At 55.8% G+C, this 98,569-nt stretch carries 89 protein-coding genes, 1 tRNA gene and 1 pseudogene; 29 read left to right on the top strand and 62 right to left on the bottom strand.

The window, feature by feature from the left end; all coding sequences use genetic code 11:
- Window positions 1-85: 85 nt before the first annotated feature.
- The 3 genes from betA to betI are packed head-to-tail and all read right to left on the bottom strand — an operon-like array spanning window position 86 to window position 3,842.
- A complete protein-coding gene (gene betA, locus ABLU78_RS10300) occupies window positions 86-1,750 on the bottom strand; it encodes a choline dehydrogenase (protein WP_015367798.1) in 1,665 nt (554 codons plus the stop codon).
- A gap of 14 nt (window positions 1,751-1,764) precedes the next feature.
- The gene (gene betB / locus ABLU78_RS10305) at window positions 1,765-3,237 is read right to left on the bottom strand and encodes a betaine-aldehyde dehydrogenase (protein ID WP_048228505.1); all 1,473 of its coding nucleotides are present in this window, start codon (window positions 3,235-3,237) and stop codon (window positions 1,765-1,767) included.
- 11 nt (window positions 3,238-3,248) lie between these two features.
- On the bottom strand, window positions 3,249-3,842 hold the full coding sequence (gene betI / locus ABLU78_RS10310) for a transcriptional regulator BetI (protein WP_015367796.1): 594 nt from the start codon (window positions 3,840-3,842) through the stop codon (window positions 3,249-3,251).
- A 128-nt stretch (window positions 3,843-3,970) separates the two neighbouring features.
- On the opposite strand from betI, the gene betT reads away from it, so the two are divergent.
- A complete protein-coding gene (gene betT, locus ABLU78_RS10315) occupies window positions 3,971-6,004 on the top strand; it encodes a choline BCCT transporter BetT (RefSeq protein ID WP_015704693.1) in 2,034 nt (677 codons plus the stop codon).
- A gap of 315 nt (window positions 6,005-6,319) precedes the next feature.
- Window positions 6,320-6,685: a hypothetical protein gene (locus ABLU78_RS10320; RefSeq protein ID WP_048228506.1), complete on the top strand. Its 366-nt coding sequence runs from the start codon at window positions 6,320-6,322 to the stop codon at window positions 6,683-6,685.
- 79 nt (window positions 6,686-6,764) lie between these two features.
- On the opposite strand, the gene ABLU78_RS10325 is transcribed toward ABLU78_RS10320, so the two are convergent.
- From ABLU78_RS10325 to ABLU78_RS10370, 10 genes are all read right to left on the bottom strand, one after another.
- Window positions 6,765-7,796, bottom strand: coding sequence for a methionine synthase (locus ABLU78_RS10325; protein ID WP_015704695.1), 1,032 nt, complete (start codon window positions 7,794-7,796; stop codon window positions 6,765-6,767).
- A gap of 26 nt (window positions 7,797-7,822) precedes the next feature.
- Window positions 7,823-8,803 carry a DUF1852 domain-containing protein gene (locus tag ABLU78_RS10330; protein ID WP_015367792.1) on the bottom strand — a complete coding sequence of 327 codons (981 nt, stop codon included), beginning with the start codon at window positions 8,801-8,803 and terminating at the stop codon, window positions 7,823-7,825.
- A 307-nt stretch (window positions 8,804-9,110) separates the two neighbouring features.
- Window positions 9,111-9,896: an SDR family oxidoreductase gene (locus ABLU78_RS10335; protein ID WP_015367791.1), complete on the bottom strand. Its 786-nt coding sequence runs from the start codon at window positions 9,894-9,896 to the stop codon at window positions 9,111-9,113.
- A gap of 88 nt (window positions 9,897-9,984) precedes the next feature.
- The gene (locus ABLU78_RS10340) at window positions 9,985-10,782 is read right to left on the bottom strand and encodes an SDR family oxidoreductase (protein WP_015704698.1); all 798 of its coding nucleotides are present in this window, start codon (window positions 10,780-10,782) and stop codon (window positions 9,985-9,987) included.
- A gap of 62 nt (window positions 10,783-10,844) precedes the next feature.
- Window positions 10,845-11,912 carry an ABC transporter permease gene (locus ABLU78_RS10345; RefSeq protein WP_015367789.1) on the bottom strand — a complete coding sequence of 356 codons (1,068 nt, stop codon included), beginning with the start codon at window positions 11,910-11,912 and terminating at the stop codon, window positions 10,845-10,847.
- A gap of 17 nt (window positions 11,913-11,929) precedes the next feature.
- Window positions 11,930-13,474 (bottom strand): sugar ABC transporter ATP-binding protein, encoded by a 1,545-nt coding sequence (locus ABLU78_RS10350; RefSeq protein ID WP_032712825.1) that lies wholly within the window; start codon window positions 13,472-13,474, stop codon window positions 11,930-11,932.
- A 1-nt stretch (window position 13,475) separates the two neighbouring features.
- Window positions 13,476-14,096 (bottom strand): DUF2291 domain-containing protein, encoded by a 621-nt coding sequence (locus tag ABLU78_RS10355; protein WP_032707598.1) that lies wholly within the window; start codon window positions 14,094-14,096, stop codon window positions 13,476-13,478.
- Between the two features lie 43 nt (window positions 14,097-14,139).
- Window positions 14,140-15,075 (bottom strand): D-ribose ABC transporter substrate-binding protein, encoded by a 936-nt coding sequence (locus tag ABLU78_RS10360; RefSeq protein WP_015367786.1) that lies wholly within the window; start codon window positions 15,073-15,075, stop codon window positions 14,140-14,142.
- Window positions 15,076-15,245: 170 nt separating this feature from the next.
- Window positions 15,246-16,766, bottom strand: coding sequence for an FGGY-family carbohydrate kinase (locus ABLU78_RS10365; protein ID WP_032712826.1), 1,521 nt, complete (start codon window positions 16,764-16,766; stop codon window positions 15,246-15,248).
- Between the two features lie 348 nt (window positions 16,767-17,114).
- Window positions 17,115-18,065, bottom strand: a complete 951-nt coding sequence (locus tag ABLU78_RS10370; RefSeq protein ID WP_015367784.1) for a sugar-binding transcriptional regulator — start codon at window positions 18,063-18,065, stop codon at window positions 17,115-17,117.
- Window positions 18,066-18,437: 372 nt separating this feature from the next.
- Between ABLU78_RS10370 and ABLU78_RS10375 the strand changes: the two genes are divergently transcribed.
- Together ABLU78_RS10375 and ABLU78_RS10380 are read left to right on the top strand one after the other, a co-directional pair.
- Window positions 18,438-19,268, top strand: coding sequence for a transketolase (locus ABLU78_RS10375; protein WP_015367782.1), 831 nt, complete (start codon window positions 18,438-18,440; stop codon window positions 19,266-19,268).
- A complete protein-coding gene (locus ABLU78_RS10380; RefSeq protein WP_032714039.1) occupies window positions 19,261-20,202 on the top strand; it encodes a transketolase C-terminal domain-containing protein in 942 nt (313 codons plus the stop codon). The genes ABLU78_RS10375 and ABLU78_RS10380 overlap by 8 nt, the downstream gene beginning before the upstream one ends.
- A 42-nt stretch (window positions 20,203-20,244) precedes the next feature.
- Here ABLU78_RS10380 and fepA read toward each other — a convergent pair whose 3' ends face one another.
- Complete coding sequence (gene fepA, locus ABLU78_RS10385; RefSeq protein ID WP_045388620.1) at window positions 20,245-22,473, bottom strand: siderophore enterobactin receptor FepA; 2,229 nt, start codon at window positions 22,471-22,473, stop codon at window positions 20,245-20,247.
- 236 nt (window positions 22,474-22,709) lie between these two features.
- On the opposite strand from fepA, the gene fes reads away from it, so the two are divergent.
- Genes fes through entF form a run of 3 tightly spaced genes read left to right on the top strand, consistent with a single transcriptional unit; the run spans window position 22,710 to window position 28,077 of the window.
- Window positions 22,710-23,978 (top strand): enterochelin esterase, encoded by a 1,269-nt coding sequence (gene fes / locus ABLU78_RS10390; RefSeq protein WP_227505595.1) that lies wholly within the window; start codon window positions 22,710-22,712, stop codon window positions 23,976-23,978.
- A 3-nt stretch (window positions 23,979-23,981) separates the two neighbouring features.
- The gene (locus ABLU78_RS10395; RefSeq protein ID WP_048228512.1) at window positions 23,982-24,185 is read left to right on the top strand and encodes an MbtH family NRPS accessory protein; all 204 of its coding nucleotides are present in this window, start codon (window positions 23,982-23,984) and stop codon (window positions 24,183-24,185) included.
- Window positions 24,186-24,195: 10 nt separating this feature from the next.
- On the top strand, window positions 24,196-28,077 hold the full coding sequence (entF, locus tag ABLU78_RS10400) for an enterobactin non-ribosomal peptide synthetase EntF (protein WP_048228513.1): 3,882 nt from the start codon (window positions 24,196-24,198) through the stop codon (window positions 28,075-28,077).
- 87 nt (window positions 28,078-28,164) lie between these two features.
- On the opposite strand, the gene fepC is transcribed toward entF, so the two are convergent.
- From fepC to fepD, 3 genes are read right to left on the bottom strand one after another with little or no spacing between them, the layout of a single operon-like run.
- Window positions 28,165-28,959 carry an iron-enterobactin ABC transporter ATP-binding protein gene (gene fepC / locus ABLU78_RS10405; protein ID WP_015367776.1) on the bottom strand — a complete coding sequence of 265 codons (795 nt, stop codon included), beginning with the start codon at window positions 28,957-28,959 and terminating at the stop codon, window positions 28,165-28,167.
- Window positions 28,956-29,945, bottom strand: coding sequence for an iron-enterobactin ABC transporter permease (fepG, locus tag ABLU78_RS10410; RefSeq protein WP_080958616.1), 990 nt, complete (start codon window positions 29,943-29,945; stop codon window positions 28,956-28,958). Before fepG ends, fepC begins: the two co-directional genes overlap by 4 nt.
- The gene (fepD, locus tag ABLU78_RS10415) at window positions 29,945-30,952 is read right to left on the bottom strand and encodes a Fe(3+)-siderophore ABC transporter permease (RefSeq protein WP_015704708.1); all 1,008 of its coding nucleotides are present in this window, start codon (window positions 30,950-30,952) and stop codon (window positions 29,945-29,947) included. The genes fepG and fepD overlap by 1 nt, the downstream gene beginning before the upstream one ends.
- 112 nt (window positions 30,953-31,064) lie before the next feature.
- On the opposite strand from fepD, the gene entS reads away from it, so the two are divergent.
- Window positions 31,065-32,306, top strand: coding sequence for an enterobactin transporter EntS (gene entS, locus ABLU78_RS10420; protein ID WP_015367773.1), 1,242 nt, complete (start codon window positions 31,065-31,067; stop codon window positions 32,304-32,306).
- Window positions 32,307-32,364: 58 nt separating this feature from the next.
- Here the strand turns inward: entS and ABLU78_RS10425 are convergent, their stop codons facing one another.
- Both ABLU78_RS10425 and fepB read right to left on the bottom strand, forming a co-directional pair.
- Complete coding sequence (locus tag ABLU78_RS10425) at window positions 32,365-34,497, bottom strand: glycosyl hydrolase family 18 protein (protein WP_048228517.1); 2,133 nt, start codon at window positions 34,495-34,497, stop codon at window positions 32,365-32,367.
- Between the two features lie 228 nt (window positions 34,498-34,725).
- Complete coding sequence (fepB, locus tag ABLU78_RS10430; protein ID WP_046884126.1) at window positions 34,726-35,685, bottom strand: Fe2+-enterobactin ABC transporter substrate-binding protein; 960 nt, start codon at window positions 35,683-35,685, stop codon at window positions 34,726-34,728.
- 187 nt (window positions 35,686-35,872) lie between these two features.
- Here fepB and entC point away from each other — a divergent pair, with 187 nt between their 5' ends.
- The 7 genes from entC to ABLU78_RS10465 all read left to right on the top strand — a co-directional run bounded on the left by entC (window position 35,873) and on the right by ABLU78_RS10465 (window position 43,350).
- Entirely contained in the window at window positions 35,873-37,048 is a 1,176-nt protein-coding gene (entC, locus tag ABLU78_RS10435) for an isochorismate synthase EntC (RefSeq protein ID WP_042893318.1), read from the top strand.
- 9 nt (window positions 37,049-37,057) lie between these two features.
- Window positions 37,058-38,665, top strand: a complete 1,608-nt coding sequence (entE, locus tag ABLU78_RS10440; RefSeq protein ID WP_323806250.1) for a (2,3-dihydroxybenzoyl)adenylate synthase EntE — start codon at window positions 37,058-37,060, stop codon at window positions 38,663-38,665.
- Between the two features lie 13 nt (window positions 38,666-38,678).
- Window positions 38,679-39,530, top strand: coding sequence for an enterobactin biosynthesis bifunctional isochorismatase/aryl carrier protein EntB (entB, locus tag ABLU78_RS10445; RefSeq protein WP_015367768.1), 852 nt, complete (start codon window positions 38,679-38,681; stop codon window positions 39,528-39,530).
- Complete coding sequence (gene entA, locus ABLU78_RS10450) at window positions 39,530-40,285, top strand: 2,3-dihydro-2,3-dihydroxybenzoate dehydrogenase EntA (protein WP_045388634.1); 756 nt, start codon at window positions 39,530-39,532, stop codon at window positions 40,283-40,285. Before entB ends, entA begins: the two co-directional genes overlap by 1 nt.
- Window positions 40,286-40,699 carry a proofreading thioesterase EntH gene (gene entH / locus ABLU78_RS10455; RefSeq protein ID WP_015704714.1) on the top strand — a complete coding sequence of 138 codons (414 nt, stop codon included), beginning with the start codon at window positions 40,286-40,288 and terminating at the stop codon, window positions 40,697-40,699.
- A 268-nt stretch (window positions 40,700-40,967) separates the two neighbouring features.
- On the top strand, window positions 40,968-43,073 hold the full coding sequence (gene cstA / locus ABLU78_RS10460; protein ID WP_348820522.1) for a pyruvate/proton symporter CstA: 2,106 nt from the start codon (window positions 40,968-40,970) through the stop codon (window positions 43,071-43,073).
- Between the two features lie 79 nt (window positions 43,074-43,152).
- Window positions 43,153-43,350 carry a YbdD/YjiX family protein gene (locus ABLU78_RS10465; RefSeq protein WP_002893903.1) on the top strand — a complete coding sequence of 66 codons (198 nt, stop codon included), beginning with the start codon at window positions 43,153-43,155 and terminating at the stop codon, window positions 43,348-43,350.
- On the opposite strand, the gene ABLU78_RS10470 is transcribed toward ABLU78_RS10465, so the two are convergent.
- The 4 genes and pseudogenes from ABLU78_RS10470 to ABLU78_RS10485 all read right to left on the bottom strand — a co-directional run.
- Window positions 43,347-43,751, bottom strand: a complete 405-nt coding sequence (locus tag ABLU78_RS10470) for a helix-turn-helix domain-containing protein (RefSeq protein ID WP_015704715.1) — start codon at window positions 43,749-43,751, stop codon at window positions 43,347-43,349. The genes ABLU78_RS10465 and ABLU78_RS10470 overlap by 4 nt on opposite strands.
- The gene (locus ABLU78_RS10475; RefSeq protein WP_045388639.1) at window positions 43,726-44,028 is read right to left on the bottom strand and encodes a type II toxin-antitoxin system RelE/ParE family toxin; all 303 of its coding nucleotides are present in this window, start codon (window positions 44,026-44,028) and stop codon (window positions 43,726-43,728) included. The genes ABLU78_RS10470 and ABLU78_RS10475 overlap by 26 nt, the downstream gene beginning before the upstream one ends.
- Window positions 44,029-44,211: 183 nt before the next feature.
- Window positions 44,212-44,955, bottom strand: coding sequence for a 3-oxoacyl-ACP reductase family protein (locus ABLU78_RS10480; RefSeq protein WP_045388641.1), 744 nt, complete (start codon window positions 44,953-44,955; stop codon window positions 44,212-44,214).
- Window positions 44,956-45,012: 57 nt separating this feature from the next.
- Window positions 45,013-45,101, bottom strand: a pseudogene (locus tag ABLU78_RS10485) (hypothetical protein); the annotation flags it as partial.
- Window positions 45,102-45,261: 160 nt separating this feature from the next.
- Between ABLU78_RS10485 and ABLU78_RS10490 the strand changes: the two are divergent.
- The 3 genes from ABLU78_RS10490 to ABLU78_RS10500 are packed head-to-tail and all read left to right on the top strand — an operon-like array spanning window position 45,262 to window position 48,844.
- On the top strand, window positions 45,262-46,764 hold the full coding sequence (locus ABLU78_RS10490) for a sugar ABC transporter ATP-binding protein (RefSeq protein WP_048228520.1): 1,503 nt from the start codon (window positions 45,262-45,264) through the stop codon (window positions 46,762-46,764).
- Window positions 46,761-47,759 carry an ABC transporter permease gene (locus tag ABLU78_RS10495; protein ID WP_015367760.1) on the top strand — a complete coding sequence of 333 codons (999 nt, stop codon included), beginning with the start codon at window positions 46,761-46,763 and terminating at the stop codon, window positions 47,757-47,759. Before ABLU78_RS10490 ends, ABLU78_RS10495 begins: the two co-directional genes overlap by 4 nt.
- 20 nt (window positions 47,760-47,779) lie before the next feature.
- Window positions 47,780-48,844: a sugar ABC transporter substrate-binding protein gene (locus ABLU78_RS10500; RefSeq protein ID WP_045388646.1), complete on the top strand. Its 1,065-nt coding sequence runs from the start codon at window positions 47,780-47,782 to the stop codon at window positions 48,842-48,844.
- Between the two features lie 8 nt (window positions 48,845-48,852).
- Here the strand turns inward: ABLU78_RS10500 and mtnK are convergent, their stop codons facing one another.
- Window positions 48,853-50,052: an S-methyl-5-thioribose kinase gene (gene mtnK, locus ABLU78_RS10505; RefSeq protein ID WP_045388648.1), complete on the bottom strand. Its 1,200-nt coding sequence runs from the start codon at window positions 50,050-50,052 to the stop codon at window positions 48,853-48,855.
- A 104-nt stretch (window positions 50,053-50,156) separates the two neighbouring features.
- On the opposite strand from mtnK, the gene mtnA reads away from it, so the two are divergent.
- Window positions 50,157-51,182: an S-methyl-5-thioribose-1-phosphate isomerase gene (gene mtnA, locus ABLU78_RS10510; protein WP_045388650.1), complete on the top strand. Its 1,026-nt coding sequence runs from the start codon at window positions 50,157-50,159 to the stop codon at window positions 51,180-51,182.
- A gap of 25 nt (window positions 51,183-51,207) precedes the next feature.
- Window positions 51,208-51,813, top strand: coding sequence for a methylthioribulose 1-phosphate dehydratase (locus ABLU78_RS10515; protein WP_015704721.1), 606 nt, complete (start codon window positions 51,208-51,210; stop codon window positions 51,811-51,813).
- 3 nt (window positions 51,814-51,816) lie between these two features.
- Here the strand turns inward: ABLU78_RS10515 and ABLU78_RS10520 are convergent, their stop codons facing one another.
- Both ABLU78_RS10520 and mtnC read right to left on the bottom strand, forming a co-directional pair.
- On the bottom strand, window positions 51,817-52,359 hold the full coding sequence (locus ABLU78_RS10520) for an acireductone dioxygenase (RefSeq protein WP_015367755.1): 543 nt from the start codon (window positions 52,357-52,359) through the stop codon (window positions 51,817-51,819).
- On the bottom strand, window positions 52,356-53,045 hold the full coding sequence (mtnC, locus tag ABLU78_RS10525) for an acireductone synthase (protein WP_045388652.1): 690 nt from the start codon (window positions 53,043-53,045) through the stop codon (window positions 52,356-52,358). Before mtnC ends, ABLU78_RS10520 begins: the two co-directional genes overlap by 4 nt.
- 184 nt (window positions 53,046-53,229) lie before the next feature.
- Here mtnC and ABLU78_RS10530 point away from each other — a divergent pair, with 184 nt between their 5' ends.
- Entirely contained in the window at window positions 53,230-54,375 is a 1,146-nt protein-coding gene (locus tag ABLU78_RS10530) for a pyridoxal phosphate-dependent aminotransferase (RefSeq protein WP_162866913.1), read from the top strand.
- On the opposite strand, the gene ABLU78_RS10535 is transcribed toward ABLU78_RS10530, so the two are convergent.
- From ABLU78_RS10535 to dsbG, 4 genes are all read right to left on the bottom strand, one after another.
- Window positions 54,376-55,002 (bottom strand): ParB/RepB/Spo0J family partition protein, encoded by a 627-nt coding sequence (locus tag ABLU78_RS10535; protein ID WP_045388656.1) that lies wholly within the window; start codon window positions 55,000-55,002, stop codon window positions 54,376-54,378. It abuts the gene before it with no gap.
- Window positions 54,987-56,210 (bottom strand): DUF3440 domain-containing protein, encoded by a 1,224-nt coding sequence (locus ABLU78_RS10540; RefSeq protein ID WP_047055699.1) that lies wholly within the window; start codon window positions 56,208-56,210, stop codon window positions 54,987-54,989. The genes ABLU78_RS10535 and ABLU78_RS10540 overlap by 16 nt, the downstream gene beginning before the upstream one ends.
- 151 nt (window positions 56,211-56,361) lie before the next feature.
- Window positions 56,362-57,264: a LysR family transcriptional regulator gene (locus ABLU78_RS10545; RefSeq protein WP_045381440.1), complete on the bottom strand. Its 903-nt coding sequence runs from the start codon at window positions 57,262-57,264 to the stop codon at window positions 56,362-56,364.
- Window positions 57,265-57,457: 193 nt separating this feature from the next.
- On the bottom strand, window positions 57,458-58,210 hold the full coding sequence (gene dsbG, locus ABLU78_RS10550; RefSeq protein WP_032712855.1) for a thiol:disulfide interchange protein DsbG: 753 nt from the start codon (window positions 58,208-58,210) through the stop codon (window positions 57,458-57,460).
- Between the two features lie 402 nt (window positions 58,211-58,612).
- On the opposite strand from dsbG, the gene ahpC reads away from it, so the two are divergent.
- Window positions 58,613-59,176 carry an alkyl hydroperoxide reductase subunit C gene (gene ahpC, locus ABLU78_RS10555; RefSeq protein ID WP_004859485.1) on the top strand — a complete coding sequence of 188 codons (564 nt, stop codon included), beginning with the start codon at window positions 58,613-58,615 and terminating at the stop codon, window positions 59,174-59,176.
- 128 nt (window positions 59,177-59,304) lie between these two features.
- A complete protein-coding gene (gene ahpF / locus ABLU78_RS10560; RefSeq protein ID WP_048228522.1) occupies window positions 59,305-60,870 on the top strand; it encodes an alkyl hydroperoxide reductase subunit F in 1,566 nt (521 codons plus the stop codon).
- A gap of 79 nt (window positions 60,871-60,949) precedes the next feature.
- On the opposite strand, the gene uspG is transcribed toward ahpF, so the two are convergent.
- The 4 genes from uspG to dcuC form a co-directional block, all read right to left on the bottom strand.
- Window positions 60,950-61,378, bottom strand: a complete 429-nt coding sequence (gene uspG / locus ABLU78_RS10565) for a universal stress protein UspG (protein ID WP_015367746.1) — start codon at window positions 61,376-61,378, stop codon at window positions 60,950-60,952.
- Window positions 61,379-61,566: 188 nt separating this feature from the next.
- Window positions 61,567-61,977 (bottom strand): nucleoside diphosphate kinase regulator, encoded by a 411-nt coding sequence (gene rnk, locus ABLU78_RS10570; protein ID WP_015367745.1) that lies wholly within the window; start codon window positions 61,975-61,977, stop codon window positions 61,567-61,569.
- Between the two features lie 172 nt (window positions 61,978-62,149).
- Window positions 62,150-62,947, bottom strand: a complete 798-nt coding sequence (gene rna / locus ABLU78_RS10575) for a ribonuclease I (RefSeq protein WP_032712856.1) — start codon at window positions 62,945-62,947, stop codon at window positions 62,150-62,152.
- Between the two features lie 93 nt (window positions 62,948-63,040).
- Window positions 63,041-64,414, bottom strand: coding sequence for an anaerobic C4-dicarboxylate transporter DcuC (gene dcuC, locus ABLU78_RS10580; protein WP_015367743.1), 1,374 nt, complete (start codon window positions 64,412-64,414; stop codon window positions 63,041-63,043).
- Between the two features lie 291 nt (window positions 64,415-64,705).
- On the opposite strand from dcuC, the gene pagP reads away from it, so the two are divergent.
- Window positions 64,706-65,281, top strand: coding sequence for a lipid IV(A) palmitoyltransferase PagP (gene pagP / locus ABLU78_RS10585; RefSeq protein ID WP_161798749.1), 576 nt, complete (start codon window positions 64,706-64,708; stop codon window positions 65,279-65,281).
- A 193-nt stretch (window positions 65,282-65,474) separates the two neighbouring features.
- Entirely contained in the window at window positions 65,475-65,684 is a 210-nt protein-coding gene (cspE, locus tag ABLU78_RS10590; RefSeq protein WP_012542460.1) for a transcription antiterminator/RNA stability regulator CspE, read from the top strand.
- Between the two features lie 57 nt (window positions 65,685-65,741).
- Here cspE and crcB read toward each other — a convergent pair whose 3' ends face one another.
- A complete protein-coding gene (gene crcB, locus ABLU78_RS10595; RefSeq protein ID WP_015367741.1) occupies window positions 65,742-66,125 on the bottom strand; it encodes a fluoride efflux transporter CrcB in 384 nt (127 codons plus the stop codon).
- 88 nt (window positions 66,126-66,213) lie between these two features.
- On the opposite strand from crcB, the gene ABLU78_RS10600 reads away from it, so the two are divergent.
- Entirely contained in the window at window positions 66,214-67,002 is a 789-nt protein-coding gene (locus tag ABLU78_RS10600; RefSeq protein ID WP_015704731.1) for a deaminated glutathione amidase, read from the top strand.
- Between the two features lie 138 nt (window positions 67,003-67,140).
- Window positions 67,141-67,347 carry a twin-arginine translocase subunit TatE gene (gene tatE / locus ABLU78_RS10605; RefSeq protein WP_004859519.1) on the top strand — a complete coding sequence of 69 codons (207 nt, stop codon included), beginning with the start codon at window positions 67,141-67,143 and terminating at the stop codon, window positions 67,345-67,347.
- A gap of 204 nt (window positions 67,348-67,551) precedes the next feature.
- On the opposite strand, the gene lipA is transcribed toward tatE, so the two are convergent.
- From lipA to leuS, 15 genes are all read right to left on the bottom strand, one after another.
- The gene (lipA, locus tag ABLU78_RS10610; protein ID WP_015367739.1) at window positions 67,552-68,517 is read right to left on the bottom strand and encodes a lipoyl synthase; all 966 of its coding nucleotides are present in this window, start codon (window positions 68,515-68,517) and stop codon (window positions 67,552-67,554) included.
- Between the two features lie 181 nt (window positions 68,518-68,698).
- A complete protein-coding gene (locus ABLU78_RS10615; RefSeq protein ID WP_045388718.1) occupies window positions 68,699-69,649 on the bottom strand; it encodes a YbeF family transcriptional regulator in 951 nt (316 codons plus the stop codon).
- Between the two features lie 128 nt (window positions 69,650-69,777).
- On the bottom strand, window positions 69,778-70,419 hold the full coding sequence (lipB, locus tag ABLU78_RS10620; RefSeq protein WP_015367737.1) for a lipoyl(octanoyl) transferase LipB: 642 nt from the start codon (window positions 70,417-70,419) through the stop codon (window positions 69,778-69,780).
- Between the two features lie 101 nt (window positions 70,420-70,520).
- Entirely contained in the window at window positions 70,521-70,784 is a 264-nt protein-coding gene (gene ybeD, locus ABLU78_RS10625) for a DUF493 family protein YbeD (protein ID WP_015367736.1), read from the bottom strand.
- Between the two features lie 113 nt (window positions 70,785-70,897).
- Window positions 70,898-72,097: a D-alanyl-D-alanine carboxypeptidase DacA gene (gene dacA, locus ABLU78_RS10630; protein WP_015367735.1), complete on the bottom strand. Its 1,200-nt coding sequence runs from the start codon at window positions 72,095-72,097 to the stop codon at window positions 70,898-70,900.
- A gap of 142 nt (window positions 72,098-72,239) precedes the next feature.
- The gene (rlpA, locus tag ABLU78_RS10635; RefSeq protein WP_015367734.1) at window positions 72,240-73,376 is read right to left on the bottom strand and encodes an endolytic peptidoglycan transglycosylase RlpA; all 1,137 of its coding nucleotides are present in this window, start codon (window positions 73,374-73,376) and stop codon (window positions 72,240-72,242) included.
- A gap of 10 nt (window positions 73,377-73,386) precedes the next feature.
- Complete coding sequence (mrdB, locus tag ABLU78_RS10640) at window positions 73,387-74,499, bottom strand: peptidoglycan glycosyltransferase MrdB (RefSeq protein WP_008805635.1); 1,113 nt, start codon at window positions 74,497-74,499, stop codon at window positions 73,387-73,389.
- Entirely contained in the window at window positions 74,499-76,400 is a 1,902-nt protein-coding gene (mrdA, locus tag ABLU78_RS10645; protein WP_015704734.1) for a peptidoglycan DD-transpeptidase MrdA, read from the bottom strand. Before mrdA ends, mrdB begins: the two co-directional genes overlap by 1 nt.
- A 27-nt stretch (window positions 76,401-76,427) precedes the next feature.
- Window positions 76,428-76,895: a 23S rRNA (pseudouridine(1915)-N(3))-methyltransferase RlmH gene (gene rlmH / locus ABLU78_RS10650; RefSeq protein ID WP_015367732.1), complete on the bottom strand. Its 468-nt coding sequence runs from the start codon at window positions 76,893-76,895 to the stop codon at window positions 76,428-76,430.
- 3 nt (window positions 76,896-76,898) lie between these two features.
- Entirely contained in the window at window positions 76,899-77,216 is a 318-nt protein-coding gene (rsfS, locus tag ABLU78_RS10655) for a ribosome silencing factor (RefSeq protein WP_002894623.1), read from the bottom strand.
- Between the two features lie 243 nt (window positions 77,217-77,459).
- On the bottom strand, window positions 77,460-78,068 hold the full coding sequence (locus ABLU78_RS10660; RefSeq protein ID WP_048228524.1) for an adenosylcobalamin/alpha-ribazole phosphatase: 609 nt from the start codon (window positions 78,066-78,068) through the stop codon (window positions 77,460-77,462).
- Window positions 78,069-78,119: 51 nt separating this feature from the next.
- Window positions 78,120-78,770, bottom strand: a complete 651-nt coding sequence (gene nadD, locus ABLU78_RS10665) for a nicotinate-nucleotide adenylyltransferase (RefSeq protein WP_032707612.1) — start codon at window positions 78,768-78,770, stop codon at window positions 78,120-78,122.
- Window positions 78,763-79,794 (bottom strand): DNA polymerase III subunit delta, encoded by a 1,032-nt coding sequence (holA, locus tag ABLU78_RS10670; RefSeq protein ID WP_048228526.1) that lies wholly within the window; start codon window positions 79,792-79,794, stop codon window positions 78,763-78,765. The genes nadD and holA overlap by 8 nt, the downstream gene beginning before the upstream one ends.
- Window positions 79,794-80,384 carry an LPS assembly lipoprotein LptE gene (gene lptE / locus ABLU78_RS10675; RefSeq protein ID WP_032712861.1) on the bottom strand — a complete coding sequence of 197 codons (591 nt, stop codon included), beginning with the start codon at window positions 80,382-80,384 and terminating at the stop codon, window positions 79,794-79,796. Before lptE ends, holA begins: the two co-directional genes overlap by 1 nt.
- Window positions 80,385-80,398: 14 nt before the next feature.
- Complete coding sequence (gene leuS, locus ABLU78_RS10680) at window positions 80,399-82,981, bottom strand: leucine--tRNA ligase (protein WP_072207247.1); 2,583 nt, start codon at window positions 82,979-82,981, stop codon at window positions 80,399-80,401.
- 226 nt (window positions 82,982-83,207) lie between these two features.
- Here leuS and ABLU78_RS10685 point away from each other — a divergent pair, with 226 nt between their 5' ends.
- Entirely contained in the window at window positions 83,208-83,690 is a 483-nt protein-coding gene (locus ABLU78_RS10685) for a zinc ribbon-containing protein (RefSeq protein ID WP_045381625.1), read from the top strand.
- A 45-nt stretch (window positions 83,691-83,735) separates the two neighbouring features.
- Here ABLU78_RS10685 and ABLU78_RS10690 read toward each other — a convergent pair whose 3' ends face one another.
- The 11 genes from ABLU78_RS10690 to miaB form a co-directional block, all read right to left on the bottom strand.
- On the bottom strand, window positions 83,736-85,529 hold the full coding sequence (locus ABLU78_RS10690) for a filamentous hemagglutinin N-terminal domain-containing protein (RefSeq protein WP_045388660.1): 1,794 nt from the start codon (window positions 85,527-85,529) through the stop codon (window positions 83,736-83,738).
- A 38-nt stretch (window positions 85,530-85,567) separates the two neighbouring features.
- A complete protein-coding gene (locus ABLU78_RS10695; protein WP_048228527.1) occupies window positions 85,568-87,241 on the bottom strand; it encodes a ShlB/FhaC/HecB family hemolysin secretion/activation protein in 1,674 nt (557 codons plus the stop codon).
- Window positions 87,242-87,605: 364 nt separating this feature from the next.
- Window positions 87,606-88,331 (bottom strand): amino acid ABC transporter ATP-binding protein, encoded by a 726-nt coding sequence (locus tag ABLU78_RS10700; protein WP_015367722.1) that lies wholly within the window; start codon window positions 88,329-88,331, stop codon window positions 87,606-87,608.
- Window positions 88,331-89,005, bottom strand: a complete 675-nt coding sequence (gene gltK, locus ABLU78_RS10705) for a glutamate/aspartate ABC transporter permease GltK (protein WP_015367721.1) — start codon at window positions 89,003-89,005, stop codon at window positions 88,331-88,333. Before gltK ends, ABLU78_RS10700 begins: the two co-directional genes overlap by 1 nt.
- On the bottom strand, window positions 89,005-89,745 hold the full coding sequence (locus tag ABLU78_RS10710; RefSeq protein WP_015367720.1) for an amino acid ABC transporter permease: 741 nt from the start codon (window positions 89,743-89,745) through the stop codon (window positions 89,005-89,007). Before ABLU78_RS10710 ends, gltK begins: the two co-directional genes overlap by 1 nt.
- A 163-nt stretch (window positions 89,746-89,908) precedes the next feature.
- Complete coding sequence (locus tag ABLU78_RS10715) at window positions 89,909-90,820, bottom strand: amino acid ABC transporter substrate-binding protein (RefSeq protein WP_015367719.1); 912 nt, start codon at window positions 90,818-90,820, stop codon at window positions 89,909-89,911.
- 428 nt (window positions 90,821-91,248) lie between these two features.
- Window positions 91,249-92,787 carry an apolipoprotein N-acyltransferase gene (gene lnt, locus ABLU78_RS10720; RefSeq protein ID WP_015367717.1) on the bottom strand — a complete coding sequence of 513 codons (1,539 nt, stop codon included), beginning with the start codon at window positions 92,785-92,787 and terminating at the stop codon, window positions 91,249-91,251.
- Window positions 92,788-92,809: 22 nt separating this feature from the next.
- Window positions 92,810-93,688, bottom strand: a complete 879-nt coding sequence (gene corC / locus ABLU78_RS10725) for a CNNM family magnesium/cobalt transport protein CorC (RefSeq protein ID WP_015704743.1) — start codon at window positions 93,686-93,688, stop codon at window positions 92,810-92,812.
- Between the two features lie 158 nt (window positions 93,689-93,846).
- Window positions 93,847-94,320 carry an rRNA maturation RNase YbeY gene (gene ybeY, locus ABLU78_RS10730; RefSeq protein WP_015367715.1) on the bottom strand — a complete coding sequence of 158 codons (474 nt, stop codon included), beginning with the start codon at window positions 94,318-94,320 and terminating at the stop codon, window positions 93,847-93,849.
- On the bottom strand, window positions 94,317-95,363 hold the full coding sequence (locus ABLU78_RS10735; protein ID WP_015367714.1) for a PhoH family protein: 1,047 nt from the start codon (window positions 95,361-95,363) through the stop codon (window positions 94,317-94,319). Before ABLU78_RS10735 ends, ybeY begins: the two co-directional genes overlap by 4 nt.
- 156 nt (window positions 95,364-95,519) lie before the next feature.
- Window positions 95,520-96,944: a tRNA (N6-isopentenyl adenosine(37)-C2)-methylthiotransferase MiaB gene (gene miaB / locus ABLU78_RS10740; protein WP_015367713.1), complete on the bottom strand. Its 1,425-nt coding sequence runs from the start codon at window positions 96,942-96,944 to the stop codon at window positions 95,520-95,522.
- Window positions 96,945-97,114: 170 nt separating this feature from the next.
- Here miaB and ubiF point away from each other — a divergent pair, with 170 nt between their 5' ends.
- Window positions 97,115-98,290, top strand: a complete 1,176-nt coding sequence (gene ubiF / locus ABLU78_RS10745; RefSeq protein WP_048228529.1) for a 3-demethoxyubiquinol 3-hydroxylase — start codon at window positions 97,115-97,117, stop codon at window positions 98,288-98,290.
- Between the two features lie 114 nt (window positions 98,291-98,404).
- Here ubiF and ABLU78_RS10750 read toward each other — a convergent pair.
- Window positions 98,405-98,479 (bottom strand) — tRNA-Gln (locus ABLU78_RS10750).
- Window positions 98,480-98,569: the final 90 nt, after the last annotated feature.

Below are 98,569 nucleotides of genomic sequence, written 5' to 3' on the forward strand. Positions count from 1 at the left end.
CGGTGGCGCTGTCGCTTACCGGGGCTACAGAGTTGTGCTATTTGGTAGCCCGGATAAGCGCAGCGCAATCCGGGGATCTGCTCGTTTAGCGGCGAACCGGCGCGTCGCCGGCGACATAGTAGGCCGCGGTGCTGCGCGGTAACGGCTGACGCCCGCGAATGGCATCGGCCATCTTCTCGCCAATCATGATAGTGGTGGCGTTCAGGTTGCCGGTAATAATCTGCGGCATAATCGACGCGTCGACGACTCTCAACCCTTCCATGCCGTGGACGCGGCCTTCGCCGTCGACCACCGCCATGTCGTCGTACCCCATCTTACAGGTGCCGCACGGGTGGAACGCGGTCTCGGCGTGATTACGCACAAACTCATCTAACTCCGCATCGCTCTGGCACTCAACGCCAGGGCTGATTTCGCGCCCGCGATATTTATCCAGCGCCGGCTGGTTCATGATTTCGCGGGTAATACGGATGGCGTCGCGGAACTCCTGCCAGTCCTGGTCGCTCGACATATAGTTGAACAGGATTGCCGGATGGGCATGCGGGTCGCGCGATTTCAGACGCACGTGACCGCGGCTTGGTGAACGCATCGAGCCAACGTGGCACTGGAAACCATGCTCTTTAACCGCATTGGATCCATTGTAGTTAATCGCCACCGGCAGGAAGTGGTACTGAATATTCGGCCAGGCGAATTCCTCGCGGCTGCGAATAAATCCGCCCGCTTCAAACTGGTTGCTGGCGCCGATCCCGGTGCCGCCGAACAGCCATTCCGCGCCGATTTTCGGCTGATTCCACCATTGTAGCGCCGGGTACAGCGATACCGGCTCTTTGCACTCGTACTGCAGGTACATCTCAAGATGGTCCTGCAGATTTTCACCGACGCCGGGCAGGGCGTGGACCAGCGGAATATCAAACTGGCGCAGGAGTTCCGGATTGCCGACCCCGGAACGCTGCAGAATCTGCGGCGAGGCGATGGCGCCGGCGCAGAGCAGCACTTCTTTATTGGCCATTGCTTTCGACGGCGCGCTGCTGTCGCCTTCCAGCCACTCGACGCCAACGGCGCGTTTGCCGTCAAAAATAATGTGATCGGTCATGGCATGGGTACGGATGGTCAGGTTCGCGCGGCTGCGGGCCTGATCGAGATAGCCGCGGGCGGTGCTGGCACGGCGTCCCTGCGGCGTCACGGTGCGGTCCATCGGGCCAAACCCTTCCTGCTGATAACCGTTGAGATCGTCAGTACGCGGATAGCCCGCCTGCACGCCGGCTTCCACCATTGCATGAAACAGCGGGTTATTATTCTGTTTCGGCGTAGCGACGCTCACCGGGCCGTCGCCGCCGTGATAGTCGTTAGGGCCGATGTCGCGGGTTTCCGCTTTCCGGTAATAGGGCAGGCAGTCCAGGTAGCTCCAGTGTTCCAGCCCCGGCGCGGCGGCCCAGTTATCAAGGTCCATGGCGTTGCCGCGGATATAACACATGCCGTTAATCAGCGAGGAGCCGCCGAGCCCTTTACCGCGTCCGCACTCCATGCGGCGGTTGTTCATATAGGGTTCCGGTTCGGTCTCATAGGCCCAGTTATAGCGTTTGCCCTGTAGCGGGAAAGCCAGCGCGGCGGGCATCTGGGTACGGAAGTCAAAACGATAGTCCGGACCGCCCGCTTCCAGCAGCAGGACGGTGGTGTTGGGATCTTCCGTTAAACGCGTCGCGAGGACGTTGCCGGCGGAGCCGGCGCCAATAATGATGTAGTCAAACTGCAAAAATGACCTCCTGGTTAAAATATGGATTGAAACTGACCCATCTCAACCTGGATGGATTTCACCTGGGTGTAGCTTTGTAGCGTCATCACGCCGTTTTCTCGGCCAATGCCGGAGTGCTTATAGCCGCCGACCGGCATTTCCGCCGGCGATTCGCCCCAGCTGTTGATCCAGCAAATGCCCGCTTCCAACTGGTGGATGATGCGGTGAGCGCGGTTCAGATCCGGCGTGACGACGCCAGCGGCAAGGCCGTACTCGGTGGCGTTGGCGCGGCGAATCACTTCCGCTTCGTCGTCATAGCTGAGAATCGACATCACCGGTCCGAAGATCTCTTCGCGCACGATAGTCATGTCGTCGGTGCAGTCGGTGAAGACCGTCGGAGCGACCCATGCGCCATTATCGAAGCCTTCGCCTTTCAGCACATCGCCGCCGCACAGCAGGCGAGCGCCTTCGCTTTTGCCGCTCTCGATATAGCGCAGGACATTCTGGCGATGCGGGAAGCTGACCAGCGGGCCGAAATTGGTATCGTCGGCAAACAGGTCTCCGGCGCGGATACGGCCCACGCGCTCCAGGATCTTGTGTTCAAATTCGGCTTTAAACTTCGCGGGCACAAACACGCGGGTGCCGTTGGTGCAGACCTGACCGGAGCTGTAGAAATTGGCCATCATGGCGATATCGGCGGCGAGGTCGAGGTTGGCATCTTCCGCGATAATCAGCGGTGATTTACCGCCCAACTCCATGGTCACCTCTTTTAAAGAAGAGGCGGCGGAGTTGGCCATGACTTTTTTGCCGCTGGCGACACCGCCGGTGAAGGAGATTTTGGCGATACCCGGATGCTCGGTCAGGTACTGGCCGGTTTCGGCGCCGATTCCCGGCAGGACGTTGAAGACCCCTTCCGGTAGACCCGCTTCGCGGTAGATTTCCGCCAGCTTCAGCGCGGTGAGCGGAGTGACTTCGCTCGGTTTAAAGATCATCGCGTTACCGGCGGCCAGCGCCGGGGCCGATTTCCACAGCGCTATCTGGATCGGGTAGTTCCAGGCGCCAATACCGGCGACTACGCCAAGCGGCTCGCGGCGGGTGTAAACAAAAGAACTGTCGCGCAGCGGGATCTGGCTGCCTTCCAGCGCCGGGATCAATCCGGCGTAGTACTCCAGCACATCGGCGCCGGTTACGATATCGACGGCGGCGGTTTCGCTCAGCGGTTTGCCGGTATCAAGCGTCTCCAGACGCGCCAGCTCATCGTTACGTTCGCGCAGAATATCAACCGCTTTACGCAGGATCCGCGAGCGCGCCATCGCGCTCATCGCCGCCCACACTTTTTGCCCCTGTTGGGCGCTTTTTACCGCGCGGTCGACGTCTTCACGCCCGGCGGCCTGGACGGTTGCCAGCACTTCCCCAGTGGCAGGGTTGATGGTCTCGAAAGTTTTATCGCTGGTGGCGGCGACAAACTTGCCGTGAATATAAAGCTGCTGTTCGGCCATTCGGGACATGGTTTCCTCCATTATTGCGAAGTCGGTGGCAGATACTGACTGATAAAATGGTCGGCGAGAGTTTCGGCACGCGTTTTGTCGAGCGGTTTACCGCTTAACGCCGCCCGCAGCCACAGGCCGTCGATCAGCGCCGCCAGGCCGTAACCCGCTTCCTGCGCCTGCTCGCGGGGTAGCTGACGCTGAAACTCATACACGATGTTCGACAACAAACGCTTACTGCTGACCTGCTGCAGGCGATAGAGCATCGGCTGATGCATACTGCTGGCCCAGAAGGCGAGCCACGCCTTCATCGCCGCGCCGCTTATCTGGCTGTCATCGAAATTGCCGGCGACGATGGCCCGCAGACGCCGTTCAGCGCTGGCGCCGGGTAGCGCCCGCAGCCGCTGTAACACCGCATGGCGTAGCTGGCCGGTGATGTCGCGCATCGTCGCTTCCAGCAGTCCGTTTTTATCCTTGAAATAGTGGCTGATGATGCCCGTCGATACGCCCGCCCGGCGGGCGATCTGCGCGATGGTGGCGTCATGCATGCCGACCTCATTAATCGCCGCCAGCGTGGCGTCGATCAGCTGCCGCTGACGTATCGATTGCATCCCCAGTTTTGGCATTTCCCGGACTCCATTCATCAGATTTGTTTATCTATTAAAGCGGTTTTTGATTGGACGTTCAATATAAAATGTGTCTTAATTGTTGCCGATTTGCTTTTTAATAGTTGCAATAAATGTAAGGAGAATGGATGACAGACCTTTCGCCGAGCAGAGAAAAGGACAAAATCAATCCGGTGGTTTTTTACACTTCCGCAGGACTGATTTTGTTGTTTTCCCTGATGACTATCTTCTTCAGCGATTTTTCCGCGGCCTGGATTGGCCGTACCCTGAACTGGGTTTCTAAGACATTTGGCTGGTATTATTTACTCGCCGCCACGCTGTATATCGTGTTCGTCGTCTGTATTGCCTGTTCGCGCTTTGGTTCGGTGAAGCTGGGGCCGGAACACTCGAAGCCGGAGTTCAGCGTGCTGAGCTGGGCGGCGATGCTGTTTGCCGCCGGTATCGGTATCGACCTGATGTTCTTCTCGGTCGCCGAACCGGTCACGCAGTATATGCAGCCGCCGGAAGGGGCGGGGCAGACCATGGAAGCGGCGCGCCAGGCGATGGTGTGGACGCTATTCCACTACGGCCTCACCGGCTGGTCGATGTACGCCCTGATGGGAATGGCGCTGGGATACTTTAGCTATCGTTATAATTTGCCGCTCACCATCCGCTCCGCGCTCTATCCTATCTTCGGGAAAAAGATTAATGGCCCCATCGGCCACAGCGTCGATATCGCCGCGGTGATCGGTACGATTTTCGGCATCGCCACTACCCTCGGTATCGGCGTGGTGCAGCTCAATTACGGTCTGAGCGTGCTGTTCCATATTCCTGATTCCCTGGGAGCAAAGGCGGCGCTGATTGTATTGTCGGTGATTATCGCCACCATTTCGGTGACCTCCGGCGTGGATAAGGGCATTCGCATCCTTTCCGAGCTCAACGTGGTACTGGCGCTGGGGCTGATCTTATTCATTCTGTTTATGGGCGATACCGAGTTCCTGCTCAATGCGCTGGTATTGAACGTCGGGGATTACGTCAATCGCTTTATGGGAATGACGCTAAACAGCTTCGCCTTCGACCGCCCGGTTGAATGGATGAATAACTGGACGCTATTCTTCTGGGCCTGGTGGGTGGCGTGGTCGCCGTTTGTCGGCTTGTTCCTGGCGCGTATTTCGCGCGGGCGCACCATTCGCCAGTTTGTGGTCGGTACGCTGATTATTCCGTTCACTTTCACCCTGCTGTGGCTGTCGGTATTCGGCAATAGCGCGCTGTATGAAATTATTCACGGCAATGCGGATTTTGCCGCCGAAGCCATCGCTCACCCGGAGCGCGGTTTCTATAACCTGCTGGCGCAGTATCCGGCGTTTACCTTTAGCGCCTCGGTCGCCACCATTACCGGCCTGCTGTTTTACGTCACCTCAGCGGACTCCGGCGCGCTGGTGCTCGGCAACTTCACTTCGAAGCTGAAGGATATTAATAGCGATGCGCCGAACTGGCTGCGCATCTTCTGGTCGGTGGTGATTGGCCTGTTGACCCTCGGTATGCTGATGACTAACGGCATTTCCGCGCTACAGAACGCGACGGTGATCATGGGGCTACCGTTCAGCTTTGTGATTTTCTTCGTGATGGCGGGGTTATATAAGTCATTGAAGGTGGAAGATTATCGCCGCGAAAGCGCCAATCGCGACACTGCGCCGCGCCCGCTGGGCGTGCAGGATCGTCTGAGCTGGAAAAAGCGCTTGTCACGCTTAATGAACTATCCTGGCACGCGCTATACCCGCCAGATGATGGAGACGGTATGCTTCCCGGCGATGGAAGAGGTGGCGCAGGAGTTGAAGCTGCGCGGCGCTTACGTTGAGCTGAAAAGCCTGCCGCCGGAAGAGGGCGATAACCTTGGTCACCTCGATCTGCTGGTGCATATGGGCGACGAACAAAACTTCGTCTACCAGATTTGGCCGCAGCAGTACTCGATTCCTGGTTTTACCTACCGGGCGCGCAGCGGCAAATCGACCTACTACCGTCTTGAGACTTTCCTGCTGGAGGGGAGCCAGGGCAATGACCTGATGGATTACAGCAAAGAGCAGGTGATCACCGATATTCTCGACCAGTACGAGCGACACCTGAACTTTATTCATCTACACAGGGAAGCGCCGGGGAATAGCGTCACCTTCCCTGGAATGTAAACCCGCTTTTACCTGGGCGTCATGTAATAAATGACGCCCTTTTTTTGCAATCTAGTACATTGTCAATTTACAGCTTTAATTATTAAGTAGCCATTTAATGTACTATTTGTGCTTAATTAAATTGTTTTATTTGTGTTATTACTGGTTGTCATATAGTCATGGGGGGGAGTATCTACGCTTAAATATCGTTATTTGCAAATAATGAAATGAAATAATGAGTCCTGCAGGATTGCTTCCAGGGACGACAACGATATCACGTTTTAAATTCGTATAAATCGCACTATTAACAATAACAATCAGTACATGAGAAATATAATGGAAAAATATTCAGGGATCATTATTTGGGGGCCCTTCTATGCGATGATGGCCGCGGTTGTCTTCTGTTTTTCCAGAGGTTTTTTCCTCTACTGGATGATCAAAAGGGATCCTGTAGCGACCCGCGCCAGTATCGTGACTTACTACCCTAAAACGCCAAACGATCGTGGTGAGGTGAGTATTGTATTAACGTATAACTTTAGTGCCGAAGGTGAAATTTATAGCAAGGCCAATCAGTTTATGACTATTAATACGGTGGATCGCGCTAAGGTTTATGTGGGAAAAGAGGTACCCGTGATCTACTACCGGGCTAATCCTAAGTTCAGTCAGTTAGATTATTATCATCAGGAGTTAAGACAGAGATGATAACCTTTGTGAAGGGAATAACAGCAGCCAGGTAGGCCCGGCTCCTGTTGTAGTATCAGAGACAATAAATAGCCGATAACTATTTCGCCGCCAGCTCCCGGCGAATAATTTCCGCCCCGGCGCTTAGCGCATGTAGCTTACCGCCGGCGACCTGACGCGATAACGGCGCCATGCCGCAGTTGGTTGATGGATAGAGCTTGTCGGCGTCAACGAACTGCAGGGCTTTGCGTAGCGTGCTGGCCACCTCTTCTGGCGTCTCAACGGCGTTGGTCGCCACATCGATTGCTCCGACCATCACTTTCTTGCCGCGGATGAGCTCCAGCAGGTCCATCGGTACGCGCGAGTTGTGGCACTCCAGCGAAATAATATCGATAGAGGAGGTCTGGAGTTTCGGGAACGCCTCTTCATACTGGCGCCACTCGGAGCCGAGCGTTTTTTTCCAGTCGGTATTGGCCTTAATACCGTAGCCATAGCAGATATGCACGGCGGTTTCGCATTTCAGCCCCTCAACGGCTCTTTCCAGCGCGGCGATCCCCCAGTCATTGACTTCATCAAAGAAGACGTTAAACGCAGGTTCATCGAACTGAATAATATCAACCCCGGCGGCTTCTAATTCCCGGGCTTCCTGGTTGAGAATTTTGGCAAATTCCCAGGCCAGCTTTTCACGGCTTTTATAGTGATTGTCATACAGCGTATCGATCATCGTCATTGGCCCAGGCAGGGCCCATTTAATCGGTTTGTTGGTGAGTTGACGCAGGTATTTCGCATCTTCCACAAACACCGGCTGCTGGCGCTCGACGGCGCTGACAACGGTCGGCACGCTGGCGTCATAGCGGTTGCGAATTCTCACCGTTTGCCGTTTCTCAAAATCGACGCCGCTGAGATGTTCAATAAAAGTGGTGACAAAGTGCTGACGCGTCTGCTCGCCATCGCTGACGATATCAATGCCTGCGCGCAGCTGATCGTCGAGCGATAAACGCAGCGCATCGCGCTTTCCTAATACTAACTCTTCATTCTGTAATTTCCACGGTGACCACAGCGTCTCGGGCTGCGCCAGCCAGGTCGGTTTCGGTAAACTGCCTGCGGTGGATGTCGGGAGCAATGTTTTCATACAGGTGACCTTTATTTTTTTATGATTTAGAGAGCGTAATGAGCTGACCATTGCTCAAGAATATGCTGGTACGGCTTAATAAACTGTTGTTCGGTAAATTTGCCCTGTTCAATCGCCAGGCGGCTGCGCTCTTCGCGGTCATAAACAATCCGGGTCAACGAATGATCCTGATTATTCAGGTTCGGCTGATAGCACTGCCCGGCCGCGGAGTTAGCGTTATAAATTTCCGGGCGATAAATCTTCTGGAACGTCTCCATCGTGCTAATAGTGCTGGCAAGCTCAAGGTTGCTGTAATCGCTGAGCAGATCGCCCGCGCAGAAGAAGGCCAGCGGCGCTACGCTATTGGCCGGCATAAAGTAACGCACCTGCAGGCCCATCTTATTGAAATAGGCCTCGGTCAGCGCCACGCCATCCTGCTGGTACTCGACGCCGAGAATAGGGTGCTGATTGCCGGTCCGGCGGTAGGTATGCTTATTGGATACGCTTAGGCAGATGACCGGCGACTTTTTAAAACATTCATGGTATTCGGCAGAGCGTATGAAATGTTTGAAAATATTGCCATGCAGAACGCCATAATTTTCCGGCACGCTGAATGTTGCTTTATCTTTATTATATTCCGGCAGTAATACGCTAAAATCATAATCGCGCACATAAGAGGAGAAGTTATTCCCAACAATACCTTCGATTCGCGCGTTGGTGGCTTTATCAATAATATTGGTTTGCAGAATCTCAATCACCGGGAATGCCGCATTCTGGCCGTTATCGCTAATATTCATTTCGACCGAGATGATATCGAGCTCGACGGAGTAGCGGTCGCCGTTCGGGTTGTCCCACTGCACCAGGTTATTAAAGCGATTATCAATCATTGCCAGCGCATTGCGCAGGTTCTGCTGACGGTTTTCGCCCCGCGCCAGGTTGGCAAAATTGGTGGTAATACGCGTATTTTCCGCCGGGTTATAGTGTTCATCAAAACGACTACGTTTAATCGTAAAGGTAAAGTCTGTCATCGTCTCTTTCCACCCTGGGTTCTGATATAAAAATGCAGGTATTTCACATTCCCAGAATGACCTTGCGATTTATCTGGATTTATTATTCAGTAGCATTCATATTGTCTGCAGTTGCTGAAGACTATTTTTGCCAGAGTCATTGAATGAGTGAAAGAGAGTTAATTTCAATACTGCATGAGCCATCTTCATGATCCATCATGTGCTCTGCATAGATGTGCAAGATGGTTTAAGAAAATAGCGCCGGGAGAGGTGCGTGCGGAAAGAAAACGCCCCGGCTTATGCATCGTTAGCCGGGGCAAGACCGGTTTTACCAGCAGACAAACCCACCGTCGACCACCAGATCCACGCCGGTGCAGAATGAGGCGGCGTCGCTGGCGAGGAACAGCGCCGGGCCGGCCATCTCTTCTACCTTCGCCATGCGCTGCATCGGGGTCTGGCTTTCAAACTCGCGGGTCTGATGCACCATCTCCGGGCGGGTATTCATCGGCGTGGCGGTATAGCCGGGGCTGATGGCGTTGACGCGGATCCCTTTATCAACCCACTCCATGGCCAGGCTTTTCGACAGATGAATAACGCCGGCTTTCGAACAGTTGTAATGCGCCTGATCGAGGCCACGGTTAACAATAATCCCCGACATCGAGGCGATATTGATAATCGACCCACCGCCGGACTCCTGCATCAATTCCGCTTCTGCTTTGCAGGAGTTCCATACGCCGGTGAGGTTGATGTCGATAACCCGCTGCCACTGCTCGCTTTCCATCTCCAGGGCCGGATTGGCGTTGGCGATACCGGCGGCGTTAACGGCGATATCGAGGCGGCCATAACGGCTTTTGGCCAGCGCAACGGCGGCGCGCAGGTCGGCAAGCTGGCGGACATCGCCGGTATAAGAACAGGCCTGGCCGCCGATGGATTCAACATGGCTGACCGTTTCCGCCAGCCCGCCGTCGTCGCGAAGATCAAAACAGACCACCCGCGCGCCGGCGCTGGCGAGCGCGCAGGCGATGGTTTGGCCGATGCCGCTGCCGGCGCCGGTCACGAAAGCGACGCGCTCCTGCAGGTTAAACAGCTGCTGTGCAAAGTCTTTGCCGATCATAGTGATTACTCTCTTCAATATAGTGTCGAACGTCGGAAGCCCGGTTTCCCGGATGGCGGCGCGTAGCGCCTTATCCGGGCTACCGCGTTCAGGACATAATCAAACCGCCATCGATATTGATGGTCTGCCCGGTGAGGTAACGTGCATCATCGGAGGCGAGGAAGGCCACCAGCCCGGCTACGTCTTCCGGCTTACCGGCGCGCTTCATCGGGATCCCTTCGACCCATTCCGCCATCAGTTCGCCCTTGCCGTAACGCTTTTGCTCGGTGCTGAGAATTTCTCCCCACACGCGATCGTTGTAATCCCACATTTCGCTCTCAATAATGCCGGGGCAGAAGGCGTTGACGGTGATGTTCCACGGCGCCAGTTCGTGGGCCAGGCTTTGGGTAATACCGATCACGCCCATTTTGCTGGCGGCGTAGTGCGGCGTGTAGATAAAGCCCTGACGCCCCTGGCCTGAAGAGGTGTTAATCAGGCTGCCGTGGTTCTGTTTCACCATATATTTAGCGGCCTCGCGGCAGCACAGCCACACGCCGGTGGTGTTAACCGCGAGCACTTTTTCAAAATCGGCTTTTGGCATCCGATCGTAGTAATCGATGGTGATCACCCCGGCGTTCTGAATGGAGACGTCAATGGTGCCGAAGCGCGCGGCGGCCTGCTCATACAGCGACTGTACCTGGGCTTCGTCGGTCACATCGGCCTGCAGCGATAAAATATCCGCCTGATAGCGCTGACGCAGGGTTTCGGCGGTCTCGTGAACGCGCTCGGCGTTGGAGACCATCACCAGATTAGCGCCGTCGCGGGCAAAGCGCTCCGCAATACCTGCGCCGATACCGCGGCAGGCGCCGGTGATAACCACCGTTTTATTATGGAAATCTCGTTGCATATTTTTTCCCTTTCGATAAGCCGGGCGCCAGGCCCGGCGGAATACGTGTATACGGTTGCCGATTAGCTGGAGGTGGCGCCGTTCGGCGGGATGGCGGCCAGCTTCTCTTCATGGCGGCGCATCAGGATGACTTTGTTCTGCAGCTTCTGCTGGAACTGGTCGACGACAACGGCGGTGACGATCACCAGGCCCTTAATGACCATCTGCCAGAAGTCGCTAACGCCCATCATCACCATGCCGTCGGCAAGGAAGACGATCACGAAGGCGCCGATAATCGAGCCGGTCACCCGGCCGCGGCCTCCTGCCAGCGCGGTTCCGCCGAGCACGGTGGCGCCGATGGCGTCCATCTCAAACATGTTGCCGGTCATCGGGTGGGCGGTTTGTAGCTGAGAGGCGACGATCAAGCCGACGAAGGCGGCGCACAGGCCGGAGAAGGCGTAGACGAAAATTTTGGCTTTGACGATCGGTACGCCGGCGAGGCGAGCGGCGGATTCGTTGCCGCCAATAGCGTAGATGTAGCGACCAAGCGGCGTTTTGGTCGTCAGCCAGTAGCCCAATACCAGGAAGCCGATCATCAACCAGATCGGCAGATAAACGCCAAGCAGCGTACCGGAGCCCAGCGTGGCGAAACCGGTATTGCCCAGAGCTTCCATGCCGTTGAGGTTCGGGTAGGTGCTGCCGTTGTTAAACAGCAGCGCGGAGCCGCGGGCGACGTACATCATCCCTAAGGTGCAGATAAACGGCGCGACGCCGAAGCGGGTAATCACCGCGCCGTTAACCAGCCCCACCAGCACGCCGAAGACCGCGACGCAAAGGATCACTTCCGGGACGTTAAAGAAGATGATGTCGCCGTTCCATAGCGGTAGCCCGTTGGTCAGCAACGCGCCCGCGACCATCCCGCAGATACCCGCCACCGCGCCGACGGACAGGTCAATGCCGCCGGTGAGGATCACCAGCGTCATACCGATGGCCAACAGGCCGGTAATCGCCACGTGCTGGGTCATGATCAGCAGGTTAGAGGCGGTCAGGAAGTTCGGTACCATCACGCTGAAGAATGCGATCACCAGCAGCAGGGCGATGAAGGTTCTGGCCTTCAGCAGGTACATATAAATCATATATTTCTGGTTCATGATGGATTCCAGCCTGATTAATCTTGAGGTGTTGAAGCCGCGATTAACTTTTCGCGGGTCACCGCATGGCGCGGTAAATCGGCGGTAATGCGGCCATCGGCCATCACCAGGATGCGGTCGGCCAGCGCCATCACTTCATCCAGCTCCGAAGAGGAGAACATAACCGCCAGCCCCTGCTGGGCCATTTTGCCGATCAGGTGATAGACATCGGTTTTTGCGCCGACGTCGATACCGCGCGTCGGTTCGTCAAGGAAGACCACCTGCGGCTGGGTCATCAGCGCCTTACCCAGCACCACTTTTTGTTGATTGCCGCCGCTCAGCGAGGTGATGGGCAAATTGGCGTCGCTCACCTTGATAGCCAATTGCTGAATCATCTCTTTTACGCAGGACTCTTCTTTCTGCGGATTCAGCCACCGCCAGGCGCGGCGAAAACCCTGCAGGCTAAAATCAGAGAGCGTCATGTTGGATTGAATTGACATCATCTGCACCACGCCTTCGCCCTGACGGTCTTCCGGCACCAGCGCCAGGCCCTTTTTCAGGCGGTGTTGAAAGCGAGATTTGCCGATGCTTTCGCCGTTAAGATGTACCTCGCCGTTCTGGCAGGGCATCAAGCCAACCAGCCCTTTAAACAGCTCGGTGCGCCCGGCGCCCAGCAGGCCGTAAATGCCGATCACTTCGCCTTTGCTGAGGGTAAAGGTGACATCATTGAGTTTGTAGCCGCCGCTCGGATGCAGCGCGGTCAGCCCCTTAACGTCAAGCACCGCGTTGCCTTTTGGCGCGGGCTGATAATCAAAGTGCTTTTTCTTATCGCCGACCATCTGCTCAATGATCCACGGCACGCTGGCGTCGCTGACGTTGCGTTCGCTGATAAAGCGACCGTCGCGGAAAATGGTGATATTGTCGCCAATCTCCATCAGCTCTTCGAGGCGATGCGAAATATAGATAATGGTGACGCCGCGGCGCTTAAGCTGCTCGATGACCTTAAACAGCACTTTGACCTCGGACTGGCTCAGCGCCGAGGTGGGTTCATCCATAATCAGCACGCGGGTGTCTTTTGATAGCGCACGGGCGATTTCAACCAACTGCTGATGGCCAATCCCCAGTTCGCCCAGCTGCGTGTAGGGATCGACGTCGAGCTCCAGCCGCTCCAGTAGCGATTTAGCTAACGCATATTGATATTTCTCGTTGATGCGTCCTTTCTGAAAGAATTCATTAGCCATGAATATGTTGTCCATCACATTCATATTGGGGAATAAATTCAGTTCCTGGAAAATAATGCTGATGCCGAGTTTCTCTGCCTGATGGGTAGAGTTTAAAGTCACCGCCTCGCCATCGAGAATAATTTGACCGGAGGAGGGCGTTTCAACGCCGGCAAGCATTTTCATCATGGTGGATTTACCCGCACCATTTTCTCCGATCAGAACGTTAACCTTATTTCGATAGACCCGGTAATTCACGTTATCCAGCGCGGTCACGCCGGGATAAATGCGCGAAAGGCCGCGGGTTTCGATAATCACTTCAGATTCGACTGGTTGGGGAGCGACGATATCTTGCGGCGTCATATTATTGACCTCCCGGATGAACGATTTTCGCCGGGGTGATTTCCGGAATAGTTTGTGGAATATCCCAGGCCGAGAAAACGCCATACACTTCTACGTTGTCGCCGGTTTTCAGGTTGGCCGCCTGAATCATCTTGACCGCCTGACTGTTAATATTTTTGCTGTATTCGCCAAACAGCACCTGGTCGTTAAAGTCCTGGTAGCTGGCGTCGCGGTAACCGTCGCGCAGCAGGGTGCCGCGCAGGGTAGGGCCAATCTGCACCATCACATTACCGATGCTGCCATCGGCGAGGGTCATTTTGCCGCTACGCGAGGCGCTATCCAGCTTGCTGACGGCGCCTGTCACCTTAACGTAAAAGATGCACGGGTTTTCGTCCTGGGCGCGGTAGCCCAGCGCTTTGCAGGCGCTATCGATATCTTTTTGCGCCTTCAGCGCGCTCATCAACTCCGCCGCCGGGCGGGCGTTGGCGACCACCTGCGGCACGATGCTCTGCTGCCAGGTTTTATCGATGTTCGCCATATGCGGATTGGGCGGGGATTTCAGGTCTGCCAGCTCCTGCTGCGAGACGATGCGGCAGCCGCCAAGCGCCAGAACGGCAAGCGCGAGACAGGTTTTCTTGTACATAATGCTCTCCTCTGCGCCCCCGCAGGGGCGCAACCACCCGAACTCAGGACTTGATGTTGAAGTCCTGAACTTTATCTGCGTTATCCTGGGTAATCAGAATGCCGCGGAACATCACGCGCTGCTTCGCCGGCTTCTCGCCTTTTTGCAGGTAGTTATCCAGATCGGTAACGCCCTGGGCGGCGATGGCCTGCGCCTGGAGCATCACGGTCGCCTGTAGCGTACCGGCCTTCACCGCATCGCGTTCATCGTTGCTACCGTCGATACCGACGACGATCACATCGTTACGATTGGCCGCTTTTAGCGCCGCGATGGCGCCAAGGGCCACCGGGCCGTTACCGCAGATCACCCCTTTGACATCCGGGTGAGCCTGGAGAATGCTATCCATTATGCGTTTGCCGTCGATCAGGGTGCCTTTGGCATCCTGTTTTGCCACGCTGACCATATCCGGGTACTGGTCAATCACCTGGTGGAAGGATTTAGAACGGGTGACGCAGTTATTATCGGCGAGGTTGCAGGTCAGTTCGGCGTATTTGCCTTTTTCCGCCATTTTCTCAACAAATACGTTGGCGACTTCTGAACCTGCCTGGAAGTTATTATGGGTAATTTGTTCCAGCGCGACATCATCAACCGGAATTTCACGGTTAATTAATACCACCGGAATGCCCGCTTTTTTGGCTTTTTCAATGGCGGCGACGCTGGCGGTGGAGTCGGCGTTATCGAGAATAATCCCCTGCACCTTTTTACCAATGGCGGTATCAATCAGCTCATTTTGCTTTTTGACATCTTCGCCATGCGAGAGCACGGTCGTTTTATAGCCGAGGGCTTGCGCTTTTTCGCTGGCGCCTTTGGCTTCCGAGGCGTAATAAGGGTTATCCAGCGAGTTAACCATTATCATAATGGTGCCTTTTTCGGCGCTATGCGCGGCAAAGGAAAAGGCAGTCAGGGTCGCAGCGGTTAAAAGAGTTAAACGTAATTTCATGACTCTGTTCCTATATTTTTATATTCGAACAAATGAGCCCCTGAGCGGGCAGGATTTTACGGTCTGAAATTTCCCCAGAATAAATTCGGGGGTGCGATACATCGTTATGGGCCGGGGTTCTCCTGTAGTGGGTTAATAAGGTTCGTCGCTCAATCTGACGCCGATGGGCATCAGGCTGGCGAATCCGGTTTCCATAATGTTCTGTTTACCGCATGGCGCCACTCCCGCCAGCGCTGCTGTAGGCGCTGGTGGCGGGCCATGTCGGGTTGAAAAGCGCTGTGTTCGGTTAAAAAGGCTTGCAGGTCGGCGGTCTCACCCGGAGTGAGGGCTTTGCGGGCGAGTAGCGCCGCGCCGATGGCGGACAGCTCCGGGATATCGCTGCGCATCACCGGGCAGCCGAGCAGGTCGGCTTGGTATTGCATCAGCCAGTCGTTGTTGGTTGGGCCGCCGTCGACCATTAACGCCGTCAGGGTGAATTCAGCGTGCTGGCGCATCGCCGCCACCACGTCGGCGATTTGATAGGTAATGGATTCCAGCGCCGCGCGGATCAGGTGCGCGCGCTTGACGCCGCGGCTGAGGCCGCAGATCACCCCGCGGGCGCTGTCATCCCACCAGGGGGCGCCGAGCCCGGTCAGCGCCGGCACGAAGTAGACCCCTAAGGTCGAATCGACGGAGGCGGGCAGGGTATTCAGCTCGTGGGCCAAATCGGCTGCTGAGAGTTCGCTCAGCCCGGTGCTGTCAGCCATCCATGCTACCGCATCGCCGGTATGAGGAATGTTGCCTTCCAGTCCCCACACCAGCTGGTCGCCATCGTGCCAGGCGACGGTGGTCGCCAGGGCGGCAATATCGCACTGGGCCGATTTGACCGGCGCCATCACCGAGGAGCCTGTGCCGTAAGTGGCTTTCACACAGCCAGCTTCGCCAAGCGCGTGGCCGAAGAGCGCGGCGTGGGAGTCGCCAATCATCGCCATCACCGGAATACCGTCGGGGATCGCCGCCAGCCCTTTGGTGTAGCCGAACAGACCGCTCGACGGTTTAATCTCCGGCAGCGCCGCGCGCGGAATACCAAACAGCGTCAGCATTTCGTCATCCCACTCGCCGCGGTGCAGATTCAGCAATTGGGTGCGGGCGGCGTTGGAATAATCGCAGAAGAAGGATTGTCCGCCGGTTAAATTCCACAGCAGCCAGCTGTCGATAGTGCCGAGGCAAATCTCGCCGCGTGCGGCAAGCTGATAGCCATCGGGAGTGGCGTCCAGCAGCCAGCGCATTTTGGAGGCGGAAAACAGCGGCGCAATCGGCAGGCCCGTGGCGTGCTTAATGCGCTGCTCCTGACGATCGCGACGCAGCGTGTCGCAGAACGCGGCGCTGCGGGTGCACTGCCAGGTGATGGCGGCGTTAATGGGTTCGCCACTGGCGCGATACCAGCCGATGGCGGTTTCGCGTTGATTGCTGATAGCCAGCGCCGCAACGTTTTCCGCGCCGACGTGAGCCACCGCTTTGGCGATCACCGCCAGCGAGGCCGCCACCAGCGCCTCGCCGGATTGTTCCACCCAACCTTCGCGCGGGGTTTGGATCGCCAGCGGCTGTGAGAACTTGACGCTAACCTTGCCTTTGCCGTCCAGCACCACGGCTTTCGCGTTGGTGGTGCCTTCATCCAGCGCAATGATGAACTCTTTGGCTGTCGCCTGCATATGATGCTCTCCTCGGTCACCCATTGTCCTGGAACGGCGGAAACAGAGATGGTCTCCGGCCATTGCATGCGTCTATGCAGGCCATGATGTGACATATCGTTATCGCTTTTTAATCACTGAATATATATTCGATAGTGATTATTTATTTGATACCTTAAGCCACAAACCCGGTGATGGGCTACCTGAAAAATCATCAATTGTGCTGGCAATCACATTTCACAGATTGGGAATATGACACGAAGGCTGGGAGGGTGGCTGTTTAATTTATTGAATTATAATGAGTTATTTTGCAATCCCTGTTGCTGAAAAACAGCCTCAGGGATTGACGAGGCATAAAACTGCGGAGGATTAGTCGCTAACCAGTAATCTGGCGGTGGGGTAATCGGTGATTAAAACATCGATATAGCCGCCGGTAAGCGCGCCTTTAATTGCCGCGACTTTGTCGGTGCCGCCGGCCAGCGCGACCACGTTCGGGCATTTTTTGACTTTCTCCAGCGCCATGCCGATCACCGGATCTTCATCTTCGCGTAACACCGGCTGGCCGTATTTGTCGTAGTAGTGCAGGCAGATATCGCCAACCGCGCCGCGCGCCGCCAGCACCTGCAGCATATCTTCGTGATAATAGTTACCCGACGTTTTCAGCAACTGGGAAGGTTCGAGAATTCCAATGCCGACAATGGCGATATCGACCTCGTCAAAGCGTGAAACCACGTCGGCGACATCTTTGCTGGCCAGCAGGCGATTGCGCTCTTCCATGGAGCCTTCGATGCTCTGCGACGGCAGCAGCCAGGCATCGCAGTTAAGACGCTGGGCCAGCGTCTGGGTGAGGATCGTCGCCTGCACGTTGCCGTTGGGCCCGACACCGCCAAGCAGTTGGATGACGCCGCTGGCCTTCAGGTTTTGCGCGTGGACCTCATCAACCATCGCGCGGATGGTCGAACTCCATGAAGAGACGCCAATCAGATCTTTTGGCCGCAGGCGGGTTTCCAGGTAGTGCGCGGCGGCGGAGCCAATCGCCCGCTTGATGGTATGGTCACTGGCCTCTTCTTCGGTATCGACCACCACCGCCTGTTTAAGCCCGTAGCGATCCTCAAGCCCCTTTTCGAGATTGAGAAAGATATTCGATGGCTGCACGACGCTGATTTTGACGACGCCCTCTTTTTGGCAGCGGGTAATCGCACGAGAGACAAATGACTGAGACAGCGAGAGAAGTTGGGCGATATCAGACTGCTTTCGTCCTTCCAGATAGTAAAGCGTGGCAATCTTCACCAATAGCCGTTGTTCATCCTGCTTAGCCATATTTATCCTCGTAAATCATTTATCGCCTTTCTTCAGGCGTTTAGCTGCAGCCATTATCGTAGTGACTTCTATCATACGCGAAAAAAAATCACACTTAAGTGTGATGGTGGTCAAATTTTTACCACTCATCAAAATCGACTATGGACAAAAACAAAACAGCCAGGCCATAATCGAATAAAGAATCATCATTGAATATATATTCATGGTGGCTTTGAGTCAACGAGTTTATCCGGGCTTGCCTGGAGCGGGAGGCAGAATGTTCCTGAGTACGGCGCAGTGGTGTAAGGCTAACCACCGACATGGGGATATCTGGTTTTTTTAGTTCCTGTTGGAATAAATATTCCATATTGAAAATAAATTCAGAGGTATTAAATGAATCCCTACAGATTTGATATCCAGACGCTTGAGCGCAAAGCGCGCGCCGTGCGCCGCCACATTGTCCGCTTAAACGCCAATAGTCCGGCTGGCGGTCACACCGGGGCTGACCTGTCGCAGGTCGAATTGTTAACCGCGCTCTATTTCCGCGTACTCAATGCGGCGCCCGATCGTCTTGACGACCCGCAGCGCGATATCTATATCCAGTCGAAAGGCCATGCGGTGGGCTGCTACTACTGCGTCCTGGCGGAAGCCGGTTTCTTCCCGATCGATTGGCTGGAGACCTACCAGCACGCGAACTCGCACCTTCCCGGTCATCCGGTGCGGCAGAAAACGCCGGGCATTGAGCTTAACACCGGCGCGCTGGGCCACGGTTTGCCTGTAGCGGTGGGGCTGGCGCTGGCCGCAAAGAAAAGCAACAGCCCCCGCCGCATCTTTTTAATCACCGGCGACGGCGAACTGGCGGAAGGCAGTAACTGGGAGGCGGCGCTGGCGGCGGCCCATTATGGCCTCGATAACCTGGTCATTATTAATGATAAGAACAATCTTCAGCTGGCCGGGCCAACCCGTGAAATTATGAATACCGATCCGCTGGCCGATAAATGGCGCGCCTTCGGCATGGAGGTCAGCGAATGCGACGGCAACGATATGGCCTCGGTGGTCGCGGCTATCGAAGGGCTACAGCAGAACGGTAAACCTAACGTCATTATTGCCAACACCACGAAGGGCGCGGGCATCTCCTTTATCCAGGGGCGCCCGGAGTGGCACCACCGGGTGCCGAAAGGCGAGGAAATCGCACTGGCGCTGGAGGAACTGAAAGATGAGTAATGCAGAACACCTGGCGAACGTGATGGTCGAGGCGTTTATCGCCGCGGTGGAAAAGGGCGTCGATCTGGTGCCGGTGGTCGCGGACTCCACCTCAACGGCCAAGATCGCTCCCTTTATTAAGCTGTTCCCCGGACGGCTGGTTAACGTCGGTATCGCCGAGCAGAGCATGGTCGGCACCGCCGCTGGGCTGGCGCTCGGCGGTAAAGTGGCGGTGACCTGTAACGCCGCGCCGTTCCTTGTCTCCCGCGCTAACGAGCAGATTAAAGTCGATGTCTGCTACAACAACACCAACGTCAAGCTCTTTGGCCTTAACGCCGGGGCCAGCTATGGCCCATTGGCCAGTACCCACCATGCTATTGACGACCTGGCGGTAATGCGCGGTTTCGGCAATATCCAGATTTTCGCCCCCTCCACGCCGCGCGAATGCCGGCAGATTATCGACTACGCCCTGGCGTATCAGGGGCCGGTTTATATCCGCCTTGACGGCAAGGCGCTGCCGGAGTTGCATGACGAAGCGTACCGTTTTGTGCCCGGCGCGGTGCTGACCCTGCGCGAAGGCGCAGCGGTGGCGCTGGTGGCGACCGGTTCAACCGTGCACGAAGCGGTGGAGGCGGCGCAGCAGCTTGCCGACCTTGGTATTGAGGCGAAAGTGGTTAGCGTGCCGTCGATTCGTCCCTGCGATACCGCGGCGCTGCTGGCGGCGCTGCAGTCATGCCGTTCAGTTATTACCGTCGAAGAACATAACGTCAACGGCGGGCTGGGGAGCCTGGTCGCCGAAGTGCTGGCGGAAGCGGGCGCGGGGATTGCCTTGCAGCGTCTGGGGATCCCGGATGGCGAGTATGCGGCGGCCGCCGATCGCGGATGGCTGCGTCAACATCACGGTTTTGACGCGGCGTCGATTGTCGCGCGGGTACAGAAAATAGCGCAGGGTTGAAAAAACGCCCTCCCGGGGGGAGGGCGTCAGACACTAATATTATCAGAAGTGGGTGTTGACGCTCATATACCAGGTACGGCCGGATTCGTTATAGGTCTCCGCGCCAGCGCCGTACATATAACCTTTGTCGCCGCCGGTGGTTTGGGCGTTACCCGCGCGCCAGTGGCGCTTGTCGAAGACGTTATCCACGCCGCCGGTCAGGCTGACGTTTTTGGTCACGTCCCAGGTCGCGCTCAGGCCGAGGATGCTATACGGGCTGACCTCGTTCTTCTCGCTGCCGGTGACCGGCTGGCCTTTGTAGTTGTACTTCTTCGGTTCCTGCTTGCCGTACCAGGTGAAGGTCGATTGCACAGAAACGTCCTGATAAACCTGCCAGCTCAGCGTTGAGTTCAGCGTGTATTCCGGAATAATCGACAGGCGATCGCCGGTCTCTTTGTTCTTACTCTGCAGCATGTAGGTGATGTTGTTGGTCCAGTTCACCGTCTCGCTGACCGGCACGTTCAACGTGCCTTCCAGCCCTTCAACTACCGCTTTCGGCACGTTTTCCCATTGGTACAGATCGGTGCCTTTGCCGTTGGTATAGACCGGAGCATATCCCGCTTCAATCTTGTTGCGGTAATCGTTACGGAACCAGGTGACGCCCGCCAGCCAGCCGTCGCGTTTGAATTCCAGGCCGATCTCTTTGTTGATGCTGGTCTCTGCTTTTAAGTCGTCATTCCCTTGCAGATAGCAGCCGGATTTACTCGCATAGCAGCCCTGGCCTTTACTGTAGAGAATATAGTTGGGGTTGGTTTGATACAGGCTCGGCGCTTTATAGGCGCGGGCGATACCCATTTTCAGGGTAAAGTCGTCGCCCAGGCCCTGCGACAGGTTCAGCGACGGGCTCCAGTTATTACCAACGATGCTGTGGTGATCGAAACGCAGCGCCGGCGTCAGCATGGTGGTATCGGTCACTTCCATGTTGTTCTCGGCGAACAGCGAGAAGATTTCCGCTTTTGAATAGGGGCTGCGGCCGGTGCTGTCGTAGCCCGGGATTTCACCGCCGGAGAGTTCCTGGGTATTAGAGGCGTTGTCCTTCATGCGCTGCTGGTTCCATTCGGTACCCAGCGTCAGGTTCTGGTTAACCCACAGATCGAACGGAATATTGACTTCGCTGTGCAGCATCACGTCGGAGAGATCGATATCCGAGAACTGGTTGCTGCTGAAGATCCCCTCGGTGCCGCCCGCCAGGCCTTCGCCTTTACGCGAGTTGCGGGTGTGTTCGTACTGCGCCCAGTTGCTGGTGGTCACGCCGTTATCCCAGCCGCCGTTCCAGGTCACGGAGTAAGTATTGCGATAGAGACGGTTGGTCTCTTTACCGTAGTTCTCTTTCACCAGATCGTTGCTGTTGGTGTTTTGCGTATCACCGGCGTACAGGTTGCCCTGGCGGCTATAGCCAGCTTCAAACTCCAGCGACTGCATCGGCGCGAAATCCCAGCGCACCACGCCGTTGATGTTTTTGTTTTCTACCCCTTCACGCCCGGCTGGCAGGGTATCGGCGTAAATGCCGGTACGTTCAGACTGGTGGCCCTGGTTGATATCCCAGGCGTCAGCTTGGGTTTTATCGAGGTTACCGTACATGCGGAAGCTGAAATCGCCGCCCAGCGGGCCGCTGAGGCTAAAGTCGGTACGCTTGGTCGCGCCTTCGTCTTTATGCTCCGGCATGTTCATGTAGGCGTTCCACGAACCATGCCACTGGTTGTCGAATTTTTTCGTAATGATGTTGACCACGCCGCCCGCCGCGCCGTTACCGTAACGCGCCGCCGCCGGGCCGCGGATAACGTCTATACGTTCGATCATTTCCGGCGGTACCCAGCTGGTATCACCGCGGGTGTCGCGTTCGCCGCGCCAGCCGAGACGAACAGAGTTACGGCTGGTCACGGGCTTACCATCAATCAGGATTAAAGTGTTTTCCGGGCCCATACCGCGAATATCAATCTGGCGATTGTTGCCGCGCTGGCCGCTGGTGGAGTTGCCGGTCAGGTTGACGCCCGGCATGGTACGGATGATTTCAGAGACGTCGCGCGCCGGCGGACGTTTGCGAATTTCATCGGCGGTAATAGTGGAAACGCCCGGCGCCTGTAGGTTTTGCACCTCGGCGGTGACAACCATCGTTTCTTCACCGGCGGCTTGTTTACTGTCGGTGGTTTCTTCCGCCGCGCACAGCGGGAATGCCACCCCGTAGATACCCAGATTGACCATTAAGGCCAGGGACTTAATCCTGTTATTCATTGTAAGTCAGTTCCGCTTTTCTTTGCCGCTTTCCCCAGAAGCCCCTTCCCACCGGGAGAGGAGGCGGCATAAATGTAGCCAGTAGAAGGTGAACGCTTTCCGTAGCCGACCGAGCCAAACGCTCTGAAAAGACCCTCTCTGACCTTGATTTAATGTAATGAGAAGACGCGCTACCCATAGGCGCGTTAATACGCTATTGCAAATGCAAATAGTTATCAATAATATTATCAATAAATATTACCTTTGTTGATAAAAATCACGGTAAACATAGGGTTACTGACGGAATGCAAATAACGGGAAGTGACGACTGGTGGCTGGGGATCGCCGGCCCGCAGACAGAGGCGCTGGGCGACGCATATCGGGTGACCTTCTGGTGGCGCGATCCGGCAGGCAGCGAAACCACGTCGCCGATTCGGCGGGTGTGGATTTACATTACCGGCGTCACCGATCATCACCACAACGCGGCGCCGCAAACCCTGCAGCGCATCCCAGGTACCGATGCCTGGTGCTGGCAAACCACGCTCCCCGCCAGCTGGCGCGGCAGCTACTGTTTTATTCCCTCCGAACGCGACGACGATTTTTCCCCGCAGCTCTTTAACGGTGAAGCGCCGGACCGCGCGCTGCTGCGCGAAGGCTGGCGCAAACTGCTGCCGCGGGCGGTTGCCGATCCCCGCAATCCGCAAAGCTGGAAGGGGGGGCGCGGCCACGCGGTCTCAGCGCTGGAACTGCCGCAGGCGCCGGAACAGCCGGGTTGGCATTATCGCGAGCCGGTTTCGCCAGCGCCGCGCTGTATTGAATGGCGCAGCCAGCGATTAGGTAACCAGCGACGAGTGTGGATTTACACCACCGGCAGTGGGACGGATCGCCCGCTGGCGGTCCTGCTTGACGGCCAGTTCTGGGCCGAAAGCATGCCGATTTTTGCGCCGTTGGCGGGGCTGACGCGGGAAGGCCGCCTACCGCCGGCGGTCTATGTGCTGATCGACGTTATCGACAATCAACACCGCGGCGTGGAGCTGCCCTGCAATCGTGATTTCTGGCTGGCGGTACAGGAAGAACTGCTGCCGCTGGTGCAGGCCGTGGCGCCATTCAGCGATCGCGCCGACAGGACGGTAGTTGCGGGGCAGAGCTTCGGCGGTCTGGCGGCGATGTATGCCGCGCTCCACTGGCCGCAGCGTTTTGGCTGCGTTCTGAGCCAGTCGGGGTCGTACTGGTGGCCGCAGCGCGGCAGTAGCCAGCCGGGAGTGATACTTGAACAACTGCAGCGCGGCGAGCTTCGACCGCAGGGGCTGCGTATCTGGCTGGAAGCCGGCGTGCGTGAGCCGATTATTTTTCGCGCCAACCAGGCGCTTTTCGCGCAACTACGGCAGACCACGCCGTCCGTTTTCTGGCGCCAGGTTGACGGCGGTCATGACGCGCTATGCTGGCGCGGCGGGCTGACGTCCGGGCTTATCCAGCTATGGCAGCCTTTGCGCCGCGGGCAACAACACGCGCTTAATGAGGAGTGAGAGATGCAATTCAGCAACCCCTTCGACAATCCGCAAGGGCAGTTTTACATTCTGCGCAACGCACAGGGGCAATATAGTTTGTGGCCGCATCACTGCGCGCTGCCGACAGGCTGGACGGAGGAGTGTCCGCCGCAGTCATTAGAGGCGTGTAACGCCTGGCTTGCCGCCAACTGGTCAAACCTTATCCCAGCGCACTACGCCTCCTGAGGAGCTTTCGATGAGTACACGTTTACCGCTGGTTGCGGCGCAGCCGGGAATTTGGATGGCTGAACGCCTCTCCACGCTACCCGGCGCCTGGAGCGTTGCCCACTATGTTGAACTGCGCGGCAATCTTGATCCGGCGCTGCTGAGTAAGGCGATCGTCGCCGGGCTTAAGCAGGCCGATACCCTGAGCATGCGCTTTTGCGAAGATAATGGCGAAGCGTGGCAGTGGGTTGATGACGCGCGCGAGTTTGCCGAGCCGCAAAGCGTCGACCTGCGCCAGCAGGCCGATCCGCATATGTCCGCGCTGACGCTGATGCAAAGCGATCTCGGGCAGAATCTGCGCGTCGACAGCGGTAATCCGCTGGTCTGCCATCAGCTCATGCGCGTTGGCGACGACTGCTGGTACTGGTATCAGCGCTATCACCATTTACTGGTCGATGGTTTTAGTTTCCCGGCCATTACCCGCCAGATCGCCGCTATTTATCGTGCCTGGCAACGCGGCGAAGAGACGCCGGATTCACCGTTTACGCCGTTCGCCGAAGTGGTGGAAGAGTATCAGCGCTACTACGGCAGCGAGGCGTGGCAGCGCGATAAAGCCTTCTGGCAGGCGCAGCGTCAGGCGTTGCCGTCTCCGGCCTCGCTATCAGACGCGCCGCTGGCCGGGCGGGCGACCAGCAGCGATATCTGGCGCCTGAAACTGGAGGCCGATCCGGCTGTCTTCAGCCAGCTCGCGGCCAGCGCGCCGCAGTGCCAACGCGCCGATCTGGCGTTGGCGCTGACGACGTTGTGGCTGGGGCGGTTGTGCGGCCGAATGGATTACGCGGCTGGCTTTATCTTTATGCGCCGCATGGGATCGGCGGCGCTGACCGCCACCGGCCCGGTACTCAACGTACTGCCGCTGGCGGTGAATATCGACGCGCAGGAGACGCTGGCGCAACTGGCGACGCGTCTCTCCGGACAACTGAAAAAAATGCGTCGCCATCAGCGCTACGATGCCGAGCAAATTGTCCGCGATAGCGGTAAAGCGGTGGGCGACGAACCGCTGTTTGGCCCGGTGCTGAACATCAAAGTCTTTGATTACCAGTTGGATATCGACGACGTGCAGGCGCAGACGCATACCCTCGCCACCGGCCCGGTGAATGACCTCGAGCTGGCACTGTTCCCGGACGAACGCGGCGGTCTGTCGCTGGAGATCCTCGCCAATAAAGCGCGTTATGATGAGGCGACGCTGAACCGCCACGTGTCGCGGTTGACCGCGCTGCTGGCGCAGTTCGCCGCCAACCCGGCGCTACGCTGTGGCGAGGCGGAGATGCTGTCGGCGGAAGAAGGCGCGCAGCTGGCATTGATCAACAATACCGCGATGCCGCTGCCGACCACTACCCTCAGCGCGCTGGTGGCGGAACAGGCGCGGAAAACGCCGGATGCCCCGGCGCTGGCGGATGCCAACTGGCGCTTTAGCTACCGCGAAATGCGCCAGCAGGTGGTGGCGCTGGCCAACCTGCTGCAGCAACGCGGCGTGAAGCCGGGGGATAGCGTGGCGGTTGCCTTACCGCGTTCGGTGTTCCTGACGCTGGCGCTGCACGGCATTGTCGAAGCCGGCGCCGCCTGGCTGCCGCTGGACACCGGCTACCCGGATGACCGTCTGCGGATGATGCTGGAAGATGCGCAGCCATCGCTGCTGATTACCTCTGACGATCAACTGTCCCGGTTTAGCGATATTCCGGGACTGACCAGCTTGTGTTATGAGCAGCCGTTGGCTGCTGAAGATGATACGCCGCTGGCGCTGTCAAAACCGGAACATACCGCGTATATCATCTTCACCTCCGGTTCCACCGGACGGCCGAAAGGGGTGATGGTCGGGCAGACCGCCATCGTGAACCGCCTGCTGTGGATGCAAAATCACTATCCGTTAACCGCCGCCGATGTGGTGGCGCAGAAGACGCCGTGCAGCTTTGATGTCTCGGTATGGGAATTCTGGTGGCCATTTATGACTGGCGCCCAACTGGTGATGGCGGCGCCGGAGGCGCATCGCGATCCACAGGCGATGCAGCGGTTCTTCGCGCAGTACGGCGTGACCACCACCCACTTTGTTCCGTCGATGCTGGCGGCGTTTGTCGCCTCGCTGGATAGCGATAATGTGTCTTCCTGCCGGACGCTAAAACGCGTTTTCTGTAGCGGCGAAGCGCTGCCGACGGAACTGTGTCGCGAATGGGAGCGCTTAACCGGCGCGCCGCTGCATAACCTGTACGGGCCAACGGAAGCGGCGGTGGATGTCAGTTGGTATCCCGCCTGCGGACCAGAGCTGGCGGCGGTAACCGGCAACAGCGTGCCTATCGGCTGGCCGGTATGGAACACCGGATTACGTATTCTTGATGCCACCATGCGCCCGGTGCCGCCGGGCGTGGCGGGTGATTTGTACTTAACGGGCATTCAGCTGGCGCAGGGGTATATGGGGCGCCCAGATCTCACCGCCAGCCGCTTTATTGCCGACCCGTTTTCCCCCGGCGAGCGCATGTACCGCACCGGCGATGTGGCGCGCTGGCTGGATAACGGGGCGGTAGAGTATCTTGGCCGCAGCGACGATCAGTTGAAAATTCGCGGCCAGCGCATTGAGCTTGGCGAGATCGACCGGGTGATGGCGGCGCTGCCGGACGTCGCGCAGGCGGTGTGCCACGCCTGCGTCTTCAACCAGGCGGCGGCCACCGGCGGCGATGCCCGCCAGCTGGTGGGATATCTGGTGAGCGAGTCCGGCCAGCAGCTGGACGTGGCGGCGCTGAAGGCGCGTCTTAGCGAACAGCTGCCGCCGCACATGGTGCCGGTGGTACTAATCCAACTGGAATCCTTCCCGCTTAGCGCCAACGGTAAGCTGGATCGTAAAGCGCTACCGCTCCCCTCCTTAAGCAGCGAGCGCAGCGGTCGCCCGCCGCAATCGGCTACCGAAATGGCCGTTGCCGCGGCGTTCAGCCAACTTCTGGGCTGCGAGGTAAATGATATCGACGCCGATTTCTTCGCCCTCGGCGGCCATTCGCTGCTGGCGATGCGGTTGGCGGCGCAGCTTAGCCGCGAACTGGCGCGGCAGGTGACGCCGGGGCAGGTGATGGTCGCTTCGACGGTCGGCAAGCTGAGCGCGCTGCTGGCTTCCGACCTGAGCGACGAGCAGGCGCAGCGCCTGGGCTTCGATGCGCTGTTGCCGCTGCGCGAGAGCGACGGTCCGACGCTGTTCTGCTTCCATCCGGCCTCCGGTTTTGCCTGGCAGTTCAGCGTGCTGGCGCGTTATCTTAGCCCGCGCTGGTCAATTACCGGTATTCAGTCGCCGCGTCCGACGGGGCCAATGGCCTCCGCCGCCAACCTCGACGAAGTCTGCGAGCACCATCTGCGCACGCTTTTAGCGCAGCAGCCGCATGGGCCTTACTATCTGTTTGGCTATTCGCTCGGCGGAACGCTGGCGCAGGGGATTGCCGCCCGTTTATGCCAGCGCGGCGAAGAGGTGGCGTTCCTCGGCCTGCTGGATACCTGGCCGCCGGAGACGCAAAACTGGGCGGAGAAAGAGGCGAACGGCCTGGATCCCGAAGTACTGGCGGAAATCGCCCGCGAGCGCGAAGCGTTTCTCGCTGCTCAGCAGGGGCAGGCTTCCGGCGAGCTGTTCAGCGCGATCGAAGGTAACTACGCCGATGCGGTGCGCCTGTTGACGACCGCGCACAGCGCGAAGTTTGACGGCAAGGCAACGCTATTTGTGGCGGAGAAAACGCGCCAGAAAGGGATGGATCCGCAGGTCGCATGGGGGCCATGGGTTGGCGAGCTGGAGGTGTTCAGCCAGAACTGCGCCCACGTCGAGATTATCTCGCCGCAGGCCTTTGAAGCGATAGGCCCGGTAGTGCGGGAAATTCTGGGGTAACGGTAGAGCTCGGGCTACCCGTTTTTGGTAGCCCGGCTCAGCGCAGCGCAAGCCGGGAATGCGATGGTTGAGATGGTATAGAAAAGATTATCGGCGACCCAGCGGCACTACCAGCGGCGTATGCGCCACCGGATCGTCGATGATCGTGCAGCGCAGACCGTAGATACGCTCAATTAGATCCGCCGTGACGATCTCTTTCGGCGCGCCTTCGGCAACGATCTTACCGTCGCGCAGGGCGATCAGATGGGTGGCGTAACGACAGGCCTGATTGAGATCGTGCAGTACCGCCGCCAGCGTATATCCCTTCTCGCGATTCAGCTCGCTTAACAGTTCCAGTAGGTCGATCTGATGGCTGATATCCAGCCAGGTCGTCGGCTCATCAAGCAGCATAATCGCCGTCTCCTGCGCCAGTACCATCGCAATCCACGCCCGCTGGCGCTGGCCGCCGGAGAGGGTATCCACGCTCTGCAGCGCGAGGTCGACAATACCCGTCGCCCGCATCGCGTTATTTACCGCTGCTTCGTCCTCTTTACGCCAACGGGTAAACATCGGCTGGTGCGGATAGCGCCCGCGCGCCACCAGCTCCTGTACGGTGATATCGCCGGGCGTGGTGGCATTCTGCGCCAGCAGGCCAATCCGCTTTGCCACCTCTTTGCTGGCGTAGTGTTGGATCTGCTCGCCATCGAGATAAACGTGGCCGCTGGACGGGGTCATCAGGCGGCTGAGGGTGCGCAGCAGGGTTGATTTACCACAGCCGTTGGGGCCGATAATCGCCGTGAAATGGCCGTCAGGAATCGTGACGTTCAGCGATTCGGCGATGGTCTTTTTGCCGTAGGCCAGGGTCAACTGGTCGCCGCGCAAACGGGAAGTTACAGCGGTCATTTTTTGCGGGACTCCTGAATTAATAACGCGATGAGGTAGATACCGCCAAGACTGACGGTGACCACCCCTACCGGTAACTGATAAGGCATGAACAGGCGCTGGGCGCAGTAATCGGCCAGCGCCAGCAGCAGCGCGCCGCACAGCGCCGACTGGGTTAACCCCCAGCGTGCGGTGCCGCTTATCCGCCGGGCGATATGCGGGGCGACCAGCGCGACGAAAGAAATAGGCCCGGCCAGCGCGGTGGCGGAAGCGGTCAGCAGCACCGCCACCAGCATCAGCAGCAGGCGTGAACGTTCGACTCGAACCCCCAGCGCGCAGGCGGTATCGTCGCCCATCTCCAGCAGCCGCATCCGCCGCGCCAGCAGCGCGCCGCACGCTAACATCAGCAGGATCAGCGGCGCCGATGGCCAGGTTTTGCCCCACGTCAGGCCGTTGAGCGAACCGGCATTCCACAACCCGGCGGAAAGGGCGGTCTCAAGCGACGCGCGCAGCAGCAGCCAGGTATTGAATGCCACCAGCATGGCGCGCACGCCGATGCCGATAATGATCAGGCGGAAGGTTTCAATGCCGTTGCGCCACGCCAGCAGCCACACCACCAGCGAGGTCAGCACGCCGCCAAGCATCGCCGCCAGCGCGATGGCGGTCAGGTTCTGGCCGAACATCACCATCGCCACCAGCACGCCGCTCCAGGCGCCGGTGTTGAAGCCCATCACGTCCGGGCTACCCAGCGGGTTACGCATCAATGACTGAAAAATGGCGCCGCTGACGCCAAGCCCGGCGCCGATCAGCAGCGCCATCAGCACGCGCGGCAAGCGCCATTCGGTGACCACCATGCTGACGTTGCGCGGCGCGTCACCGAGCAGCGCAGAAACCACCTGTTCAAGGCTGAGCGGCACCAGGCCATTACCCAGACCGAGCAGGGACACCAGCAGACTGGCGGCGATCAGCAGCAGGCAGCAGAACATCAGGCGGCGGGAGGGAGCCATCACAGCGCACCTCCTCGCGGCTGGCGGCGAACCAGCCAGATCAACACCGGCGCGCCGATAAAGGCGCTGACCACCGAAACGCGCAGTTCACCAGGCACCAACAGGCGGCCAAGCACGTCGGCAAACAGCAACAGGGCGGGGGTGGCGAGCAGCGTAACCGGCAATGACCAGCGGTGATCCGCCCCCACCAGCCAGCGGGCCATATGCGGCATCATCAGGCCGATAAAGGCGATAGGGCCGACCAGCGCCGTCGCGCTGCCGCACAGGACGGTTATCGCCAGCAGGCCGATTAACTGGGTGCGCGCGACCCGGCTGCCGAGCGCGGTGGCGGTGTCGGCGCCGAGACTCAGGCTGTTCAGCGCCCGGCTGAGAAAAAGGGTTACCACGGCGGCAATCAGCACCGGTAGCAGGACGATTTTCAGCGTTTGCAGGGTGCGAATATCCAGCGAGCCGGCTTGCCAGAAGCGCAGTTGGTCATACACGTCCGGGTTGAGCAGGGCGATGCCGTTGGATAGGCCTTCCAGGACCGCCGCCAGCGCTACGCCCGCGAGGGTCAGGCGCACCGGGCTAAGCTGGCCGCCGCCCTGGCTGCCGGTAAACGCGACCAGTAGCGACGCGGCGAAGGCGCCGCAAAAGGCCATCAGCAACTGCTCCTGCGGCGAAGTGATGCCCAACAGCGCCGCACCGAGCACGATGGCGAAGCTGGCGCCGGAGTTGACGCCGAGCAGGCCCGGGTCGGCCAACGGGTTACGGGTGAGGGTTTGCATTAGCGCGCCGGCGAGGCCAAGCGCGCAGCCGGCCAGCAATCCGGCCAGCGTACGCGGCAGGCGGGCATCCAGTACGATAGTGCAGTCGGCGCTCTGACAGCTGCCGGAGAAGGCATCGACAATCACCGAAGGCGGCAGAGGTTTGGCGCCGATAAGCAGGCTGAGCGCAATCGCGAGAGCTAAAAGTAACAAGAGACCAGGCACGGCGACGGCGCGCACCGTGGTCGTAGAAAACGACATAGTTCAAATCCCTGATATGATAATGATATTAATTATCGTTATCGATTTTATTCAGGTATGTTACCATGAGAAACCATAAAAATGGTATGAAAAATAACGACAAGGCCCTTGCATGAACCGACCTTCCCGGCTGCTTGATGTCAGCCTCCTGCGCACCCATCCGGCGTTCCGCGCCGTCTTTATCGCTCGCTTTATTTCTATCCTGTCTCTTGGCCTGCTAGGCGTGGCGATCCCGGTACAAATCCAGATGATGACCCATTCGACCTGGCAGGTGGGGCTCTCGGTGATGCTGACCGGCTGTTCGATGTTCATTGGGCTGATGGTCGGCGGCGTGCTGGCCGACCGTTATGAACGCAAACGCCTGATCCTGCTGGCGCGTGGCACCTGCGGCGTGGGCTTCGTCGGCCTGTGCCTGAACGCTATGCTACCGGAACCCTCGCTGGCGGCAATTTACCTGCTGGGGATCTGGGATGGCTTCTTCGCCTCTTTGGGCGTGACCGCGCTTCTGGCGGCAACGCCGGCTTTAGTCGGCCGCGAAAACCTGATGCAGGCCGGAGCGATCACCATGCTGACCGTGCGTCTCGGTTCGGTGATATCGCCGATGATCGGCGGGCTATTGCTGGCGACCGGCGGCGTGGCCTGGAACTATGGCCTGGCGGCGGCGGGGACGTTCATTACCACCCTGACGCTGCTACGCCTGCCGCTGCTGCCGCCACCGCCGCAGCCGCGCGAGCATCCGCTGAAATCGTTGCTGGCGGGGCTGAAATTTCTCTTTAATAGCCCGCTTATTGGCGGCATTGCGCTGCTCGGCGGCCTGTTGACGATGGCCAGCGCGGTGCGGGTGCTTTATCCGGCGCTGGCGGAAGGCTGGCAGATGTCAAATTCGCAGATTGGCCTGTTGTATGCCGCCATTCCGCTTGGCGCGGCGCTGGGGGCGTTAACCAGCGGACAACTGGCGCATACCGCGAAGCCGGGGGCGCTGATGCTGATAACGACGGTAGGGTCGTTTGTGGCGATTGCGCTGTTCAGCGTGATGCCGTTCTGGGCGCTGGGCGCGCTCTGTCTGGCGCTGTTTGGTTGGCTGAGCGCGATAAGCTCGCTGCTACAGTACACGTTGATCCAAACGCAAACGCCGGAAAATATGCTGGGGCGCATTAATGGCCTGTGGACCGCGCAGAACGTGACCGGCGATGCTATTGGCGCGGCGCTGTTGGGTGGATTAGGGGCGGTAATGACCCCGGTGGCTTCAGCCAGCGCCAGCGGCTGGGCGCTGGTGATTGTTGGCGTATTACTGATTGGCTTATTGCGCGAGCTACGCCGTTTTCAGCGTCCGGAGCAGGCCTGCGAAAGTTAAGCGCGACAACAGCAAAAAGGCCCCGGATTGCTCCGGGGCCTGGCTTCATTTATAACCCTTAGTACGCGCCGAGATCTTTCCAGACGTCGAACTGGCCGCAGTACAGGTCAGGCTGGTTGCCCTGAGACCACCATTTCACCTGATAGTTGTGGCCTTTCCAACTCACGGTTTCAAAGGTACCCCAGTTGCCGCCATAAACGGTTTTGGCATCCCACAGCGGGTAAGGCGTGGCGTCGTCAGATGGTACCACGTCATCATCCTGCGCAGGCGTGGTGTCATCAGTCTCTTTTTCTTCGTCAGCAGGTTCATCTGCCGGCTCATCGGCTGGCTTGTCATCACTCTGACCGTCCCCGGAAGCCACGACAACGGAGAGGATAAAGCGCTGCTGGGTTGACGGTTCGCCCCAGGTATCGCGAACGAACAGCGTGAAAGTGAACTCGGTATCCGCGGTGACTTCCGGTACATCGAACTCAATAACCGCGGCGGTTTTATCCGCAACATCAATGGCTGCCGGCACGCCCCAGCTGTAGCTCAGCTCGTCGCTATCTTCATCAGACGATTTTTCCCCGGACAGGCGTACGCGGGAGCCGCCTACGACCATCATTTCAATTGCCGCTTCCGGCGCATGGTTTACCGTCGGTTCAGTTGGCTCATCTTCTGACTTATCGTCTTCTTGTTCATCAGCAGGCACAACGTTAATGCCTTCGAAATAGAACGGGTCCATATCGATAACTTCAGAGGCGATTTCGTAGCCCAGACCTTCACGGGCGGCGTTAACCAGCACGCCGTTATCATGGTCGATAGTCCAGGTAAACAGACCGCCCAGCCCCAGGCTGGCAGCGTATTCCCCTTTGGCTTTGACGGTGCGCGGGGTATCCAGCGACATAAACAGTTTGGATTCAGGATTGTAGAGGAAATCAGCGTCAGCCACCTGGTCGGTATAAACGTTAAAGCCGTTACGCCCTTTCTGGTTTTCCAGATCCAGGTAGTTATAAATGACGTCATACCATTCGTTGGTACCGGATTCAAAGGTACCGACGGTGGTGCCGTTACCCGGGTTATAGGTGCCTTTCAGCGGAGACAGCGATTCCAGCTCGGCGTTGCGGCCGTTACGGGTATAGCCGGCGTAACCGATGTTGATGCGCTCAGCCGGGAAACCTTCCGCCAGCAGATGTTCAACGATGGTGTTAATCGCCCAGCCGCCTTGCTCAATAGCTTTCAGATTGGTGTGGTGGGTGATGCTTTCCGCCCACGGGGTGCCGAAGAAGTCATAGGTCATGACGTTGATGCCGTACAGACCGGCATTCATCAGCGCTTTGACGTTGGAATAATCAAAGGTCTTCACCACGGCGGAGCTGGCGATAGAGATTTTGACATTGCTCAGGCCGGCAGAATCCAGCTGCTTACGCAGTTCGGCAATAAGTAACGCATAGTTTTCACCATCTTCCGGGCCGTAGGGGTTGCCGGCGCCTTCGGCGTTCGGGTATTCCCAGTCGATATCCACTTCGCTGAACATCGGGAACTGTTTGAACAGCTTCACCACGCCTTTAGCGAAGGTTTTACGCGAGGAATCAGATGCCGCGGTTTCATGGAAACCGTTACTCATGCTCCAGCCGCCGATGCTCATGGACAGCACCAGGTTGTGGCCCTGCTGTTTGGCTTTCGCCTGCAGGTCGCGCAGACCGCCGAGCAGGCCTTTGGTGTTTGTCTGGGTTACGGTTTTCGGATCGACATCCCAGCCGCTGACGCTGTGGCCAACGTTAACGTAAGACTGGAAGTCGCCCCACGGGTCGAGGAAAGTCGGTTCATATTTGACTTTGCCGCACTGTTCAGCCCCTTCGGCCACCACATCACGCCACAGGCCATCCACTTTATGGAAGCCGGTCACGCCGACGAAACCAACGATGATTTTATCGTAAGCGGTAGGGGAGACGTTGGTCAGGTCGTAGCCGCGTCCGCGGTTATCTTTCGCATCGCTGCCCTGCAGGCGGCCATCGTACTGAGACCAGTCGGTGTAGTAACCAAAGACCTTTGGTTTGGTGGTCGCGCTTTTGTATTTGTTATAGACCGGTTTAGCGACGCGGTCTGACGTATAGCTGTAGTTGCTGACTTCAGTTGCCGGGTTAAAACCATCTGCGGCGTTGCTGGTTTCGGTCAGGGTATCGCCCTTGATCAATTTGCTAGTGGTCACGGTAAGTTCCTTCTGAGTTGAATGTCCACCTCAAGTGGTGTGGGGCAGATATTCAGGGAAGGCGGCGACGATGGCTAATCACAAAACAACACCTGAAACGATGATGATTCGCGTGAGGCGCCGATGAGGTACCAAGAGAGGAAAGAAATAAAAAATTCTTTTATAACAACATGATGATGTGGGTGATGATGTGAAATGAGATCCCGGCGCAGGGCGCCGGGGAGAGAGTCAGGCAAAGAGCGCCGATAAACGCTGCAGCACCAGCATGGCGCTGTAGTAGTCCAGACGGAAGGTTTCGGTCCCCAGCGGATAAACGCGTTTAGCGGCAACCGACGGTAGGTGCGCCAGTAGCGGGTTGGCGTAAATGGCCTCGGCGTCTTTCTGGTCGCCGGCGAACAGGAACAGGCTTTCGCCGTTGATACCCGCCGCCAGATTCTCGCCGCCTAACTGTACGATGTCGTGACGCTTACCCTGGCTCTGGCTGGTGTGCAGGTTACCCGGCAGCGTCGCCAGCTTAAAGCCTAACTGTTCCAGCATCTGACCCTGCGCTGATTCCGGCGTCCAGATATTGGCGCTGTGCGCCGCGGCGGTATAAACCAGCGCGGTGACCGGCTGCGGCGGCAACTTTAGTTTCTCTTTTAACGAAACGAGCTGTTTATTGAATTCGGCAATGCGCGCGTCCGCCTGCTTTTCGTGACCGGTAATATGCCCTAATTGGGTAAGAAGCGTCTGCCAGCTTTTATCGTCGTAGTTGATGATAAGGGTCGGCGCGATAGTCGACAGCTGGTCGTACAGCGCCAGCGCGGAATCGCCGCCGGTGGCGCTTATCAGAATCAGGTCCGGCATCTGCGCCGCCACCGCTTCGGCGCTGGGTTCGCCAATATACAGTCGCGCCAGGTTGCGCTTTTTAGCGACATCGCCCCACTGGCGCAGAAAGCCCTGCGCATCAGCCACGCGGTTATTCGGCGTGGTCGCGCCGCTGGCGACCACCGGCGCATCAATAGCCAGCAACGATCCGGTGAGGGTGACGCTGGTCGAGACGATGCGCTGCGGTTGGCTTTCCAGCGTATGAGTGCCGCGGCTATCGACGATCTGACGCGGCCAGTCTGCCGCCAGCGCTGAGTTAATTCCTAAAAGGCACAGCCCGCTGGCGAGTAAAGTACGACGGCAAAAAGTGGCAAAATTCACGAATTCGCATCCTGAGTAAGTTGTAGTAAATACGTCTCATTTTCAACATTGTATTGTCCGGATGCAAGTGTAAGTCGCATAACCTGCTGTTTGTGCGGTTGACAAGGAGAGCAATACCTTTTAGGTTAGCCAACAAAAATATAAATGATAATTATTCTTAATATCTTTATCGTTTTTGGAGGATGATATGGAAACGTCACTGGCTGAGGATGTACAGGAAAAAACGCAGACCCTGTCGCCGCAAAGCTTCTTCTTTATGTCGCCGTACCGCAGCTTCAGCACCACCGGCTGTTTTAGCCGTTTTTCCCAGCCTGCCGTCGGCGGTGATTCGCTGAACGGCGAGTTCCAGCAGAAAATGGCGGCCGCTTTTGCCGAAGCCCGTGCGGCGGGGATCCGCAAGCCGGTCATGGTCGGGGCGATTCCGTTCGACACCAATCAGCCTTCCGAGCTCTATATTCCCGAACGTTGGGAAACCTTCTCCCGTACCGACAAACAGCAGTCCGCGCGTTACGCGGCGCCGCTCAAAGCTATGGATGTTGTCGATCGTCAGGAGATCCCGGAACAGGACGAGTTTTTGGCGATGGTGGAACGCGCCGCCGCGCTGACGGCGACTCCGGAAGTCGACAAAGTGGTGCTCTCAAGGCTGATTGATATTACGACCCGCGACCGGGTCGATAGCGGCGCGCTGCTGGAGCGGCTGATCGCCCAGAACCCGGCGAGCTTTAATTTCCATGTTCCACTGTCCAATGGTGATGTGCTGCTGGGCGCCAGCCCGGAACTGCTGCTGCGTAAAGAAGGGCTGCACTTCAGTTCGCTGCCGCTGGCCGGCTCCGCCCGCCGCCAGCCTGACGATGTGCTGGACCGGGAAGCGGGTAACAAGCTACTGGCGTCGGGCAAAGATCGCCATGAGCACGAGCTGGTGACGCAGGCGATGAAGAGCGTGCTTGGCCCGCGCAGCAGTCATCTGTCGCTACCGGAGTCGCCGCAGCTGATTACCACCCCGACGCTCTGGCATCTGGCGACGCCGATCGAAGGTACGGCGCTGGCGGAAGAAAACGCCATGTCGCTGGCCTGCCTACTGCACCCGACCCCGGCGCTGAGCGGCTTCCCGCACCAGGTGGCGAAGCGGCTGATTGCCGAGCTCGAACCCTTCGATCGCCAACTGTTTGGCGGCATTGTCGGCTGGTGCGATGACGAAGGCAACGGCGAATGGGTGGTGACCATCCGCTGCGCGCGCTTACATCAACGCTCGCTACGCCTGTTTGCCGGCGCGGGTATCGTCCCGGCCTCTTCGCCGCTGGGCGAATGGCGTGAAACCGGCGTCAAACTCACCACCATGCTCAACGTATTTGGCTTGAATTAAGAGGCAAGGATGATTGCATTTACCCGTTGGCCGGAAGAGTTTGCGGCCCGCTATCGTCAAAAAGGCTACTGGCAGGATCTGCCGTTAACCAATCTGATTACTCGTCATGCGGACAATGACGCCGTGGCGATTATCGACGGCGAGCGGCAGATTAGCTACCGCCAGTTTAACCAACTGGTGGATAACCTCGCATCCTCCCTGCAGCATCAGGGACTCAAGCGCGGAGAAACCGCGCTGGTGCAGCTTGGCAACGTCGCCGAGTTCTACATTACTTTCTTTGCGCTGCTGCGCATCGGCGTCGCACCGGTTAACGCTTTGTTTAGCCATCAGCGCAGCGAACTTAACGCCTATGCCGCGCAGATTAAACCGGTGCTGCTGATTGCCGATCGCGAGCACGCGCTGTTTGCTGACGATAGTTTCCTTAATGGTTTTATCGCTGAGCATCCTTCGCTGCGTGTCGCGCTGCTGCGTAACGATGGCGGCGAGCGCGACCTGGCAACGGAAATTAACCGCACGGCGGATAACTTTGTCGCCAATCCGACGCCGGCTGACGAAGTGGCTTTTTTCCAGCTCTCCGGCGGCAGCACCGGGACGCCGAAGCTTATTCCGCGAACCCATAACGATTACGACTACAGTATCCGCCGCAGCAACGAGATCTGCGGTATTAACGCCGACACGCGCTATCTCAACGCGCTGCCGGCGGCGCACAACTATGCGATGAGCTCGCCGGGATCGCTGGGCGTCTTTCTCGCCGGCGGCCGGGTGATCCTCGCCGCTGACCCGAGCGCCACGTTGTGTTTCCCGCTGATCGAAAAACATCAGATTAACGTCGCGTCGCTGGTGCCGCCGGCGGTCAGCCTGTGGCTGCAGGCTATTCATGAATGGGGCAGCAACGCGCAACTGCAATCGCTGCAGCTGCTGCAGGTTGGCGGAGCGCGCCTGTCCGCGACGCTCGCCGTGCGTATCCCGGCGGAAATCGGCTGCCAGCTGCAGCAGGTGTTCGGCATGGCGGAAGGGCTGGTTAACTACACCCGCCTCAACGATAGCCCGCAGCGAATTATCAACACCCAGGGTTGCCCGATGTGTCCTGACGACGAAGTGTGGGTGGCGGATGCCGACGGTAACCCGCTGCCGCGCGGCGAAGTGGGCCGTCTGATGACCCGCGGCCCTTATACCTTCCGCGGCTATTACAACAGTCCGCAACATAACGCTGAAGCCTTTGATGCCGATGGATTTTACTGCTCCGGCGATCTGATTTCGATCGATGAAGATGGCTATATCACCGTCCAGGGCCGGGAAAAAGATCAGATCAACCGCGGCGGCGAGAAGATCGCCGCTGAAGAGATAGAAAACCTGCTGCTGCGCCATGAGGCGGTGATCCACGCCGCGCTGGTTAGCATTGAAGACAATCTGCTGGGCGAGAAGAGCTGTGCTTATCTGGTGGTGACATCGCCGCTGCGCGCCGTCGCGGTGCGCCGTTTCCTGCGCGAGCAGGGCGTGGCGGAATTTAAATTGCCGGATCGCGTGGAGTGCGTTGCCGCGCTGCCGCTGACGCCGGTGGGCAAAGTCGATAAAAAACAATTACGTCAGTGGCTGGCCGAAGGCAAGCTGGGCTGAAGGAGAACAGAGAATGGCAATCCCTAAATTACAGGCTTACGCGCTGCCGGAAGCCAGCGATATTCCGGCCAACAAAGTTAACTGGGCCTTTGAGCCGTCGCGCGCCGCGCTGCTGATCCACGATATGCAGGAGTATTTCCTCAACTTCTGGGGCGAAAACAGCGCGATGATGGAAAAAGTGGTGGCCAATATCGCCGCCCTGCGCGACTTCTGCAAACAAAACGGCATTCCGGTGTACTACACCGCCCAGCCGAAAGAGCAGAGCGATGAAGACCGCGCCCTGCTGAATGATATGTGGGGGCCGGGGTTGACTCGCTCGCCGGAACAGCAGCAGGTGATTGCCGCGCTGGCGCCGGATGAACAGGATACGGTGCTGGTGAAATGGCGCTACAGCGCGTTTCATCGCTCACCGCTTGAAGAGATGCTGAAAGAGACCGGCCGCGACCAGCTGATCATCACCGGCGTTTACGCCCATATCGGCTGCATGACCACCGCCACCGACGCTTTTATGCGCGATATCAAACCGTTCTTTGTCGCCGACGCGCTGGCAGATTTCAGCCGCGAAGAGCATTTGATGGCGCTGAAATACGTCGCCGGCCGTTCTGGACGCGTGGTGATGACCGAAGAATTGTTGCCGCTGCCGGCCTCCAAAGCGGCGCTGCGCGCACTAATACTGCCGCTGCTCGACGAATCCGACGAACCGCTGGATGATGAAAACCTGATCGACTACGGTCTGGATTCGGTGCGTATGATGGCGCTGGCCGCCCGCTGGCGCAAAGTACACGGCGATATCGACTTCGTGATGCTGGCGAAAAACCCGACCATCGACGCCTGGTGGGCGCTGCTCTCCCGCGAGGTGAAATAATGGCGGCGCTGGATTTTCACGGCCAGACCGTGTGGGTGACTGGCGCAGGTAAAGGCATTGGCTATGCCACCGCGTTGGCTTTCGTCGAGGCCGGGGCCAACGTCACCGGTTTCGACCTTGCCTTTGACGGCGAAGGTTATCCGTTTGCCACCGAAATGCTCGACGTCGCCGATGCCGACCAGGTACGCGACGTTTGCGCGCGTCTGCTCAACGATATCGAACGACTGGACGTGCTGGTGAATGCCGCCGGGATCCTGCGCATGGGGGCGACCGATCAATTGAGCGCGGAGGACTGGCAGCAGACTTTCGCGGTGAACGTCGGCGGCGCGTTTAATCTGTTTCAGCAGACGATGGCGCAGTTCCGCCGTCAGCGGGGCGGGGCGATCGTCACCGTCGCCTCCGATGCCGCGCATACGCCGCGTATCGGCATGAGCGCCTATGGCGCCTCGAAAGCGGCGCTGAAAAGCCTGGCGTTGACTGTCGGGCTTGAGCTGGCAGGCAGCGGCGTGCGCTGCAACCTGGTATCGCCGGGCTCCACCGACACCGATATGCAACGTACCCTGTGGGTCAATGAAGATGCTGAACAGCAGCGGATCCGCGGATTTGGCGAGCAGTTTAAGCTTGGCATCCCGCTGGGCAAAATCGCCCGACCGCAGGAGATCGCCAATGCCATTTTGTTCCTCGCCTCTTCTCACGCCAGCCATATTACGCTGCAGGATATTGTGGTCGATGGCGGCTCGACGCTGGGGGCGTAGATGGCCTGGAAACGAGAGCTCACGCTTGCGGCGCTGAACGCCAGCAGCGAAAACACCATGGTGGCGCATCTGGGTATTGTCTACACCCGGCTGGAGGAGGCGCTGCTGGAGGCGGAGATGCCGGTGGATGCGCGCACGCATCAGCCGTTTGGCCTGTTGCACGGCGGCGCTTCCGCGGCGCTGGCGGAGACGCTGGGCTCGATGGCCGGTTGGCTGATGACCGAAGAAGGGCAATGTGTGGTGGGCACCGAGCTTAACGCTACCCACCATCGTCCGGTCTCCAGCGGTAAAGTGCGCGGCGAATGCCGACCGCTGCATCTTGGCCGCCAGAGTCAGAGCTGGGAAATTGTGGTGTATGACGAAAAAGGGCGGCGCTGCTGCACCTGTCGTCTGGGAACCGCGGTGCTTGGCTAAGACGCTGCTATTTCCCCGGCTTGCGCTGCGCTAAGCCGGGCTACGGATCTGTAGGTCGGGTAAGGCGTTAGCCGCCACCCGACAAAAAAACGGCACCGTTCACGGTAATCCTTTCATTTATTTTCCTGTCTTAAGTGATCTCGCTAGCAATGTGAGACAAATCTCCGCCGCGGCATGGCATCTGCGCTGTTTCGAAGTTGTTAAACTCTGCGTTGTGTTCTAGAAACAAACTGTAACATCCTGATTACCCTACCGGTGGACCACAACAATGAATAATTCAGGGAAATACCTTATCTGGACACTGCTCTCCGTGATTGGAGCCTTTGCCCTCGGCTATATCGCCTTAAACCGGGGTGAGCAGATAAATGCGCTGTGGATTGTCGTCGCGGCGGTCTGCGTTTATCTGATCGCATATCGTTTCTACGGCCTGTATATCGCCAAAACCGTCCTCGGCGTTGACCCAACGCGGATGACGCCGGCGGTACGACATAACGACGGCCTCGATTATGTTCCGACTGACAAAAAAGTGCTGTTCGGTCACCATTTTGCGGCGATTGCCGGCGCAGGGCCGCTGGTTGGCCCGGTGCTTGCCGCGCAGATGGGCTACCTGCCGGGGATGATCTGGATCCTCGCCGGCGTGGTGCTGGCCGGCGCCGTGCAGGACTTTATGGTGCTGTTTGTTTCGACCCGTCGCGATGGCCGTTCGCTTGGCGAACTGGTTAAAGAGGAGATGGGGCCAACCGCTGGCGTACTGGCGCTGGTGGCCTGTTTTATGATCATGGTGATCATCCTCGCGGTACTGGCGATGATCGTGGTGAAAGCATTGACCCACAGTCCGTGGGGGACATACACCGTTGCCTTTACCATCCCGCTGGCGATTTTTATGGGCATCTATATTCGCTATCTGCGCCCGGGGCGCATCGGCGAGGTGTCGGTGATAGGCCTGGTGATGCTGGTGTTCGCGATCATTTCCGGCGGCTGGGTGGCGGAAAGCCCGACCTGGGCGCCGTGGTTTGATTACACCGGCGTACAGCTGACCTGGATTCTGGTGGGTTACGGCTTTGTTGCTGCGGTACTGCCGGTCTGGCTGCTGCTGGCGCCGCGCGACTATCTCTCCACGTTCCTGAAAATCGGCACCATCGTTGGGCTGGCGATTGGCATCCTGATTATGCGCCCGACGCTGACCATGCCGGCACTGACAAAGTTCGTTGACGGCACCGGCCCGGTATGGACCGGCAACCTGTTCCCGTTCCTGTTTATCACCATCGCCTGCGGCGCGGTTTCCGGCTTCCACGCGCTGATCTCCTCCGGCACCACGCCGAAAATGTTGGCCAACGAAGGGCAGGCCTGCTTTATCGGCTACGGCGGCATGTTGATGGAATCCTTCGTCGCCATTATGGCGCTGGTGGCGGCCTGTATTATCGATCCGGGCGTCTACTTCGCGATGAACAGCCCGATGGCGGTGCTGGCGCCGGCAGGAACCACCGATGTCGTGGCCTCGGCGGCGCAGGTAGTGAGCGGCTGGGGCTTTAGCATAACCCCGGATACGCTGCGCCAGATTGCCAGAGAGGTCGGCGAGCAGTCGATTATTTCACGCGCCGGCGGCGCGCCGACGCTGGCGGTGGGGATGGCTTACATTCTGCACGGCTCGCTGGGCGGACTAATGGATGTCTCTTTCTGGTACCACTTCGCCATTTTGTTTGAGGCGCTGTTTATCCTGACGGCGGTTGATGCCGGCACCCGCGCGGCGCGATTCATGCTGCAGGATCTGCTGGGCGTGATTAGCCCCGGGTTGAAAAAAACCAGCTCGCTGCCGGCTAACCTGCTGGCGACCGCGCTGTGCGTCCTGGCGTGGGGCTACTTCCTGCATCAGGGGGTGGTCGATCCACTGGGCGGTATTAATACCCTGTGGCCGCTGTTCGGTATCGCCAACCAGATGCTGGCAGGGATGGCGCTGATGCTGTGCGCGGTGGTACTGTTCAAGATGAAACGCCAGCGCTATGCATGGGTGGCGCTGCTGCCGACAAGCTGGCTGCTGATTTGTACGTTGACCGCCGGCTGGCAGAAGTCGTTTAGCCCGGATACCAAAGTCGGTTTCCTGGCCATCGCCAATAAATTCCAGGCGATGATCGACAGCGGCGCCATTCCGCCGCAGTATACGGAATCGCAGCTGGCGCAGCTGGTGTTTAATAACCGTCTTGATGCCGGGCTGACTATCTTCTTTATGATTGTGGTGGTGGTTCTGGCGCTGTTCTCGATTAAAACCGCGCTGGCGGCGCTGAAAGAGGATAAACCGACGGCGAAAGAGACGCCGTATGAAGCGATGCCCGCGGATGCGCAGGGCTTAACGGCGCAGGCAAAACGCGCGCATTAACCTGTTTGGCCTACCTTTTTTCTCCTCCCTCTCCCTGTGGGAGAGGGCTGGGGTGAGGGAAATAAGCGAGAAACTCATTATGTTCGACACCCTTTCAAAAGCAGGAAAATATTTAGGCCAGGCGGCGAAGATGATGATCGGCGTGCCGGATTACGATAACTACGTCGAGCATATGCGAATAACCCACCCGGATCAGACGCCGATGACCTATGAAGAGTTCTTTCGCGAACGCCAGGACGCGCGCTATGGCGGTAAGGGCGGGGCGAAGTGCTGCTAGCCTTCTTTCGGTAAGTAGAGGCTGATTTGCTCCTGGGTACAGCCGTAAATCGCCGCCAGTTTTTCGCGGGTCCGCTTCTGCGGACGGGAGTCCAGCGCTTCCAGCTGTGACACCGCGGACTGGCTGATGCCGAGTTTAGCCGCGACCTCCCGCTGTGAGAGTCCGCGCAGGATACGCCACGCGGCCTGCAGGCTGACGTTTTCTTTATGCATCACGTCGCAGACATCCCCTGGCAGCATTACGTTATCATAGATATCTGATTCATAAGAAATATCTTCCCAATTGTTTTCATCCTCGTCGTCGTACTCCAGCAGAGCCAGGCGCATACGAAAGTAATCACTGTAAGGAATGACGACATACTGGTCTTTTCCTTCTTCATCCTTGATGTACTGAATAGTCATATTCGGTATGTTCCTCATGAAGGTAGGTGGTGGTGGTTCGGCGTTTAACCGCCACTACGTAGCAGGTATCGTCCGGCGGATCCCCAAAGGTGTAGATGGCTCTGTAATCACCTAATCGCAGCCTGTAGTGGTTTTCGGGAAAGGACAATTTTTTGATATCCGAGATAGGTGAAGCTTTATCATTCATCTTCTCCAGCCTGGATTTAATGCGGTTCTTATACCGATTATCGATTTTAGAAAATTGCTTATTTGCCGTTTTTGACCAGACAATCTTCATCCGTACCTCCACTGTACGCCCACACAAAACATAAGGAAATAATAAGACTATTAGATAAATTCCGAATTTCTTATGGAGTACAGTAGAGCGGAGAAAAAACGCAGGTAAGAGGCAAAGCGTAACCCGTCGAGGCGGCGCGGGAAGGCCTCTGCCGGGCGACAGAGGCTTGCAGAAAATATGCGATCAGGCGTTCAGGCCGCCATCCACGTCGAGCCCCGTACCGGAGATCTGCCCGGCGGCCGGGCTGGCCAGGAAGGTGACCGCCGCGGCGATGTCTTGCGGCTGGCCGTAGTGACCGACCGCAATCATCTGGCGCTGGGCTTCCGCCTGTTCCCCATCCTCCGGGTTCATATCGCTGTTGGTCGGCCCTGGATGGACAAGGTTAACGGTGATCCCGCGAGGGCCTAAATCACGCGCCAGGCCACGGGTCAGGGAGTTGAGGGCGGACTTGGTCATGGCGTAAACCGCGATGCCCGGCATGGCTACGCGGTTGGCCAAACAGCTGCCGATGTTGATGATCCGTCCGCCATCGGACATATGCACCAGCGCTTCCTGGATAGCGATGACCACCCCACGAATATTGACGTTGATAAGGTCGTCAATGTCCGCCAGCGTCATGGATTCCAGTGGACCGCCGCGGGCGATGCCAGCGTTGTTGACCAGAATGTCCAGCCCGCCGAGGGCCCGGGCTGCATGGGTGACGGCATCCTGAATGGCCTGCGCGCTGGCGCTGTCTGCCTGCACCGCTTCGCTGTACCGACCCAGCGTCTTAATTTCATCGGCGACTGCCTGGGCTTTATCGGCCGATTTTTCATACGTAATAACCACATCGGCGCCGGCGCGCGCCAGCGACAGCGCAATAGCGCGACCCAACCCACGGCTGGCGCCGGTAACCAGCACCTTCTTACCTGTTAAATCGATCTGCATGATGACCTCGTTACGAGAGTGGTGAGAATCATCATTAGGTATAGATGGTCTGGGTGATTAACGGCTGAAGTATTCCACCTTCTCAAACGTCGCGCGCAAAGCGTCAGGGGTTAACGTCGCCGGCAGGCTAAAGCGCTGCCAGGGCGGGAAGCGCTCCTTATAGGTGTTGGGCTAACCTGATGTTATCTCTGGACATCCAGATGGCTAATATTATTTGGTTTTAGCTTATGCTTTTTACGCAGTTGTCAGGCATCGGCGGCTGTGAAAAATTCGTTAAATCAGAATATTAATTGCCTGGGGAGGGTGATGAGCGTGAATCGCCTTGAGATGCATAACATTAGCCTGGCCTTTTCCGGCTTTCAGGCGCTGAGCAAGGTGGCGTTTACCCTTAAGGGCGGAACGGTGCATGCGCTGACCGGCGCCAACGGCGCAGGCAAATCGACGCTGATGGCGGTGTTATGCGGGACGCATGCCGATTACGAAGGTGAAGTGGTGATCAATAACCAGCCGGTTAGCATTCGTTCGCCGCGCGATGCAAAGCAACTGGGGATCCATCTGGTACAGCAGGAGGTGGATGTTGCGCTGGTTCCGGGGCTGAGCATTGCGGAAAACATCATGCTGGACAGGCTGGCTGAACCGGGTGCGGTTTTTCGCTGGTCGCGGGTGCGTCAGCAGGCGCGCGAAGCGCTGGCGCAGCTTGATATTGCGCTGGACGTTCGACGTTCAATCGATAGCTGTACCCTTGCCGAAAAGCAGCAAATTCTGCTGGCTCGCGCACTGTCGCACCACTGCCGTTTTTTGATTCTTGATGAACCCACCGCGCCGTTGGATCAGCACGAAAGCGCACGCTTATTTGCGGTGGTTCGTCGTCTGCAGCAGCAGGGGATCGGCGTGGTTTTTATTTCGCATCGTATTCATGAACTGAAAGCGATTTGCGACACCCTGACGGTGCTGCGCGATGGCCGTTTAATCGAAAGCGGGCCGATGGCCGAACTCAGCGGCGAACAGATCGTCGAAAAAATGCTCGGCCACGAGTTGAGCGATATTTTCCCGCCTGCGCGTCCGCCGCATGGCGAAGAGGTGCTGTTGAAGGTTGACGGTTTGCATGACGAAGCGCTGTTGCAGGATATCTCGCTACGCCTGCATAAGGGGGAAATTCTCGGTATCGCCGGCTTGGCGGGCGCGGGGAAAACTGAACTCTGCAAAGCCTTATTCGGCGCCAGCGAAAGCCGCCTGCGCCACGGCGAACTGAATGGCCGGCCGTGGCGGCCGCGCGATCCGGCCGATTCCGTCCTCCAGGGGCTGGCGCTGGTGCCGGAAGAGCGGCGTAAAGAGGGGATATTCATCGATGAGGCGATCGCCATGAATCTGGCGGTCAGCGCCGATAACAGCTTTTCGCGCTGGAGCCTGTTCGGCCATCGGCAAGCGTGGCGGTGGGCGCAGGAGGTTATTGCCCGTATCGGCGTGCGCGCCACCGGGCCGGGGCAGACGCTACGTCGGCTTTCCGGCGGTAATCAGCAAAAAGTAGCCATCGGTAAATGGCTGCGCGGCAGCGCAAACGTGCTGATTTTCGACGAGCCGACGAAAGGGGTGGACGTGAAAGCGAAAACCGATCTGTTTCAGTTAATTGATGGCCTGGCGCGGGAGGGGCGGGGCGTGATTTACGTCTCCGGCGAATTTTCCGAGCTGGTGGGCCTGTGCGATCGCATCTGCGTGTTATGGGATGGGCGCATTGTGGCGGAAATTCCCGGCACCGAAGCGCGGGAAGAGACGATTCTTTATTACTCCACCGGAGGAGCGGCAGCGTGAGCAAGGCCCTGGCAGTCAACGCGACGGTATCGGGCCGTCAGCGGTTTTTCGATTTTCTCTATAAATGGGGCATGTTGCTGACCGTGGTGCTGCTGGTTGGCGTCTTTGGTTTAGCCTCAGATAACTTTCTTGATCCCTTTAACATCATCAACATTCTGCGCTCCATCGCTATCGTGACGGTGATTGCCATTGGGGTGTCGATTTCGCTCACTATCGGCGGTTTCGATCTGTCGGTGGGGTCGACGGCGTCGCTGGCGAATGCGTTAGTGATTTCGTTGTTTGTCTGGCACGGCCTGAACACCACTGAAGCCATTCTGATTACCCTCGCGCTCTGTACGCTGGTGGGGTTATTCAACGCGTTTCTGATCGTGGTGCTGCGCATTCCTGACATGCTCGCCACGCTTGCCAGCCTGTTTGTGATTCAGGGGGTGGCGATGACCTACAGCTACGGCGGCTCGATCACCGAAAATATGGTGTTGCCGAGCGGCGATATGGCTGAAGGCACGATTCCGGCGGCGTTTGGCGCGCTGGGGCAGGTACCGACTATCGTCATTATCATGCTGGTGGTAACGCTAATCGCGCAGCTGGCGCTGTCGTTCACCACCCACGGGCGGCGGATGTACGCCATCGGCGGCAACCCGGAGGCGGCGAGACTCTCCGGCCTGCGGATCACGCGCTATAAAGTGGCGGCCTACGTGATTGCCTCGCTGCTGGCCGGGCTGGGCGGCATTCTGCTGGCATCAAGGATTGGTTCTTCCCAGGTGAACGCCGGCGGCGGTTACCTGATGGACGCGGTCGCGGCGGCGTGGATCGGCTTTTCGCTGGCGGGCTCCGGCAAGCCGAATGCGCTGGGAACGCTGGTGGGAGCGGTTATCCTTGGCGTGCTTTCCAATGGCCTGGTGATGCTGTCGGTGCCCTATTACGCGATGGACATTATTAAAGGGCTGGTGCTGGCTGGCGCGCTGGCACTGACCTATTTTCAGCGCCGTACCTAACACTATACAGGGTAAACAAAATGAAAAAGATAGCACTTTCTCTTATGGCGCTGGGCCTGCTGCAGTCGATGGCAGCGCTGGCGCAGACCCCGACGCCGGTTCCGGCGGCGATAGCTGAGCATAACGGCCCGATCCGCATCGCGGTGATTCGCAATCTCGGTTCTGACGATAACACTACCCAGTTTGTCGCCGGGGCGATTCAGGAAGGTAAAAAGCTCGGTTTTAAAGTCAGCGCTTTCCTGAGCAACGGTGATGACGCGAAGTTCCAGGATTTCGTCAATCAGGCCATTAGCCAGAAATACGACGGTATTATTCTTTCCCAGGGGCGCGATCCCTACTCGACCGCGCTGGTGAAAAAAGCGGTCGATGCCGGGATTAAAGTGGCGGTGTTCGATACCGCGGTGCAGGGATCTGTCCCCGGCGTGACGGTTAGCCAGCAGGATGACGCCTCGTTGACCGAGCTCTCTTTTGGCCAACTGGTAAAAGACTTCAACGGCAAGGCCAACATTATCAAGCTATGGGTGGCAGGCTTCCCGCCAATGGAGCGCCGCCAGGCAGCCTACCAGACGCTGCTTAAACAAAATCCGGGGATTAAAGAGCTGGAGTCTATCGGCGCCGTTTCATCCGACGTGCAGGGTGACACCGCTAACAAGGTCGGCGCAATTTTGGCTAAGTATCCTAAAGGTAAAATTGACGCCATCTGGGGGACGTGGGATGCCTTTAGCCAGGGAGCCTATAAGGCGCTGAAAGAAAACGGGCGCAGCGAAATCAAACTCTACAGCATCGATATTTCCAATCAGGATTTACAGCTGATGCGGGAGGCCGGTAGCCCGTGGAAGGTTAGCGTGGCGGTCGATCCGAAACTCATTGGCGCCACCAACGTACGCTTGATTGCCAATAAGATTGCCGGGGAAAGCACCCCGGCTACCTACGATTTCAAAGCGGCGGCCATTCCGCAGGCGCTGCTGGCGGCACAACCGGGGGCGGCCAACGTGGCGTCGCTGGGGAAAATCATCCCTGGCTGGGGGCAGACCGAAGACTTTATTGCCCCGTGGTTTGCCACCCTGGAAGCCCAACATAAATAATCACGCGGTTAGCTGTACTGACGTACGCGGGCGATAAGTTCGTCCACGCTATCGATACGCTCGGCGATGACGATCAGCGCTTTGCCGAGCGTAATTGCATGGCGCAGGCATTCGTGGCGCATGGCCGTGTCCTGAATCGAATCGATATCGGCGACGTGTGAAAGCCCGACGCTGCGGCGTATCAGTTCAGTTCCGCAGAATCCAATGGCATCGCACCATACTTTTTTGAGGAATACTGAGGCGTAACCGGGGCAGGCCAGCGCCGCATCGCGGGTTTTCTCCGTTGCTAACGTCTGGAAACGCTCGCTGAAGGTGTGCCACAAGGTCTGTATATCGTTGAGCCGCTGTTCGCGCGCGGCGGCGGCATCGCGAATGCCGAGATGGCCAGGTAGACCGCAATAGTTAAGCAACAAATTGCCAATGGCGGTGCCGACGTCAAAACCGATAGGGCCGAAATAGCCAAATTCCGCATCGATGGCTTTAAGGCTATTTTCAGCGACGAAGATGGAGCCGCTATGAATATCGCCGTGCAGCAGGGCTTCGGCCTGTGAGAAAAAGCGGTGCTTCAGCGCCGCGACCGCCAGTTTAAGCTGAGCGTCCTCACGCAGGGCGGCAACCTCTTCTTCCAGCTCCGCCGGGTAGTTATTGCGCTCGTGGATCTGATACGGATCGTTAAAAAACAGATCCTCGGTGATCTCGCACATTTCCGGATTGATAAATTGCGCCACCTGCGCTTTTTTCTCATGCGGATGGAGATAGAAATCGCTGGTGTGGAACAGCGTCTGCGCCAGATATTCGCCCAACTGGCCTGCTGCCTGCGGATAGTAGACGTTGCCGATAAGCTCGCCGCGCCAGATACGGTGATCGGAAAGGTCCTCCATCACCATCACCGCCAGAGCGGGATCGAAATGAATAATGTGTACCGTATGCTGCGGGCTGTGCTGATAGTGGGCGACCAGGGTCTGTGCTTCGAGGCGCGCGCGGTCGAGGGTCAGCGGCCAGGATTCGCCGACGCAGCGCACGTAGGGCAGCGCCTGCTTAACAATAATCCGGCTCACGCCCTGAGCATCGAAAATTTTGAACACCAGATTGAGATTGCCGTCGCCTACCTCCTGCGCCGACACCAGCTCAGACGGATCGTCGAGCCCGCCAAATTGTTGTGCGTAAGCCACCGCATCGCTGGCCGTGAAGGTATGGTATTGCGACATTGCCTCGATCCTCAAAAGTGCTGAATTAAGCCGTTCAGACGTCTATACATCTGGATTTCATCCTGACACAATGTGATACAACAACGCAACAGGGATTTAACGATATGCAGACACTACAGACCACCAGCCTGCGGGTAAGCGAAAATCAGCTTTTTATTCTCGATCAACAGGCATTGCCGCAGGAAAAACGCTGGCTGGCGGCGGATAACGTTGCGCTGCTGGTGGACCATATTCATGCTTTGCGGGTGCGCGGCGCGCCGTTGATTGGTCTCTCCGCCAGTCTGCTGCTGGCGCTGTTGGCGCAGCGCGGCTTATCCCGCGACGAGCTCACTCAGGCGCTGGAAACCCTGCGCGCGGCGCGGCCGACGGCGGTCAATTTAATGAATAATCTCGATCGTATGAAGCAGGCGCTGGCGCAGGATGACTATCCGCAGGCGCTGGAGAGCGAAGCGCTGAGCCTGATTGCGGAAGATAAACAGCTGTGCGCCAGCATTGCCGAAGCTGGCAATGCGCTGGTAACGCCGGGTAGCCGTTTGTTGACCCACTGTAATACCGGTGGCCTGGCGACGGCGGGGGTTGGCACCGCGCTGGGGGTTATCGCTTTGGCCCATGAACAGGGCAAGGTGGCTAACGTCTGGGTCGATGAGACGCGGCCGCTGCTGCAGGGCGGGCGCCTGACCGCCTGGGAATTGGGGGAGCTGGGCGTGCCGTATCAGCTTATTACCGACTCAATGGCCGCCAGCCTAATGGCGCAGGGGCAGGTTGATGCGGTATGGGTCGGCGCGGATCGTATCGCCGCCAACGGCGACGTGGCGAATAAAATTGGGACCTATTCGCTGGCGGTGCTGGCTCACTATCATCGTATTCCTTTCTACGTGGCGGCGCCGCAAACCACTCTCGATCGCTACTGCCCGAACGGCGCGGCGATCCCGATTGAACAGCGTGCGGCGCAAGAGGTGACCGGCGTAAAAGGCAGCTTTGGTGCCGTGCAGTGGGCGCCAGAAAACGCGCCGGTTTATAACCCGGCCTTTGACGTGACGCCAGCTGCGTTAATCAGCGGTTGGGTGCTGGATAGCGGCGTGGTCACGCCACAGCAGGTGGCGGACGGTATTTTTGCGCCGCTGGCGTAACGGTTAACAGTGATAAGGAACGATTATGTGGCAAGAGCGACTCGCACAACTGGTGACCACCTGTCACTGGATTGGCGCCAAAGGGTGGGCGCCGGCAACCGGCGGCAATATGTCAGTACGCGAGGATGCGCGCTGGTGTTGGTTAAGTGAATCGGGGCGCGATAAGGGCAGCCTGACCAGCGACGATTTTTTACAGGTGGACATCGCCAGCAATCGCGCGCCGTCGGGCCGTAAACCGTCGGCGGAAACCGGCTTGCATACGCTGGTTTATCGCCTGTTTCCTGAAGCGAACGTCGTGCTGCACGTGCATACCGTGCACGCTACGGTGCTCTCACGTCTTGAAACCAGCGATACCCTGCAGCTGCAGGGCTATGAAATGCAAAAAACGCTGAGCGGGCAGCATAGCCATCTCGATAGCGTACCGGTGGCGATTTTTGATAACGATCAGGATATTGAGGCGCTGGCGGAGCGGGTTGAAGCGTATGCCCGTAGCCATCCTTTGCGTTATGGATTTTTGATCCGCGGCCACGGCTTAACCTGCTGGGGCAGGGATGTTAGCGAGGCGCGGCGTCAGCTGGAAGGGCTCGAATTTCTCTTCGAATGCGAGCTGCTGCGCCGCCGCTATGCATAAAGGTTAGGGTAAGCGCGGATAGGCATCGGCGATAGCATCGCCGGTGAACTGCGCTATCCAGCCTTCCGGATTGTCAAAAATACGAATGGCGGTGAAATTCGGCTCCGAACCCATATCGAACCAGTGCGGCGTATGCGCCGGGACGGAGATCAGATCGTTCTTTTCGCACAGCACCTGAAAGACTTCATCGCCGATATGCAGGCAAAACAGCCCGGCGCCTTCGACAAAGAAGCGCACTTCATCTTCGCCATGGGTATGCTCATTGAGGAATTTAGCCCGCAGCGCCTCTTTCTGCGGATTATCCGCCCGCAGGCTAATGACATCCCAGCTCTGGTAGCCCTTTTCAGCCACCAGTTTATCAATCGCGTGCTGATAGGCCGCAATAACGGTTTCAGCGGTTGGCGCCGGGCCCAGGTAGCGGTCGGCCTGCCAGCGCTCGAAACGCACCCCTTTTGCGCGCAATTGCTGCTGGATCTCATCGGCGTTGCTGCTGTGCCAGCGTGGATGGCTGGCGTCGTTAACGGAAAAAATAGTTAATTCGCTCATGCGGGAAGTTGCTCCGGGTCGATGTCGTCAAAACGCTGAACCTGTGGATGATGGCTGGCCGGGTCGCGGTCGCCGCGTACCAGCTGCAGGGTGCGTAAACCTGCCGCTTCGGCGGCGTCCAGTTCCTGATGGATATCAGAGAGGAACAGAATGCTCGCCGGGCTATGCCCCAGTTGTTCGGCGATAGTGCGATAGGATTGAACTTCGCGTTTGGCGCCGACCAGGGTATCGAAATAGCCGCTGAAGAGATGAGTAATATCACCTTCGTCGCTGTAGCCAAATAACAATTTCTGCGCGGCGACCGAGCCTGAGGAATATACATATAAATCAATGCCCATCGCCTTCCACTTCTCCAGCGCCGGGAGTACATCGGGATAAAGATGGCCGGTAAAGTCGCCGTTCAGATAGCCCTCGCGCCAGATAATGCCCTGCAGCGCTTTCAGCGCCGTGGATTTACGATCTTCGTCCATGAAGCGGAATAGCGTGTCGATAAGCGCTGCGGCGCTGGCTTCGGGAGCGGCGATTTCTGTACGCAGATTGTCGAGAATGGTACTGACCGGCTCGACATACTGCTGTGCGCTGACAAAAGCGGCCAGCCGCTCGCGGGCATAGGGGAATAAGACGTTATGGACGAAGCGAATGTCGCTGGTGGTGCCTTCAATATCGGTCACGATAGCGCGGATCATGGTATCTCCAGAGTGGATAGTGCGCCGTGCTGCCGGTGGCGTCGGTTTGCCGCCTGCCTGCGGCAAGCGAAATAACGTTAGCATTTAGACGTCTAAGCGTCTTGATTGCCAAATATTAACATCGTGTTATAGTGGCTTCAACAACAGCATTACAATCGGAACAAAGAGAATGAGCAATAAGCCACTGATTCCTGAGAGTAAACTCCCTGCATTAGGCACCACCATTTTTACCCAGATGAGCGCGCTGGCGCAGCAGCATCAGGCCATCAATCTATCACAAGGTTTTCCGGATTTTGATGGCCCGCGTTACCTACAGGAACGGTTGGCCTGGCACGTCGCCCAGGGGGCTAACCAGTACGCTCCGATGACCGGCGTACCGGCGCTGCGCGAAGCCATTGCCGATAAAACCGCTGAGCTGTATGGCTATCGCCCGGATGCGAATAGCGATGTTACCGTCACCGCGGGGGCGACCGAAGCGCTGTATGCGGCGATCACCGCGCTGGTCAGAGCCGGCGATGAGGTGATCTGCTTTGACCCGAGCTATGACAGCTACGCGCCGGCGATAGAACTTTCCGGCGGGGTGCTGAAACGTATTGCTCTGCAGCCGCCGCATTTCCGCGTTGACTGGCAGCAGTTTGCCGCCACGTTAAGCGACCGCACCCGTTTGGTGATTCTTAATACGCCGCATAATCCATCAGCCACGGTCTGGCAGCGGGAAGATTTTGCCGCGTTGTGGCAGGCGATCGCTGAACGGGAAATCTACGTTATCAGCGACGAAGTGTATGAACATATCTGTTTTGCAGAGCAGGGCCATACCAGCGTGCTGGCCCATCCGCAGCTGCGCGAGCGGGCGGTAGCGGTCTCTTCTTTCGGTAAAACCTTTCACATGACCGGCTGGAAAGTGGGTTATTGCGTGGCGCCTGCCGCCATCAGCGCCGAGCTGCGTAAGGTGCACCAGTATTTGACGTTTGCCGTCAATACGCCCGCTCAATTGGCGCTGGCGGATATGCTGCGCGCGCAGCCGGAGCACTACCGCGAGCTACCTGCGTTTTATCGACAGCGTCGGGATCTGTTTATCGATGCGCTACGCGATAGCCGGCTGGAGATTTTGCCTTGTGAAGGGACCTACTTCTTGCTGGCCGACTATAGCGCCATCTCTGACCTTGATGACGTCAGCTTTTGTCGCTGGCTGACCACTGAAGTCGGCGTGGCGGCGATCCCGCTGTCGGTATTCTGTGCCGATCCGTTCCCGCATAAACTGATTCGCCTGTGCTTCGCCAAGCAGCCGGAGACCCTGCAGGCGGCAGCAGAGCGGCTGCGTCGCCTGTAGCTATTTCACCGTCCATGCCTGAGAAAATTGACGGTCGGCGAACATCTCGGCCAGACCGTTAATTTGCTTCAGGCGCAGCACTTCATCGGCATCCATCCCTAGCTCTTTGCTGATTTTGCTATTGCTCCAGCCGAGATTGGTCAGCTCGCGGACAATTTCCGACATCGCGTGGATCTGATGGCGCCCGCGCGCCCGGTTATGGCGAATAGTGGCGGCCATCAGGGCATCGCGGGGGTGGCTGTTTGCTGTCAGACAGGTGACTGGCAAATATCCCTTGAGCTGTTTTTTCAACGATGTCCTACTGCCTGCCAGCTCGTGGCGGTGAAAACCGTCAACGATGGTATAGCGTTTTGGCTGCTGACTCTGCACCACGATCGGTTGCGTGAAACCATTAGCCTCCAGCGAGGTTAATAACAGACGTTTTTCCGGCGGCGCAAGGTTGTTCGGGTTGTAATCGTTGGGGCTGACTTCTTCCTGTTTAACCCATAGCACGCAGTCGACCGGCTGGTTGTGAAAGGGGCTATGGCGGTGCAGAGCCTGGCGAAAGTGATTCAGCGCGTCGATTTTTTCCTCTTCCGACAGCGTAGCCAAATACGCTTCTATTTGGGTGATTAGTCGTTGTTGCATAGCAGTCCCCATTGTTGGCGTTTTTTACTTATGCGCTCGCAGTAGTTTTTATAACGGGTGGCTTTGGTTGGGCTAAATGAGAGCTGGCGACACCAGTAATCATTGTTTAATAACACTTTGCAGACGCGCCGCCATGAAGGGATATCCCGGGTGCCGATGTCGCTCTCCTGGCTATCGGGGATATCTTCCATTCCCTGTTTTTGATACCAATGCAGATAGACCGCAATTTTATTACGATAATGCTCGGCAGTTGGACGCGGCATGCTATCCAGCAGGAACAAGGCGTAGCTCTTCCAACTATGGTGCTCGGGTTTATCGAGTTTGCGATGGCCGTAAAATTTGTTGTCGTATCCTGCGTAAATGCCGCCGCTGTGCACGCCGTTTACGCGCTGGCAAATGGCTGCCCAACGTTCTGGCTCCAGCACGTGGTACAGCCAGAGCCCCTGGCGCTGCTCCGGGCCGAAGGGTTCGCAAATCCGCATATAGCGCAGCGGCACACCGGCCTGATACATCAGATCGTAAAGAGGGTTGTAGGCCAGGCCGCTTTTGCTAAACCAGGTCCAGATATCAGCTGTTTTCCAGTCATAAATCGGGTAGATGTACCAGGTATGACCGCCCGGCGCCGACGTGGTCCAGGGTTTATCGTCGGCAAAGCGCAGTTTGCGCTGCGAAGAGATGGTCATGAAGCGATTAAGCGATTCATCTGCCCGGATACCCACCATCATCGCCGCCGGGCGGTTTTGTGAAAACCAGTCGGCGAAATCACGAACGAACTCTTCGAAGCTCATTCCGCTGCTATAAAACGGGAAATAGCTGGGATCGGTAATGGCGTCAGCGGGCGGCTGGCGTACCCAGTTGACACCCGGCTCCCAGCATTGCCACTCCGGCGAAAATTGGGTCAGCGAATTTTGCGTGGTCAGCGGTAGGGCAACCCAATAAAATTTTTCAATGACATCCTGGTATTCGGCACGGATATTTGCGCAATGCTGAATGGTGCAGGAAAATTGCGCCTCCCAGTCGATAAACAGCACGCTGAATTTTTTGCCCATTTTCCGTGCGCTAAGCGCCGCCAGGTGCAGCATGGTCGTTGAATCCTTGCCACCGGAGAATGAAATGCAGATACGTGAAAAATTTTCTAATACCCACTGTATCCGCTGCTGACTGGCCTGGAATACGGACTCGGGTAATGGAATTTTTATCAATGACACTACCATTAATCCTTTAATGTGATGGATGCGCTTTCACGGGTAGTGTAGAACGCATTAAGGGTAAGGTTAATATGAAATGGTAATGTTTTAAGTGGGAGAAATGTAATTCACATAAACATATTCACAGAGAGAATATGTTTATGATGACAAATCAATTAATAGCCGCGTTCTGAGATATAAAGTCAGCGAATTTGGGGTTATTCAAGGATGAACGATTATAAATCATATAGGCCATTACCGGAGGGACGGGGTCGGGTAATGTGATTTCACGAAATTTAAATGATGCGCCAAAATAATTCAAAGCATGCTTCGGGATAAAGCCAATAAGATCGCTTTGATTAATTGTCGTTAAAATAGCGATCAGAGAGTTGCTGCGAAACGCGACTCTCCGTTCTGGCATGAGTTCACTTTTGTGCTGCTGGAATGCTTTTACATTCGGATCGGTTGAGACGTAAAGCGTAAATCCCTCGCGGGAAATATTTTCGTATGAATTAAGCAATTCCGCCCGCGGATGGTTCTCCCGACAAACCAGCGCAATTTCTAGTTCCTGAAAAGGCTGACAAATCGTGCTGTGGTTTGAGAGTGGCGTAATGCTATAGATCAGATCCGCTTTACGGTAGGCCATCAGGTCTTCGACGCTTTCTGGCGACAGGAGTAGATCGCGGTGATCGATTTGCAGATTAGGATCCATGTGTAATTTGTTAATTAAATCCATTGTCCCCGGTGATATAAGAAGCTGTGGACTATAAATAACAAATCGTTTACTCAACTCGGAATGATTGGCGATGTTAATTGTTTTTTCTAATTGGTTGAGATTTTTTTCCAGATGGTGATGTAAGTTCATGCCCACGGTTGTCGGGGTAATTCCTTTACCAGAACGCACAAATAGCGGGTCGTTTAATTGATTACGTAATCTCTGCAGCGACTGACTGACCGCAGAAGGGGTAATAAACAGCGTCTCTGCCGCTTTACTAATGCTAAGGTGCTGATAAATGCACTCGAAGATAACCAACAGGTTTAGATCGAATTTTTTTAAGTCATAAAGGTTGGCCATGCTTAACGTCCTGTTTATGTTGCATCGAGGCGAACGGATTATTATTTCTTACCGTTATACATTTGTGGCGATGCCATCAAATATCATTATTAAAGCTAAATATACAATTAATCCCTACTAAATGTATACCAACCAATCGTGTTCCGCCAGATCCTTTTTTGTCCTTAAGCACCTGGCGGAAATGGGTTATTTTTTACTGCTGGCTTTCCCCCATCATCACCTGCAGTTTTTCTTTATCGGGTAATCCTACTACCTGCTGCAGCATGTTGTCTTTATTCATATAGTAAATAGCCGGAGTGGCGTTAGCACCGAGGTCATCCATCAGCTGCTGATTGATATTCAGCGTCCTCATCAAGGCAGCAGGGATATCCGCCGGTACGTTCAGCTTCAGTTTGCCGTTGGATTGTTCGTAATCATGCCAGGTTTGCGCCGGGTTTTTGCTGGCCAGAATCGCTGCCGCGGTGGCCGGGCTCTCTGGTTTAATCACACCGACCAATAAGGTGCGTAGTTGCACCTTACCGGAATCAACCCACGGCCGCGCCTGTTGCCAGAACTGTTTACAGTAGGGGCAGAAAGGGTCGGCAAACACATAAAGGACGATGGGCGCCTCTTTTTTGCCTTCCAGCAGCCAGTCAGCGGACTCGAGTTTTTTCCACATCGCCTGTCCGGCCGGGGTATAGAGTTCTTTCTGGAAAAGCTGTTCGCTCAGATTGTTACCGTTTTCGTCGTACATATAGCCGGAAATGGCGTGCTTACCGTCGGGGGTGAGATAAATAGCAACGCCCATATCCTGATACTTCCCGAGCCAGCCTTTGACGCCGCCGGGGGCTTCAAAGGGCTTAATGATAGTAATACCCTGTTTTTCTATTGCTTTTACGGGGGCGGGGAGGTCTTCGGCATAGCTACACAACGGCAGCAGGCTCAGAAAAAGCAGTCGTTTTAACATGAGTATTCCTTTTAAATCAGAAGCTAATGTGCAGTGGTGGTGAAACCTATCGCAGCCATAGATAACACCTGCCGGGCGTTTGGTTGCCCTTTAGTTCGGCGAATGATGTAATCCTTCATGCTGTTACATTAAGGTGTAGAGCGCAACATATTGCCAGCCATTCTGGCGCTGAAGCTACCTGCGGGTATTTCAGGTAACGGGGCCGCCTGAGAGGGCGGCCTTTTTACTTTCAGCGAAATGAGGCGAAACACGGGGAAAAACCGCGATCGCGACGGCAGGTTCACAAAGTTGTCTTGTTACGGTTGTTAGATAACGCTTATTGATTTGATAATGCAAACGCATTGGTCGAGTCAGGAAAAATTCGTTAACTTAGACCTCAACAAAAACACGGAGGAAGTATCGATGTCTTTAATTAATACCAAAATCAAACCTTTCAAAAACCAGGCATTCAAAAACGGTGAATTCATCGAAGTTACCGAAAAAGACACTGAAGGCCGCTGGAGCGTCTTCTTCTTCTACCCGGCCGACTTCACTTTCGTTTGCCCGACCGAACTGGGCGACGTGGCTGACCATTACGAAGAGCTGCAGAAACTGGGCGTAGACGTTTACTCTGTTTCTACCGACACCCACTTTACCCACAAAGCGTGGCACAGCAGCTCTGACACCATCGCTAAAATCAAATACGCGATGATCGGCGACCCGACTGGCGCCCTGACCCGTAACTTCGACAATATGCGTGAAGATGAAGGTCTGGCTGACCGCGCGACCTTCGTCGTTGACCCGCAGGGTATCATCCAGGCAATCGAAGTTACCGCTGAAGGTATCGGCCGTGATGCGTCTGACCTGCTGCGTAAAATCAAAGCCGCTCAGTACGTTGCTTCCCACCCAGGCGAAGTGTGCCCGGCTAAGTGGAAAGAAGGCGAAGCGACTCTGGCTCCTTCTTTAGATCTGGTTGGTAAGATCTAATTCGTTTTATTCCCGCTAATCAACGGGCGCACCAGCGCCCGTTTTATTCCAACACCATGATGCAAGCGCATTCAGGCTGCCTGACTAAGGCCGCTTGCATGATGATGTTTTAAGCCCAGGAGATAAAAATGCTCGACACCAACATGAAAACCCAGCTCAAGGCCTATCTTGAGAAGCTGACCAAACCTGTTGAGCTGATTGCCACGCTGGATGACAGCGCTAAATCGGCAGAGATCAAGGAACTGTTGGCTGAAATCGCTGAACTGTCAGACAAAGTTACCTTTAAAGAAGACAACACGCTGGCGGTACGTAAGCCATCGTTCCTGATTACTAACCCAGGTTCCCACCAGGGGCCGCGTTTTGCTGGTTCTCCCCTGGGACATGAGTTCACCTCATTAGTACTGGCGCTACTGTGGACCGGCGGTCATCCGTCGAAAGAAGCGCAGTCGCTGCTGGAGCAGATCCGCAACCTTGACGGTGATTTTGAATTCGAGACTTACTACTCGCTCTCTTGCCACAACTGCCCGGACGTGGTGCAGGCGCTGAACCTGATGGCGGTGCTGAACCCGCGCATCAAACACACGGCGATTGATGGTGGAACCTTCCAGAATGAAATCACCGATCGCAACGTGATGGGCGTACCGGCGGTGTTTGTGAATGGTCAGGAGTTTGGTCAAGGTCGTATGACGCTGACTGAAATCGTCGCCAAAGTGGATACCGGCGCGGAAAAACGCGCGGCGGAAGAGCTGAACAAACGCGATGCTTATGATGTTCTGATCGTCGGTTCCGGCCCGTCTGGCGCCGCGGCGGCGGTATACTCCGCGCGTAAAGGCATTCGTACCGGCCTGATGGGCGAACGTTTCGGCGGCCAGGTGCTGGATACTGTAGATATCGAAAACTATATTTCCGTACCGAAAACCGAAGGCCAAAAACTGGCCGGCGCCCTGAAAGCGCACGTCAGTGAATATGATGTTGATGTGATTGATTCACAAAGCGCGGCAAAACTGATCCCGGCAGCCGTCGAAGGTGGGCTGCATCAGATCGAAACCGCCTCCGGCGCGGTGCTGAAAGCGCGCAGCGTGATCATCGCAACCGGCGCCAAATGGCGTAATATGAACGTGCCTGGTGAAGACCAATACCGCACTAAGGGCGTAACCTACTGCCCGCACTGCGACGGCCCGTTGTTTAAAGGTAAACGAGTGGCGGTGATTGGCGGCGGTAACTCTGGCGTTGAAGCGGCAATTGATTTGGCGGGCGTCGTTGAACACGTGACGTTGCTGGAGTTCGCGCCAGAAATGAAAGCCGACCAGGTGCTGCAGGATAAAGTACGCAGCCTGAAAAATGTCGATATTATTCTCAACGCCCAGACCACCGAAGTGGTTGGCGACGGTAGTAAGGTGACGGGGCTGCAGTACCGCGACCGCGTCAGCGGCGATGAGCATCATGTCGCGTTAGCTGGTATTTTTGTCCAGATCGGTCTGTTGCCGAATACCAACTGGCTGGAAGGTACGGTTGAGCGTAACCGCATGGGTGAAATCATCATTGATGCCAAATGTGAAACCAACGTGAAGGGCGTATTTGCCGCCGGCGACTGCACTACCGTGCCGTACAAACAAATTATTATCGCCACTGGCGAAGGTGCGAAGGCTTCTTTGAGCTCATTCGATTATCTGATTCGTACCAAAAGCGCATAAAAAGTCGTAAGACAACACCTGCACACAGCAAAGAGGCGACCCTGGGGTCGCCTCTTTTTTTGCTTATTGCACCGTTCCGTTATCTCACGACCATTACCGGAATATGGGCATGACGAATCACGCTTGAGGCGTTTGAACCCAGTAAATGGGTGCTGATCGACGGATTACGTGAACCGATGACTACCACGTCAGCTTTGATTTCATTGGCCAGTTCATTAACCATATCGCGGACGTTGCCGAAACGCACATGGCTCTTAATACGTGAAGGGTCAATGCTAAAGTGGCCGACCATGGTCTGTAAGCGTGTTTCCGCTTCATGTTGTAAATGCTCTTCAAAGCGGCGTAGATCGGCGGTAAAACGGCTCATGGTGAAGCTGGATGAACCGGGTAAGACGTGAAGTAAATGAATAATGCCGTCCTGTTGGGCGAGAAACTCTGCATGGCGGACAGCCTTGTCGCTCAGCTCCATTTCAAAGACATCAACCGGCATAATGATAGTTTTATACATATGCATTTCTCCTTGTTTGTCTGTTTCTATATCAACATATTATACAAGGATATTGTGGCATTCAGGTCGCAAAACTGTATACGCCGTCACGGGATGAGGTAAAAATTTGTCAGAGAGGAAGGGAAACAGAAAGAGGATGACGAGGCATCCTCTGAATAAAGCGTGAAACGCCTCAGGCAGCGGGGTATTTAGCGGTGGAATTCGCCTGCGGCTTCCGGCTGGTACAGCAATTCCAGCACTTCCAGATGTGCCGATGCGCCGCCGGGTAACTCCCAATGGATGGAGGTCCCGACTTTCAGCCCGAGCAGCGCCGCGCCAACCGGCGCCAGAACCGAAAGCTGAGTCGCGCTATCGGTCGCCTGCGCCGGGAAAACCAGAGTCCGCACACGTTCTTCACCGCTGGTTAAGTCGCGGAAGCGGACTTTGCTGTTCATGCTGACGACGTCGTGCGGCATTGCTTCCGGCGCCAGCATTTGCGCGCGGTCCAGTTCGTCGTTCAGGGCATCGGCTACCGGTGAATTAGCATACGCCGGCTGTTCAAGCAGTCTATCGATACGTTCAGCATCGAATTCATTAATAATGATTGCGGGTCTGGTCATTGCATACTCCATGTTATCCAGGAACCTTTTCCGTAAAAGAAAACCCTCGCCGAAAGGGGCAAGGGTTAATGTCCCTTCATCATACTGAGACTTGCCTGATGTTTGAAGTGATTAAGCGCACATTCAGCGCATCGTTAGCAAAAGCAGATGAAATGGGCGCATCGCTCTGTTATCAAGAACCGACTTTGTCCAGCACAAACTGCTTAGCGCAGTTGCCCGGATGCGGCTGCGGCAGGAACGAATCTGCGCTCAGCGGAGCATTGATCGCGCTAGCTTTGATGGAGATTTGCATTTCCGTTAAATAAGCGGGATTGCCGTCACAGGTTAATTTAAAGGCTTTCACGTTTTGCGCGCCATAGGCTTTGGCGACGGCGGCATCAAAATCGCTACGGCTAACGGTTTGTCCGTAGTGTTTCGCCAGAAAATCACCGATTGCGCTTTGCTTCACTTCGCCATTCAGGCGCACCATCGTGCCGAAGTAGCTATCCGGATCGAAGCCGAAACAGACACCATGTTTGGCATACTCATAGCGTTCCAGGCAGGAGTTACCGCCGGAACCCGGCATCACGCTATTCAGCTTATTGGCCATTTCCAGCGATAGCCCGGTTTCCGCGGCCTGGCATTTACGCCCGGCTCTGACTTCCGGCATATTGGGGATAGGGCGCGTCGCGCAGCCGTAGCGCATCCAGCGGCGCTCATCGACGCCGCGCGAGGCGATCGACTTCGGCAGGCCCGGCCACAGGCCGTGTACCGTCAGAAAATCGGCTTTGTTGCGTTCTTCCTGCTGTAGCCGGCACTCCTCTGGTTCATTACGATTCCTATCCAGCATGCTCTGACAAAAACCGGTTTGCCAGGACAATGCCAGCACGTAACGATCGAAATCACCGTATTTCGTCGCGGTAAGCGGTTCTGCGCCAACCTGTGTTGCGCCGAGTAAAAGGGCAATGGCGACGACATCCTTCCTGAACATTTTTATTCCTGATAGTGGGAGATGATTAATTGCTGGGATTTATTAAAGCATAAAAAAGGCGCCTGCTGGCGCCTTTTCACTGCGGTTTGTGGTTTATTGAATCGCGGCGCCGGGGACCAGAATCTCGGTGGCGATGATCACCACTAACAGGCCGACGATAACGGGAACCGAGGTGCGTTTAACAACTTCGAACGGAGAAATCTTCGCCATTCCCGCCACCGCCACCACCACGCCGGAAACCGGTGAAATGGTGCGTCCCAGATTCGATGCCTGCAACATAGGGATCGACAGATAGGCCGGGTTGATGCCGGAAGAGTGGGCAAGCTTCGGGATCATCTCAACGAAGGCGTAAAACGGCGCGTTGCCGGAACCGGTGGTCATCGCCGCCAGCATGGTCAGGACGACTAATACCAACATCAGGATGATGCTGGCGGATCCGAACGAGGTCGCAATAGAGATAAGACCGTCGATAAAACCGATAGTGCTCAGACCCTGGGCAAATACGCCCGCCGCCACCAACAGCATGACGACGCTGGCGAAGGCGTCCGCCATGCCGCGATAGGCGGCTTCCAGCCCGGTGAAGACCTTTTTAGTGTCAAAACTGCGCAGGAATTCCAGTACTGAAGCCAGCACCATACAGATCACCAGAATCGTGATGATGTGTAACTCCGGCCCCCATTTGCCGTCAAAAATCAGCACGCCGATAATCGGTGTGAAAGGCAGAATGGCGTACAGCGCCGGGGCGGTGGTGGTTATCTCATTGACGTCGAGCATCTCGTGCGAGGCGTTCTCTTTTTTATCGAGGTAGCGCTGCCAGAAGAAGTGAGCGATGGCCATACAGACGATAGCGGCAATCGAGATAGGTAAAGTGGTTTTGAAAGCGAAATCAATCAGCGGCATTTCGGCAGCTTTGGCCGCCAGCACTACGTCACCGGAGGTTGGTGACAGGATCAACGCGGCAGGGGAGGCGCAAATCGCCGCCGCGGCGCCGCGGCTGATGCCGACATTGACCATTACCGGAAACAGCGTCGCCATCAGCAGCACCCCAAGGCCAGTTGCCGAGGAGACCGCCAGCGACATCAGGCAGGCGAGGAAGTAGGCGGCAATCATCAACAGATAAGGCGAGTTAATATATTGCAGCGGCTTAGAGGCCAGTTTAACTACCATATCGTTGGCGCCGATATGGGTCATATAGGTGGCGAAACCGCAGAGCATCATAATCATCATGCCGAGGTCGCCGCCGCGGCTCATGAGCAGTATTTTAATATATTCAAAGATGTCGGTTGCGGTGTAACCCGTAGTGGCGGCGCTGGCCGGGAGAACTTTATGCCCCATAATGGCGCTGGCGATAAGTAAGATTAAACCGCCGACAAACAGCACCCCTGTCGCGGAATAACCTTTTATAATGTAGCGGGCGACGCCCACAATAACCACGACCCCGATAAGGATCTCAACAAGCGTAAGCATACTTTACCCCTAAGCCATTAACCCAAAGAATCTGCTGATATCTAAAGCACTACAAAAATTAAGTGATGGAATGTGCCCAAAAAACGGACAGAACTTGCTGACCCAAATCAATAAACTACTGAGAATTGACTAATCAGAACCCGTGGCACGGCTAACATCACAAAAGTTGTCTACCAGCATGAGCTTTTTGCTATGGCGCAATTCAGGATTTTGCCTTATTCCGTTAACAGTCTATTAAGATTACATTTGTTACTTTACTTCGTTTTTAAAATTGCAATCGGTAATAGAGAAGTGTTTAAACTACGTCAATTTACATTATTTATGCTTGCGCTGTCCGGCCTGCTGCTGTCGCCCGGCTATGCTAACGCCTCGTTCTCGTCAACGCTCCGCGATGGCTACAATACGCTGACGGACAATGTCGCGCAAACCTGGAACGAGCCTGAGCACTACGATCTCTACATCCCGGCGATCACCTGGCACGCGCGCTTTGCCTATGACAAAGAGAAAACCGATAAGTATAACGAACGCCCATGGGGCGCGGGATTTGGCATGTCGCGTTGGGACGAGAAAGGTAACTGGCACGGCCTTTATCTGATGGCGTTTAAAGATTCCTTTAATAAGTGGGAGCCGATTGGCGGCTATGGCTGGGAAAAAACCTGGCGCCCGCTGGCCGACGACAACTTCCATCTTGGCCTTGGTTACACCCTTGGCGTAACGGCGCGCGACAACTGGAACTATATCCCGATCCCGGTGGTGCTGCCGCTGGCATCGATTGGCTACGGCCCGGCGACGTTCCAGATGACCTACATCCCCGGCACTTATAACAACGGCAACGTTTATTTTGCCTGGGCACGCATTCAGTTTTAATCGTTATAACGTAGTGACAAAAGTGATAAGTTCTTTGTCTTGTTGAAAAACAATGACTAACGTAACTGTCGGCTATAAAGATAGAGACTTTTATCACTTTTTAAGAAAGTTACGCTGGACAAAAGGCATCACAATTGATGTACTGGTATCCGACACAGCATTAGTGTCGTTTTTTAATTTAAAGGTAATTTTGATGTCTAAGATTAAAGGTAACGTTAAGTGGTTTAATGAGTCCAAAGGATTCGGTTTCATTACTCCGGAAGATGGCAGCAAAGATGTATTCGTACACTTCTCTGCAATCCAGTCCAACGGTTTCAAAACTCTGGCTGAAGGTCAGCGCGTAGAGTTCGAAATCACTAACGGTGCCAAAGGCCCTTCTGCTGCAAACGTAATGGCTATCTAACCAACGCGTCAGTAGAATATAAAAACCCGCTTATAGCGGGTTTTTTTTTGCCTGTCGTTAGCGGGCGGCTGACTGTGAGAACAGCCAGAATGCCGTCGCGGTCATGGCGAAAGAACCCAGTAGATTGACCAGCACGTTTAACAGTGCCCAACTGAAACGCCCCTGCTGGAGCAGGAAGACCACTTCTGCTGAAAAGGTGGAGAAAGTCGTCAGGCCGCCGCAGAAACCGGTAGTGATAAGCAGTTTCCACATCGGATCGACATGCGTTAGACGATTGAACCACGCCAGCCCGGCGCCGATAATAAATGCGCCCAGCAGGTTAGCGATTAGCGTGCCAATGGGAATCGCATGATGCATGGGGTTAAATTTCATGCCCAGCCACCAGCGCAACACGCTGCCGGTTCCGCCGCCAACAAAAACGGCTAAAAGGAGTTGTAACACGGTCATTTCCTGCTATTTGGTTAGGTATAAGGCCGAGTGTAGCGCGCCAAAGGCGTTTTTGGCTATGGATTCGAAGTGGGAGAAAGAGATGCGGGTAGCAGCAGGGCAATTTGCCGTCACGGCGCAGTGGCAAACTAATGCGCAGATCTGCGTTGAACTGATGCGTCAGGCGGCAGAATGCGGGGTATCGTTACTGGTCTTACCCGAGGCGTTGCTGGCGCGGGCCGATAACGATCCTGATATGTCGGTAAAATCAGCGCAGGCGCTGGACGGCGGCTTCATGCAGCAACTGCTGGCCGAAAGCCGGAGTAATGACTTAACCACGATATTAACGCTGCACGTGCCCTCTGGCGAAGGGCGCGCGAGCAATACCCTGGTCGCAATACGACAGGGGATGATTAGCGCACAATACCAGAAACTCCATTTGTACGATGCGTTTAATATGCAGGAGTCGCGGCTGGTGGATGCCGGCGAACAAATTCCGCCGTTAATTGATGTAAATGGGATGCGAATCGGCTTAATGACCTGCTACGATTTACGCTTTCCCGAATTAGCGCTATCGTTAGCGTTAAAGGGTGCCGATGTGTTGGTGCTTCCTACCGCGTGGGTTCGCGGGCCATTGAAAGAACATCACTGGGCGACGCTGCTGGCGGCAAGAGCGCTGGATACCACCTGCTACATTATTGCGGCAGGCGAATGTGGAACGCGTAATATCGGTCAGAGCCGGATTATCGATCCGCTCGGTACCACCATTGCTGGCGCCGCTGCCCAGCCGCAGCTGATTTTTGCTGAGATATCCGCAGATTATATTCGTCAGGTGCGTGAGAGTTTGCCGGTGCTGCGTAATCGCAGATTTGCGCCACCGCAATTATTGTGACGTTTTTTTAAACAAGGCTTGATTCACCTTGTTACAGATTGCTATTGTGTCGGCGCGTCAAATAGCCGTTAATTGTATGCGTATATGTGTATGATGGCGTATTCGCAGCTTGAGCTTGTATAGAGAAGAAGGTTAGCTATGGGTGAGATTAGTATTACCAAACTGCTGGTAGTCGCAGCGCTGATTATTTTAGTGTTTGGTACCAAAAAATTACGCACGCTGGGTGGAGACCTGGGTTCGGCTATCAAAGGCTTCAAGAAAGCCATGAATGATGACGATGATAGTGCCAAAAAGACCAGCGCTGAGGAAGACGCGCCGGCACAGAAGCTCTCTCATAAAGAGTAATTAATCACGGGCTCCCGACGAACGGGGGCGCGTCGCGGCCGGGTGTGAAGCTCAGGCGGCAAAGAGGCGGCAGCGTATTCGTTGTCGCCTTTTTTATGGTTAGCGTTTTGGATATGAAAAAAGATGCAACCAGGTATGACAATGGAAAGGGGGATTAGCCGGTAAATCAGGCCGCCGCGAACGACGGCCAGAGAAAGACAGGAGTTATTTTACTTCCATACCTTTTGCCTGCAGATCGGCATGATAGGAAGAGCGGACGAACGGGCCGCAGGCAGCATGGGTAAAGCCCATCGCCATGGCTTCAGCTTTCATCTCTTCAAACTCTTCCGGGCTAACATAACGCTGTACCGGAAGGTGGTGACGGCTTGGCTGCAGATACTGACCCAGCGTCAGCATGGTGACGCCATGACGGCGCAGATCGCGCATCACTTCGATGATCTCTTCATTGGTTTCGCCAAGACCGACCATCAGACCCGATTTGGTCGGGATTTCCGGATGCGCTTCTTTAAAGCGCTCCAGCAGTTTCAGCGACCAGTTGTAATCTGCGCCCGGACGCACCTGGCGATACAGACGCGGTACGTTTTCCAGGTTGTGGTTAAACACATCCGGCGGCGTCACTTTCAGAATATCCAGCGCGCGATCCATACGGCCACGGAAATCCGGCACCAGCGTTTCAATCTTGATATTCGGGCTCTTCTCGCGGATAGCGCTGATACAGTCAGCGAAGTGTTGCGCGCCGCCGTCACGAAGATCGTCGCGGTCAACGGAAGTCACCACCACGTAGCGCAGACCCATATCGGCGATGGTTTGTGCCAGTTTTTGCGGCTCATTGGCATCAGGCGTCACCGGACGACCGTGGGCAACGTCGCAGAATGGACAACGGCGAGTACAGATAGCGCCGAGGATCATAAAGGTCGCGGTACCGTGGTTGAAGCACTCGGCAAGGTTCGGGCAAGAGGCTTCTTCGCACACGGAGTGCAGGCCATTCTTACGCATCGCTGCCTTGATCCCCTGAATACGGGACGAGTCAGCCGGAAGTTTGATTTTCATCCATTCCGGTTTTCTGAGCAGAGCTTCACGCTCAGTTGCCACGTTTTTCACCGGGATAAGGGCCATTTTATCGGCGTCGCGGTACTTAACACCGCGTTCCATCACAATGGGTTTACTCATAGCGTGCGTGTTCCAGTTGCGAGTCACGAAGGAAAGCGAATTAATTCAATCAAATGTTGTATTTATCAACTATTTTTGAACTAAGGACAGGCAGTATATCATTGATACGGGGTTGAAAGCAGCCTGGTTACCCGGCAAATTGTAAAATAGTTGTTGTTTTATCCTTTTCCCTCGCGTGCGGTTAGCAGGCATAAGTTTGCACAATGGTGTCGATAATCTCTTTCAGTAACGGCTCCTGTGCGCTTTGCCGGTTGTAATGGAGCGAAATATCAATACGCTGGTCCTGCAGAGGTGGAAAAGGAATCGCTTGTAAAGGCCAGATTTTCGCCACCAGCGCGAACATACTCTCCGGCGTCAGCCCCAGCAAATCGCTATTATTCATCATTGCCGCCTGGGTCAACAGGTTATAGCTGCTAAAGCCGCAGCGGCGTTCGCCGACGAACTCTTCTAGCTGGCGATGCAGGGTAGGGTAGCGCTGCCCTTCCGGTAGCAATAGCGCGAACTCATACTGCTGCAGATTTTCCTTCGTCAGGGGAAGGTGCAAAATGGGGTGATTTTCGCGGCAAAAGATGACAACCGGTTCGGAGAACAGCACCTGGTGTGCAATAGCCAGCCCGCTATGGGGATAGCTGTCGATCAGTAAGTCAACCTGCCGCTGATTGAGCTGGCTGGCGGCATCGCTAATCGCCATATTGTGCAGTAATACCTGAGGAAAGCGCGATTTCAACGCATTGGCGATTTTCGGTATCACCAGAGCGCCGATGGTTGGGGTGGTAGCGATGGTGAGCACGCGCTGCTGCTGCGAGCGGCTGCCCAAATCCAGCGCATTGAGAAAGGCTTCCATCCCCTGGCTGATATATTGATGCAGGTGGGTCGCATAAGCCGTGGGCGTGACTCCCTGACCTTTACGAATAAAGAGCGGGTCGGGGAACAGGGCCCGTAGTTTATTGATGGACTGGCTAATCGCCGAAGGCGTGATATTTAATACCTTCGCCGCGTTGACGATACCTTTATGCACGTATACCGCTTCGAAGATGGTCAGCAGGTTTAGATCGATATTACGCAGAATACGAAAGATCTGCCGATCTTCGGGTGGTTCGTTGGTTTCTGATGGGGGAAGGTTTTCTGCCACTCGCGGGTCCGGTTGATGGGTCATAGCCTCATTATAGCGGGCGAGCGCATAGCGTTACGTGACAATTGATTGCAAATTTGAAGTATTAATAATGAGTTGCGCTCTGACGGTTCAGAGCGCGGTGCGCATCAAGCGGCGACATATTCATGCGGCGGGTTATTCAGCAGCGCCAGCAGGTTGGCGACCAGCCGCGGCGCAACGTTTTCCGTAGTGGCCTGCGGCTGCCAGTGGCGCATTTGCGTCATCTCCATGCCGGCATAGCCGCACGGATTAATGCGCAGGAATGGCGTCAAATCCATTGCCACATTCAGCGCCAGTCCGTGGAACGAGCAGCCCTTGCGAATACGCAGCCCCAGTGAACAGATTTTCTGTTCACCAACGTAAACCCCCGGCGCATCGGCGCGTGGGTGGGATTCAATCTGATACTCTGCGAGAGTATTGACCACGGTCTGCTCCAGTAGCGTCACTAATTCACGAACGCCGAGTTTACGCCGTTTAAGATTCAGCAATACATACATCACCTGTTGGCCTGGCCCGTGATAGGTCACCTGACCGCCGCGATCGCTCTGAATAACCGGGATATCGCCTGGCACCAGCACGTGTTCGGCTTTACCGGCCTGACCCTGAGTAAAGACCGGGTGATGTTCTACCAGCCAGATTTCATCCAGCGTCGTGTCGTCACGACTGTCGGTAAATTCGTGCATTGCCTGCGAGATGGGTTCGTAAGGTTGCAGGCCGAGTTGTCGAATAAGAATGGTATTGTGCTGCAAAACAACGTCTCCGCCGAGAGGGATGACTTAAGTGGGGGGAGAGTATATCACAGCGAAAGAAAGAGGATTACCCGGCGCTTGAGGCCGGGTAAGGCGAGGGATTACAGCACCATCCGCACGATTTCGATATTGCCCAGCTCTTCGTACAGGGCTTCGACCTGCTCAATGTGGGTAGCGTTAATGGTGATGGAGACCGAGTGGTAGTTACCTTTGCTGCTCGGTTTTACTGACGGAGAGTAATCACCAGGCGCATGGCGCTGTACCACTTCCACCACCTGATCAACCAGCTCAGGCAACGCCTGCCCCATTACTTTGTAAGTAAATGGAGTAGGGAATTCAAGCAGTTCGTTAAGTTTGGTTTTCATGTCAGCTCCGGTGTGACGACTAAAATAATAACTCCCACGTGATGTGGGAGTTATCAGGTTTCTTTGATGAATAGTATATGGGGATAGAAATCACACTTTCAAGTGTTCAATTTTTAACCAAACCAGTGATGGAACATTAACTTAATGTAATCAATGATTTTGCCGAAGAAATTACCTTCCGGAATTTCCTGCAGCACCACTAACGGACGCTGATCGATAGTTTTGCCATCTAACTGGAAGTTGATGGTACCGACTACCTGGTTTTTCTGCAGCGGCGCGTGCAGCTCGGTGTTATTCAACACATAGCTGGCTTTCAGATCTTTCATGCGCCCGCGTGGGATAGTCAGATAGACATCCTTATCTACGCCCAAAGAAGCGCGATCGCTATCGCCGAACCAGGCCGGTTCAGAGGCGAACTCTTTACCTGCTTTAATGGGGTTTACGGTTTCGAAGAAGCGGAAGCCCCAGGTCAGCAGTTTCTTGCTCTCGGATTCACGACCCTTATAGGTACGTCCACCCATAACCGCGGAGATCAGGCGCATCTGGCCTTCGGTAGCAGAAGCGACCAGGTTGTAACCTGCTTTATCGGTATGGCCGGTTTTAATACCGTCGACGTTGAGGCTGTTATCCCACAGCAGGCCGTTACGGTTCAGCTGGCGAATACCGTTAAAGGTGAACTCTTTCTCACGGTAGATGGAGTACTCATTCGGTACGTCGCGGATCAGCGCCTGGCCGATCAGCGCCATGTCACGCGCGGAGCTGTACTGACCGTCGGCATCCAGGCCGTGAACGGTCTGGAAATGGGTGTTTTTCAGGCCCAACGCGTTAACGTAATTGTTCATCAGGCTGACAAATGCGTCCTGGCTGCCGGCAACGTAGTCGGCCATCGCCACGCAGGCATCGTTACCGGATTGCAGGTTGATGCCGCGGATCAACTGAGAAACCGGCACCTGCATGCCCGGTTTCAGGAACATCAGGGAAGAACCTTTAAACACCGGATTACCGGTTGCCCACGCGTCGTTACCCACGGTGACCAGATCGGATTCTTTGAATTTCCCCGCCTTCATGGCCTGGCCAATGACGTAGCTGGTCATCATTTTGGTCAGGCTCGCCGGATCGCGACGGGCGTCGGCGTTGTTTTCCGCCAGTACTTTACCTGAGTTGTAATCGATAAGAACCCAGGATTCGGCATCGATCTGCGGAGCGCCTGGGATCATGGTTTTCATATTCAGGTCATCGGCGCGGGCAGCGGTAGACAGTGCCGCAACGGAGAGGGCCGTAACGAGTAAACGAGCGGTGAAAGAGGTCTTCATGGTTAGAACAACGGCATCCGTGATGAAATTAAAAAAAGTGCCTTACTATAACAAATGCATTTCGCAGCGGCACCCGACATTACATATGACTTTGTTAATGATTTTTACATATGCAGTAGCACGGGATGCCGCGGCGTTGCGTTTAGTTGGCGCGAGTAATAAATGATTGCAGCTGCGCTTCGTTTTGCAGGCGCTGTTGTACCGTCGACGCTTGCGACTTACTGGCAAATGGCCCCAGTTGGATCCGCCATACGGCGCCGTTTTGCATCACACGTCCGGGAACGGCGAACTGCTGGCTCAGGCGCTGCTGATATTGCTGGGCGCGAGCCTGGTCGCTAACGGCGCCCACCTGCACGACGAACTCGCCGCTGGTGCTGGCGGCTGGTGCGGCAACAGTCGCGGCTGCTGCGGCGGTCGCGGCAGGCGCAACGCTTCCCTGAATCGAGCCCGGCGCGGTGACCGGAGCGCTGGGTGTTGCCGGCGTCGCGGCGACGGCAGCAGGCGCAGCAGCAGGTTCGCTGCTTTCCAGCACGCCATTATTCAGCGGCGTCGGTGCGCCAAGGAATCCACTGCCGTTAACCGGCGCGCCCACGTTATCTTCAGGCTTAAGCGTTGAGTTGCTGATGGCGTGAACGTTTGACTGATCGGCCGGGGCGATGGCGGCAGAACCATCGCCATCAAGGTTGGGACGTGAAGGCAGGGCATAGGTCTGTTTGGCGACGGTGGTGCATGCCATACCTGGGCCGGACAAGGCGCCGTCCTGAGAGACGATGATAGGATCGATACGAACTTTAGTATTGTTCGAGGTATTCAGGCGGTCGGCGGAGGCGCGGGACAGGGAAATGACCCGGTCATTGCCGTACGGGCCGCGATCGTTAATGCGCACCACGATCATTCGGCCATTAGCCAGGTTCGTGATACGCGCATAGCTTGGGATGGGCAAGGTCGGATGTGCGGCTGTAAGCTGTGTTGGATCGAACGCTTCGCCAGAGGCGGTCAGGTTGCTGTTCGGCTCGGCGTCATAAATTGCCGCCAGACCGGTCTGGGTGAAGTTGGCCGGATCCTGGACGATTTTGTAGCTTTTGCCATCGCGTTCATAATCCTGATTGGCCGTGGCGTTCAGCGTTTCGAAACGCGGGTCGGCGCCGCTAATTTCTACCGTCGGACCATTACAGACAGCCGGCTGCGGGACGCTAACCGTCTTCTGCTGAACATCTTCACCCGAACATGCCGCCAGCAGCCCCGCTGCTATGCAGATCCCCAGCCATTGCTTACGCATTGCGAACCCCTTAAACGCTTTTCGACAACATTTTTCTGTGGGTATGGATCGACATTACGATACCAAACCCGGCCATCAATACGATTAGGGCTGAGCCCCCGTAGCTGACCAGCGGCAAAGGTACCCCCACCACCGGCAAAATACCACTTACCATACCAATATTTACGAAGACATAAACGAATAAAATCAACATTAAACCGCCTGCCATGACGCGGCCAAAGGTGGTTTGCGCCTGGGCGGCGATCCACAGTCCGCGCATGATAAGCAAAATGTACAATGCCAGCAGGATCAATACCCCGATAAGTCCCAGTTCTTCCGCCAGCACGGCGAAGATAAAGTCAGTATGGCGCTCAGGCAGGAATTCGAGCTGCGACTGAGTGCCATGCAACCAGCCTTTACCGCGTAAACCGCCGGAACCAATAGCGATTTTCGACTGAATAATATGATAACCCGCGCCCAACGGATCGGTTTCCGGATCGAGGAGCATCATGACGCGTTGACGCTGGTAATCGTGCATCAGGAAGAACCATAAAATCGGAATAAAGGCGGCGACCAGCACTACCGCGATACCGATTAAACGCCAGCTGAGGCCGGAGAGGAACAGGACAAACAGGCCGGAGAGGGCGATCAAAATCGAGGTGCCGAGGTCTGGCTGCGCTGCAACCAGCAGGGTCGGCAGGAAGATCAGGACCAGTGCGATGGCGGTATTCTTCAATGACGGCGGACAGACATCGCGGTTAATAAACCGCGCCACCATCAGCGGCACCGCTATTTTGGCAATCTCCGAGGGCTGAAAGCGTACAATACCGAGATCCAACCAGCGCTGTGCGCCTTTGGATATTGCGCCGAAGGCGTCTACGGCAACCAGCAAAATAATACAGAAAATATAGAGGTAGGGCGCCCAGCCCTCATATACCCGCGGCGGGATCTGCGCCATCACGATCATAATCACCACGCCCATGGCGATTTGGCCGATTTTACGCTCCATCATGCCCACGTCCTGGCCGCTGGCGCTCCAGATAACCAGCGCGCTGTAGGTGAGCAGCGCCAGCAGGATGAGCAGCATCGTGGGGTCCAGATGGATTTTATCCCATAGTGATTTTTTGTTCGGATTATCGGTCATTATTGATCCTCCCCCGCCGTCACCGCCGGGCTTTCACTCGGCAGATTGGTGTTGTTATCACCCAGCATGATGTGATCGAGGATCTGGCGCATAATGGTACCGACCGCCGGGCCGGCGCCGCCATTCTCCAGGATCATCGCCACCGCGACCTGGGGGTTGTTGTAAGGCGCAAACGCCGTCATAAGTTTGTGGTCACGCAGACGTTCGGAAATTCGGTGCGCGTTATAGGTTTCGTTGGCTTTCAGGCCGAAAACCTGCGCGGTACCGGACTTCGCCGCAATCTTATACGGCGCGCTGGCAAAGTATTTGTGCGCGGTACCATTGCCGCGGTTAGCAACGCCGTACATGCCGTCTTTAGCGATTTCCCAATAGCCGGAATGAATATCGCCGACCGGCGGTTCATGCGGTTGTACCCAGGGTACCTGTTTCCCGTCTTCGAGAGTGCTTTGCAGAAGATGGGGCACTTTGACCACGCCATCGTTTATCAGGATCATCAGCGCTTTATTCATCTGAATCGGCGTGGCGGTCCAGTAGCCCTGGCCGATACCGACCGGGATGGTATCCCCCTGATACCAGGGTTTCTTAAAGCGCTTAAGCTTCCATTCGCGAGTTGGCATGTTGCCGGAGCGTTCTTCCGCCAGGTCAACGCCAGTGTAATCGCCGTAGCCAAACTTACTCATCCATTCGGAAAGGCGATCGATGCCCATATCATAGGCAACCTGATAGAAATAGGTATCCGCGGACTCTTCCAGCGCCTTGGTGACGTTCAGATGACCATGACCCCACTTTTTCCAGTCGCGATAGCGTTTTTCCGAGCCAGGCAACTGCCACCAGCCGGGGTCGAACAGACTGGTGTTGCGGGTAATGACGCCGGCGCTCAAGGCTGAGACCGCGACGTAGGGTTTTACCGTCGAGGCGGGTGGATAGACCCCCTGCGTCGCGCGGTTAACCAGTGGCGTATTCGGGTCGTTGAGTAGTCCGGAGTAATCTTTGCTGGAGATACCATCGACAAACAGGTTTGGATCGTAACTCGGGGTTGAAACCAGCGCCAGAATCGCGCCGCTGCGCGGGTCGGTGACGACTACCGCCGCACGGCTTCCCGCCAGCAGCGTTTCGATATACTGCTGCAGCTTTAAGTCAAGGGTTAAGTAGATATCGCGTCCGGCCTGCGGTGGCACTTCTTTAAGCTGGCGAATAACGCGGCCGCGGTTGTTGACTTCAACCTCTTCGTAGCCGGTTTGTCCGTGCAGCACGTCTTCATAGTAACGCTCGATTCCCAGCTTACCGATGTCGTGGGTCGACGCGTAGTTGGCCAGTTTGCCCTCTTTATCCAGGCGATCGACGTCTTTATCGTTAATTTTAGAGACGTAGCCGATAACGTGGGTCAGGGCGGAGTTATACGGATAATAGCGGCGCTTGTAGCCTTTGACTTCAACGCCGGGAAAGCGGTACTGGTTAACGGCGAAACGCGCCACCTGGACTTCATTAAGATTGACCTTCACCGGAATCGAGGTGAAGCGGTGGGAGCGCGCGCGCTCTTTTTTAAAGCCGGCGATGTCGTCGTCGGTCAGGTCGACGACGCCGCGCAGCGCATCCAGCGTCTGCTGCACGTTATCGACTTTTTCCGGCATCATCTCCAGCTGATAGATGGTGCGGTTCAGCGCCAGCGGCGTGCCGTTACGATCGTAAATAATACCGCGGCTGGGCGGAATAGGGACCAGCTTAATGCGGTTTTCGTTGGAACGCGTTTGATAGTCGTTGAAACGGACAATCTGTACGTTGTAGAGGTTGGCAATCAGCACGCCGGTAAGCAACAAAATGCCCGTAAAAGCGACCAGCGCGCGGCGTACAAACAGCGAGGATTCAGCCGTATAGTCGCGGAAAGAATTCTGTAATTTCATTCGCTGCTTAGTCTACCCAGGTCATCATTACTCACGGTGGTAAGGGTGGTTAGTCGTTATGCTCCACGCACGATACAGGCTCTCAGCCACCAGCACGCGTACCAGCGGATGGGGCAACGTGAGCGTGGAAAGCGACCAACTCTGTTCCGCTGCCGCTTTGCAGGCCGGAGAGAGACCTTCCGGGCCGCCAATGAGTAAACTGACGTCCCGGCCATCCTGCTTCCAGCGTTCCAGTTCTCGCGCCAGCTGTGGCGTATCCCAGGGTTTGCCGGGGATGTCCAGGGTCACGATACGGTTCTTGCCTGCCGCTGCCAGCATCATTTCGCCCTCTTTTTCGAGGATACGTTTGATATCGGCATTTTTTCCGCGCTTACCGGCAGGGATCTCTACCAGTTCGAACGGCATATCTTTTGGAAAACGGCGCAGATATTCGCTAAAGCCAGTCTGAACCCAGTCCGGCATTTTGGTGCCAACGGCCACCAATTGCAGCTTCACGCATTAACTCCAGAGTTTTTCCAGCTCGTACAGACGACGGCTCTCTTCCTGCATGACGTGAACCATCACGTCGCCCAGATCGACTACGATCCAGTCGGCGGCGGCTTCACCTTCAACGCCCAGCGGCAGCATACCGGCGGCGCGGGATTCCTGCACCACATGGTCGGCGATGGACATTACGTGGCGCGTGGAGGTGCCGGTGCAAATAATCATGCAATCGGTGATGCTGGATTTGCCATGTACATCAATGGCGACGATGTCCTGACCTTTCAGGTCATCAATTTTGTCGATAACAAAATCCTGGAGTGCTTTACCCTGCAAGTGTTCCCCCTGGGTGCGTGAAGAGTGATAACAATAACGAGCCTGACAGTATACCCGAAGTCATGGCAATGTCGGGAGAAAAGTCAGATTTCAGCCCTTGAAAGCGGGCTATCATCCCATCCCTTGCCGACGAATGCATCGCCATTTTTGTAAAACAATTTCTGCAAGATGCGTATAGCGGGTGTAGCCTGGCTGCGGAGAATAGCAGCCTGCTCGGGGCTGTCAATGGGCGGCCATGAATTCTTATTCCGCGCGCCACTGCGCCTGGCTATTTAATACGCGTAAGGTTGTGAAATCGTCGTGTCGTTCGATAAGGCTCCAGCTACCGTGGGCGAGGGGAAAATGCCACATTGCTGCCGCCGGCATCTGCAATAAGAGTGCGATTAACAGGCTTAAAGCGCCCTGATGGCCGACGATCAGCAGGTTAGCCCGCTGTTGATATTGCCCGAGGCTGGCGGCAAAGTCCGCGATACGCTGGGCAAAGGCCTGGAAGCTTTCGCCATTGGTCGGCGTGGCGTGTTGCCAGTCTTTGCACCAGGCAGCGTAGTTCCGCGGGTCTTCTTTTTGCAGATCGCGATGGTGACGCATTTCCCAATCGCCAAAGAACATCTCATTCAATGAAGGAATAATTTGCCGGGGGACAGGCCGGCCAGCGAGCAACAGGTCGGCGGTGTGCTGGGTTCTCGCCAGCTCGCTGCACAATACCCGGTCGAAAGGCGCCGCTTGCAGATAGTCACCCAGCGAGCGCGCCTGCTGGATACCGCGTTCGGTAAGGGGGGTGGGAGCATGTCCGCTATACAGTCCGTCGACGTTAGCCTTCGTTTCGCCGTGGCGAACCAGCCATAATTTCATGATGCACTCCGTGGAAATCGCGTAGCGTAACGATATCCTCGCAGCCGGTTCTCAGCAATAGAGCTTCTGCTGGTGAATATAGTCCAGAACGGCGGCCGGCAGCATATCGGCGCAGGAGACACCTTGCTGTAGACGCTGACGAATCAGCGTGGCGGAAATATCGAACCATGGGGTTTCCGCCAGATAGATAACCCCGGCGGGACGGGTATGTAACAACTCGACGTCGTGGGTGAGATGTTTATCGAGCCATTGCTGATCTTCTTCGCGCTTCATCGCCAGCGGATATCCCGGACGGCGGCAGACGATCAGATGCGCGTTATCGAGGATCGTGGCGTAGTTATGCCAGGTGGGGAAGGTCAGCAGCGAGTCCTGGCCGATGATAAACGCCAGGGGCTGTTCCGGGCCTTGTTCTTGCCGCCACTCCTGTAGCGTTTGCGCAGTCCAGGACGGCGTATCGCGCTGTAGCTCGCGTTCGTCGAGAACGAATAGGGGTTTATCGGCAATTGCCAGCTCCAGCATATGCACCCGCTGGGCGCTGGTGGCTTCCGGCTGCGGGCGATGCGGCGGCACGTTATTGGGCACGATAATGACCCGGCTAAGACCAATTTGGTTTGCCAGAATCTCTACCGGCTTAAGGTGACCATAATGCACCGGATCGAAGGTGCCGCCGTACATTGCCTGCAACTGAGTCATATCAACCATCAATAAAAACGTCCGCCAGCGCTTTATGGCAGAGCAGTAACGAAAGGCTTTCCAGCTCGGGCCATATTGACTGGCCGTAGTCCTGTTTGAAGGTGAGCTCGGCGCGGGTTAATAACGTAACGGCCTGGCGTAACTGTTCGGCGCTGAGGCGCGTGAGCGCGTCGCCGACCAGCTGACGTCGGTTCTGCCAGACTCGGTGTTTATCAAACAGCGTGCGCAGCGGCGTATGTGCCGACTGGCGCTTCAGAGTGACCAGCAGCAGCAGTTCGCGCTGCAGCGTGCGCAGCAAAATAGCGGGTTCGCAACCTTCAAGGCGCAGTTGTTGCAGGACGTGCAGTACGCGTTTGCTTTTACCGGCCAGCAGGGCATCGACCCAGTGATACGGCGTAAAGTGGGCGGCGTCATTCACCGCCTGTTCAACGCGCGGCAGCGTCAGTTTACCGTCAGGCCACAGCAAAGAGAGGCGCTCCAGCGCCTGCGCCAGCGCCAGCAGGTTGCCTTCATAGCAGTAGCACAGCAGTTGGCTGGCGGCCTCATCTAACTGCAACTGATTCTGTTTAGCGCGGGCGGCCAGCCAGCGAGGCAACTGCGCGTATTCCGGCGTCTGGCAGCTCACCTGCACGGCGCGGCTGGCAAGCGTTGTTATCCACGCCGCGTTTTCCTGCGCCTTGGTAAGCTTGTTGCCGCGGACAATCAGCAGCAGATCTTCATGCAGCATACCGACCAGCGTGGACAGCTGTTCGTTGATCGCCGTATTCGGGCCGTTTTCCGGCAGGATAAGCAGAAGCGTCTGGCGGCTGGAAAAGAGGCTCAGCGCCTGACTTAAGGAAAAAAGGGCGGGCCAGTCGGTGCTGGCATCGATGGTCGCGGTGTGATGTTCGGTAAAGCCCTGGGCGGCCGCGGCTTCGCGGATCCCATCCTGGCTTTCCTGTAACAGCAATGGGTCGCTACCAAGCAATAAATACGCCGCGCGCAGCCCTTCAGTGAGCTGCGCGCGGAGTTGTTCCGGGTACAACCGAATCATCAGTTACCCAGCGTAGTGGAGACGCGGTTGCCAGAGGTCGAGGTGGCCGGGGTACCAGACACCGGCTGCTCAGCCTCTTTAGTGGCTTCGACATCCGCAACATGCACACTTGGCAGTTTACGGATCAGCTGTTCCGCGGCCTTGTCGTACATTTCGCGAATAATGATGTCCTGCTCGGCATCTTTCGCCAGCGCCGCCTGCGGGTTATCGAAGAACGAGCGATAAACCTTGGTATTGATTGGGTAAAGATCATGACCCGGGATCAATACGGTGGCGTTAACGGTCAGTACCATCTGGTATTCAGCGGTACGACCATCCTGGAAAATGGATGCCGTATCTTTCTGAATGGATGAGTTACCCAGACGCAGGGACGGAACGTCCTTACGTAGCGTATCGGCATCGATCAGTTCTACGCCATTCAGACGTAGCTGATTCCGTACCGCACGGCTTAACGGACCATTCGGATCGCTTGACTGGAAAATCATAGTTTTCATTGTGGTTGGGACCTGCGTAGTGCTACGCAGATGCCAGCCGCAACCAGCGGTGATTAACACCGCCAGAGATAACAGCATTGTTGCCAGATATCGCACGCTTCCTCCCGCGCTTAGCCAACGACCAGATTGAGCAGTTTGCCCGGAACGTAAATCACTTTACGTACGGTCACGCCTTCAAGATATTTTGCGACCAGATGTTCCTGGCCTGCACGTTCACGAACCTGCTCTTCGGTTGCGTCTACCGCAACGGTAATTTTACCACGAACTTTACCGTTTACCTGGACGACGACCAGAGTCGTGTTTTCAACCATTGCACTTTCGTCTGCTACCGGCCACGGCGCGTTGTCGATATCGCCTTCGCCGCCCAGTTCTCGCCACAGGGTGAAGCAGGCATGCGGGGTGAACGGGTTGAGCATACGCACCACTGCCAGCAGCGCTTCACGCATCAGCGCGCGATCCTGTTCGCCTTCCTGCGGCGCTTTCGCCAGTTTGTTCATCAGCTCCATTACCGCGGCAATGGCGGTATTGAAGGTCTGACGACGGCCGATATCGTCGGTCACTTTGGCAATCGTTTTATGCACGTCGCGACGCAGCGCTTGCTGATCTTCGCTGAGGCTTGCCACATCCAGGGCGACAGCCGGGCCCTGAGAGGTATGCTCGTAAACCAGTTTCCAGACGCGTTTCAGGAAGCGGTTTGCGCCTTCTACGCCAGATTCCTGCCACTCAAGGGTCATTTCTGCTGGGGAGGCGAACATCATGAACAGACGTACGGTATCCGCGCCGTAGCGCTCAACCATAACCTGCGGGTCGATACCGTTGTTCTTCGACTTGGACATTTTGCTCATGCCGGTATACACCAGCTCGCGGCCCTGTGGGTCGAAGGCTTTAACGATACGGCCTTTTTCATCACGCTCAACGGTGGCGTCAATCGGTGATACCCAGTTACGCTCGCCGTTTTCGCCGACGTAGTAGAACGCGTCGGCCAGTACCATACCCTGGCACAGCAGCTGTTTAGCTGGCTCATCGGAGTTCACCATACCGGCATCGCGCATCAGCTTGTGGAAGAAGCGGAAATAGAGCAGGTGCATGATGGCGTGTTCGATGCCACCGATGTAGATATCCACCGGCAGCCAGTAGTTCGCGGCATTCGGGTCCAGCATACCTTTATCGTACTGCGGGCAGGTGTAGCGCGCGTAGTACCAGGAGGACTCCATAAAGGTGTCGAAGGTGTCGGTTTCACGCAGCGCCGGCATGCCGTTAACGGTGGTTTTCGCCCACTCAGGATCGGCTTTGATCGGGCTGGTGATGCCGTCCATGACGACGTCTTCCGGCAGGATAACCGGCAGTTGGTCTTCCGGCGTCGGCATCACGGTACCGTCTTCCAGGGTCACCATCGGAATTGGCGCGCCCCAGTAACGCTGGCGGGAAACTCCCCAATCGCGCAGGCGGTAGTTAACTTTGCGCTCGCCAACGCCCATCGCGGCCAGTTTATCGGCAATGGCGTTGAAGCCTGCTTCGTAATCCAGACCGCTAAATTCGCCGGAGTTGAACAGCACGCCTTTCTCGGTCAGGGCCTGCTCGGAGAGATCCGGCTCGGAACCGTCAGCGGCGAGAATAACTGGCTTGATGTTCAGGCCGTATTTGCTGGCAAACTCGTAGTCGCGCTGGTCGTGACCTGGAACGGCCATCACCGCGCCGGTGCCGTACTCCATCAGTACGAAGTTAGCCGCCCATACCGGGATGGCTTCGCCGGTCAGCGGGTGAATAGCTTTAAAGCCGGTGTCGACGCCTTTTTTCTCCATCGTCGCCATATCGGCTTCGGCAACTTTGGTATTACGGCATTCGTCGATAAAGGCGGCCAGCGCCGGATTGTTAGCCGCAGCCTGTTGCGCCAGCGGGTGACCCGCTGCGACGGCAAGGTAGGTGCAGCCCATGAAGGTATCCGGGCGGGTGGTGTAGACGGTCAGCTTATCGGCGTAGTCGTTGACGTCAAAGGAGATTTCTACCCCTTCAGAGCGGCCGATCCAGTTGCGCTGCATGGTCTTAACGGTGTCAGGCCAGTGATCCAGGTTGTCCAGATCGTTGAGCAGTTCGTCGGCGTAGGCGGTGATTTTAATAAACCACTGCGGGATCTCTTTGCGCTCAACTTTGGTGTCGCAGCGCCAGCAGCAGCCGTCGATAACCTGTTCGTTAGCCAGCACGGTCTGATCGTTCGGACACCAGTTGACCGCTGAGGTTTTTTTGTACACCAGGCCTTTTTTATACAGCTCGGTGAAGAATTTTTGCTCCCAGCGGTAGTATTCCGGGGTGCAGGTCGCAATTTCACGGCTCCAGTCATAGCCGAAGCCCAGCTTTTTAAGCTGGTTTTTCATGTATGCGATGTTGTCATAGGTCCACGGGGCTGGGGCGGTATTGTTTTTCACCGCCGCGCCTTCCGCAGGCAGACCAAACGCATCCCAACCGATCGGCTGCAGGACGTTTTTGCCTAGCATGCGCTGATAGCGCGCGATGACGTCGCCGATGGTGTAGTTACGCACGTGACCCATGTGTAGTCGACCAGAAGGATAAGGAAGCATCGACAGGCAGTAATACTTCTCTTTGCTCTCGTCTTCAGTTACTTCAAATGTACGATTTTCGTCCCAGTGAAGCTGGACTTTCGATTCTATCTCTTCCGGGCGGTATTGCTCTTGCATGGCAGCCAGTGGTCCTGTTTTCAATACAGCTACAAAATGTAGCCAATGGATGTGTTATTTCAGATCGGCATAGCATAGCCCAAACGTCCACGTCAAAACAGCCTTTCGCACATTAACATCGGCAAAAGCGACGCAGAATTTTTCGCGACTCTGTGGCGCGGATGGCAAAGCAAACCGCCGATAACGTCTATTATTAGAAGCAGTTAATCACACCGGAGGCGAAATGATGAACAAGGTTGCTCAATATTACCGGGAACTGGTCTCCTCGCTCAGTGAACGGCTGCGCAATGGAGAGCGTGACATTGACGCGCTGGTGAAGCAGGCGAGGGAGAAAATCACCCAGGCAGGCGATTTGACGCAGAGCGAGATTGAATCGCTAATCGCGGCGGTAAAGCGCGATCTGGAAGAATTTGCCCGCAGCTATGAAGAGAGTCAGGAAGACGACAGCGACAGCGTATTTATGCGGGTGATCAAAGAGAGTCTGTGGCAGGAGCTTGCCGATATCACCGATAAAACCCAGCTTGAGTGGCGCGAAGTATTTCAGGATCTGAACCACCACGGGGTCTATCACAGCGGTGAAGTGGTAGGTCTTGGCAACCTGGTATGCGAGAAGTGCCACTATCACCTGGCGGTGTATACCCCGGACGTATTGCCGCGGTGCCCAAAGTGCGGGCACGATCAGTTCCAGCGTCGGCCATTTGAGCCGTAAACGCTAAAAGCAGCGATGCGCATTGCGCTGCGCATCGCTGAGTCATTACAGAACGGTATTGATTTCCGCAATCTTAAAGTATTGATAACCGCCCATCTCGCTGGCGTATTTATATGAGGAGTTGAGGACCATCTTGTTGGCGCTGATGGTGCCGACATCACAGGTATTAAATTTCAACCAACCGCAGCCGCGACCACTGTTAACAACCTTTTTCGCGGTCATGGTTAAGGTGCCGTTCGCCTGAATTAATGAGTAGTTATAGATATTGCCTTTCAACTGGGTGTCCAGCAGCAGATCGCCGGTGCTGTAAATCGTCCCTTCATTAGTAACATCATAATAAGTTGTCAGAGAGACATTGGCCGCGGTGATAGTACCTGTGTTACTAATCGTGCCATGATCGGTAGTAATATCAGCGGCTTTCATATAACCGTTGTTATTCAGCCAGTAGCTATGCGCGGTAATGGCGTTGGTGGCCTCCATGCGACCACTGGTGCTTTGCGCCAGCGTGCCGTTGGTTTGCATATCAATATTTTCACCGCTAATAGTGCCCAGGTTATAAATCTCACCGGTATTGGTGGTGCTATCCTGCTTCAGCGATTTCACGGCCACTTTACCCGTCGCGCTGATAGTGCCGGTATTTTTAAAATTGGTGCCAATAAAGTTTAACGCAGTGTTTTTACCTTTGATCGTCCCGTCATTGGTGAAATTACCTAACGACGTGGCGGTAATCTGCGCATCGGAAGTGATTTTGGCGCCAGCGTTGTTGGTTATCGCTCCGTTGCTGGCGGCTACCAGACTGGACGTCGCGCTAATCGTTCCGCTGTTCTGGATATTGCCGCTGGCATTGAGCACCAGCTGCTTTGTTGAACTGATCGTGCCCTTGCTGCCGTTATTGAGAGCGCCATAGGTAGTAATCATGGTCATATTCTTGGTCGTCAGCGTACCGTTATTAGTGAAATTTCCAGAGGCGGCGATGCTGGTAAGGTAACCATTGCTGGCGATGGAGCCATCGTTGGTCAGTAATCCATTGTTGGTGATAGAAAGCGTCGAGTTGGCGGTGATTGACCCTTTGTTACGCACGCCAAAGCCTAAATTGTTACCGACCATACTGATACTGTTGGCTTTGATGCCGCCCAGGCTACTGATATCAATGCTGTATACCGGGCTGATCATTTGCAGGACGGTAGCGCTTTTACCTGCGCTAGTCATGGCGCCAGTGCTGTTGTCGAAGGTGAAATTACCGCCGCCAACCGTAGCATTGCCAGCGTTGACCATGCCATTGATGGCGACGGCGTCAGCCAGCAATGCGGCATAGCTGGTGGAAGCATCCATGCCATTTTCACCGATGGTGATTTTGCCATTGGTGATGGTATAGCTGCCGATAGCGCCTTCATCGGTCAAATTCACCTGACCTGTCGTTAATATTGCCTTGTTGGTATTAACGAAACTACAGCCGGAGCAGGTAATACCGTTAGGGTTAGCGATTACCACGTCAGCTTTCAGCCCGGCGACTTCAATGAAGCCATTTAATGAACTGGCTTTATTGGAGGTGACTTCATTCAGGATCACCGATGCGCCGCCATTAGTCAGATTGTTGTTTTTAGCAATATTGCCAAAAGTCGCATGATTAATATCGCTGTCGCTGTTATTGAGTATTAAACCGTTGCTGCCAACGTTAAATTCACGATACAGGTTGTGCGAAACGCCTGCAGCATTCGGCGCTTCAATATCAACCACCGTTGCGCCTGATAGATGGGTGTAAGTCGACGGATCGGCGTATACCACCGTCGAGCTTAACGCTGCTGCTAAAGCAACATAGGTTAATTTAAACTTAAACATGAATTTATTCCTTTAAATATAGTGAAAAATAGGTTGTGTTAATACTTCCACTTCAATGAGAAACCCATATTGAATGAGTCACTACTAAAGTTATCTGGTTTACTTAGCGGTGTGCCGATGAAAAAATCATATTGTGTTGAGAATATATCACCGCGCAATCCGCTAACGGCACCTGAAATAACTTTTCCTTGCCGATATTGTTCACTGCCGATAATACGACCAATATCTAATCCTAAATAGAATTGCTGTTCCGGGCCGGCAATATCCCAGATGAAATCATTGCTCCAGTACCATCCATGATTGCCAGAGAGAGTATATTCGCCATCAAATCCGCGAACCGTCCAGCGGTTGCCAATATTAAATTGGTTATCCGAAGAGAGAATGTCCGGGCTATATTGCGCATTAAAATGCGGTGCATAGCTAAATCTATCTCCGGTTAAATCGAATTTCATTAAGGCCTGCAAATCGGCATGTACTACGCGTGAGCGCTTACTGAACTGGCCTGCTTTTTCTTCCGGTGTGGCGACGGAGTTTAGCCATGGGAGGCGGCGCTGTAACCCCAGGCTGGCGGCGACGACTTTTTTATCGAAATAGCGTTGCTGTCGTAGCGTCAACTCCCATGTTGGGTTCTGTTTGCGCATCACCCTAAGTTCTTCACCGCCAAAATAGTAGTGTGATGTACTTTTTGAGATACGGAAATCCAGCGACGTTTTTTGCTGACGGGTGTGAGACAGCAGTCGTGACAGCGTCGCGCTATAGTAGCGATTTTTACTTTTATAATCCGTTTGCGACCAGTTGCCCTTGAACAACTGGCGATATTGGCTCTGTGAACCGTAAAGACTTAACGCCCAGTAACCGAAGGGAATCGAGTAATACAGACTGCCATTCTGGTTACCATCATTATGTTGATTAAACTCGATATCTCCGCCTCCTGAGACATAGAAAATGTCGTTGAGTGTGGTGATATCATAAAGATAGAGCGCACCTCCGGCCTGATAGCGACCGCTGGCGCGGCTGCCAGCATCATCCATCCAGGCTGCCACCTGCCATTTTTTATCCAGCCGACGCGTTAGCTGCAGATTGCTTTCTGCCTCCTGTTGACCGGGCAAAATTTGCATATTCGCCGAACTTCCTGGCAGGCGGCGCAGGTTTTCCATTCCCTGTTCGAGGTCGGAGAGCCGCAGGATATCTCCCTTGCCGGTGGGGATATTGTTCCAGATGCTGGTGGTTTGCTCGCTTGTCGTTGACCAGAAAATATCACCGATTTTGCCATAAGCGAGTTCGAGCTTTAATGTGCCCTGCGCCAATGACTGTTCCGGGATGGTCATTAATGAAGTGATGTAACCACGGGCAATTAACTCATTTTGTAATGCCATGGTGAGGTGCTGAATACCGTTAATCCCCAGACAACGATGCAGAGCCTGAGCTGTAAGGTTGTCAAGAAGCTGATGCGTGAGCTTCGGCTCGGCAGAATCGATATGAATATTATTGATGAACCTGCAGTTTTCTTCCTTTGGAAACGTGAGCGTTTGTCGGTCGGTATTAATTAGTGAAGCCTGGGCGGCCTGCTGCTGTGGTGTCAGCGCCGCCTGACGGGCTTTATCCTGCTCGTTTTGGTTAGTCGTGGTGGAGACTATCGTACTGGCGAAAACCTGCTGCTGACACAAAAACACAATCAGCAGGGTGTGAATCAGATTTTTTTTATTAAACATGAAGCAAGTTCCATTTGTTTCATTAAATTTGCATGCTGTATTGCTAAGCTTGCTTAAAACACGGCCTTATTCAGGGTATAGGGTCATCCATAAAAATATTATTTTTTATTATCAGAAAGTTTTGTGTTGGGAAATATTCCCAGGGCTTGTTCTTAAGGGGGGTATGTTAGCGGTGGCGGTAACGCTTAGCCATGCGAAGAAAACTGAATTTTGTATGAATTAAATTAATTTAGAATGTGATTTGTTAGGGGGGAGTGTTAAATTATTCACTGGTTTAATAATAAAACAATTAAAATAAACCACTAATATATGGCACATATTATCGAGGGAGAAAAGGCGCGCACATGACGTGCGCGCTGGGATTTTAGTGCAGGATTTTGGCAAGGAAATCTTTCGCGCGTTCTGATTGCGGGTTGGCGAAGAAGGCTTCTTTATCGACATCTTCGACAATTTTACCTTCATCCATAAAGATGACCCGGTTAGCCACTTTACGGGCAAAGCCCATTTCGTGCGTCACCACCATCATGGTCATACCTTCGTTAGCCAGCTCGACCATCACGTCCAGTACTTCGTTGATCATCTCCGGGTCTAGCGCTGAAGTTGGCTCATCGAACAGCATCGCGATCGGATCCATGCACAGCGCGCGCGCGATCGCGACACGCTGCTGCTGGCCGCCGGAGAGCTGCGCCGGATATTTTTCCGCATGCGCCGCCAGACCCACGCGCTCCAGCAGCTTAAGCCCCTTTTTACGCGAAGATTCTTTATCGCGATTGAGAACCTTAATTTGCGCCAGCGTCAGGTTGTCGATGATCGACAGGTGCGGGAACAGTTCAAAGTGCTGGAATACCATACCGACGCGGGAACGCAGTTTAGCAAGATTGGTTTTCTTATCGTTAACCTGAGTGCCATCAACGATAATTTCGCCTTGCTGCACCGGCTCAAGGCCATTAACGGTTTTAATCAGCGTCGATTTACCGGAGCCTGACGGCCCGCAAACCACCACCACTTCGCCTTTTTTCACTTCGGTGGAGCAATCGGTCAGCACCTGAAAGTGACCATACCATTTTGAAATATTTTTCAGGGTAATCATTACACAGTCCTTTTCTTCAACCAGCTGACCAACAGCGATGCGCTGAGACTAAATACAAAATAAACGGCGCCTGCGAACAGGATCATTTCCACCTGGGTTCCGTCACGTTCGCCAATGGTGGAGGCGGTACGGAAGAAATCGGCCAGGCTCAGGACGTACACCAGCGAGGTATCCTGGAACAGGACGATACCCTGGGTTAACAGCAGCGGGACCATCGCGCGGAAGGCCTGCGGCAGAATCACCAACTTCATCGATTGCCAGTGGGTCATCCCCAGCGCCAGCGCGGCGCTCGACTGACCACGGGAAATACTCTGGATCCCGGCGCGAATAATTTCCGAATAGTAGGCCGCTTCAAACATCGAAAATGCCACCATCGCCGAAATCAGGCGAATATCGGTTTTCGGCGAAAGCCCCAGCACGTTTTGCAGGAATCCGGGAACGATCAGATAGAACCACAGCAGCACCATCACCAGCGGAATCGAACGGAAAACGTTAACGTAGGTTTTGGCAAACCACGCCAACGGCAGGAAGCTTGACAGGCGCATCACCGCCAGAATGGTGCCCCAGACGATACCGATAATAATTGCCGTGACGGTGATTTTCAGCGTAATGACCAACCCTGCCAGCAGGTAGGGCATGGAAGGAACAATTGAACTCCAGTCAAAATCGTACATTATTTGCCTCCCATATTGCCCGGCAGGCGAACTTTACGTTCAACCACATACATCACCAGCATGATTACGGCGTTGATGAATACATAGGCGAGGGTGATCGCGGTAAACGATTCCCAGGCGTGGGCTGAGTAATCCAGCAGCTTGCCCGCCTGCGCCGCCATATCCGCCAGACCGATAGTGGAAGCGATAGCCGAGTTTTTTACCAGGTTCATCATTTCCGAGGTCATCGGCGGCACGATAACGCGATAAGCGTTCGGCAGCAGCACGTAGCGATAGGTTTGCGGCAGGGTCAGCCCCATCGCCAGGCCGGCATTTTTCTGCCCGCGAGGAAGGGACTGTATCGCGGCGCGGACCTGCTCGCAGACGCGGGCAGCGGTAAACAGCCCAAGGCACAGCATTGAGGAGACAAAGAACTGAATATTTGGATCCAGTTCCGACTTAAACCACATGCCGATGTTTTCCGGCAGAAACTCCGGAATAACAAGGTACCAGGTAAAGAACTGGACAATCAGTGGAACGTTACGAAACAGTTCGACGTAGCAGGTGCCGATCCCGGCTAACCAGCGGTTAGGGACGGTACGCAGAATACCGAACAGCGAGCCGATGAGGAAAGCGATAATCCAGGCGCTAATCGACAGCGCGACGGTAACCTGAAAGCCGCTCCATAACCAGCCTAAATAAGTGGTGTTGCCGAACGGGGCGGGTTGCAGGAATATTCCCCAGTTCCAGTCTATTGACATAAATAAACTCCAGAAAAAAAAGGGTAGCAGCGCTACCCTCGAAGATTGTTGCCCTGCTTGTTTCGGTATTCGCGGCGGCTGGGGAACGACCAGCCACCGTATAGTCTGTCCGTGCAAAGGCAACAATCGGGAGGGCTACTTTATCGAGCCCCTGTTTTTTTAATTAGTTAAGAGCCTTGTCATTGGGTGATTTGAACAGCGCCTTCATGTCGTCGGACAGTTCGAAGTTCAGGTTCAGATTTTTCGGCGGAATCGGGTTCTTAAACCAGGTATCGAACCATTTCGCCGCTTCGCCAGAGGTCTGCGCCTGGGCAACGGTGTCATCTACCAGTGTTTTGAACGATGCGTCATCTTTACGCAGCATGCAGCCATAGGCCTCTTTCGACTGCGGCGTACCGACGATTTCCCAGTTATCCGGTTTCTTCGCTTTTGCGCGCTCGCCGGCCAGCAGGGCATCATCCATCATAAAGGCCACCGCGCGGCCACTTTCCAGCGTACGGAAAGAGTCGCCGTGATCTTTCGCGCTGATGATGCGCATGTTCATTTTCTTCTCGTCGTTCAGCTTATGCAGCAGCACTTCCGAGGTGGTACCGGAAGTGACGACGACCGCTTTGTCTTTCAGATCCGGGAAGTCTTTAATCGGCCCACCTTTTTTCACCAGCAGACGAGTGCCGACGACGAAAATGGTATCGGAGAAGGCGGCCTGCTTCTGACGCTCAAGGTTGTTGGTGGTGGAACCGCACTCGAAATCATAAGTGCCGTTCTGCAGTAACGGGATGCGGTTCTGCGAGGTGACCGGAATCAGTTTCACCTGCAGATCGGGTTTATTCAGCTTTTTCTTTATGGCTTCAACGATAGCGTTGGAGTAATCCTGAGAGTAACCCACCACTTTTTGTTGGTTATCGTAATAGGAGAATGGTACTGACGACTCGCGGTGGCCGACGACGATCACCCCGTTTTTGGCGATTTTATCCAGCGTGCTCTGACCTGCGGCCGGGGCGGCATCTTCAGCGTGCGCCAGACCAGCGGTCACTCCCATGACCAGCATTGCGGCGGCCAGTTTACGTAATTGCATATCCAACTCCTTATCCTTAACGCCAGGGACGCTAGTGATACCCATTGTGATTGTGTGTATGTGTTGTTATTCCTGTGGGCACTGCCGTAAGGCGGCGCTTTCGGGAATCGTCTGCAATCTTAAAGTGCAGTATTTGTATGAGCTTGTTAGCATTTAGTTTGGCTTAATGTAAAGATTTTGATGCGTTATTGTTTATTTTTGCGAAGCGCACCGCACCATTTGTGGGCAAAAATGGGTTGTTGCACCAACGTGGCGCGAAGTGCGAACGCTTTCGGTGCAACCCTGGTACAACCGCGGTCAAAATCGCCTACAGGGATGAAATTAAGCAATGGACGTGCCAGATTGGCGCTGGAGAGCGTAAAGCGGGGAAGACCCGCCGGCGACGAATGCCGCCGGGAGCAGGCCGGGCGGCTGCCCGGCGGAAAAGATTAGCGCCGACGCTGGCGCAGGCTCATCACCAGCGCGGCAAAGCCAAAGAGGGCGGTTAACGCCCACAGCGGCCAATTGCCGGTACGAGCATACGGCGTCAGGCCGGTGGTTGGCGTGACCTTAGTGGTCAACACCGCGCGGGTAAACTGTGGGATCATGTCCTGAATTTCACCACGCGGGCCAATAACGGCGGTGATACCGTTGTTGGTGCTGCGTAGCAGCGGGCGCGCCAGTTCCAGCGCGCGCATCCGCGCCATCTGGAAGTGCTGCCATGGGCCAATTGACTTACCAAACCACGCATCGTTGGAGATAGTCAGCAGATAATCGGTATCCGGGCGGAAATTATCGCGGACCTGCTCGCCGAGAATGATTTCGTAGCAAATTGCCGCCGTAAGCTTCAGGTTATGCGCTACCAGCTGCGGCTGCACGTAAGGGCCGCGGCTGAACGAGGACATCGGCAAATCGAAGAACGGCGCCAGAGGGCGTAAAATCGATTCCAGCGGTACGAATTCGCCGAACGGCACCAGATGGTTTTTGTTATAGCGATTGGTCGAGTCGTAGCTGTACGGGTTATCTTTACCCAGCGTGATGATGGTGTTGTAGGTATCGTAGCGGTTTTGTTTATTGAGGCGCGCATCGACGATACCGGTAATCAACGAGCTATTTTTTGCCCGCATCAGGTCATCAACCATGCTGAGGAAATGCTGCTGATTGATTTCCAGATCCGGAATCGCCGACTCCGGCCAGATAATCAGCTGCGATTTACCCATATGCGGCTGGGTGAGATCGAGATAGGTTTTCAGGGTGTTTACCAGCTGGTTTTCATCCCATTTCATCGCCTGCGGGATATCGCCCTGCACCAAAGAGACTTCCGTCGCCCGCTCAGGCAGCAGTTGATACCACTGGATATAACGCAGCGGGAAGGGCAGGGCAAATAGTACTATCGCCACCAGCAACGGTTTCCAGTGACGCTGCGCGATAGCCAGCGCCAGCAGGCCGCTGACCACCATCAATAGAAAGTTTATCGCCTCAACGCCCATCACCGGCGCCAGGCCCTTTAGCGGACCGTCAATCTGGCTATAGCCGAACTGCAGCCACGGGAAACCGGTCAGCACCCAGCCGCGGAGAAATTCGGTAATTTGCCAGATGACAGGCGCGGCGATGGCCAGACGGATCCAGTTAGTTTTCGGCCACAGTCTCGCGAGGATCCCGGCGAACAGACCGGTGTACAGCGATAAATAGGCCGCCAGCAAAGCAACGAGGAAAACGTTAACCGGGCCCGGCATGCCGCCGAACTGCGCGATGCTAACGTAAACCCAGTTAATACCAGTGCCGAATAGCCCAAGCCCCCAGAAGTAGCCAATCCAGGCGCTCTGTAGCGGGCGACGGTTGAGAGTGAGCGCCTGCAGACCAAACAGCGAGACAATCGCCGCTGGCCAGAAGTCGTAAGGCGAAAAAGCCAGCGTTCCGCTGGCTCCGAATAACAGCGCCAGCAGCAGACGTACGCGCTGGCGTTCAAGTAAAGAGGCAAATACCATTTAGGTTAATCGTCCCGTTAAATTAGTCTTCCAGCTTCGGCTGCGGCGCATCATCAGGAAGCTTTACATGGACCTGAATAATACGTCTGCTGTCAGCCATTGCGACCTTGAATTGGTAACCATCAATGTCAATCGACTCGCCGCGGGCTGGGAGATGACCAAAGGCCTGCATCACCAGTCCGCCGATGGTATCGACCTCTTCATCGCTGAAGTGGGTGCCGTAGGCTTTATTGAAATCTTCAATCGATGCCAGCGCGCGTACCGTCCAGGTATGACGGCTTAGCTGACGGAAATCGATATCTTCCTCTTCATCGTATTCGTCTTCGATTTCGCCGACGATAAGTTCGAGAATATCTTCGATAGTCACCAGGCCAGAGACGCCGCCGAACTCGTCGATGACGATCGCCATATGATAACGTTGCGAGCGGAACTCTTTCAGCATGCGGTCAACCCGCTTGCTTTCAGGCACGACAACCGCCGGGCGTAACACTTTTTCCATGCTGAAAGCTTCGGCGTCGCTGCGCATAAACGGCAGCAGATCCTTAGCCATCAGAATCCCTTCAATGTGATCTTTATCTTCGCTAATGACCGGGAAACGCGAGTGGGCGGATTCGATGATCACATCGAGGCACTCGTCCAGCGTCTGGTTGCGTTTCAGGGTAATCATTTGCGAACGCGGGATCATAATATCGCGGACGCGCTGGTCGGCGATATCCATTACCCCTTCGAGCATGTCGCGAGTATCTTCATCGATAAGCTCGTTCTGCCCGGAGTCACGGATCAGCGCCAATAATTCATCACGGTTTTTGGGTTCACCGTGGAAAAGTTGGCTGAGTAAGAGGGAGAAAAATCCCTTTTTGCTGTTTACTGTGTCACTACTGTGTGAATTGTCGTCGCTCATGGCGTCGTATGGGTTCTCGTGTTGATTTAATTGTCGCTCGTCGCGCGTAAACTCAGCGTCGTACGGCATGTTTTGCCTGATAGCGCTACGCTTATCAGGCCTGGGATACGCATGAATGTAGGCCGGATAAGGCGCTTGCGCCGTCATCCGGCAAGTTACTATTCAGCAATCTTCTCGGCAATGTACGGATCCTCATAGCCCAGAGCAAGCATTATCTCTGTTTCGAGTCCTTCCATTTCTTCCGCTTCTTCATCTTCGATATGATCATAGCCCAGCAGGTGCAGGCTACCGTGCACGACCATGTGCGCCCAGTGGGCCTCCAGCGGTTTTTCCTGCTCTTTGGCTTCCTGTTCAACCACCTGGCGGCAGATAATCAGATCGCCGAGCAGCGGCATCTCAATGCCCGGCGGGGCTTCGAAGGGGAAGGAGAGGACGTTAGTCGGCTTATCCTTGCCGCGATAGGTCAGGTTCAGCTCGTGGCTTTCGGCGACATCAACCAGGCGAATCGTTAACTCTGACTCTTCCTGGAACTGCGGGATGACGGCATCCACCCAGCGTTGAAAGAGGGCTTCGTCCGGTAGACCGCTGGTGTCTTCGCAGGCCAGCTGTAAATCGAGAATCACCTGACTCATTTTTGCTCCTGTTCCTGGGCTTCGCGTTTGCGCTCGGCGGCCAGTTCTGCTTTACGTTTTTGTTCGGCTTCTTCCCATGCCTCATAGGCATTGACGATGCGGGCGACCACCGGGTGGCGCACCACGTCTTCGCTGTGGAAGAAGTTGAAGCTGATTTCATCGACTTCCGCCAGCACTTCAACGGCGTGACGCAGACCTGATTTGGTATTGCGCGGCAGGTCAATCTGGGTAACGTCGCCGGTGATAACCGCTTTCGAATTAAAGCCGATACGGGTCAGGAACATCTTCATCTGCTCGATGGTGGTGTTCTGGCTTTCGTCGAGAATGATAAAAGCGTCATTCAGCGTACGCCCGCGCATGTAGGCCAGCGGCGCGACTTCAATGACGTTACGCTCAATCAGCTTCTCGACTTTCTCAAAGCCGAGCATCTCGAACAGCGCGTCGTACAGCGGGCGCAAATACGGGTCAACCTTCTGGCTTAAGTCGCCCGGCAGGAAGCCGAGCTTCTCGCCTGCTTCGACCGCAGGACGAGTCAGCAGAATGCGGCGAATTTCCTGACGCTCCAGGGCATCGACCGCCGCGGCGACAGCAAGATAGGTTTTACCGGTACCCGCCGGGCCGACGCCAAAGGTAATGTCGTGGTCGAGGATATTGGCGATGTATTGCGCCTGGTTTGGCGTGCGCGGTTTGATGACTCCGCGTTTGGTTTTGATATTGATGGCCTTGCCGTATTCCGGCACGCTCTCGGCGCTCTGTTCGAGCACCCGGGCTTCTTTAATAGCCAGATGGATTTGTTCCGGTTCAATATCCTGAATCTGGCCGCGCATTGGCGCGGTATCGACATACAGGCTTGTCAGAATATCGGCCGCGGCGTGCACGCAGATGGCGCGGCCGGTCAGTTTAAAGTGATTGTCGCGGCGGTTGATCTCAATACCCAACCGACGCTCCAGCTGTTTGATGTTGTCGTCAAACGGGCCGCACAGTGCTAACAGGCGGGCATTGTCCGCTGGCTCCAGGGTAATTTCACGGGTTTCTATGTTCAAACTGTTCCTCTTATTACGTGTGTTGCCGGAGGACAATCGTCATCCGGCCAATAAGGAAATTATTCACGTCACGGGAATATGGCGCAAGCATTGCTGTAGATATAGGGGCGAGGAGGGGAAATGCAAGGCCTGCCGGAAGCGACAGGCCTGCCGGGATTACGGCTGGTAGATGCCGACGCCCAGATCGTTTTCTTTTCGCGTACGCGCAATGACCGATTCCGGCGATTCCACGACGCGCAGTCCCATCTCATCTTCTGTGCGGACAATTTTGCCGCGTAATGAGTTAGTGTAGACATCGACGATTTCTACGTCGACGAATTTACCGACCATATCCGGCGTGCCTTCGAAGTTCACCACGCGGTTGTTCTCGGTGCGCCCCGAGAGCTCCATCAGGCTCTTACGCGACGTGCCTTCTACCAGAATACGCTGTGTTGTGCCGAGCATGCGGCGGCTCCATGCCATCGCCTGCTGATTAATACGCTCCTGCAGAATATACAGGCGCTGTTTTTTATCGGCTTCAGGAACATCGTCGACCATATCCGCCGCCGGGGTGCCCGGGCGGGCAGAGAAGATAAAGCTGTAGCTGACATCAAAGTTAACCTCGGCAATCAGCTTCATGGTTTTTTCGAAGTCTTCCGTCGTTTCGCCAGGGAAACCGACGATAAAGTCGGAGCTAATCTGAATATCCGGGCGCGCTTCGCGCAGCTTGCGGATAATCGCTTTATATTCCAGCACGGTGTGGGTACGGCCCATCAGGTTCAGTACGCGATCGGAACCGGCCTGCACCGGTAAATGCAGGAAGCTCACCAGCTCAGGGGTATCGCGATAGACCTCGATGATATCGTCAGTAAACTCAATCGGGTGGCTGGTGGTGAAGCGAATACGGTCGATGCCGTCGATAGCGGCGACCAGACGCAGCAGATCGGCAAAGTTGCCGGTCGTGCCATCGTAGTTTTCGCCGCGCCAGGCGTTAACGTTCTGCCCGAGCAGGTTGACTTCACGCACCCCTTGCGCCGCCAGTTGAGCGATTTCAAACAGAATATCGTCGCACGGACGGCTCACTTCTTCACCGCGGGTATAGGGCACCACGCAGTAAGTGCAGTATTTGTTGCAGCCTTCCATAATGGAAACGAAGGCGGTCGGCCCCTCGGCGCGCGGTTCCGGCAGGCGATCGAATTTTTCGATTTCCGGGAAGCTCACGTCGATAACCGGTTTATGGTTATTGCGCACCGCGTCGATCATCTCCGGCAGGCGATGCAGCGTCTGCGGGCCAAAAATAATGTCAACGTAATGGGCGCGCTGGCGAATCAGTTTGCCTTCCTGGGAGGCGACGCAGCCGCCGACGCCGATAATCACGCCGGGTTTTTTCTCTTTCAGTAGTTTCCAGCGGCCAAGCTGATGGAACACTTTTTCCTGCGCCTTCTCGCGAATTGAGCAGGTGTTGAGCAGCAGCACGTCCGCTTCTTCGGCCACTTCTGTGAGTTGATACCCATGGGTGGCATCCAGCAGATCGGCCATCTTGGATGAATCGTATTCGTTCATCTGACAGCCCCAGGTTTTAATATGGAGTTTTTTTGTCATCGACTTGCTCATGCTCAATTATAAAGACGGGTATAAGTTAAGAATTAGAATTCGTTTGCAGGGTACGCATTGTAATGCTTTGGTTGCCACCTGACCAGTGCGACCACGATCCCCCGCAAGGTGCAAAAAATCCGGTAAACTTAAGGAAATCAGCTTTAAGGATAATTGCCATGACAATTCATGCAACAGATATCGCCATCGTTGGCGGCGGAATGGTCGGCGGCGCGCTGGCGCTGGGGCTGGCGCAACACGGGTTTTCGGTGACGGTGATAGAAAAACACGCGCCTCCGGCCTTTGATGCCGCTGCGGCGCCAGATGTGCGTATTTCGGCGATCAGCGCGTCGTCGGTCGGCTTGCTCAAAAGCCTCGGCGTTTGGGAAGCGGTGCGCGGTATGCGCGCGCATGCTTATCGTCGTCTTGAAACCTGGGAGTGGGAAAGCGCGCACGTTGACTTTAATGCCGCCGAGCTGAAGCTGCCTGAGCTTGGCTATATGGTGGAAAATAGCGTGCTACAGCTGGCGCTGTGGCAGGCGCTTGAAGCCCATCCGCAGGTGAGCTTGCGGGTTGGCGTGACGTTAAGCGAGCTTCATCGTGAGCCGCAGGGCGTTTCGCTGCGCCTGAGCGATGAGAGCGTTTGCACGGCGCAACTGGCGATCGGCGCAGACGGCGCGAATTCTCAGGTGCGCGAACTGGCCGGCATCGGTGTACAGGCGTGGCAATATCAGCAATCCTGTATGCTAATTAGCGTGCAATGCGCCGACGATCCCGGTGATAGCACCTGGCAACAGTTCACCCCCAGCGGGCCGCGCGCCTTCCTGCCGCTATTCGATAACTGGGCGTCGCTGGTGTGGTACGACACCCCGGCGCGCATCCGCCAGCTGCAGGCGATGTCGATGGTCCAACTGCAGCAGGAAATCACCGCGCATTTCCCGAAACGTCTGGGCAGCGTGACGCCAATGAGCGCCGGCGCCTTCCCGTTAACCCGCCGACATGCGCTGCAGTACGTGCAACCGGGGCTGGCGCTGGTAGGGGATGCGGCGCATACCATTCATCCGCTGGCGGGGCAGGGGGTTAACCTTGGCTATCGCGACGTTGACGCGCTGCTGGATATTTTGGCGGAAGCCCGCGGGCGCGGGGAAGCCTGGTCCAGCTTGCCGGTGCTGAAGCGCTATCAGGCGCGGCGCCGGGCGGATAACTTTATTATGCAATCCGGCATGGATCTGTTCTATGCCGGCTTCAGCAACGATTTAGCGCCGGTGCGCGTGTTGCGTAATATTGGCCTGATGGCTGCCGAACGTGCCGGTGTATTAAAGCGCCAGGCATTGAAATATGCATTAGGGTTGTAAAGGGGCATTTGCCGATGGGGGCTGCAGACTAAAGTTTTGCAGTACCTGCATCGGCAAGATGACTATCCGCAGAAAGCAAAAAAGCTCACCGAAGTGAGCTTTTTTGTTAATAAGTGGCTGGGGTACGAGGATTCGAACCTCGGAATGCCGGAATCAGAATCCGGTGCCTTACCGCTTGGCGATACCCCAACAGGCTGCGTTCACAGAGGAACGTCTTTTGAATTTGGCTGGGGTACGAGGATTCGAACCTCGGAATGCCGGAATCAGAATCCGGTGCCT

Origin of the sequence: Klebsiella sp. JN_Kp122 (assembly GCF_040062085.1) — a bacterium.
GTDB lineage: Bacteria > Pseudomonadota > Gammaproteobacteria > Enterobacterales > Enterobacteriaceae > Klebsiella > Klebsiella aerogenes.

What these genes read in the sequence shown, in the direction of transcription:
- entF (WP_048228513.1), top strand. Translation starts at nt 24,196, where the DNA reads ATGAGTACACGTTTACCGCTGGTTGCGGCGCAGCCGGGAATTTGGATG.
- fepA (WP_045388620.1), bottom strand. Translation starts at nt 22,473, where the DNA reads ATGAATAACAGGATTAAGTCCCTGGCCTTAATGGTCAATCTGGGTATC.
- mrdB (WP_008805635.1), bottom strand. Translation starts at nt 74,499, where the DNA reads ATGACCGATAATCCGAACAAAAAATCACTATGGGATAAAATCCATCTG.
- leuS (WP_072207247.1), bottom strand. Translation starts at nt 82,981, where the DNA reads ATGCAAGAGCAATACCGCCCGGAAGAGATAGAATCGAAAGTCCAGCTT.
- lipA (WP_015367739.1), bottom strand. Translation starts at nt 68,517, where the DNA reads ATGAGTAAACCCATTGTGATGGAACGCGGTGTTAAGTACCGCGACGCC.
- cspE (WP_012542460.1), top strand. Translation starts at nt 65,475, where the DNA reads ATGTCTAAGATTAAAGGTAACGTTAAGTGGTTTAATGAGTCCAAAGGA.
- miaB (WP_015367713.1), bottom strand. Translation starts at nt 96,944, where the DNA reads ATGACAAAAAAACTCCATATTAAAACCTGGGGCTGTCAGATGAACGAA.
- ybeY (WP_015367715.1), bottom strand. Translation starts at nt 94,320, where the DNA reads ATGAGTCAGGTGATTCTCGATTTACAGCTGGCCTGCGAAGACACCAGC.
- entA (WP_045388634.1), top strand. Translation starts at nt 39,530, where the DNA reads ATGGCGGCGCTGGATTTTCACGGCCAGACCGTGTGGGTGACTGGCGCA.
- cstA (WP_348820522.1), top strand. Translation starts at nt 40,968, where the DNA reads ATGAATAATTCAGGGAAATACCTTATCTGGACACTGCTCTCCGTGATT.
- entC (WP_042893318.1), top strand. Translation starts at nt 35,873, where the DNA reads ATGGAAACGTCACTGGCTGAGGATGTACAGGAAAAAACGCAGACCCTG.
- ABLU78_RS10395 (WP_048228512.1), top strand. Translation starts at nt 23,982, where the DNA reads ATGCAATTCAGCAACCCCTTCGACAATCCGCAAGGGCAGTTTTACATT.
- ABLU78_RS10365 (WP_032712826.1), bottom strand. Translation starts at nt 16,766, where the DNA reads ATGCAGGCGACAGCCAAAGAGTTCATCATTGCGCTGGATGAAGGCACC.
- ABLU78_RS10470 (WP_015704715.1), bottom strand. Translation starts at nt 43,751, where the DNA reads ATGACTATTCAGTACATCAAGGATGAAGAAGGAAAAGACCAGTATGTC.
- ABLU78_RS10340 (WP_015704698.1), bottom strand. Translation starts at nt 10,782, where the DNA reads ATGCAACGAGATTTCCATAATAAAACGGTGGTTATCACCGGCGCCTGC.
- ABLU78_RS10465 (WP_002893903.1), top strand. Translation starts at nt 43,153, where the DNA reads ATGTTCGACACCCTTTCAAAAGCAGGAAAATATTTAGGCCAGGCGGCG.
- dcuC (WP_015367743.1), bottom strand. Translation starts at nt 64,414, where the DNA reads ATGCTTACGCTTGTTGAGATCCTTATCGGGGTCGTGGTTATTGTGGGC.
- dsbG (WP_032712855.1), bottom strand. Translation starts at nt 58,210, where the DNA reads ATGTTAAAACGACTGCTTTTTCTGAGCCTGCTGCCGTTGTGTAGCTAT.
- ABLU78_RS10710 (WP_015367720.1), bottom strand. Translation starts at nt 89,745, where the DNA reads ATGTCAATAGACTGGAACTGGGGAATATTCCTGCAACCCGCCCCGTTC.
- entS (WP_015367773.1), top strand. Translation starts at nt 31,065, where the DNA reads ATGAACCGACCTTCCCGGCTGCTTGATGTCAGCCTCCTGCGCACCCAT.
- tatE (WP_004859519.1), top strand. Translation starts at nt 67,141, where the DNA reads ATGGGTGAGATTAGTATTACCAAACTGCTGGTAGTCGCAGCGCTGATT.
- betB (WP_048228505.1), bottom strand. Translation starts at nt 3,237, where the DNA reads ATGTCCCGAATGGCCGAACAGCAGCTTTATATTCACGGCAAGTTTGTC.
- mrdA (WP_015704734.1), bottom strand. Translation starts at nt 76,400, where the DNA reads ATGAAATTACAGAATTCTTTCCGCGACTATACGGCTGAATCCTCGCTG.
- betT (WP_015704693.1), top strand. Translation starts at nt 3,971, where the DNA reads ATGACAGACCTTTCGCCGAGCAGAGAAAAGGACAAAATCAATCCGGTG.
- lnt (WP_015367717.1), bottom strand. Translation starts at nt 92,787, where the DNA reads ATGGTATTTGCCTCTTTACTTGAACGCCAGCGCGTACGTCTGCTGCTG.
- mtnC (WP_045388652.1), bottom strand. Translation starts at nt 53,045, where the DNA reads ATGATCCGCGCTATCGTGACCGATATTGAAGGCACCACCAGCGACATT.
- corC (WP_015704743.1), bottom strand. Translation starts at nt 93,688, where the DNA reads ATGAGCGACGACAATTCACACAGTAGTGACACAGTAAACAGCAAAAAG.
- ABLU78_RS10715 (WP_015367719.1), bottom strand. Translation starts at nt 90,820, where the DNA reads ATGCAATTACGTAAACTGGCCGCCGCAATGCTGGTCATGGGAGTGACC.
- betI (WP_015367796.1), bottom strand. Translation starts at nt 3,842, where the DNA reads ATGCCAAAACTGGGGATGCAATCGATACGTCAGCGGCAGCTGATCGAC.
- mtnA (WP_045388650.1), top strand. Translation starts at nt 50,157, where the DNA reads ATGCAGACACTACAGACCACCAGCCTGCGGGTAAGCGAAAATCAGCTT.
- ABLU78_RS10320 (WP_048228506.1), top strand. Translation starts at nt 6,320, where the DNA reads ATGGAAAAATATTCAGGGATCATTATTTGGGGGCCCTTCTATGCGATG.
- ABLU78_RS10325 (WP_015704695.1), bottom strand. Translation starts at nt 7,796, where the DNA reads ATGAAAACATTGCTCCCGACATCCACCGCAGGCAGTTTACCGAAACCG.
- ABLU78_RS10355 (WP_032707598.1), bottom strand. Translation starts at nt 14,096, where the DNA reads ATGTACAAGAAAACCTGTCTCGCGCTTGCCGTTCTGGCGCTTGGCGGC.
- ABLU78_RS10345 (WP_015367789.1), bottom strand. Translation starts at nt 11,912, where the DNA reads ATGAACCAGAAATATATGATTTATATGTACCTGCTGAAGGCCAGAACC.
- ABLU78_RS10535 (WP_045388656.1), bottom strand. Translation starts at nt 55,002, where the DNA reads ATGCAACAACGACTAATCACCCAAATAGAAGCGTATTTGGCTACGCTG.
- ABLU78_RS10685 (WP_045381625.1), top strand. Translation starts at nt 83,208, where the DNA reads ATGAACAAGGTTGCTCAATATTACCGGGAACTGGTCTCCTCGCTCAGT.
- entE (WP_323806250.1), top strand. Translation starts at nt 37,058, where the DNA reads ATGATTGCATTTACCCGTTGGCCGGAAGAGTTTGCGGCCCGCTATCGT.
- ABLU78_RS10500 (WP_045388646.1), top strand. Translation starts at nt 47,780, where the DNA reads ATGAAAAAGATAGCACTTTCTCTTATGGCGCTGGGCCTGCTGCAGTCG.
- entB (WP_015367768.1), top strand. Translation starts at nt 38,679, where the DNA reads ATGGCAATCCCTAAATTACAGGCTTACGCGCTGCCGGAAGCCAGCGAT.
- ABLU78_RS10475 (WP_045388639.1), bottom strand. Translation starts at nt 44,028, where the DNA reads ATGAAGATTGTCTGGTCAAAAACGGCAAATAAGCAATTTTCTAAAATC.
- ABLU78_RS10545 (WP_045381440.1), bottom strand. Translation starts at nt 57,264, where the DNA reads ATGGCCAACCTTTATGACTTAAAAAAATTCGATCTAAACCTGTTGGTT.
- fepG (WP_080958616.1), bottom strand. Translation starts at nt 29,945, where the DNA reads ATGGCTCCCTCCCGCCGCCTGATGTTCTGCTGCCTGCTGCTGATCGCC.
- ABLU78_RS10375 (WP_015367782.1), top strand. Translation starts at nt 18,438, where the DNA reads ATGAATCCCTACAGATTTGATATCCAGACGCTTGAGCGCAAAGCGCGC.
- ahpF (WP_048228522.1), top strand. Translation starts at nt 59,305, where the DNA reads ATGCTCGACACCAACATGAAAACCCAGCTCAAGGCCTATCTTGAGAAG.
- ABLU78_RS10335 (WP_015367791.1), bottom strand. Translation starts at nt 9,896, where the DNA reads ATGATCGGCAAAGACTTTGCACAGCAGCTGTTTAACCTGCAGGAGCGC.
- ABLU78_RS10490 (WP_048228520.1), top strand. Translation starts at nt 45,262, where the DNA reads ATGAGCGTGAATCGCCTTGAGATGCATAACATTAGCCTGGCCTTTTCC.
- fepD (WP_015704708.1), bottom strand. Translation starts at nt 30,952, where the DNA reads ATGTCGTTTTCTACGACCACGGTGCGCGCCGTCGCCGTGCCTGGTCTC.
- ABLU78_RS10520 (WP_015367755.1), bottom strand. Translation starts at nt 52,359, where the DNA reads ATGAGCGAATTAACTATTTTTTCCGTTAACGACGCCAGCCATCCACGC.
- ABLU78_RS10350 (WP_032712825.1), bottom strand. Translation starts at nt 13,474, where the DNA reads ATGACGCCGCAAGATATCGTCGCTCCCCAACCAGTCGAATCTGAAGTG.
- rnk (WP_015367745.1), bottom strand. Translation starts at nt 61,977, where the DNA reads ATGACCAGACCCGCAATCATTATTAATGAATTCGATGCTGAACGTATC.
- fepC (WP_015367776.1), bottom strand. Translation starts at nt 28,959, where the DNA reads ATGACCGCTGTAACTTCCCGTTTGCGCGGCGACCAGTTGACCCTGGCC.
- ABLU78_RS10360 (WP_015367786.1), bottom strand. Translation starts at nt 15,075, where the DNA reads ATGAAATTACGTTTAACTCTTTTAACCGCTGCGACCCTGACTGCCTTT.
- dacA (WP_015367735.1), bottom strand. Translation starts at nt 72,097, where the DNA reads ATGAAGACCTCTTTCACCGCTCGTTTACTCGTTACGGCCCTCTCCGTT.
- ABLU78_RS10480 (WP_045388641.1), bottom strand. Translation starts at nt 44,955, where the DNA reads ATGCAGATCGATTTAACAGGTAAGAAGGTGCTGGTTACCGGCGCCAGC.
- ABLU78_RS10330 (WP_015367792.1), bottom strand. Translation starts at nt 8,803, where the DNA reads ATGACAGACTTTACCTTTACGATTAAACGTAGTCGTTTTGATGAACAC.
- rna (WP_032712856.1), bottom strand. Translation starts at nt 62,947, where the DNA reads ATGTTCAGGAAGGATGTCGTCGCCATTGCCCTTTTACTCGGCGCAACA.
- entH (WP_015704714.1), top strand. Translation starts at nt 40,286, where the DNA reads ATGGCCTGGAAACGAGAGCTCACGCTTGCGGCGCTGAACGCCAGCAGC.
- ABLU78_RS10370 (WP_015367784.1), bottom strand. Translation starts at nt 18,065, where the DNA reads ATGGCTAAGCAGGATGAACAACGGCTATTGGTGAAGATTGCCACGCTT.
- ahpC (WP_004859485.1), top strand. Translation starts at nt 58,613, where the DNA reads ATGTCTTTAATTAATACCAAAATCAAACCTTTCAAAAACCAGGCATTC.
- mtnK (WP_045388648.1), bottom strand. Translation starts at nt 50,052, where the DNA reads ATGTCGCAATACCATACCTTCACGGCCAGCGATGCGGTGGCTTACGCA.
- ABLU78_RS10695 (WP_048228527.1), bottom strand. Translation starts at nt 87,241, where the DNA reads ATGTTTAATAAAAAAAATCTGATTCACACCCTGCTGATTGTGTTTTTG.
- ABLU78_RS10600 (WP_015704731.1), top strand. Translation starts at nt 66,214, where the DNA reads ATGCGGGTAGCAGCAGGGCAATTTGCCGTCACGGCGCAGTGGCAAACT.
- uspG (WP_015367746.1), bottom strand. Translation starts at nt 61,378, where the DNA reads ATGTATAAAACTATCATTATGCCGGTTGATGTCTTTGAAATGGAGCTG.
- ybeD (WP_015367736.1), bottom strand. Translation starts at nt 70,784, where the DNA reads ATGAAAACCAAACTTAACGAACTGCTTGAATTCCCTACTCCATTTACT.
- holA (WP_048228526.1), bottom strand. Translation starts at nt 79,794, where the DNA reads ATGATTCGGTTGTACCCGGAACAACTCCGCGCGCAGCTCACTGAAGGG.
- nadD (WP_032707612.1), bottom strand. Translation starts at nt 78,770, where the DNA reads ATGGTTGATATGACTCAGTTGCAGGCAATGTACGGCGGCACCTTCGAT.
- ABLU78_RS10690 (WP_045388660.1), bottom strand. Translation starts at nt 85,529, where the DNA reads ATGTTTAAGTTTAAATTAACCTATGTTGCTTTAGCAGCAGCGTTAAGC.
- rlpA (WP_015367734.1), bottom strand. Translation starts at nt 73,376, where the DNA reads ATGCGTAAGCAATGGCTGGGGATCTGCATAGCAGCGGGGCTGCTGGCG.
- ABLU78_RS10660 (WP_048228524.1), bottom strand. Translation starts at nt 78,068, where the DNA reads ATGAAATTATGGCTGGTTCGCCACGGCGAAACGAAGGCTAACGTCGAC.
- ubiF (WP_048228529.1), top strand. Translation starts at nt 97,115, where the DNA reads ATGACAATTCATGCAACAGATATCGCCATCGTTGGCGGCGGAATGGTC.
- ABLU78_RS10515 (WP_015704721.1), top strand. Translation starts at nt 51,208, where the DNA reads ATGTGGCAAGAGCGACTCGCACAACTGGTGACCACCTGTCACTGGATT.
- ABLU78_RS10380 (WP_032714039.1), top strand. Translation starts at nt 19,261, where the DNA reads ATGAGTAATGCAGAACACCTGGCGAACGTGATGGTCGAGGCGTTTATC.
- ABLU78_RS10700 (WP_015367722.1), bottom strand. Translation starts at nt 88,331, where the DNA reads ATGATTACCCTGAAAAATATTTCAAAATGGTATGGTCACTTTCAGGTG.
- gltK (WP_015367721.1), bottom strand. Translation starts at nt 89,005, where the DNA reads ATGTACGATTTTGACTGGAGTTCAATTGTTCCTTCCATGCCCTACCTG.